The 112,961-nt window shown below is 70.4% G+C and carries 99 protein-coding genes and 11 pseudogenes (2 of these 110 only partly in view); 48 read left to right on the forward strand and 62 right to left on the reverse strand.

The window, feature by feature from the left end; genetic code table 11:
* The 3 genes from ACFYWQ_RS30810 to ACFYWQ_RS30820 all read right to left on the reverse strand — a co-directional run.
* Positions 1 to 245 carry the beginning of a carbohydrate ABC transporter permease gene (locus ACFYWQ_RS30810; RefSeq protein WP_389520859.1) on the reverse strand. 685 nt of this gene lie to the left of the window's left edge, so the window shows 245 of its 930 coding nt (coding positions 1–245); its start codon is at positions 243 to 245; its stop codon lies beyond the left edge, outside the window.
* Positions 242 to 1,498 (reverse strand): ABC transporter substrate-binding protein, encoded by a 1,257-nt coding sequence (locus tag ACFYWQ_RS30815; protein WP_389520861.1) that lies wholly within the window; start codon positions 1,496 to 1,498, stop codon positions 242 to 244. Before ACFYWQ_RS30815 ends, ACFYWQ_RS30810 begins: the two co-directional genes overlap by 4 nt.
* Before the next feature lie 61 nt (positions 1,499 to 1,559).
* The gene (locus ACFYWQ_RS30820; protein ID WP_389520863.1) at positions 1,560 to 2,579 is read right to left on the reverse strand and encodes a hydroxyacid dehydrogenase; all 1,020 of its coding nucleotides are present in this window, start codon (positions 2,577 to 2,579) and stop codon (positions 1,560 to 1,562) included.
* Between the two features lie 702 nt (positions 2,580 to 3,281).
* Between ACFYWQ_RS30820 and ACFYWQ_RS30825 the strand changes: the two genes are divergently transcribed.
* The 3 genes from ACFYWQ_RS30825 to ACFYWQ_RS30835 all read left to right on the forward strand — a co-directional run bounded on the left by ACFYWQ_RS30825 (position 3,282) and on the right by ACFYWQ_RS30835 (position 6,318).
* Positions 3,282 to 4,862, forward strand: coding sequence for a discoidin domain-containing protein (locus tag ACFYWQ_RS30825; RefSeq protein ID WP_389520865.1), 1,581 nt, complete (start codon positions 3,282 to 3,284; stop codon positions 4,860 to 4,862).
* Positions 4,863 to 5,086: 224 nt separating this feature from the next.
* Positions 5,087 to 5,380, forward strand: coding sequence for a hypothetical protein (locus ACFYWQ_RS30830; RefSeq protein ID WP_389520867.1), 294 nt, complete (start codon positions 5,087 to 5,089; stop codon positions 5,378 to 5,380).
* Positions 5,377 to 6,318, forward strand: coding sequence for a hypothetical protein (locus ACFYWQ_RS30835; RefSeq protein ID WP_389520869.1), 942 nt, complete (start codon positions 5,377 to 5,379; stop codon positions 6,316 to 6,318). The genes ACFYWQ_RS30830 and ACFYWQ_RS30835 overlap by 4 nt, the downstream gene beginning before the upstream one ends.
* A gap of 233 nt (positions 6,319 to 6,551) precedes the next feature.
* Here ACFYWQ_RS30835 and ACFYWQ_RS30840 read toward each other — a convergent pair whose 3' ends face one another.
* The 3 genes and pseudogenes from ACFYWQ_RS30840 to ACFYWQ_RS30850 all read right to left on the reverse strand — a co-directional run.
* Complete coding sequence (locus ACFYWQ_RS30840; protein WP_389520870.1) at positions 6,552 to 6,791, reverse strand: hypothetical protein; 240 nt, start codon at positions 6,789 to 6,791, stop codon at positions 6,552 to 6,554.
* A 44-nt stretch (positions 6,792 to 6,835) separates the two neighbouring features.
* Positions 6,836 to 7,006 (reverse strand): hypothetical protein, encoded by a 171-nt coding sequence (locus ACFYWQ_RS30845; protein WP_389520871.1) that lies wholly within the window; start codon positions 7,004 to 7,006, stop codon positions 6,836 to 6,838.
* Positions 7,007 to 7,559: 553 nt separating this feature from the next.
* Positions 7,560 to 7,868 (reverse strand): annotated as a pseudogene (locus ACFYWQ_RS30850) (GGDEF domain-containing protein); the annotation flags it as partial.
* A gap of 330 nt (positions 7,869 to 8,198) precedes the next feature.
* Here ACFYWQ_RS30850 and ACFYWQ_RS30855 point away from each other — a divergent pair.
* The 3 genes from ACFYWQ_RS30855 to ACFYWQ_RS30865 all read left to right on the forward strand — a co-directional run bounded on the left by ACFYWQ_RS30855 (position 8,199) and on the right by ACFYWQ_RS30865 (position 11,652).
* On the forward strand, positions 8,199 to 9,209 hold the full coding sequence (locus ACFYWQ_RS30855; RefSeq protein WP_389520873.1) for an aldo/keto reductase: 1,011 nt from the start codon (positions 8,199 to 8,201) through the stop codon (positions 9,207 to 9,209).
* Positions 9,210 to 10,342: 1,133 nt separating this feature from the next.
* Entirely contained in the window at positions 10,343 to 10,777 is a 435-nt protein-coding gene (locus ACFYWQ_RS30860; RefSeq protein ID WP_389520874.1) for a hypothetical protein, read from the forward strand.
* The gene (locus tag ACFYWQ_RS30865) at positions 10,774 to 11,652 is read left to right on the forward strand and encodes a GNAT family N-acetyltransferase (RefSeq protein WP_389520875.1); all 879 of its coding nucleotides are present in this window, start codon (positions 10,774 to 10,776) and stop codon (positions 11,650 to 11,652) included. The genes ACFYWQ_RS30860 and ACFYWQ_RS30865 overlap by 4 nt, the downstream gene beginning before the upstream one ends.
* Positions 11,653 to 11,670: 18 nt before the next feature.
* Here ACFYWQ_RS30865 and ACFYWQ_RS30870 read toward each other — a convergent pair whose 3' ends face one another.
* Positions 11,671 to 12,009: a hypothetical protein gene (locus ACFYWQ_RS30870; RefSeq protein WP_389520877.1), complete on the reverse strand. Its 339-nt coding sequence runs from the start codon at positions 12,007 to 12,009 to the stop codon at positions 11,671 to 11,673.
* 232 nt (positions 12,010 to 12,241) lie between these two features.
* Between ACFYWQ_RS30870 and ACFYWQ_RS30875 the strand changes: the two genes are divergently transcribed.
* Positions 12,242 to 12,622 (forward strand): hypothetical protein, encoded by a 381-nt coding sequence (locus ACFYWQ_RS30875; protein ID WP_389520879.1) that lies wholly within the window; start codon positions 12,242 to 12,244, stop codon positions 12,620 to 12,622.
* 190 nt (positions 12,623 to 12,812) lie between these two features.
* Here the strand turns inward: ACFYWQ_RS30875 and ACFYWQ_RS30880 are convergent, their stop codons facing one another.
* A complete protein-coding gene (locus ACFYWQ_RS30880; protein WP_389520881.1) occupies positions 12,813 to 13,556 on the reverse strand; it encodes an AraC family transcriptional regulator in 744 nt (247 codons plus the stop codon).
* A 54-nt stretch (positions 13,557 to 13,610) separates the two neighbouring features.
* Between ACFYWQ_RS30880 and ACFYWQ_RS30885 the strand changes: the two genes are divergently transcribed.
* Positions 13,611 to 14,825, forward strand: a complete 1,215-nt coding sequence (locus tag ACFYWQ_RS30885; RefSeq protein WP_389520883.1) for an MFS transporter — start codon at positions 13,611 to 13,613, stop codon at positions 14,823 to 14,825.
* Between the two features lie 37 nt (positions 14,826 to 14,862).
* Positions 14,863 to 15,075 (forward strand): hypothetical protein, encoded by a 213-nt coding sequence (locus ACFYWQ_RS30890; protein ID WP_389520884.1) that lies wholly within the window; start codon positions 14,863 to 14,865, stop codon positions 15,073 to 15,075.
* Positions 15,076 to 15,191: 116 nt separating this feature from the next.
* Here the strand turns inward: ACFYWQ_RS30890 and ACFYWQ_RS30895 are convergent.
* Positions 15,192 to 15,342, reverse strand: a pseudogene (locus tag ACFYWQ_RS30895) (ATP/GTP-binding protein); the annotation flags it as partial.
* Positions 15,339 to 15,697 (reverse strand): annotated as a pseudogene (locus ACFYWQ_RS30900) (hypothetical protein). The pseudogenes ACFYWQ_RS30900 and ACFYWQ_RS30895, both read right to left, overlap by 4 nt.
* A gap of 525 nt (positions 15,698 to 16,222) precedes the next feature.
* On the opposite strand from ACFYWQ_RS30900, the pseudogene ACFYWQ_RS30905 reads away from it, so the two are divergent.
* A pseudogene (locus tag ACFYWQ_RS30905) lies at positions 16,223 to 16,459 on the forward strand (transposase); the annotation flags it as partial.
* Between the two features lie 141 nt (positions 16,460 to 16,600).
* On the opposite strand, the gene ACFYWQ_RS30910 reads toward ACFYWQ_RS30905, so the two are convergent.
* Positions 16,601 to 17,224 (reverse strand): TetR-like C-terminal domain-containing protein, encoded by a 624-nt coding sequence (locus ACFYWQ_RS30910; protein ID WP_389520886.1) that lies wholly within the window; start codon positions 17,222 to 17,224, stop codon positions 16,601 to 16,603.
* A gap of 126 nt (positions 17,225 to 17,350) precedes the next feature.
* Between ACFYWQ_RS30910 and ACFYWQ_RS30915 the strand changes: the two genes are divergently transcribed.
* The gene (locus ACFYWQ_RS30915) at positions 17,351 to 18,361 is read left to right on the forward strand and encodes a zinc-binding dehydrogenase (protein ID WP_389520887.1); all 1,011 of its coding nucleotides are present in this window, start codon (positions 17,351 to 17,353) and stop codon (positions 18,359 to 18,361) included.
* A 161-nt stretch (positions 18,362 to 18,522) separates the two neighbouring features.
* Positions 18,523 to 19,005 carry a TetR/AcrR family transcriptional regulator gene (locus tag ACFYWQ_RS30920; RefSeq protein WP_389520888.1) on the forward strand — a complete coding sequence of 161 codons (483 nt, stop codon included), beginning with the start codon at positions 18,523 to 18,525 and terminating at the stop codon, positions 19,003 to 19,005.
* An 88-nt stretch (positions 19,006 to 19,093) separates the two neighbouring features.
* On the opposite strand, the gene ACFYWQ_RS30925 is transcribed toward ACFYWQ_RS30920, so the two are convergent.
* Complete coding sequence (locus ACFYWQ_RS30925; protein WP_389520889.1) at positions 19,094 to 19,393, reverse strand: hypothetical protein; 300 nt, start codon at positions 19,391 to 19,393, stop codon at positions 19,094 to 19,096.
* A 1,004-nt stretch (positions 19,394 to 20,397) separates the two neighbouring features.
* On the opposite strand from ACFYWQ_RS30925, the gene ACFYWQ_RS30930 reads away from it, so the two are divergent.
* Genes ACFYWQ_RS30930 through ACFYWQ_RS30945 form a run of 4 tightly spaced genes read left to right on the forward strand, consistent with a single transcriptional unit; the run spans position 20,398 to position 23,813 of the window.
* Complete coding sequence (locus ACFYWQ_RS30930) at positions 20,398 to 21,549, forward strand: cytochrome P450 (RefSeq protein ID WP_389520891.1); 1,152 nt, start codon at positions 20,398 to 20,400, stop codon at positions 21,547 to 21,549.
* Positions 21,546 to 21,740, forward strand: a complete 195-nt coding sequence (locus ACFYWQ_RS30935) for a ferredoxin (protein ID WP_389520892.1) — start codon at positions 21,546 to 21,548, stop codon at positions 21,738 to 21,740. Before ACFYWQ_RS30930 ends, ACFYWQ_RS30935 begins: the two co-directional genes overlap by 4 nt.
* Entirely contained in the window at positions 21,737 to 22,876 is a 1,140-nt protein-coding gene (locus ACFYWQ_RS30940; RefSeq protein ID WP_389520894.1) for an NAD(P)/FAD-dependent oxidoreductase, read from the forward strand. The genes ACFYWQ_RS30935 and ACFYWQ_RS30940 overlap by 4 nt, the downstream gene beginning before the upstream one ends.
* Positions 22,877 to 22,886: 10 nt before the next feature.
* Complete coding sequence (locus ACFYWQ_RS30945; protein ID WP_389520896.1) at positions 22,887 to 23,813, forward strand: LysR family transcriptional regulator; 927 nt, start codon at positions 22,887 to 22,889, stop codon at positions 23,811 to 23,813.
* A 41-nt stretch (positions 23,814 to 23,854) separates the two neighbouring features.
* Here the strand turns inward: ACFYWQ_RS30945 and ACFYWQ_RS30950 are convergent, their stop codons facing one another.
* The gene (locus tag ACFYWQ_RS30950; RefSeq protein ID WP_389520897.1) at positions 23,855 to 24,463 is read right to left on the reverse strand and encodes a TetR/AcrR family transcriptional regulator; all 609 of its coding nucleotides are present in this window, start codon (positions 24,461 to 24,463) and stop codon (positions 23,855 to 23,857) included.
* A 156-nt stretch (positions 24,464 to 24,619) separates the two neighbouring features.
* Between ACFYWQ_RS30950 and ACFYWQ_RS30955 the strand changes: the two genes are divergently transcribed.
* From ACFYWQ_RS30955 to ACFYWQ_RS30985, 7 genes are read left to right on the forward strand one after another with little or no spacing between them, the layout of a single operon-like run.
* The gene (locus ACFYWQ_RS30955) at positions 24,620 to 26,296 is read left to right on the forward strand and encodes an MFS transporter (RefSeq protein WP_389520899.1); all 1,677 of its coding nucleotides are present in this window, start codon (positions 24,620 to 24,622) and stop codon (positions 26,294 to 26,296) included.
* Positions 26,293 to 27,261 (forward strand): phosphotriesterase, encoded by a 969-nt coding sequence (locus ACFYWQ_RS30960; RefSeq protein ID WP_389520901.1) that lies wholly within the window; start codon positions 26,293 to 26,295, stop codon positions 27,259 to 27,261. Before ACFYWQ_RS30955 ends, ACFYWQ_RS30960 begins: the two co-directional genes overlap by 4 nt.
* 22 nt (positions 27,262 to 27,283) lie before the next feature.
* Positions 27,284 to 28,255 (forward strand): phosphotriesterase, encoded by a 972-nt coding sequence (locus tag ACFYWQ_RS30965; RefSeq protein WP_389520903.1) that lies wholly within the window; start codon positions 27,284 to 27,286, stop codon positions 28,253 to 28,255.
* Between the two features lie 4 nt (positions 28,256 to 28,259).
* On the forward strand, positions 28,260 to 29,396 hold the full coding sequence (locus ACFYWQ_RS30970; protein ID WP_389520905.1) for an FAD-dependent monooxygenase: 1,137 nt from the start codon (positions 28,260 to 28,262) through the stop codon (positions 29,394 to 29,396).
* Between the two features lie 3 nt (positions 29,397 to 29,399).
* Positions 29,400 to 30,359: an alpha/beta hydrolase gene (locus ACFYWQ_RS30975; protein ID WP_389520907.1), complete on the forward strand. Its 960-nt coding sequence runs from the start codon at positions 29,400 to 29,402 to the stop codon at positions 30,357 to 30,359.
* Positions 30,356 to 31,312: an MBL fold metallo-hydrolase gene (locus ACFYWQ_RS30980; RefSeq protein WP_389520908.1), complete on the forward strand. Its 957-nt coding sequence runs from the start codon at positions 30,356 to 30,358 to the stop codon at positions 31,310 to 31,312. Before ACFYWQ_RS30975 ends, ACFYWQ_RS30980 begins: the two co-directional genes overlap by 4 nt.
* Positions 31,309 to 33,042, forward strand: a complete 1,734-nt coding sequence (locus ACFYWQ_RS30985) for a CocE/NonD family hydrolase (RefSeq protein WP_389520910.1) — start codon at positions 31,309 to 31,311, stop codon at positions 33,040 to 33,042. Before ACFYWQ_RS30980 ends, ACFYWQ_RS30985 begins: the two co-directional genes overlap by 4 nt.
* Positions 33,043 to 33,417: 375 nt before the next feature.
* On the opposite strand, the gene ACFYWQ_RS30990 is transcribed toward ACFYWQ_RS30985, so the two are convergent.
* The 11 genes from ACFYWQ_RS30990 to ACFYWQ_RS31040 all read right to left on the reverse strand — a co-directional run bounded on the left by ACFYWQ_RS30990 (position 33,418) and on the right by ACFYWQ_RS31040 (position 44,036).
* Positions 33,418 to 33,714, reverse strand: a complete 297-nt coding sequence (locus tag ACFYWQ_RS30990) for a hypothetical protein (RefSeq protein WP_389520912.1) — start codon at positions 33,712 to 33,714, stop codon at positions 33,418 to 33,420.
* Between the two features lie 68 nt (positions 33,715 to 33,782).
* On the reverse strand, positions 33,783 to 34,604 hold the full coding sequence (locus ACFYWQ_RS30995) for a fumarylacetoacetate hydrolase family protein (RefSeq protein WP_389520914.1): 822 nt from the start codon (positions 34,602 to 34,604) through the stop codon (positions 33,783 to 33,785).
* Positions 34,601 to 35,158 (reverse strand): flavin reductase family protein, encoded by a 558-nt coding sequence (locus ACFYWQ_RS31000; RefSeq protein WP_389520916.1) that lies wholly within the window; start codon positions 35,156 to 35,158, stop codon positions 34,601 to 34,603. Before ACFYWQ_RS31000 ends, ACFYWQ_RS30995 begins: the two co-directional genes overlap by 4 nt.
* 85 nt (positions 35,159 to 35,243) lie before the next feature.
* Positions 35,244 to 36,701 carry a purine-cytosine permease family protein gene (locus ACFYWQ_RS31005; protein ID WP_389520918.1) on the reverse strand — a complete coding sequence of 486 codons (1,458 nt, stop codon included), beginning with the start codon at positions 36,699 to 36,701 and terminating at the stop codon, positions 35,244 to 35,246.
* A gap of 44 nt (positions 36,702 to 36,745) precedes the next feature.
* Positions 36,746 to 37,147 (reverse strand): RidA family protein, encoded by a 402-nt coding sequence (locus ACFYWQ_RS31010; protein WP_389520920.1) that lies wholly within the window; start codon positions 37,145 to 37,147, stop codon positions 36,746 to 36,748.
* Positions 37,148 to 37,158: 11 nt separating this feature from the next.
* Positions 37,159 to 38,709: an aldehyde dehydrogenase family protein gene (locus ACFYWQ_RS31015; protein WP_389520922.1), complete on the reverse strand. Its 1,551-nt coding sequence runs from the start codon at positions 38,707 to 38,709 to the stop codon at positions 37,159 to 37,161.
* Positions 38,710 to 38,777: 68 nt separating this feature from the next.
* Positions 38,778 to 39,200, reverse strand: coding sequence for a cupin domain-containing protein (locus tag ACFYWQ_RS31020; protein ID WP_389520924.1), 423 nt, complete (start codon positions 39,198 to 39,200; stop codon positions 38,778 to 38,780).
* A 5-nt stretch (positions 39,201 to 39,205) separates the two neighbouring features.
* A complete protein-coding gene (locus ACFYWQ_RS31025; protein WP_389520925.1) occupies positions 39,206 to 39,955 on the reverse strand; it encodes a dimethylmenaquinone methyltransferase in 750 nt (249 codons plus the stop codon).
* On the reverse strand, positions 39,952 to 40,887 hold the full coding sequence (locus ACFYWQ_RS31030) for a VOC family protein (protein ID WP_389520927.1): 936 nt from the start codon (positions 40,885 to 40,887) through the stop codon (positions 39,952 to 39,954). The genes ACFYWQ_RS31025 and ACFYWQ_RS31030 overlap by 4 nt, the downstream gene beginning before the upstream one ends.
* Positions 40,888 to 40,998: 111 nt before the next feature.
* Positions 40,999 to 42,573, reverse strand: a complete 1,575-nt coding sequence (locus tag ACFYWQ_RS31035; RefSeq protein WP_389520929.1) for a 4-hydroxyphenylacetate 3-hydroxylase N-terminal domain-containing protein — start codon at positions 42,571 to 42,573, stop codon at positions 40,999 to 41,001.
* 557 nt (positions 42,574 to 43,130) lie between these two features.
* Complete coding sequence (locus ACFYWQ_RS31040) at positions 43,131 to 44,036, reverse strand: LysR family transcriptional regulator (RefSeq protein WP_389520931.1); 906 nt, start codon at positions 44,034 to 44,036, stop codon at positions 43,131 to 43,133.
* Positions 44,037 to 44,154: 118 nt separating this feature from the next.
* Between ACFYWQ_RS31040 and ACFYWQ_RS31045 the strand changes: the two are divergent.
* From ACFYWQ_RS31045 to ACFYWQ_RS31055, 3 genes and pseudogenes are all read left to right on the forward strand, one after another.
* A pseudogene (locus tag ACFYWQ_RS31045) lies at positions 44,155 to 44,328 on the forward strand (transposase); the annotation flags it as partial.
* A pseudogene (locus ACFYWQ_RS31050) lies at positions 44,319 to 44,534 on the forward strand (DUF4232 domain-containing protein); the annotation flags it as partial. The pseudogenes ACFYWQ_RS31045 and ACFYWQ_RS31050, both read left to right, overlap by 10 nt.
* Before the next feature lie 194 nt (positions 44,535 to 44,728).
* Positions 44,729 to 45,964: an IS701 family transposase gene (locus ACFYWQ_RS31055; protein ID WP_389521092.1), complete on the forward strand. Its 1,236-nt coding sequence runs from the start codon at positions 44,729 to 44,731 to the stop codon at positions 45,962 to 45,964.
* 276 nt (positions 45,965 to 46,240) lie between these two features.
* On the opposite strand, the gene ACFYWQ_RS31060 is transcribed toward ACFYWQ_RS31055, so the two are convergent.
* From ACFYWQ_RS31060 to ACFYWQ_RS31080, 5 genes are all read right to left on the reverse strand, one after another.
* Positions 46,241 to 47,095 carry a ketose-bisphosphate aldolase gene (locus ACFYWQ_RS31060; protein WP_389520933.1) on the reverse strand — a complete coding sequence of 285 codons (855 nt, stop codon included), beginning with the start codon at positions 47,093 to 47,095 and terminating at the stop codon, positions 46,241 to 46,243.
* 77 nt (positions 47,096 to 47,172) lie between these two features.
* Positions 47,173 to 48,099 (reverse strand): 1-phosphofructokinase family hexose kinase, encoded by a 927-nt coding sequence (locus ACFYWQ_RS31065; protein ID WP_389520935.1) that lies wholly within the window; start codon positions 48,097 to 48,099, stop codon positions 47,173 to 47,175.
* Entirely contained in the window at positions 48,096 to 49,088 is a 993-nt protein-coding gene (locus ACFYWQ_RS31070; RefSeq protein WP_389520936.1) for an ROK family protein, read from the reverse strand. The genes ACFYWQ_RS31065 and ACFYWQ_RS31070 overlap by 4 nt, the downstream gene beginning before the upstream one ends.
* An 18-nt stretch (positions 49,089 to 49,106) precedes the next feature.
* Positions 49,107 to 49,985, reverse strand: coding sequence for an SIS domain-containing protein (locus ACFYWQ_RS31075; RefSeq protein WP_389520938.1), 879 nt, complete (start codon positions 49,983 to 49,985; stop codon positions 49,107 to 49,109).
* Positions 49,986 to 50,007: 22 nt separating this feature from the next.
* Positions 50,008 to 50,166: a hypothetical protein gene (locus ACFYWQ_RS31080; protein ID WP_389520939.1), complete on the reverse strand. Its 159-nt coding sequence runs from the start codon at positions 50,164 to 50,166 to the stop codon at positions 50,008 to 50,010.
* Between the two features lie 206 nt (positions 50,167 to 50,372).
* Between ACFYWQ_RS31080 and ACFYWQ_RS31085 the strand changes: the two genes are divergently transcribed.
* Complete coding sequence (locus ACFYWQ_RS31085) at positions 50,373 to 50,663, forward strand: hypothetical protein (protein ID WP_389520941.1); 291 nt, start codon at positions 50,373 to 50,375, stop codon at positions 50,661 to 50,663.
* Here the strand turns inward: ACFYWQ_RS31085 and ACFYWQ_RS31090 are convergent.
* The 8 genes from ACFYWQ_RS31090 to ACFYWQ_RS31125 all read right to left on the reverse strand — a co-directional run bounded on the left by ACFYWQ_RS31090 (position 50,636) and on the right by ACFYWQ_RS31125 (position 62,889).
* Positions 50,636 to 53,029, reverse strand: coding sequence for a polysaccharide lyase 8 family protein (locus ACFYWQ_RS31090; protein WP_389520943.1), 2,394 nt, complete (start codon positions 53,027 to 53,029; stop codon positions 50,636 to 50,638). The two genes, ACFYWQ_RS31085 and ACFYWQ_RS31090, sit on opposite strands and share 28 nt — an antisense overlap.
* Positions 53,030 to 53,300: 271 nt before the next feature.
* Positions 53,301 to 54,086, reverse strand: coding sequence for a hypothetical protein (locus ACFYWQ_RS31095; protein WP_389520944.1), 786 nt, complete (start codon positions 54,084 to 54,086; stop codon positions 53,301 to 53,303).
* 217 nt (positions 54,087 to 54,303) lie between these two features.
* Positions 54,304 to 55,488 carry a Gfo/Idh/MocA family protein gene (locus ACFYWQ_RS31100; protein WP_389520945.1) on the reverse strand — a complete coding sequence of 395 codons (1,185 nt, stop codon included), beginning with the start codon at positions 55,486 to 55,488 and terminating at the stop codon, positions 54,304 to 54,306.
* Between the two features lie 72 nt (positions 55,489 to 55,560).
* Positions 55,561 to 57,798, reverse strand: a complete 2,238-nt coding sequence (locus ACFYWQ_RS31105; RefSeq protein ID WP_389520947.1) for a right-handed parallel beta-helix repeat-containing protein — start codon at positions 57,796 to 57,798, stop codon at positions 55,561 to 55,563.
* Between the two features lie 8 nt (positions 57,799 to 57,806).
* Positions 57,807 to 59,243 carry a M1 family metallopeptidase gene (locus ACFYWQ_RS31110; protein ID WP_389520948.1) on the reverse strand — a complete coding sequence of 479 codons (1,437 nt, stop codon included), beginning with the start codon at positions 59,241 to 59,243 and terminating at the stop codon, positions 57,807 to 57,809.
* Complete coding sequence (locus ACFYWQ_RS31115; RefSeq protein ID WP_389520950.1) at positions 59,240 to 60,925, reverse strand: hypothetical protein; 1,686 nt, start codon at positions 60,923 to 60,925, stop codon at positions 59,240 to 59,242. The genes ACFYWQ_RS31110 and ACFYWQ_RS31115 overlap by 4 nt, the downstream gene beginning before the upstream one ends.
* Positions 60,926 to 60,992: 67 nt before the next feature.
* Positions 60,993 to 61,853, reverse strand: a complete 861-nt coding sequence (locus tag ACFYWQ_RS31120) for a carbohydrate ABC transporter permease (protein ID WP_389521094.1) — start codon at positions 61,851 to 61,853, stop codon at positions 60,993 to 60,995.
* A gap of 34 nt (positions 61,854 to 61,887) precedes the next feature.
* Positions 61,888 to 62,889: an ABC transporter permease gene (locus ACFYWQ_RS31125; protein ID WP_389520952.1), complete on the reverse strand. Its 1,002-nt coding sequence runs from the start codon at positions 62,887 to 62,889 to the stop codon at positions 61,888 to 61,890.
* Between the two features lie 354 nt (positions 62,890 to 63,243).
* On the opposite strand from ACFYWQ_RS31125, the gene ACFYWQ_RS31130 reads away from it, so the two are divergent.
* From ACFYWQ_RS31130 to ACFYWQ_RS31155, 6 genes and pseudogenes are all read left to right on the forward strand, one after another.
* Positions 63,244 to 64,230: a hydroxyacid dehydrogenase gene (locus ACFYWQ_RS31130; protein WP_389521096.1), complete on the forward strand. Its 987-nt coding sequence runs from the start codon at positions 63,244 to 63,246 to the stop codon at positions 64,228 to 64,230.
* A 129-nt stretch (positions 64,231 to 64,359) separates the two neighbouring features.
* Entirely contained in the window at positions 64,360 to 65,475 is a 1,116-nt protein-coding gene (locus ACFYWQ_RS31135; protein WP_389520954.1) for a LacI family DNA-binding transcriptional regulator, read from the forward strand.
* 465 nt (positions 65,476 to 65,940) lie between these two features.
* Positions 65,941 to 67,260 (forward strand): M60 family metallopeptidase, encoded by a 1,320-nt coding sequence (locus ACFYWQ_RS31140; protein WP_389520956.1) that lies wholly within the window; start codon positions 65,941 to 65,943, stop codon positions 67,258 to 67,260.
* 299 nt (positions 67,261 to 67,559) lie between these two features.
* Positions 67,560 to 69,470, forward strand: coding sequence for a DUF2264 domain-containing protein (locus ACFYWQ_RS31145; RefSeq protein ID WP_389520958.1), 1,911 nt, complete (start codon positions 67,560 to 67,562; stop codon positions 69,468 to 69,470).
* Positions 69,471 to 69,522: 52 nt separating this feature from the next.
* A pseudogene (locus tag ACFYWQ_RS31150) lies at positions 69,523 to 69,846 on the forward strand (Scr1 family TA system antitoxin-like transcriptional regulator); the annotation flags it as partial.
* 94 nt (positions 69,847 to 69,940) lie between these two features.
* Complete coding sequence (locus ACFYWQ_RS31155) at positions 69,941 to 70,123, forward strand: hypothetical protein (protein WP_389520959.1); 183 nt, start codon at positions 69,941 to 69,943, stop codon at positions 70,121 to 70,123.
* A 310-nt stretch (positions 70,124 to 70,433) separates the two neighbouring features.
* On the opposite strand, the gene ACFYWQ_RS31160 is transcribed toward ACFYWQ_RS31155, so the two are convergent.
* The gene (locus ACFYWQ_RS31160) at positions 70,434 to 71,423 is read right to left on the reverse strand and encodes an alpha/beta fold hydrolase (RefSeq protein ID WP_389520960.1); all 990 of its coding nucleotides are present in this window, start codon (positions 71,421 to 71,423) and stop codon (positions 70,434 to 70,436) included.
* 145 nt (positions 71,424 to 71,568) lie between these two features.
* On the opposite strand from ACFYWQ_RS31160, the gene ACFYWQ_RS31165 reads away from it, so the two are divergent.
* Both ACFYWQ_RS31165 and ACFYWQ_RS31170 read left to right on the forward strand, forming a co-directional pair.
* Positions 71,569 to 72,231, forward strand: coding sequence for a helix-turn-helix domain-containing protein (locus ACFYWQ_RS31165; RefSeq protein ID WP_389520962.1), 663 nt, complete (start codon positions 71,569 to 71,571; stop codon positions 72,229 to 72,231).
* Positions 72,232 to 72,619: 388 nt separating this feature from the next.
* Entirely contained in the window at positions 72,620 to 72,808 is a 189-nt protein-coding gene (locus ACFYWQ_RS31170) for a hypothetical protein (protein WP_389520964.1), read from the forward strand.
* Between the two features lie 8 nt (positions 72,809 to 72,816).
* Here ACFYWQ_RS31170 and ACFYWQ_RS31175 read toward each other — a convergent pair.
* A pseudogene (locus tag ACFYWQ_RS31175) lies at positions 72,817 to 73,299 on the reverse strand (DUF6233 domain-containing protein).
* 294 nt (positions 73,300 to 73,593) lie between these two features.
* On the opposite strand from ACFYWQ_RS31175, the gene tpg reads away from it, so the two are divergent.
* Together tpg and ACFYWQ_RS31185 are read left to right on the forward strand one after the other, a co-directional pair.
* Positions 73,594 to 74,013 carry a telomere-protecting terminal protein Tpg gene (tpg, locus tag ACFYWQ_RS31180; protein WP_389521098.1) on the forward strand — a complete coding sequence of 140 codons (420 nt, stop codon included), beginning with the start codon at positions 73,594 to 73,596 and terminating at the stop codon, positions 74,011 to 74,013.
* Between the two features lie 104 nt (positions 74,014 to 74,117).
* Positions 74,118 to 74,888, forward strand: a complete 771-nt coding sequence (locus ACFYWQ_RS31185) for a hypothetical protein (RefSeq protein WP_389520966.1) — start codon at positions 74,118 to 74,120, stop codon at positions 74,886 to 74,888.
* Between the two features lie 79 nt (positions 74,889 to 74,967).
* Here ACFYWQ_RS31185 and ACFYWQ_RS31190 read toward each other — a convergent pair whose 3' ends face one another.
* Complete coding sequence (locus ACFYWQ_RS31190) at positions 74,968 to 75,819, reverse strand: class I SAM-dependent methyltransferase (RefSeq protein ID WP_389520967.1); 852 nt, start codon at positions 75,817 to 75,819, stop codon at positions 74,968 to 74,970.
* A 545-nt stretch (positions 75,820 to 76,364) separates the two neighbouring features.
* Here ACFYWQ_RS31190 and ACFYWQ_RS31195 point away from each other — a divergent pair.
* Positions 76,365 to 77,608, forward strand: a pseudogene (locus ACFYWQ_RS31195) (IS110 family transposase).
* Between the two features lie 71 nt (positions 77,609 to 77,679).
* On the opposite strand, the pseudogene ACFYWQ_RS31200 reads toward ACFYWQ_RS31195, so the two are convergent.
* Positions 77,680 to 77,817 (reverse strand): annotated as a pseudogene (locus tag ACFYWQ_RS31200) (GNAT family N-acetyltransferase); the annotation flags it as partial.
* Positions 77,818 to 78,071: 254 nt separating this feature from the next.
* On the opposite strand from ACFYWQ_RS31200, the gene ACFYWQ_RS31205 reads away from it, so the two are divergent.
* Positions 78,072 to 78,995: a hypothetical protein gene (locus ACFYWQ_RS31205; RefSeq protein WP_389520969.1), complete on the forward strand. Its 924-nt coding sequence runs from the start codon at positions 78,072 to 78,074 to the stop codon at positions 78,993 to 78,995.
* Between the two features lie 223 nt (positions 78,996 to 79,218).
* Here the strand turns inward: ACFYWQ_RS31205 and ACFYWQ_RS31210 are convergent, their stop codons facing one another.
* Positions 79,219 to 80,454: an ROK family protein gene (locus tag ACFYWQ_RS31210; RefSeq protein WP_389520970.1), complete on the reverse strand. Its 1,236-nt coding sequence runs from the start codon at positions 80,452 to 80,454 to the stop codon at positions 79,219 to 79,221.
* A gap of 124 nt (positions 80,455 to 80,578) precedes the next feature.
* On the opposite strand from ACFYWQ_RS31210, the gene ACFYWQ_RS31215 reads away from it, so the two are divergent.
* A complete protein-coding gene (locus ACFYWQ_RS31215) occupies positions 80,579 to 81,583 on the forward strand; it encodes an AraC family transcriptional regulator (RefSeq protein WP_389520971.1) in 1,005 nt (334 codons plus the stop codon).
* 72 nt (positions 81,584 to 81,655) lie between these two features.
* Here the strand turns inward: ACFYWQ_RS31215 and ACFYWQ_RS31220 are convergent, their stop codons facing one another.
* The 10 genes from ACFYWQ_RS31220 to ACFYWQ_RS31265 all read right to left on the reverse strand — a co-directional run bounded on the left by ACFYWQ_RS31220 (position 81,656) and on the right by ACFYWQ_RS31265 (position 94,196).
* On the reverse strand, positions 81,656 to 82,618 hold the full coding sequence (locus ACFYWQ_RS31220) for a sugar ABC transporter substrate-binding protein (protein ID WP_389520973.1): 963 nt from the start codon (positions 82,616 to 82,618) through the stop codon (positions 81,656 to 81,658).
* A gap of 666 nt (positions 82,619 to 83,284) precedes the next feature.
* Entirely contained in the window at positions 83,285 to 84,586 is a 1,302-nt protein-coding gene (locus ACFYWQ_RS31225; protein ID WP_389520975.1) for an MFS transporter, read from the reverse strand.
* Between the two features lie 285 nt (positions 84,587 to 84,871).
* Positions 84,872 to 85,963 (reverse strand): maleylacetate reductase, encoded by a 1,092-nt coding sequence (locus tag ACFYWQ_RS31230; protein ID WP_389520977.1) that lies wholly within the window; start codon positions 85,961 to 85,963, stop codon positions 84,872 to 84,874.
* Positions 85,960 to 86,871 carry a dioxygenase gene (locus ACFYWQ_RS31235; protein WP_389520979.1) on the reverse strand — a complete coding sequence of 304 codons (912 nt, stop codon included), beginning with the start codon at positions 86,869 to 86,871 and terminating at the stop codon, positions 85,960 to 85,962. Before ACFYWQ_RS31235 ends, ACFYWQ_RS31230 begins: the two co-directional genes overlap by 4 nt.
* Positions 86,872 to 86,922: 51 nt before the next feature.
* Positions 86,923 to 87,870 (reverse strand): VOC family protein, encoded by a 948-nt coding sequence (locus tag ACFYWQ_RS31240; protein WP_389520981.1) that lies wholly within the window; start codon positions 87,868 to 87,870, stop codon positions 86,923 to 86,925.
* Position 87,871: 1 nt separating this feature from the next.
* On the reverse strand, positions 87,872 to 89,005 hold the full coding sequence (locus tag ACFYWQ_RS31245; protein ID WP_389520983.1) for an alpha/beta hydrolase family protein: 1,134 nt from the start codon (positions 89,003 to 89,005) through the stop codon (positions 87,872 to 87,874).
* Complete coding sequence (locus ACFYWQ_RS31250; protein WP_389520985.1) at positions 88,995 to 90,812, reverse strand: CocE/NonD family hydrolase; 1,818 nt, start codon at positions 90,810 to 90,812, stop codon at positions 88,995 to 88,997. Before ACFYWQ_RS31250 ends, ACFYWQ_RS31245 begins: the two co-directional genes overlap by 11 nt.
* 139 nt (positions 90,813 to 90,951) lie before the next feature.
* A complete protein-coding gene (locus ACFYWQ_RS31255; protein ID WP_389520987.1) occupies positions 90,952 to 92,079 on the reverse strand; it encodes an FAD-dependent oxidoreductase in 1,128 nt (375 codons plus the stop codon).
* A gap of 141 nt (positions 92,080 to 92,220) precedes the next feature.
* Positions 92,221 to 92,970, reverse strand: a complete 750-nt coding sequence (locus ACFYWQ_RS31260) for an enoyl-CoA hydratase/isomerase family protein (protein ID WP_389520989.1) — start codon at positions 92,968 to 92,970, stop codon at positions 92,221 to 92,223.
* Positions 92,967 to 94,196: a CaiB/BaiF CoA transferase family protein gene (locus ACFYWQ_RS31265; RefSeq protein ID WP_389520990.1), complete on the reverse strand. Its 1,230-nt coding sequence runs from the start codon at positions 94,194 to 94,196 to the stop codon at positions 92,967 to 92,969. The genes ACFYWQ_RS31260 and ACFYWQ_RS31265 overlap by 4 nt, the downstream gene beginning before the upstream one ends.
* Before the next feature lie 458 nt (positions 94,197 to 94,654).
* On the opposite strand from ACFYWQ_RS31265, the gene ACFYWQ_RS31270 reads away from it, so the two are divergent.
* Entirely contained in the window at positions 94,655 to 95,197 is a 543-nt protein-coding gene (locus tag ACFYWQ_RS31270) for a cupin domain-containing protein (protein ID WP_389520992.1), read from the forward strand.
* Positions 95,198 to 96,253: 1,056 nt separating this feature from the next.
* Here the strand turns inward: ACFYWQ_RS31270 and ACFYWQ_RS31275 are convergent.
* Positions 96,254 to 97,399: a Gfo/Idh/MocA family protein gene (locus ACFYWQ_RS31275; RefSeq protein WP_389520993.1), complete on the reverse strand. Its 1,146-nt coding sequence runs from the start codon at positions 97,397 to 97,399 to the stop codon at positions 96,254 to 96,256.
* A 37-nt stretch (positions 97,400 to 97,436) separates the two neighbouring features.
* Complete coding sequence (locus ACFYWQ_RS31280) at positions 97,437 to 98,714, reverse strand: ROK family protein (protein WP_389520995.1); 1,278 nt, start codon at positions 98,712 to 98,714, stop codon at positions 97,437 to 97,439.
* A gap of 325 nt (positions 98,715 to 99,039) precedes the next feature.
* Here ACFYWQ_RS31280 and ACFYWQ_RS31285 point away from each other — a divergent pair, with 325 nt between their 5' ends.
* The 5 genes from ACFYWQ_RS31285 to ACFYWQ_RS31305 all read left to right on the forward strand — a co-directional run bounded on the left by ACFYWQ_RS31285 (position 99,040) and on the right by ACFYWQ_RS31305 (position 104,967).
* On the forward strand, positions 99,040 to 100,317 hold the full coding sequence (locus ACFYWQ_RS31285; RefSeq protein ID WP_389520997.1) for an ABC transporter substrate-binding protein: 1,278 nt from the start codon (positions 99,040 to 99,042) through the stop codon (positions 100,315 to 100,317).
* Between the two features lie 29 nt (positions 100,318 to 100,346).
* A complete protein-coding gene (locus ACFYWQ_RS31290; protein ID WP_389520998.1) occupies positions 100,347 to 102,383 on the forward strand; it encodes an ABC transporter permease in 2,037 nt (678 codons plus the stop codon).
* On the forward strand, positions 102,383 to 103,153 hold the full coding sequence (locus ACFYWQ_RS31295) for an ABC transporter ATP-binding protein (protein ID WP_389521000.1): 771 nt from the start codon (positions 102,383 to 102,385) through the stop codon (positions 103,151 to 103,153). Before ACFYWQ_RS31290 ends, ACFYWQ_RS31295 begins: the two co-directional genes overlap by 1 nt.
* Complete coding sequence (locus ACFYWQ_RS31300; protein WP_389521001.1) at positions 103,150 to 103,896, forward strand: ABC transporter ATP-binding protein; 747 nt, start codon at positions 103,150 to 103,152, stop codon at positions 103,894 to 103,896. The genes ACFYWQ_RS31295 and ACFYWQ_RS31300 overlap by 4 nt, the downstream gene beginning before the upstream one ends.
* A gap of 63 nt (positions 103,897 to 103,959) precedes the next feature.
* Positions 103,960 to 104,967, forward strand: a complete 1,008-nt coding sequence (locus ACFYWQ_RS31305) for a sugar phosphate isomerase/epimerase family protein (protein WP_389521003.1) — start codon at positions 103,960 to 103,962, stop codon at positions 104,965 to 104,967.
* A gap of 81 nt (positions 104,968 to 105,048) precedes the next feature.
* Here the strand turns inward: ACFYWQ_RS31305 and ACFYWQ_RS31310 are convergent, their stop codons facing one another.
* The 5 genes from ACFYWQ_RS31310 to ACFYWQ_RS31330 form a co-directional block, all read right to left on the reverse strand.
* Positions 105,049 to 106,293, reverse strand: coding sequence for an ROK family protein (locus tag ACFYWQ_RS31310; RefSeq protein ID WP_389521005.1), 1,245 nt, complete (start codon positions 106,291 to 106,293; stop codon positions 105,049 to 105,051).
* A gap of 152 nt (positions 106,294 to 106,445) precedes the next feature.
* Positions 106,446 to 107,312 (reverse strand): siderophore-interacting protein, encoded by an 867-nt coding sequence (locus tag ACFYWQ_RS31315; RefSeq protein ID WP_389521007.1) that lies wholly within the window; start codon positions 107,310 to 107,312, stop codon positions 106,446 to 106,448.
* A gap of 50 nt (positions 107,313 to 107,362) precedes the next feature.
* On the reverse strand, positions 107,363 to 108,376 hold the full coding sequence (locus ACFYWQ_RS31320) for a sugar phosphate isomerase/epimerase family protein (protein ID WP_389521009.1): 1,014 nt from the start codon (positions 108,374 to 108,376) through the stop codon (positions 107,363 to 107,365).
* The gene (locus ACFYWQ_RS31325; protein WP_389521010.1) at positions 108,373 to 108,792 is read right to left on the reverse strand and encodes a DUF6379 domain-containing protein; all 420 of its coding nucleotides are present in this window, start codon (positions 108,790 to 108,792) and stop codon (positions 108,373 to 108,375) included. Before ACFYWQ_RS31325 ends, ACFYWQ_RS31320 begins: the two co-directional genes overlap by 4 nt.
* Positions 108,782 to 110,404, reverse strand: coding sequence for a GMC oxidoreductase (locus tag ACFYWQ_RS31330; protein ID WP_389521012.1), 1,623 nt, complete (start codon positions 110,402 to 110,404; stop codon positions 108,782 to 108,784). The genes ACFYWQ_RS31325 and ACFYWQ_RS31330 overlap by 11 nt, the downstream gene beginning before the upstream one ends.
* Before the next feature lie 339 nt (positions 110,405 to 110,743).
* Between ACFYWQ_RS31330 and ACFYWQ_RS31335 the strand changes: the two genes are divergently transcribed.
* Positions 110,744 to 110,920 carry a hypothetical protein gene (locus tag ACFYWQ_RS31335; RefSeq protein WP_389521013.1) on the forward strand — a complete coding sequence of 59 codons (177 nt, stop codon included), beginning with the start codon at positions 110,744 to 110,746 and terminating at the stop codon, positions 110,918 to 110,920.
* A 71-nt stretch (positions 110,921 to 110,991) separates the two neighbouring features.
* Complete coding sequence (locus ACFYWQ_RS31340) at positions 110,992 to 111,222, forward strand: peptidase inhibitor family I36 protein (RefSeq protein ID WP_389521015.1); 231 nt, start codon at positions 110,992 to 110,994, stop codon at positions 111,220 to 111,222.
* Positions 111,223 to 111,555: 333 nt separating this feature from the next.
* On the opposite strand, the pseudogene ACFYWQ_RS31345 reads toward ACFYWQ_RS31340, so the two are convergent.
* The 3 genes and pseudogenes from ACFYWQ_RS31345 to ACFYWQ_RS31355 form a co-directional block, all read right to left on the reverse strand.
* Positions 111,556 to 111,685, reverse strand: a pseudogene (locus ACFYWQ_RS31345) (IS110 family transposase); the annotation flags it as partial.
* A 541-nt stretch (positions 111,686 to 112,226) separates the two neighbouring features.
* A complete protein-coding gene (locus ACFYWQ_RS31350) occupies positions 112,227 to 112,352 on the reverse strand; it encodes a hypothetical protein (protein ID WP_389521017.1) in 126 nt (41 codons plus the stop codon).
* Between the two features lie 88 nt (positions 112,353 to 112,440).
* A protein-coding gene (locus ACFYWQ_RS31355; protein ID WP_389521018.1) for a sporulation protein crosses the window boundary here: on the reverse strand, positions 112,441 to 112,961 show its 3' portion. 511 nt of this gene lie beyond the right edge of the window; the window shows 521 of its 1,032 coding nt (coding positions 512–1,032); the start codon falls outside the window, past its right edge; the stop codon is at positions 112,441 to 112,443.

The following is a 112,961-nucleotide window of genomic DNA, read 5'->3' on the forward strand; positions in this document are numbered from 1 at the left end:
TTGTCGTCGTCCCCCATCCGGCGGAAGTTGTCCAGGCCGATCCACGTGGGTGTGCTGTAGGAGTCCCACTGGGTGAAGGAGACGGCCAGCGCGCCGAGGACGGGGACGAGCGTGAGGGCCGCGAAGCCGAGGAAGTTGGGGAGGACGAAGGTCCACCCGATCAGCGTGTTGCGGCGCCCGCGGCGCTTGGCCGCGGTGGCGTGGGACACGGAGGAAGGCCGTGTGCTCCGTGAGACCGTGCTCACTTGACCTCCTTCTTGACCCGGTCGTCCATCTCCGTGATGCCCTTGTCGAGGGACGTCTCGCCGCTCATCACCAACTGGTGTTCCTCGGTGAGGATCTGGTCGATGTCGGAGGACTTGTCACTGACCGGCATCTCCAGCTGCACCTGGGAGGGCTGCATCGCCTTCCGTGACGTCGCGTCGTCGGGCATGCCCGTCACGCCGAAGAAGGTGTCCATGATCTTGCCGTCGGTGTAGGAGGGGACCACCCCGATCTTGGCGATGGCGGCGGCCCCTTCCGGCCCCGAAGCCCAGGTCACGAACTTCTCGGCGGCGTCGGCGTTCCGGGCCTTCTTGTTGACGGCGAACGCGGTCGGCGAGCCGAAGGTGACCGCCTTGCCGTCGTCCGTGCGCTGGGGTATCGGGGCCATGCCCCAGTCGACGTCGTTCTTCCCCTCGGCCTTCTCCGCCAGGAGCGCGGCCGCCCACCAGGTGCCCATCGGCACCATGGCGGCCTTGCCGGTGGTGAACTGCGAGTCATAGGTGATCTTCTGGCTCGACGCGGTCGAGAACGGGATCGTGGCCTTCGCCTTCTGCAGGTCCAGGGCCACCGTGTACTGGTCCTTCATGAACGCGTAGTCGCCGCTCAGCAGATCACCGCCGGTCTGTGCCGAGGCGATCGCCTGGACCACGGAACGCCAGGTGTGCAGGTAGGTTCCGTACACCTTGGAGGTCCCGGAGCCCTTGGTGGACTCCTCCGCGAGGTCCCCGAACTGCGACCACGTCAGGTGCGACAGGTCGGCGTCGCCGACCAACGCCTTGTTGTAGTAGAGGACCCAGAAGTCCTGCCGGTACGGGAGGGCGTAGTACTTGCCCTGCAGATCGAAGTCCTCCAGTCCCGAGTACGCCTGGGCGGAACGCTCGGCGGCCACGTCGGTGAGGGGCATGAGCTGGCCTCGCGTGGCGTACCGGGCGTAATCGGTGACGTTCTTCATGGTCAGGACGTCGGTGGTGTCTCCGCCGGCCAGCATGGTGGTGACCTTGTCGGAGTAGTCGTCGGCGAGGATGTCGACCGGCTGGACGTCGATGTCGGGGTTCTTGGCCTCGAAGCCGTCGATCAGCGCCTTCCACTCGGGCGTGGTCGCGTAGTTCCACAGGGCGACCTTGACGACGGTACGGCCGTCGGAGGCGGTGCTCGACCCGCTGGCGTCGCAGGCGGTGGCGACCAGGCTCGACACCACGGCCAGTGAGGCGAGAAGGGTGCGGTTCTTCTTCATGGGGCTGCTCTCCTTTGAGCGTGCGGGTGATGGTCCGACTGGGCAAGGGCTCGTGGTGTGATCAGGCGCCGACGCCGAGGGCCCAGTGCTCTGCGGTGATCTCGGATCGAAGGGGCTGGTGGGAGGTCCAACGGGACAGCTCGTCGAGCACGTGATCGGTCAGCCGGCCGATCTCGGTGCCCAGTGAGCCGGCGATGTGGGGGGTGACCATCACGCGGGCCGTGTGCCGCAGAGGTGAGTCGGCGGGCAGCGGCTCGGGGTCGGTGACATCGATGATCGCGAACAGCCGTCCCGAGGCGCACTCCGCCGCCAGGGCGTCGGAGTCGACCAGACTGCCGCGGGCGGTGTTGATGAGTGTCGCCGCGTCGGGGAGCCGGCGCAGTTGCTCGGCTCCGATGAGGTGGTGGGTCTCGGGGAGTTCGGGGGCGTGCACGGACAACACGTGCACCTGCGGCAGCATGTCGTCGAGTGTCACCAGCCGGGCTCCCGCGCGGGCCACTTCCTCAGGGTCCGCGTAGGGGTCGGCCACCAGGCAGGTGGTACCGCCGAGCACCTTGAGCAGCTCGACCACACGCCGGCCGATGCGTGAGAAGCCGACGATGCCCACGGTGCGCTCGAAGTTGGACAGATCGCCGTAGCCGGTGACCGAACCCCAGCCGCCGTAGGCCCGCCGTTCGTCGGCTGCCAGGAACGGTGCCTTCTTGCCGGCGAAGATGACGGCAGCCAGCGTGTACTCCGCGACCGGGACGGCGTTGGCGTCAGCCGCGCTGGTCACCTGGATGCCGCGGCGCCAGACCTCGTCCCCCACCAGCCCCCGTACGCTGCCCGCACCGTGCAGCACCGCCTTGAGCCGGGGTGCCGCCGCGAGGCGGGCCGGGGTCAGCTCGGGTGCTCCCCACGACGTGATCAGCACCTCGGCGCGTGCCAGCCGCGTGCGTGCGTGCGGGGTGTCGAGGCCGTCGGTCCAGCACGGGGCGTCCAACGTCACCAGTTCGGCAAGGCGCTCCAGCCGCGACGGGTCGAAGTGCGCCTCGAAGCTCGACCTGCTCATCACGACCAGAGCATGGGGCTTGGTCCGCATGGGGTACGGGTTCCTCTTCCTCGGGGCAGCTGACAGACGTGTTCCGGGGGAGAGCTCGTGATCTGGCCGGAAGACGCTCGGACAGGAATAGTGCGCCGAAGGGCACATCGGCCAGAGCTGTAACTGAGTCGAAGCGAATCGATCAGAAGCGATCACGCTTTTAGGTTGGTTTGAGATGTTCTGATAGGGCCGTCGCCAATGAATGCGAAAGCAGCCGTCGCCGCGATGCAGCCGAGGAGACGGGCCTGGCATGGGCGTGGCATCACGAGGACGTACTGCCCGTGCCAGGAGGCGCGGCCGGAAACCGCACGGATCGCACCGTTCCCCGCCAGGTCCGGACCTGCCTCTTTTCGTTGTTCCGCGCAGACTCCCGCCGCCCGTCCGGCCGGCGTGTTCGTCCGGCGTGTTCGTCCGGCGTGTTCGTCCGGCGTCGGCGATCGGTGCTGATCGTTGCTGATCGCTTCGATTCCGGCTCGTTGACCCCTGTGCCAACCGGGCGCTCAATTGGCTGGCCAGATCCCAGCGGGCTCGCAACCGGGTCTCTCGCACGTCCGCACGGAGCCGACGGGCGTGCGAGGCCCGTGCCCACCGACAACCCGGTCGGTGGTCCTCCCCGCGTGGCGCGCCCAGTCCGTCCGGGCGCACACGCCAGGCCCGCCGGACCCTCGATCCCTACCTCTCACGGCGAGGAGCCGCATCACCATGACCCGTGACAACGATCCCCGGTCCCTTCCCCCCGGTCCTTCCCGCCGGGTGTTCCTGGGAGCCGTGTCCCTGACCGCGCTCGGCGCGGCCCTTCCGTCGGCCGTCGCGTCGCCGGCGTGGGCGGGCACCTCGGCGTACAGCGCCTTCCCCGTAGGCGGCACCTGGCTCGACACCAGCGGGAAGGCGATCCAGGCCCACGGCGGCGGCTACCTGAAGGTCGGCCCGCACTACTACTGGGTCGGCGAGGACAAGAGCGACGACAGCGCCCTCTTCTCCAACATCGCGCTGTACCGGTCCGCCGATCTGCTCAATTGGACCTTCGTCAACAACATCCTGACCAAGGACAGCGCGCCGGCGCTCAACTCGTGCAAGATCGAACGCCCGAAGCTGGTCTACAACGAGGCCACCCGCACCTTCGTCCTCTGGGGCCACTGGGAGAACGCGCAGGACTACAGTGCCTCACACCTGATGGTGGCCACCTGTGACACCGTGGGCGGCGACTACGTCTTCCAGCGGCACTTCCGGCCCGGCGCCGGCACCGTCGCCTCCACCGCCGTCGACCCCACCTACACCGCCGGCGACGGCCTGTACGGTCACGCCTCCCGCGACTTCACGGTCTACAAGGACCCGGACTCCACCACCGCCTACCTGATCTCCACCGAGAGCGGGACCGACATGCGGGTGTACCGGCTCAGCACCGACTACCAGGATGTCGACTGGGGCGGCTCCTACCCCCTGTTCGTCGGCAAGCGGCGTGAAGCGCCCGCCATGGTGAAGGTGGGGGACCGCTACTTCCTGCTCACCTCCGCCCAGTCCGGCTGGTACCCCAACCAGTGCCTGTTCGCGTACACCGACGACCCCGACGACCCCGACGGCTGGTCCGCGCTCGCACCGGTGGGCAACAACACCACCTTCTACAGCCAGCCGGGAAACATCCTCACCGTCGAAACGAAGACGGGCCCCACCCGCCACATCTACCTGGGCGACCGCTGGAACCCGGCGGCGCTGGGATCCTCCACCTACGTCTGGCTCCCGCTGTCGTTCACCGGCGTCGACGGCTCATCGCCCGGCGTGTCGATGCCGTACCTCCCCAGCTGGTCGGTCAACCACGCGAACGGCGCGGTGAGGACACCCTCCAACACCCTGGTCTCCCAGGGCAGGCCGGTCACCGCGACCGCGAGCGACGCCGCCCACGCGGGCTCCGTCGCCAACGACGGGAACTTCTTCAACCTCAACACCACGGGCGACAGTTCCTCGTACTTCAAGCCGGCCGCGGTTCCCTTCGACTGGACGGTCGACCTGGGCTCCGCCCAGGAGCTGAGCCGTATCGACATCAGCTGGCGCGCCTACAACGGCTCCGAGACGTATGCCGGGTACACGGTGTCCGGCAGCACCGACGGCACGTCCTGGACGACGTTGACGGACCGTTCGGACAACACCGTGGTCGGCTTCACCAGCGACGCCCTGAACGGCACCTGCCGATACGTCCGCCTGAGCGTCTCCAAGGTCGTCAACGACCACAACAAGAACTCGGCCACCTGGGCGGCGGGACTGGTGGAGGTGCAGATCTACTCCTGACCCGCGCCGCCGGACGTCCGGCCCTCGGACGAGCCGTGCCCGCCGCGGCGGGCACGGCCGGCCCTTCCCCCGATCCGCGGGCCGGTGCCGCTCACCGACGCGCCGGCCCGGCACGCCCAAGGGCCCGGCGATGCCCCGGATCTGCCTCGATCACCCCGACAGCACTCACGGAGCCGCCGAATGAACGTCCTTCCCACCGCCAGAACCAGCACAGCAGGCCGGCCATGAAGCCACCGGTCCTCACCTCCGCCCGCGCCTGCCTCGCGGAACTCGCCATGGTGCCCGCCACTGTCCTGCCGGCCGCCCTCGTGCTGCCCGCCACCGCCTCGGCCTCGACCGCGGCCCCGGCCGCGATCCAGGCGACGTACTACGTCGCCCCGGACGGCGACGACGCCAACCCCGGCACCCTCACGCAGCCGTTCCGGACCCTGCAGCACGCGCGGGACGTCGTGCGCACGGTCAACAGCGACATGACGGGGGACATCCACGTCTGTCTCCGGGCGGAAACCACCCCGTGAGCGGCACGATCGACTTCACACCGGCCGACTCCGGAACGAACGGCCACCATGTCGTGTACACCGCCTTCCCGCAGGAGAAACCGGTCCTGAACGGAGGAGTCCAGGTGACCGGCTGGACCCAGCACAGCGGCAACATCTGGCAGGCCCCGCTCGACCGTGACGACAAGCTCCGCGCGCTCTACGTCGACGACACACGTGCCACCATGGCCTCGAAGACGATCACCTCGGCGGGATGCTACGGAACGTACTCCGTGACGGCCGGCCAGGCCCCCTGGGCCTGGGAGTCGGGTTCACACACGTTCACCGCCAAGGGGGTACCGTCCGTTCCCGTCCGCAGCCCCGATGACGCGTCCACGACCCTCTGGCTGGCTCCCGCCGGCACGACGACGTTCGCAGCCGGCGCCACCATGACGAAGGCGTCCGGAACCGCGACGGCGATCAGGATCCCGCCCGAACCCGGCGACTACCACCTCTACATCGTGGACGCGCAGGGCAAGGTGTCCGCCCCTTCACAGTACGTCGTACGCCAGGCGTGGACCTACGTCGACGAGACGAGCCCCCTCGTCACCTACTCCTCCGCCTGGACGACCTGGAAGGACACACAGGACTACGGCGGGTCCGAGAAGTACACGAGTAAGGCGGGCGAATCCTTCCACTACGCGTTCACCGAGTCCGCCGTCCGGTACCTCGGCATGACGCAGCCGAACATGGGCAAGGTCGACGTCTACATCGACGGCGTCCTGGCACGGGCGGGGATCACTCGCGGCCGGGAGGACGGAGGCGAAGGCGTCCAGCGCGGACCGCGCGCGCTGTGGTCCGCACGGCCGGGCGACCGACACGCGGTGGGGCGGCTCGGCTCCCTCGCGAGAAGTGGCCCCGGGCGGCCGGGCGGACCACTCCGGGCACCGCCCATGCGGCCGGTAGTGTGCAGGTGCTGAAGGAGACCGACCGCCTGAAAGCCGACAATGAGGCACTGGTCGGTGCACTGCACCAGGTGGTGATGGAGAACCGTCAGCTCCGGCTCCGGCTTGGAGGTGTGCGAGGTCGTCCTTGTCGCGGGCGTTGCGTGCGGTGACGCGGCAGGCGGCGGCGGGCTGCTGCTCGGTGCTGGGTTCGAGCGGGAGGGATTCGGCTTCGAGGGCCTGGGTCCAGTCGGTGAACACGGCGCCTCCTACGTGCGCTGGGCGAGCAGTAGGAGCTCGCGGTTGTGATTTGAGGCAGCCGGCCCCGCGATGGGGCAGGTGCCACAGGCGGTGCGGGCGCGGTCGATGCGGGCGAGGTCGTCGGGGCTGTTGTCGCTGGTGTCGTGGAGGAACAGGTGCGGGTTCGTTCGGCAGACCAGCCGGTGCTCGGTGTGGGGGAAGGGGATCCGAGGGTCGGCCAGGACGGCCGGTGGGGTGTTTCGGCTCATGGATGAGCCCTCCTTGCGGAGTGATCAGGCGACGGGGAGGGGGTTCACGCGTGGTCGTCGCCCTCGCCCTGGCCCTGACCTTTGGGCTTGGTGCCGGAGGCGAACCGCCCGAGCCGTGCTTCCACGGGATCGGCGGTGATCCAGTCCTCCGCGCACGACTTGTGGACGGGCTCCCCGTGGTGGGAGCGCATCGGTGTGGGCCGGGTGCACAGCACGCAGGGCCGGTCCCTGCCAGCGGTCGAAGTGCCGGCTGTCGCGCCATTCCAGAAGCGCGCCGGGAGCCGGGATCAGCCCGGGATCGAACAGCGGCTTCCTGCCTCGCGGGCGGGTCACGGCCGCAAGCCGGGCAGCTGCTGGAACACCCGCGCCACCAGGTCCGGCGTGGGCCGCCGGGGAACGACCTGCCCGCGTGCGGGACAGGCAGAGGCAGCTCCTGGACGTCGGCAAGGACCAGGTGCCAGGCGCCCGGATGCGCCCACTCGGTGCAGGGCGGCGCTCCTTCGGGGTCCTGGTGGCAGTCGGTGATCCGGGCCACGCCGATCACGGCCCCGGTCACCAGCTGCAGGCCGCGGATCGTGCGGCCGACCGGCGGGAGGCGCAGGGCGGGGCGGTCGACGGTCCCGCTCGCGTGCAGCAGCACCCAACCCGGCCGCCACGGCCGGGACCGGTTCTCGATCGTCCTGGCCCCGGCAAGGATGCAGACGGCGTACGGATGCCGGATGCTGAGGCCGCCGATCCAGTCGCCCTCGGGCACGGCCGGGGCCGCGCTCACGCGGCCCGCCCCCACACCGCGGTGCCCGGACGCCCGGCCCGGCGTCCGTTGACGGACGGCGTGGCGGCGTGCGCGGCGGTCGCCAGGACCGCCCGGCCGGAGTGCTTCCCGCCGTACAGGGCAGCGTCGGCAGCCCGCTGCAACGCCGCCAGGTCGCCTGTTCCGACCGCGTGCGGGGTCGCGGTGCCGACCGAGGCGGCGACGTCGACCGTGCGGCCGTCGTCCAGGACGACGGGGGTGCGGAGCATGCGGACCAGCTGCGCGAGGCGCTGCTCCAGGCCCGCGGCGCGCAGCTGGAGGACGACGGCGAACTCTTCTCTGAACTAAGAGATGCCGCGGGTAGGGGCGCCGTCGCGAGCGCCGCGATACCGCCGCCCGGGCCGGCGGAATCTCTTGGTGATCGAGCGATGATCGGTCGTGGCGACGGATCCGCGAGGGCGGTTTGCGGTCGGGGGGCTGAGTAGTGCCCCACGCGCTCGGCTGAATTGACGGTTTGTTACTCGCTACCACTGGGTTCTCTGGCACGTCTGGCCGGAACGGCCGAAACCCGGCAGGGCGCAGATGTCCCACGCCTCCGAATTCCGGATCGAGACGTATTTGCGTTGGAGCGCACTCCAAATCCTAGGTTCGGAAGCATGCGATACATCAAACTCGGAACGACCGGACTGGAAGTCTCCGCCATCACCCTCGGCTGTATGAGCTTCGGCGAGCCGGACCGGGGCGGCGAGCCCTGGTCGCTGGGCGCGGACGCCAGCCGGGACATCATCAAGCAGGCCCTTGAGAACGGCGTCAACTTCCTCGACACGGCCAATGGGTACAGCGCCGGAAGCAGCGAGGAGATCGTCGGCCAGGCGGTCAAGGACTTCACCCCGCGCGAGGAGGTCGTTCTCTCCACCAAGGTCTGGATGCGGATGCGCCCCGGACCGAACGGCGCCGGGCTCTCCCGCAAGGCGATCTTCGCCGAGCTCGACGCCTCCCTGAAGCGACTGGGGACCGACTACATCGACCTGTACCAGATCCACCGCTGGGACTACGACACCCCGATCGAGGAAACCCTCGAGGCGCTGCACGACGCGGTCAAGTCCGGGAAGGTCCGCTACATCGGAGCCTCTTCCATGTACGCCTGGCAGTTCGCCAAGGCCCTGTACCTGGCTGACCTGAACGGCTGGACCCGGTTCGTGTCGATGCAGGACCACTACAACCTCATCCACCGGGAGGCAGAACGGGAGATGCTCCCGCTCTGCGCCGACCAGGGCATCGGCGTGATCCCGTGGAGCCCGCTGGCGCGGGGCAGGCTGACGCGGGCCCGGGACACCGCCACGGCGCGTGCCGAGACCGACGAGGGCGGCAAGATCCTCTACCGCGACGGGGACCAGGCGGTGGCCGAGCGCGTCCACGAGGTCGCGGCCAAGCGGGGTCTGTCCCCGGCCCAGGTCGCCCTGGCCTGGGTCATGCGCAACCCGGCGGTGACCTCGCCCATCGTCGGGGTCACCAAGCCGGCCCAGCTGGCCGATGCGGTCGCCGCGGTGGACGTCGAACTCGACGAGGACGAGGCCGCCTACTTGGAGGAGCCCTACCAGCCGCACGAGGCCGCCTACCTGGAGGAGTCCTTCTACAAGTCGCGGCCTGTGGCGGGCTCCCGGTAGTCCGGGCTGCCGTCGGGCCTTCGACGAGTCCTTGGCCTCGGCCTTCACAGCCCTGTGGTCGGCCCGGCGGTGCTTGCGGGCGGTCGCGCGCGACTGCATGATCCGCGCGCTGCCCGCCGGCGCGGTGAGCAGGATGCCCGCCACCGCGGCCGGCAGCAGGGCCACGCGCGGCGGAACGTGCCCGTGGGCATCGAAGTAGCTGACGTCCACCGACTGCTCCTGAGTTTGGCCAATTGGTTAACTTGATGGCCCTCCTGCCGTACTGATCCGTGTCGCGATCTGGTTGAAGCTGGGCATGCCGAGATCGATCACTTGGTGTTGACGGACCTGCTCTGCGCCGGCCAGTCTGACTTGCAGTCCCTCGATCTCACCGAGCCAGGACTCCTGTTCGGCTTCGGTGATTCGGGCAATCAGGTTGTCGCGAATCTCGACGAGGCGGTGTCTCTGAGCCGGATCCGGCCGGAGCATGGAGCATCGAATGCGCGAGCGCAGATTCCGATCGGGAGTTTGCGTCGCTCGAAGTGCCCGAGGAAGGCGTCCCATTCCTCGTTGGTCGGGGTCCGGTACTCCTCGCTGGGACGTAGTGCCCGGAAGTCATGGGGCGAGAAATCCAAGGGCTGTCCGGCCGAGTCGGTGAGATTCGTGGACGCCAGTACTTCCTGGAGGGCTTCGCGCGGGAACTTCGGTGAGAGGCGGAAGCTCTCGTCACTGCGGCGCCACTGGAAGAGCAGTGGCATCCGCGGGTTCCAGGGCCTGCCTTCCCAGCGGGCCACTCCATCTGCCAACCGGGCCTGAGCCCGCGCGCTCCCCAGCTGTCCGGCTGCCTGCCGGGGATCTCGAGTCCGGCCGTGTGCGCGGCGGCGAGCGCGGCGTCGTACACCTCGTGGGCGCGGCGCAGGACCGCGGCGGGGGAGTCGGCGACGCCGGTGAAGACGTGCACACCGTGCCGGGCCGGGTCGGTGGTGTCGTGTATCGGGACGTCGACCTCATAGAGGTGCAGGGCCACGAATGTCGATCTCCTCTCGTGCGCGTGGGGGGTAAGGCACCTCGGGCGCTGAGCGCGTCAAGTCGGGGTACCGGGGATGGTCGAACAGGTGCGTGCTGTGGCTCGGGGACGTGGGACGATCGCGGGTGTGGAGACTCCCGATCCCGCGTCGCGCCGTCGCCTCTCGATGGAGGCGCTGGCCGTGGTCGCGGCGCCTGCGCTGGTCCAGATCGCATGGCTGGAGAAACACGGCGTCGTGACGGATGAGATCGCCCTCGACTTCGATCACGGTTTCCGCATGGCTGAACGTCTGGTGGAGGAGGGGCTCCTCAGCTCCGATGCGCTGCCTGACGTGCGGATGACCGATTCGATCTTCGAGGGGATGACCCGCGATGAGTCACCAGGTCGGTGGACGACAGCGGCTCTGATCAGCGACGAAGGATGGAGCCATGTGACGTGCAAAGACACCTCCTTGGGCTGGCGGGCCGGCGAGTGGCTTCCACGCGGCACAGAAGGCCTTGCCCCCTCGCCCAGCGGAAAACCGCGGGCGCACGCCGACAGTACGCGGGATCATGAGGCATGAGTCCGGATGGCTGGCACCTGACCGAAGACCTCGACGACTTTCTCGTTCGCGCCAAAGACTTCCTGCACTCGCGTCCCACCCTGCACACCGTCCCGCTGACGGTGACCGAGGCGCTGCGGACGCGCGGGGCGGACGCGTACGGTTCCGACGCCCCCGTCTTCGGCCTGCTGGAACGGGCGGGTGAGGTCTGCGCGACCTTCTTCCGTACCCCGCCCCGCCGCCTGGCCCTCACGCCCCTCACCCCCGAAGAGGCCGACTGCCTCGCCGCCCACCTAGCCGGCCTCGCCCACCCCCTCCCCGGCGTCAACGCGGACCGCGACACCGCTACCTCCTTCGCCGAGGCATGGCAGCGGCACACGGGCGCGATACCGACGCTGCACGAGCGGAAGCGCCTGTACCGTCTGGGCACTCTCACGCCACCGGAGCCGTTCCCTGAAGGCCGGGGGCGGATCGCGGGCGAGGAGGACCGTGAGCGACTCATGCTCTGGCACCGCGAGTTCGTCAACGACATCGGGGAAACCCCCTCTGCGGACAGCAGCTCATGGGCGGACACGCGCATCGCCGACGGACGCGTCAGGTTTTGGCAGACCCCGGACGGCACGCCCGTTTCCATGGCAGGTATGACCCCGATGGTCGCCGGTCAGATCCGGGTGGCACCCGTTTACACCCCGGCCCTCCTACGCGGCCGGGGTTACGGAGGCGCCGCGACGGTCGAGGTGAGCCGGGCCGCGCTGGCCGCTGGCGCGGCAGAGGTGCTGCTGTTCGCGGACCTGGCCAACCCCACGAGCAACGGCCTCTACCAGAGGATCGGGTATCGCCCGGTCACCGACTTCGCGGTGTACGACTTCTCGTGTGGCGCACTGGAAGCCCGTTGACGACGTCGGCGGCGCGGCTCATGTGCGGACCGCGTCCGCGCACTGCGCTTCCAGGTCCGCGCGGCCCTCGGGGTCGTGGTCCTGGAGGTCGTGGTCGTCGGCTATCTGGTCGACGTCGTCGGCGCCGCCGTGGATGGTGCGGCGCAGGTCCGGGTCGTTCATCAGTTCGCCGGTCAGGGCGCGCAGGAGGTCGGTCACGTTGTAGACCGGCGCCCACGCCTGGCCCTCGCATCCGTCGTCGGCCGGGCAGCCCACCAGGATCTCGAAGCCGACGTCGCCCGCTCCCGTCGACGTCGGTCCGCAGGGCGAGGACGATGCGGTCCGCTCCGAGCCGGATCTCCGCCACGGGGTCGCCACCGGCGAGCTGCGAGCCGTCGCGCCAGCGCCACATCGGCAGCACCTCGGGTCCGAAGCAGCGGCGCACCAGGAGCAGCTCGCCCAGGCTCTCGCCGCCGTCCCAGCCGAGTTCCGCGCGCCGGGCGTCGCTGGGCGGCTTGAGCATCGCCTCCAGGCGGGAGAGGTTCTCCGCGACGACGACGTGGTCGAAGCCCTCGGCGGGCAGGCCGGGCCAGGCGTCGACCATGGCGGCGTGCTGCGCACGTGCTGCGCGAGGACGGCGTGCTCGGGCACGCGCCGGTTCTCGGGCCGGCCTGCCCGGCGTGCGACGCACACGGAGGCCGGGGACGAGAAGGTCCGCGCCCGGGGCGGCACCCCGGACAGCGAACAACGCCTGCGCAAGCAGGTCCGCCGACTCACGGAACTACGGGCTGCCGACGCGGCGGAGATCGCCCAGCTCAAGGCCGACGTCGAAGCTCTCGTCGGCGCGCTGCACCAAGCGACAGCCGAGAACCAACTCCCGCGCCAGCAGATGACGGACCGTACGGCCGCGCTCCGGCCGCGGCCCCTTCAGCGTCAGCCGGAGGCACCCCGCCCGGAGAGCAGGCGACCCGAGACCGAATTCGAGCGGTGAGGAGCACGGGGTGCGCATGGCGGGTGCCGGAGTACCAACAGGAGATCGCCAGCCAACAGGGTGATGACGGCCCGCTCGCTGAACACTTTGGCGACCCACAGGTCGGTTCCGGTGTGCGACTCGACGGCGTCGCCGAGTGTGGGGCCACGGCCCGATGCGAACCGCCTTCGGTCCAGGCCCGTACGTGTCCTCAGCCCGTCGGGTGGGAGCCCGGGGTGTGGCCGAAGGTGCGGCGGAAGACGTCGATGAAGGCGCTGGTGGACGACCAGCCGCACTGATGTGCCACCGCGGTCACCGGCGTCCGCTCGGTCAGGAGAACCAGTGCGTGGTGGAGACGAAGTTGTGTGCGCCACTGCGGGAAGGTCATGCCGAGGTCACTGCGGAACAGCCGGGACAGGGTGCGGTCGCTCGCCCCGACCTCGCGGCCGAGTTCGGCGAGCGTGCGGCCGTCGCCCGGGTCGGCTTGCAGGATGTCGCACAGGGTGCGCAGCAGGGGGGCGGTGGGAGTGGGCAGGTGCAGCGGCTGCTGGGGGGATGCCCGCAGCTGGTCGAGGAGCACCGCGCGAAGGCGGGCCCGTTCGGGGCTGTCGTCGTCCTCGGCGCGTGTGTAAGCGATGATCAGTTCACGCAACAGTGGGCTGACAGCCAGCACGGTCGGTGCGTCGAGGCCGAGCGGGTTCTCGGTGGCGGGCAGCCCCACCAGGTGCAGGTCGAGTTCGCCGTAGGCCCGGTGCGCGTGCACGGTGCCGGCGGGCACCCAGATGGCGCGCGTGCCCGGGGCGACCCAGGACCCCTCGCTGGTCGTGACAGCCAGCACCCCGCGGCCTGCATAGATGATCTGGTGGTCGTCGTGCCGGTGGGCGTCGATCGAGCCACCGGACGCCAGCGACTGGGTGCGGGTCGGGGCTACGGGATCGTGGCGGATTTCCATCATCATATGGCAGTTTATCGGAAGTGCGACAGGATGCCGGGCCCAGAACATGGCGAGATGCGAAGGAACACATCGATCGTTCTGCTGTCCGTGGGCCACGCCTGCGTCGACATCTACCAAGGTGCCGTGGCGGCCCTGGTGCCGTTCTTCATCGCCGAGCGTGCCTACACCTACGCGGTCGCCTCGGGCATCGTGCTGGCCGCCTCGCTGCTGTCCTCGGTGGCGCAGCCGGTGTTCGGCTCGCTCACCGACCGCTGGGCCATGCCCTGGCTACTGCCGGTCAGCACGCTGCTCGGCGGTGTCGGAATCGCGCTGAGCGGTCTGAGCGGCTCTTACACGCTCACCCTCGCATTCGTCGCGATATCGGGTATCGGCGTGGCCGCCTACCACCCCGAATCCGCCCGCGTCGCCCGCATCGCCAGCCAGGGCAGCCACCGGGCCATGAGCTGGTTCTCCACGGGCGGCAACATCGGCTTCGCGCTGGCCCCGCTCATGGTCGCCGCCGTGGTGGCCACCGGAGGACTGACCTGGACACCCCTGCTTGTGCTGCCGGCCCTCGCCGGCGCCGCGATGTGCCTGCCCGTGGTGCGCGCCCTGCAACAGAGGCAGGCCGCCGGAACCCGTACGACGGTGCCCGCCGGGAGCGACGACACCACCTCCTTCGTGAAACTGTCACTGGCCGTGGTCTTCCGATCGATCGCGTTCACCGGTCTGAGCACCTTCATCTCGCTGTACGCCCGCCAGCGCCTGGGCGGCAGCACGGCCGCGGGCACCGCAGGCCTGTCCGTGCTCTATCTCGGCGGTGCGATCGGCTCGGTACTCGGCGGGTCCCTGGCCGCCCGCTGGGACCGGGTGACGGTCTCGTGCTGGTCGTACCTGATCACGGCCGCGGCCATCGCAGGCGTGGTGTGGGTGCCCGGCCCGGCCATCTACCTGTTCGTGGCACTGACCTCGGCCGGCCTGTATGTGCCCTTCTCGCTGCAGGTCACGCTCGGCCAGGACTACCTGCCCTCCCGTGTCGGCACCGCCAGCGGGATCACCCTCGGCCTGACCGTCAGCATCGGCGGCCTGGCCAGCCCCGCCATCGGCAGCCTCGCCGACGCCACGTCCCTGCAAACCGCCCTGGCGCCTCTCGTCCTGATGCCCGTGCTGAGCTGGCTGCTCTTCCGCACCCTGCCCGAACCGGGTGTGCCGCAGCCTCAGACCGCGTCGCCTGCGAAGGGAGACGACACCGGTGCCGCCCTCAGTCCCACCTCTGCCGACCTCCGATGACCAGCCCCTACGACGAGGCCGTCATCCTGTCACCGCGGTGAGTCCGCAGGCACCGGACGCCCAGGACCACTGCCCGCTCAGGGAGTGGGGCTGCACAGCGACCGCGTCCCGGCCGACCTGGCAGCTGCTGTCTCATCACCCCACGTCCGACGGTGACATCGAGTACTGCAAGTGCAGCTGCAACGCCGTCGTGATGCTCCACCAAGGGCAACTCGCCAAGTTCACTGCCCCGTCCGCAGGAGAGCACTGATCCGTTGTAGCGCGGCAGGGTGAGGTCGCCATGAGTCGTCGTCACGAGCAGCACCCCGTCAGATCAGGGAAGTCGGTCAGTCAGCTCGTGCTCGACACGCTGGACTTGACAGAGAAGTCGTCGCTGACCATGCCGCGCAGGCCGTTGGGGGAGAGGACCTGGGAGGCCGGCCAGGTGCGGGCCAGGGTCGACTTGCCCCGCACCGGAGGCGCCGATCAGCACGATCAGCCCCTTCTCCGGCAGGTCCGGGTACAGCACCGAGGTCATTCGGCATCTCCTTGCGGGTCGAGGGACCGGGCAGCCCGGTTCAGGCGCTGCCCGGCGTTGTCGGTGAGCTGGGCGGCGGCCTCGTGCAGGGGGCAGGAGGCGTCGCCGTCGCGGTCGGGTTCGATGTGCTCCGCCCGGCGGGCGGCGGTGGTGGGCAGCTGCGCGAGGGCGACGAGCAGGCCGCTGGGGACGTCGGCATCCTCCTGGAGCACGCAGGATCGCGGCGAGCTCGTCGGCGTCGGCGTCGACTTCGTCGGCGTTCAGGTCGTCCTGGATCCTGCTTGAGGGCGATCTGGGCGATGTCGCCGAGTGAGGCGCGCACCCGGTCCAAGCGGGTGTGGGTGCGGCCGGTCACCGGGTGGTGGCCTTGATAGTGGCGATGAGGGCGGCGAGGGTCTCCCAGGCGTGGTGCCAGGCGCTGTCGATGCAGTACGCGCCTTCTCTGAACTACGAGATGGGGCCGACAACCGGACTCCGGTCGTCGGCCCCGCTGCGGATCACGGGTCCTTCAGCTTGACTCTGTCAAGGTCGGAAGCTGTGCCAGAACCTCCAATTCGAAGGTGGCCCGCTCACTCGGAACGCTCTTATAGACCGTCAAGCCATCCGCGGCAGTCACATGCGAGGAAGGTGCGCCCCTGCCGTTGCTCCGTCGTCGGCCAGCACGGGCTGTACTGCGGTGATGAAGGCCCGTTCAGCCTCCGTGAGCGCCGTGAGGACCTCCGCGGCCTGCTGCAGGAACGCTTCACGGGCAGAGGTTCCCGGATCGATCAGGGAGAAGTTCACGTACCTCCAGTTCTGGACGAAGAGCCGGGTGAGGGTTCTGGCCGCGTCGGCCACGCTGTCAGGTCCTTCCAGCACGACGGTCATGCTGGTGGGGCGGCCGATGGCCGAACGGCTGCCGGACGGCAACGAGCAGAACCTGCAGCAGTTCGTGAACCAGTCGACCTGGGATCCGGTGCCGGTGCGGCGGCGGATCGCTGAGCGGATGGTGCCGCGGATCGGCCCGGATGCCTGGGCGGTCGACGACGTGTCGTTCCCCAAGGACGGGAAGATGTCGGTGGCGGTCGCACGCCAGTACTGCGGAGCCTTGGGCAAGCAGGCCGACTGCCAGGTCGCGGGGCGGCCCCCGGCGTCGCCGCCGCGCCGGTGCCGTGTCGCCCGAGGACCAGGGCCGCACGTGCCCCGGAGAAACACCCGTCCCGCTTCGGCCCCGGCCGACGCCCTGCGGGCCGGCCCCCGCACTTCCGCTCACCGCCGGTCAGTCCACCGGGCGGCGGACTCCGGCGAGGACGATGTCGACCAGGCGGTCGGCGAGCCCCTCGGTGAGCGGTTCACCGAGGACCAGGACCTTGGTCTGCAAGGGGCTCAGCAGCAGCTCGATCACCAGCCGGGGGTCGATGCCGGGCCTCAGCTCGCCCCGCTCGACACCCCGACGGACCACGGTCTCGGCGCGGTCGAGCCGGTTGGTCCAGTACGCGTCACGGCCCTCGGCCCCCTGCGCGCCGCCGGGCAGCAGACTCAGCCGCAGCAGCGCCTGCCCCTCCGGCGTCGACAGGAACTCCCGCGCCCGGCGCAGCAGCAGGCGCAGATCGTCGTCGACGGAACCGGTGTCGGGCAGCGGAAGCGCCTCGTCGGTGTAGGCGGTGACCGCTTCCTGAATCAGGTTCTCCCGTGTGCCCCAGTTCCGGTAGACGGAGGACTGGTGGACCCCGGCGCCGGCCGCGACGGCGGCCACGGTGGTGCCGTCGTAGCCCTCCTCCGTCAGTAGCCGTACGACCGTGCCGAGGACGGCGGCGCGCATGCGTTCGCCGCGCCGGCGCAGCGGCTTGGCGCCGGGGTGCCGCGCGGGGTCGTCGCGGGGGGCGGAATCGGCAACGTCCATGCGGACCACATTAATGCAAGTCGTTTTGCATTACATGACGGGCGGCCGTAGACTCCACTTAACGCGAGTCGCCTCGCATTAGCTGGATCGGCGGCTCGGTTGTCACGAGGAGAGAGGCCGCCGTCCATGGCCGTCATGCGTGCCGCACGTCTGCACATCCCCACCCGCACCCTCCGGGTCGAGGAGGTCGCCCGGCCGGAGCCCGGTCCCGGGGAGGTTCTGGTGAAGGTGGAGGCCGCGGGCGTGTGCCTGTCCGACGTCCACCTCATCGACGGAACCCTGACACCCCGTCTGCTGCCCGGGGACACCGTCACCCTCGGCCACGAGGTGTCCGGCGTCGTCGCCGAGACCGGTCCCGAGGTCACCGCCTGGCACGAGGGCGACCGTGTCGTCCTGCACGCGGGGGAGGAACGCGACGGGGTGGTGTGGACCCGGGGCGTCGACTACGACGGTGGCTGGGCCGAGTACGCGCTGGCGCGCGTCGACACGCTGGTCGCGCTCCCCGACTCGATCCCGTTCGAGCAGGCCGCCATCGTCCCGGACGCGGTCTCCACCCCCTGGGCCGCGATCACCACCACGGCCCAGGTCCGGCCCGCCCAGCCGGTGGGCGTCTGGGGAGCCGGCGGACTCGGCGCGCACGGCGTCCAGTTGCTGCGGGCCATCGGCGCCTACCCGGTCATCGCGGTCGACCCCGCCCCCGCGGCCCGCGAGCGCGCCCTCGCCTTCGGCGCCGACCTCGCCCTCGACTCGGCCGACCCCAATCTCGCCGAGCGGGTGCGTGCGGCCACCGGCGGTGCGGGCCTCGCGGTGGCCTTCGACTTCGCGGGTGTGACGGCCGTCCGCGACCAGGCGCTGAGCGTCCTGGCCAGGGAGGGCAGGCTGGTCCTGGTGGGCCTCACAGGCAAGCCGCTCACCATCACCCACAGCACCGTCTTCAGCTATCTGCGCCAGCAGATCCTCGGCCACTACGGCTCCGGCGAGGGCGCGGTCGAGCAGTTGATCGGTCTCACCGCGGGCGGGCGGCTGGAGTTCTCCCGGTCGATCAGCGGCGTACTGCCCCTGGACGACGTGGCCGAGGCGGTCGAGCGCGTCGCCACCAAGCAGGGCAACCCCCTGCGGCTGGTGCTGCGCCCCTGACCCCGGGCACACCGACGCCAGGTGCACCGACCACGGACATGCCGGCCACAGACGCACCGATCCGAGAGGCGCCGTCCGGCCGGACATGAACCCTCCGGCCGGACGAACCCGCCCGAGGCGAACTTTCCCCGGTGCAGCCAAGCGGCGGCTGGTGAGGGGCGTTGGGGTCGAGGGCCAAGGCGGCCCTCTACTACCACTACAAGTCGAAGGAAGAGGTCCTCGCCGCCGTGCTGGCCGACTTCTCCGCCGCGGTCGCCGAACTCACCGACTGGGGCAAGCAGCAGCCCGCAGGACCCGAGACCCGGCGCGAACTCCTGCGCCGCTACGCCGAGCTGACAGCCGGTGGCATCACGGCCGCGGCCCGCTTCGCGCAGGACAACGAGCCGGCGCTGCGCAACCAGCCGCTCGCGGCCGAGGTACAGCAGCACGTCATGACGCTCTTCGAGCTCTTGGCCGGGCCCGGAGCGCTGTCCGGTGACGGCGCCCCGGCCGCATCGCTGCGCGTCCGCCTGGCCATCACCGCACTGCACCTGGCCGGCGACGAGGCCGATCGGGCGGAAACCGGAGGCCGGGAGCTGATCGATGCGGCGCTCGGCATCGCCTGCGACTTGATCGATCCGCCGTCTCCCCGGCCGGCGGCCTAGGTGTGTAGTCCTGCGCGCGTACGGCGGCGAGGTCATCCACGGCGGGTGCCTTCGGTTTTCGGGTGGGGCTGGGTCTGGAGGCGGTTGCTCAGCTCGACATCCTCGGGGGTGAGCGGGTCTCCGGGACGGCGGATGCGTGCGGGCTTGGGCCGCAGGGGCAGGCCGGCCAGATCCGCGCGAACATCATGCCCTGCTCTTCGGCAGCCGCGGCCAGGCCCTGCTGCTCGCCGAGCTGTCGAGCCTGGTCCTGGATGTCTCCGGGAACCGCGTAGACACCGATCAGCGCGTCCGCCGGGACGGGGAGCTGAACCACGGCGTCGGCGAGCCGCTGGGCAACGACGTCGTGATCGGTGCCCGGCAGCAGACCCACACCCACCTGCAACAGCATCTCGCCGACTGCCGCCGTCGAAGCCGCGGCTGTCCGATCCGACGACGGCGTCCGCCTTGACGGACTGCGAGTCGATCACACCGGCCGTCGGCTGCGCGTCCCGGCCCAGCTCCTCGCGGACCCTCGCGCGCAACCGGTCGTGGAACTCCCTGACCAGGGCGTTGTCACGCCAGCGACGGAAGAATGCGTAGATGCGGTCCCACGGTGGGAAGTCGACGGGCATCGCCCGCCACTTGATCCCGTTGTCCCCACGAGATACCGGATCGCATCGAGCATGGCACGGTGGCAATACACCTCCGGCCCGCCGCCCCGGCCGCGCATCCCGCCCGGCACCGGCAGCAGCGGGCGGACCACGGCCCACTCCGCGTCCGTCATGTCCGTCGGGTAGCGAGGCTGTCGCGTCCCGTTGTCGGCGGCGTTTCCGAACCGGTGAGCCAGGCAGTCACACTCCCAGGTGACCGAGCCGGACTGCCCGGCCATCGGCACGCAAGACTGCTGCACCAGGGCCTCCTGCTGTTCGCTGATTCGACACCGACGAGCTGTTCAGGAGGCCCTGTTCGTATGCGCTCAACGCCCCGCGACCACCCGAACGAGACTCCCGTTCGACGCACACCCCTCAAGATCTGAACGACAACAGCTTCTGACACATGTTCACCTGGTGGGCTCGCGGAGCCAGAGGATCAGGGAAGCCAGGACAACTCCGGCACGGTATCGGTCAGCGAGCTTGTCGAACCGGGTCACGATCATCGCGCGTCGCCGGGACGACGGGCCTCTACCTGCCCGACCCGTTCGAGAAGCTGCCGCGCGACATCCGCGGCACGGCCCAGTACATCGCGGTGGCCGATCTCCACTACCGGGCTCCCGGGCAGCGCCTGGTCGCGACCGGGGAAGCGCTGCCCATGCATCGATGACATGCATGAAAGGTCATGCGAAACATCTGTTGGACGCATGTGGTGCCGGACACTTCTCATGGTTCCATGCCTCACACTCCACCGGTCTCCGACGTGGACCTCTTCGCCGACGACGTCGTCGTCGACCCCTATCCGACCTATGCAGCGTTGCGTGAACTCGGCGCGGCAGTCCATCTGCCGCGGAACGATGTCTACGTGCTGACCCGTTACCACGCCATCCGTTCCGCCCTCGCCGACTGGGAGACCTTCTCCTCGGCTGGAGCGATCGGCTTCAACCCCATGGTCAACGAGGCGCTGACGGGCACCTCGCTCGCCTCGGACCCGCCGGTCCACGCCCGACTACGGGCAACGCTCACCGAGAACCTTTCACCGCGTGCCCTGCGCGGCCTGACGGGCCGGATCGAGGCGAAGGCCGATGCGCTTGTCGCGGACCTGGCCGAGCAGGGCTCGTTCGACGCGATCGACGCGCTCGCCCGGGTCTTCCCTCTTGAGGTCGTCGCCGACCTGATCGGCTTCAGGGGCGATGCCCGCGACAACATGCTGCGCTGGGGCAAGGCCGCCAACCAGGTCATCGGCCCGATGAACCAGCGCACGGTGGAGAGCTTCCCGATCGCCGGTGAGCTCTACGCCTGGTGCTCGGCGGTGACCAAGGCGGACCTCGTGAAGGACTCCATCGGTCATGCGATCTTCGAGGCCGAGGAACGTGGCGCCATCCCACCAGGTGCGGCCGGCCCGATCATCCATCAGTACCTCGCCGCCGGGGTGGAGAACACCGTCACCGCGCTCGGCAACATCATCGCCCTCTTCGCAGCCCACCCCGACCAGTTCGAGCTGGTTCGGCGGGATCCCTCTTTGATCCCCGCCGCGTTCAACGAGGTGTTGCGCTACTGGGCGCCGATCCACGCTTGGGGACGCAGGACGACGAAGGACGTCGAGATCGACGGTGTCACCGTCCCGGCCGGCGCGCAGATCGCCATCCTCTTCGGCGCCGGCAACCGCGACCCACGCCACTACGACGAGCCGGATGTCTTCCTCGTCGAACGCAATCCGGTCGACCACCTCTCCCTCGGGTACGGCGTGCACGGCTGCGCCGGTCAAGGGCTTGCCCGTCTTGAGGCCCACGCGATCATCGGCGCCCTCTCCCGGCGCGTGAAGCGCCTGGTCGCGGGCGCCGAGACGCGCGTTCCCGGCAACGTCACCCGCAGCATCGACCTGCTGCCCGTTCTGGAAGTGGTGCCCGCATGAAGATCGTGCTCGACCGCCCCCGCTGCGAGGGCCATGGTCTCTGTGAGGAGGCGGCCTCCCGGTTGATGCATCTCGACGACGACGGCGAGCTGGTGCTCGACGTCGAGGACGTCGCGGAAGGTACGCCGGAGGCAGCCGCCGCGGGCGCCGCGGTCAGGGTCTGTCCCGTCGCGGCCCTGAGGCTGGCATGAGCGGCCGCCCGGAGCGGATCGTCGTCGTCGGCAACGGCATCGCCGGCGTCACCGCCGCCGACGGCCTGCGGGGAGCCGGGTTCGACGGTGAGCTGACGATCATCGGGGACGAGCGCCACGCGGCGTACAGCCGTCCCGCGCTTTCCAAGGCACTGCTCGCTCCGGCCTCGGACCTGAGCGCACACCGCCTCCCGGCGCCCACGCACGGGGCGACCGAGATCCTGGGCGTCCCGGCGACCGGGCTCGACGTCGCCGGTCACAGGGTCACTCTCGCCGATGGCTCCGCGCAGCCGTACGACGCCCTGGTGGTGGCCACCGGCTCGCGGGCTCGCCGCCTCACCGGCTCGCCGCACGAGCTGACGCTGCGTGGCTTCGACGACGCGGTGGCACTGCGCGAGCGCATCGCCGTGGGGCGATCGGTGCTCGTCGTGGGTGGCGGGCCCCTCGGTATGGAGATCGCCTCGAACTGTGTGGCCGCCGGCTGTGCGGTGACGCTGGTGTCGCAGGGCGCGCCGCTGGTCGAGCAGATCGGAGCGCACCTTGCCGGTGTGTTCACGGCCGCAGCGCGAGAGCGAGGCGTGCGGATCGTCGACTCGGGTGCGGTCTCGGTGGAGCACGACGGCGACCGTGCCCGTGTCGTCGCCGGAGACGGTGCCGTCCATGAGGCGGAGGTCCTGGTCAGTGCGGTGGGCGACATTCCGAACGTCGAGTGGATGTCCGGTACCGGCCTGGTCACACACGGTGCCCTGCATGTCGACGAGAGGGGGATGCTCGGCCGCGACATCGCGGCCGTCGGTGATGTCGCGGCCTTTCCCACGACGCGGGGTGTACGTCGCATCCCGCTGTGGAGCAGCGCGATCGAGCAGGCCAAGGTCGCTGCCGTCGCGCTGATGAGCGGCGCGGACGCGCCGCCCCTGGCATTCGAGCCGTACTTCTGGACGGAGGCCTTCGGGCTCACGCTCAAGGCCGTCGGTGACCTGCCGGTGGCCGGTGAACCCGAGTACGTCGACGGCGGTCCCCTCGGCCCCGCCCTGATGCGCTGGGCCGGCGTGGACGGCGCCGGATCTGCTGTGGCACTCGACTACCGCATCCCGATCCCACGACTGCGCAGGGTGTGTGCGACCGCCGGTGCGTAAGGTGGTTGGCATGGGTGTCGATGAGGAGAGCCGGGCCGGTTCAGGCCTGGACCGGCTCTCCAACGTCGACCTCAACCTGCTCGTTCCGCTGCTTGCCGTGCTCGAGGAACGGTCGGTGACCCGTGCGGCGGAGCGCGTCGGCCTGACCCAGCCGGCGATGAGCCATGCGCTGCGCCGCCTGCGCCGGCTCCTCGGTGACGACCTGGTGGTACGCCAGGGGCGCGGCGTCACTCTCACGCCGCGGGCGCTCCAGCTGATCGCCCCGGTGCGGCAGGCGCTGCAGCAGGTGGCGGACGTGGTGCGGTTCCCCGGCTTCGACCCGGCAGCGGACCGGCGCACGATCACCGTCGAGCTGACCACGAGCACGGCCTTCGCGATCGGGCCTCGGCTCGGACGCCTGGTGGCCGAGCGTGCCCCGCACACCACCCTGCGCCTGCGTACCCTCACCGTTCCGACCGAGGACACCTTCACCGAGCACGGTGTGGACGTCGTCCTGGTGTCGGAAGGCTTGGCCACGTCGTACCCGCGCGAACGCCTGTACAACGACCGGTGCGTCCTTGTCGCGTCGCCGGAGCTTCCGCGGGAACTCGGCGCCATGGACCTGCTGACCACGCAGCCGCACGTGGTCGTCGACACCGGGCGGCGTGAGCGCGTCTTCCCCTATCCGCAGCTCGACGAGATGGGGATCGAGTACCGGGTGGGGCAGCTCGTCTCCGACTACGTGCTCGTGCCCTATCTGGTCACCCGCGCGGGCGGGGTGGCGCTGATGAGAGGCAGGGTCGCGGCCGAGATGGCATCGGTGGTTGACCTGCGTGTCGAGGAGCTGCCGTTCCGTCTGGCTCCGCTCGGGATCGACATGGTCTGGAATCCGCACCTGAGCGACCAGGGGTTCATGGAGTGGCTGCGGCAACTGCTCTTCGAAGCTGTGCACGGCTGACCGCGCCGGTCCGCAAGCCGGCGCGGTCAGGTGAGCAGCCGTCAGGTGAGCAGTGACGTCCAGCTGTTGACGAGCTCGTCCAGCATCTGCTCGCGGTCGATCTTCCAGTCTGTGTCGCCCCAGTGCTGCGCCACGAAGTCGAGCTGGGCCAGCGCGAGCACGCCGCGGAAGTGCCGCTGGTGCGGCGCGAAGCGCCCGGCCTGTGTCAGGCCGTCCTCCACGTCGCCGACCGCTTCCTCCATCCACCGCTCGACGAGGTTGGTGAGGTCGGGCTCGATCACCGCCGCTTCGCGGCCGAGGCGGACGATCGGTTTGATCTCTGGCCAGGACTTCGCCGTCCGACGTATCCAGGCGTCGATCGCCTCGCGGGTGCCGGCCGCGACTGTCGCGACGAGGTCCTGCGCCGTGGACCCGTGCTTGGGGGAGCGGACGCGCTGCAGCCTCTCGTTGAGCTGCTCGTCGATGAGGGCCTGCATCAGCGCGCTGCGCGAAGGAAAGTACGCGTAGAAGGTCACCCGCGTCGTCCCCGCCGCCGTCGCGATGTCATCCACGGTCGTGGCTGCGTATCCCTTCTCCTGGAACAAGTTCAGCCCTGACTCCAGCAGCAGTCGCCGGGTCATCTGTTTCTGCTGTTCACGCAGGCTCGCCATACCCACAGCGTAGGGGAGCGCGGCGCATGGCCATCCTACGTGAAATATGTTGGACATACGCACTGAACATTCTCTTGACGTTGCGTAAAGGTAATGGCAACGTTCCCCCGGACCGCGGTTCTCCGGTCTCACCCCCTCCCTTTCGAAGGAGCGTCCATGAGAGACGCAGCACCGGCGAGAGCCCGGGTCGCCCCCACTCTGGTGGCCGGCTGCCTGGCAGTTTTCGTCGCCCAGGTGGCCTACTCGCTGCCCGCCTCGATCCTGGGCACGATCCAGTCCTCGCTCGGGATATCGGGCGCCCAGCTGACCTGGGTCAGCGCGGTCTTCGCCACGGCGATGGTCATCTTCGAGCTGACCTTCGGCGTCGTCGGCGACATGTTCGGCCGCAAGCAGCTGCTGCTCGGTGGCCTCGCCGTGCTGGCCGTCGGCGAACTGATCACCATCGCCGGGGCCGACAACGTGCACTACCTCTGGGTCGGCCAGGCCGTCGCCGGCATCGGCGCCGGGGCGCTCTACCCGATCTCGCTCACGATGATCGCGGCAGCCGCGCCGGACACGAAGGCCCGCGCCCAGGCCATCGCACTGTGGGCGGGCTTCCTGTCCCTGGGCGCGGCCGTTTCGCCCATCGCCGCCGGCGTACTGGCGCAGAACGGCCATTGGAGGGCAAGCTTCTGGATCCCGATCGCGCTCGCCGTGGTTGGTCTCGTCGTCGCCCTGCCCTCTCGCGACTCCTCCGCATCAGAGGGCCGCGCACTCGACATCCCGGGCCAGGTCACCTTGATCATCGGTCTGGTCTCGCTCATCTGGGCGCTCACCCAGGGCTCCGCCGTGGGCTACCGCCAGGGTTCGATCGTCCTCGGTTTCGTCGTCGGGGCGGCCTTCCTGATCGCCTTCGTGGTCGTCGAGCTGCGTACGCCGTCGCCGCTGCTCCACCTCTCGCTGTTCAGGAACCGTGCGTTCGCCGTCACCGGCATCACCGCGATCACCGGCATGTTCGGCTACCTGGCGACCTGCTTCTCGATGACGATGTTCCTCGGCTCGGTGACCCACGTCGGTGCGGTCTGGATCGGCATCCTCTTCCTGGTCATCCAGGTCCCCGCACTGCTGCTGGTGCCGCTTGTCGCGAAGCTCATCCACTCGGTCAGCCCGCGGTGGGTGCTCACCACCGGCTACCTGCTCATCGCCGCCGCGGCCTTCTGGTCCTCGAACCTCGACGCCCACGACTTCGTCACCGCACAGGGGGCACCCCATGACGCGGCCTGGGTGAAGTTCATCGCGCCGATGGCGCTCAACGGCGTCGGGTTCGCGCTCACCGTCGGATCGATCACGGCCGTGGCGATCAACGCCGTCCCGCTGCGCCTCGCCGGCATGGCCTCGGCCACCACGAACCTGCTCCGCGACTTCGGCTTCGCGCTCGGGCCGGTGATCGGCGGGTCCCTGTCGACGGCGCTGGCCAACAACCGCCTCGGCGACGGGCTCGGCAAGGCGCTGGGGGAGGCCCAGCTGCCGCAGCCGCTGCGGGGCGTGGCGGCGGGCATTGCCGAACAGGGCGGTGCGGTCGCGATCAACTCGCTCCAGACCCTGCCGCCGCCCGGCACCACCATCCCGGGGGTGAAGTCGGTGCCCATGCCCGCCGCCCTCCACGAGCTCGCGTTCGACGCGCTCGGCCACGCGTTCAGCCTGACGTTCCTGACCGCGGCCGCCTGTGCCGCCGCCTCCGCCCTCCTGACCGCCGTCGGCCTGGTCGGCGCCAGGTCGGGCTCGCAGTTGCACGCCGAGGACGCCACTGACGAAACCGCCCCTGCCGTCTCCCTGACCGGAGGAACCCGATGACCACCGTCCACACAGTTCTCGGCCCGGTCCAGGCCGACGAGCTCGGCGTGGTGTCCGTCCACGAGGCACTGCTCTCGGTGCTCCCGGGGGCGCAGTACGCCCATGACATCACCATCGACCGGGCCGAGGCCTTCACCGTCCTCAAGGCCAAGCTGACCGCGTTGCGCGAGGCCGGCGGAGGCACGCTCGTCGATGCCACCGGCCAGTTCCACGGCCGTGACCTGAAGCTCCTGGAGGCGCTGTCCCGCTCGACCGGTGTGCACATCGTCGCTTCCACCGGTCAGGGGCCCGAGGAACTGCTCGGCGGCTACTTCCTCACCCCGCAGACCAACCCGCCGACGCCGTGGCCGGCTGAGAAGTGGGCCGACCTCTTCGGCAAGGAGATCACCGAGGGCATGGTCGTGCCGCGCGTCGAGCGCCGCGCACCGGCCGGCCTGATCGCCACGGCCGTCACCCGCTCGGGCGCCACCGCCACCGACACCGAGCTGCTCAGGGGTGCCGCCCGGGCGGCGCTCGCCACCGGCGTCCCGGTCTCGTTCCGTTACGGCAGCGACCCTCTCGCCGAGCTCGACGTCGTCCTGGCGGAGGGCCTCGACGCCGGCCGGGTCGTCGTCGCCGGTCTCGACCGCGTCGACGCGGCCGGCCTGGCGGGGAAGGTCGCCGAGCGCGGTGCCTACGCCGCCCTCGACCACGTCGGCACCGAGGGCCGCCACGACGGCACCGACCACCTCACCGACGCGGCGCGGGCCGCGCTGGTGGCCGAGCTCGTGGCAGCGGGTGCGGGACACCGCGTACTGCTCTCCTCCAGCGCCACCGGAGCGGCCTTCGGTCACCCGGCGACCGATGTCGCCTACTCCCACGTCCTGACGGACTTCGTCCCCGCTCTGCGAGGCCACGGCCTCGGTGACGAGGACATCCGGCGGCTCCTCGTCGAGAACCCCGCCGCCCTCCTCACGGTGAGCTGAAAGAGAGAAGGCTGAAAGGCTTATGTCGCGAGTCAACACCGTCCTCGGTCCGATCCCCGCCGAGGAGCTCGGGTTCGTCGCCGTCCACGAGCACATCGGTTACGGCATGCCAGGGTCCGAGCTCGACACGCAGTGGTGGAAGACGCCGGAGCAGCGCTACGAGGAGACCGTTCCCAAGCTGCGGACGTTCCACGAGAACACGCTTCCGTACGGCGGCGGGACCTTCGTCGACGCGACCGGCATCTGCAACGGCCGGGATGTCAACTACTACCAGTCGCTCTCCGAGAAGACCGGGGTGCACATCGTCGCCTCGACCGGGTTCGTCGGTGGCGACACGGCCCTGCCGTTCTTCGAACGTGCCGACGTCGACTACCTCTACCGCCAGTTCGTCCACGAGATCACCGTCGGCATCGGGAACACCGGTGGCCGGGCGGGAATCATCAAGGTCGGCGTCAGCCGGGGCTTCAGGATGAAGGAGCTCGATCTCCGCATCTACCGCGCCGCCGCCCGCGCCGCGCTCGAGACCGGCGTACCGATCTTCACCCACCTCGCGGTCGACGTCGAGCCCGCCATCGAGGTCTTCAAGGAGGAGGGCCTGCCGCTGGACCGCGTGCTCTTCGGGCACGCCGACGACGGCGTCAGCCAGGGCAGGGTGCGCGACCGCTGGATCGCCGAGCAGGGCGGCCGGATCGGCTTCGACACCTTCGGATACGACCTCGAGCTGCCCGACCCGCCGTTCTGGGGCCGCCCGCGGCAGGAGCGTCTCGAGCACTTCCTCGGCTACCTGCGCGACGGACTGGTCGACAGCGTCCTCGCCTCGGCCGACGCGAACTGCAGCCCGCTGGGATGGCCCGGAGTGAAGGGCCACACCATCAACTACCTCTTCGAGGTCCTGATCCCCGCCCTGCGTGAGAACGGCATCGACGACGCCACGATCACCAAGATCTTCGTCGACCTGCCCGCGGGCTTCCTCACCCTCCAGCCCACGAACTGAAAGCATGACCATGGACATCACCCACCTGAAGATCGCCGTCGTCGGCGCGGGTTACGCGGGCGCTGCCGCCGCCAAGGCGCTCAGCAACCTCGGCGCGCAGGTCACCGTCTACGAACAGGCGAGCCAGATCCGCGAGGTCGGCGCCGGCATCGGCCTGCGCCCCTCCTCGATGCACCAGTTCAACACGCGCGGCAGCGGCGAGGCGATCAAGGCGGTCAGCTCCCCGAGCGGCGCCTTCGAGATCCTCACCGCCGACTGCCGGCGCATCGCCCAGGAGGAGTGGCCGGAGAAGGACGCCTACGGCGAGACCACCCGGTTCATCCACCGCGGCGACTTCATCGACGCGCTCGTCGGCGTGCTGCCGGAGGGCATGGTCAAGCTGGGGCACAAGCTGGAGAAGATCGAGGACGGCGGAAGCACGGCCACTCTCCACTTCGCGGGCGGCGAGACCGCGACCGCCGACCTGGTCGTCGGCGCCGACGGCATCAAGTCGGTCGTACGCGAGCAGCTCTTCAGCGACCGGCAGCCGGTGTTCGCCGGCGAGCACGCCTACCGCGCCGTCATCGACGCGGCGGGCACGTACGACATGGTCGCCGACGGCAACCTGCGGATGTACATCGGTCACGGCACCAAGATCTACCTGCTGCCGCTGCTCCACCGCGGTCAGGTCTCCTTCGACATCACCGCGCTCAACCCCGACAGCACCTGGGCGCCGACGGTGACCAAGGAGGACATCCTCCGGACGGTCGAGGGCTTCGACGAACGGATGGTCGAGATGACCCGTGACCTCGACATGGACACCGTCAACGTACGGGCCGTGTACGACATCGACCCGGTCGACGTCTGGCACTCCGACTCGGTGGTGATCATCGGTGACGCCGCGCACGCGATGTGCCACCACCAGGGCCAGGGCGCCAACTCGGCCATCCTCGACGCGGGCGCACTCGCCGACGCACTCGCCGGGGCCGACTCGGTGAAGGCCGCCCTCGCGAGCTTCCAGGCGGCCCGCAAACCGATCACCGACGAGCTCCAGCGGATCTCCCGCAACGGCTGGACCGACGACGAGGTCAACGACGTCTTCCCCGGCCAGAAGCCGGGCCAGATCGCCGCGACGACCACCGCCTCGGCGACGGAGGGCTGACCCGTGCCCCTGCACCCGGAGATAGCGAAGTTCGTCGCGACGCTGCCACCGCCGCCGGCGCGGCTCGACCCGGTCGCGATGCGCGCCCACGACGAGTCCCATGCGGCGGCGCCCGAGGACCGTCTGCCGCTGCACTCGGTGGAGGACCTGACCGCCGCCACACCGTACGGCGACGTACCGGTCCGTGCGTACACGCCCACCGGGGAGACGGCGTACGGGCTGCTGGTCTACTTCCACGGCGGCGCCTTCTTCCTCGGCAGCGTGGAGACGCACGACCACGTCGCGCGGTCGCTCGCGAAGGCCACCGGGTTCAAGGTCGTCTCCGTGGGCTACCGGTTGGCCCCGGAGCACGCCTTCCCGGCCGGCCTGGAAGACTGCTACGGCGTGGTGCGCTGGGCCGCCGAGAACGGTGAAGCTCTCGGCTGGGACGGCGAGAGGCTCGCGATCGCCGGTGACAGCTCGGGCGGCACGTTCGTGGCCGCGGTCGCCCAGGCGGCGCACGACGACGGCTTCGGCGCGATCACCCACCAGGTGCTCTACTACCCCTCCCTCGATCTCGACTTCGACGAGGACCGCTACCCGTCGCTGGTCGAGAACGCCGTCGGCTACGGCCTGGAGACGGCCGGTCTGAAGCCGTTCAACGCGTTCTACGTCGACAGCGGCGCCGATCCGGCCGACCCGCGGGTCTCGCCGGCCAAGCGGGACGACCTCTGCGGACTGCCCAGGGCGCTCGTCGTCACCGCCGAGTTCGACCCGTTGCGCGACGAGGGCGAGCTCTACGGCCGCCGGCTCGCGGAGGCCGGCGTCGAGGCGGTCGTCAGCCGTTACGACGGCGCTGGCCACGGCTTCGTCCAGCACTTCGGGTGGCTGCCCGAGTACCGGAAGGTCTTCGAGGAGACCGCCGCGTTCCTGAACGACGGGGCTCCGGACGCGGGGGGCCCGGACGGAGGCGGGAGCCGATGACGGTCGCCGTCCACCCGCTCTTCTCGCCCTGGGGCCGCTTCGGCCTCTACAGCTTCCTCATCGACGCCCCCGAGCTCGCCGTCGTCGACACCGGTGTCACCGGCTCCCCCGCCGCGATGGCCGAGCAGCTGGCCGGACTCGGCCGCCGCGTCGAGGACGTGAGGTGGATCCTGCTGACCCACGGTCACATCGACCACGTCGGCGGCGCCCACGCCCTGTGGGAACTGACCGGCCGGCGGGCCCAGGTGGTCATCCACGAGGCGGACGCCCCGATGCTGCGCTCGCGCAGGGCCCATGTCGAGGAGTACCTCGCCGGCCGCGGCCGCTACCTGAACGACCCCGGGGGCGAGGCCGCGGTGACCGCCGCGACGGAGGCCGTCATCTCCGGCGAGATGGAACCCACGATGCTGCTCAGGGGCGGTGAGACCCTGTCCCTGGGCGGTGGCGTGACCGTCTCCGTCCACTCCGTCCCCGGGCACACACCCGGCTCGGTGGCCTATGTCGTCGACGGCCAGAACGACGTCTTCGTCGGGGACGCCGTCCAGATCCACGGCGCCGCCAACGGCTTCCCGGGGTACACGGATCCGGCCGCCTACCGCACGAGCATCGAGTACCTCCGCGACCGGGTGCGCCCGAACCGCCTCTTCCTCGGCCACCCGTACCGGCTGCGGGACCAGGAGTCCCCCGGCGTCGAACTCGACGGGGAGCAGGCCGCGTCCATGCTCGCCGCAAGCCTCGACATCGAGTCGGGGGTCCGCGCGGCCGCCTGCGACTGCCTGGAGCCCGCGCTCACCGCCACCGACTCGCCGTACTCCCCCTTCGCCCCGGCCGCCGAGCGACTCGGCTACCGCGGCGACCCGACCCTTGAGCCGTCCCCGTTCTTCACGACGATGCACGGCTACCGCACACAGGCGACACAGGCCGCCCCGGCCACGCAGGAGAAGAACCGATGACCGACCACAACTGGCGAACGCTCGAGACGGGTTCGCAGAAGATCGCGGTCCACAAGGACCTGCGCGTGCCGATGCGTGACGGTGTCACGCTCGCCGCCGACGCCTACCGGGGCACGGAGGACAAGCCGCGCCCCGCGCTCGTGGCGCTGAGCCCGTACGGCAAGGAGCTCCAGGCGCTCGCCCTCACCACCCCGCCGCAGCGCCGGCCGTCCCCGATGTGGGACGGGTGCATCGAGGCCGGCGACATCGCCCGCGTCGTCGCGGAGGACTACGTCCACGTCATCGGCGACCTGCGCGGTTCGGGTGCCTCCGAGGGCGAGCACATCGGCAACTACAACGCCGGCGGGGTGTCACTCGGCCAGGACGCCTACGACGTCATCGAGTGGGTCGCCGCGCAGCCGTGGTGCGACGGCAACGTCGGCATGATCGGCATCTCCTACTTCGGCTCGATGCAGATCTTCGCCGCCGCCGAGCGGCCCCCGCACCTGAAGGCGGTCTTCGTCTCCGGCGGCCACTACGACTTCTACGAGACGACGTACCACGGCGGCGTCATGTGGTTCATGCCGCGCGCCGCTCGCGAGGGCCGTGGCGGAGACTCCGGCTGGGCGTTCACCGACCGGATCAAGTCGCGGATGCTCGAGACGTATTCTCCCGAGGAGATCGAGGAGCGCGTCGCACGGCGGCTGGCGGACCCGGACATCGCGGCCTGGCCCAACCTCGTCCACCTCCTCAACTACCCCAAGAACCACGAGGCGTGGTTCGACATCGTGATGAACGAGCTCGACGGGGAGTGGTACGAGGAGCGCAACCCCGTCAACCTCGCGCGCGCCATCGACATCCCCGTCTACCTCCAGATCGATCAGGGACGCGGCTGGACCGTCGACGGGCACATCGAGCTGTTCCACGCCCTGAAGGGTCCCAAGCGGCTCGACATCGGCGCCTACCCGCCGATGCAGTCGCGCCCGTGGGTCGAGGAGCACGAGAAGATGTTCCGCTGGTACGAGTACTGGCTCAAGGGCGTCGACAACGGGATCATGGACGAACCCGCGGTCAACGTCTTCGTGGAGGGCTCGCGGCAGGTGATCGGCGCGGAGAACTGGCCGCCGAAGGAGATCGACCACCGCTCGCTCTACCTGCGCCCGCGCCGCAAGCTGTCGTTCTCGCCCGAGCTGATGGGTGCCGAGCACGCCGCCCCGGACGGCTTCTACCAGGCACCGCTCACGGTCACCGACAAGGTCGAGATCATCGACTGGAGCACTCCGCCCTTCGAGGAGCCGACGGAGATGATCGGCACCGGTGCGGCGCACCTCTTCGTCGAGATCGACCAGCCCGACACCAACCTCATCCTGCGGCTCTGGGACGAGGCGCCGGGCGGCGGTCGGCAGCTGATCACCACCGGCTTCCTCAAGGCCTCGCACCGCGAGCTCGACGAGCGCACCACGGAGGGCGACCCGTACCACCCGCACACGCGCGCCGTGCCGGTCGAGCCGGGCGTGATCGAGGAGTACGTCGTCCGGCTCTACCCGTTCGCCGCGACGTTCCTGCCGGGCCACAAGATGGTGCTGCAGCTCTCCAACGACGAGCCGCTGGCCGACGAGCACAACTCTCTGCTGCCGCCCGACGCCTTCCACCTCCCGGTGGGCCGCCCGGTCACGCACAAGGTCTACCGCGACGCGGCGCATCCCTCGCGTCTGGTACTGCCTTTCACGACCAGCCGGACGGAGGAGTGAGCCGGGGCGACCTGTGCGTGGCGGAGGGACGAAGCATGCGTCGGCCGGGTGATGCCGCCGTCCTCGGCCTGCCCGGATCACCATCGGTGCGACGCAAGCTGCCGGCTCCGGGAGCCGGTCTTGTGGACCGCTGAGGGACGCACTGACCGGAAGGGGGGTGGACCGACTGATCGCTTCCTGCCCCTCGGTTCGCCCTCCGTCTTCACGGCGGTGGCTGCCGCACGCGGCAGCCACCCCGCGCGTCACCTGTCCACCCGGACCCTGACCAGGCACCCCGTGGCGGTGGCCGCCGCGGTGGCCGTGGCCGTCGCCGCGGGCGTCACCGGCCCCCGCGCGACCGGATGCCGGCTGACCGGACGCGCCCTCATGCACCGCTCAGTCGGTCCGCGGGGTGGAGAGCGGCGGCTGTTCGCCGCGGTACCCGGCGGGCCTTCTCCTGCCCGTCCGTCGGCGTGCCCTCGAGGACGACGCTCGCGCCCGGCAGGATCCGCAGGGAGTCCGGGAGCGGCCGTGGCGGGCCAGCCGTTCGCGCAGCTCGGCCGCATATGCCACGGCCTTGCCGTACTCGGTGTTGGCGGAGAAGACCACGTCGGTGTGGCGGGCGGCGAGCTCGCGGCTGCCGTCGGAGTCTCCCGCCGACGCCGTCCAGCCGTCGGGGATCTCCCTGCCCATGACGATCCTGAGCCCGCCGCCGCCTTCCTCCGACTGGGAGACCGGGGCAGGCCGGGGCCCGCGCCCGCTCAGACGATCGGCGTCGACACCGTGCCGATGCCGTCGACCGTCACCTCGACCCGGTCACCCGCCTTCAGGTACCAGCGCGGTGTGCGGGCCCTGCCCACTCCTCCGGGCGTGCCCGTGAGGATCAGGTCGCCGGGGCGCAGCGGCACCATGGCCGAGATGTAGGCGATCAGGTGGGCGGGGCCGAACAGCAGGTCATCGACGGCGTGTTCCTGGACCGTGATGCCGTTGACGGTGGTGCGCAGCACCGCGGTCGCGGGGTCGAAGCTGTCGGGGGTGACCAGGACCGGGCCCACCGGGGTGGAGCGCGCCCAGATCTTGCCCTGGAGCCATTCGGTGGTGCGGTACTGCCATCCGCGCATCGAGATGTCGTTGGCGACAGTGAAGCCGGCGATGTACTCGCCCGCCTCCTCCTCGCTCACCTGGTACGCGGTGCGCCCGACGACGACGGCGAGTTCGCCCTCCCAGTCCATCTCCGGGTCCTCCGGGACGGCGGTCACGGAGTCGGCGGGGCCGGTGAGGGTGTCGGCGAACTTGGCGAACAGTGTGGGGTGGGCCGGGAGTTCACGGCCCATCTCGGTGATGTGGCCGGTGTAGTTCAGGCCGGTGCACAGCACCTTCGAGGGCCTGGGGACGAGCGTCTCCAACTCGACGTCGCCTAGGCGGTGTTGCGGGCCGGCCGCGTCGTCCGCGAGCTGCCGCCAGTCGTCGTGTGTCAGCAGGGCGCCGACGTCCGCGTGTCCGGGGATCTCGATGAGCAGGTCGCCGTCGAGGCGGGCGGCGTTCGTGCTGCCGCAGGAGGTGCGTACGGTCGCGAGTCTCATCGGCGGCCCTCTCCGATCGCGTCGTCCGCCTGCTCCTCGGCCAACGATCCCCACTTGCCGCGGTGGAAGAGCAGGGGCCGAGCGTCGTCCTGCTGGCCGTAGGAGACGACGCGCCCGACCACGAGGACGTGGTCCCCCCCGTCGTAACTCGCCCAGGGCCGGCACTGGAAGTACGCCGGGGAGCCGCTGATCCGCGGCGCGTTGTCGTCGTCGATCCACCGGACACGGTGGGCGTCCTGCGGCTTGCCGGCGAACCGGAGGGCGGTGGCGAGCTGGTCGTCACCGAGGACGTTGACTGCGAAGGGCCGGTCGAGCAGGCAGGACAGCGCGCGTGAGGTGCGCTGTATGGAGACGAGCACGAGGGGCGGGTCCATGGACACCGAGGTGAAGGAGTTCACGGTGACGCCGTAGTCGGTGCCTTCGGAGCGGTACGTGACCACGACGACGCCGGTGGCGAACGCACCGAGCGCGTCGCGCAGTTGGCGGGGGTCGGTCGGCGAGCCGGCTTCCGGCTGCTGAGCGCGGATCTTGGGTTCCCACATGGTGTCGGTCATCCGGAGCCTCCGGGTCGGTAGGTGTGAACGGCTTGCGGGGCGTGGGCAGGTGCGCGCCGGTGACGCGCGGACCCGCTCACCCGGGTCAGTGGGCCTCGTCGAGTACTTCCTGGCCCTCGACGAACGTGGTGCCGGTGCCCTCGGGCAGCCAGGTGCGCAGCACCGGGTAGAGGGCGACGGAGAGCACGAGCGACACCAGGAAGCCGAGGGCGAAGACGTCGGTGGCCATGAGGACCATGCCGACGGCGCCGGACACGAGCAGCGTGAGGACTCCGGCCCAGTTCCACTTCTCCACGCGGTGGGTGGCGGTGTCGAACCGTGCCCGGCGGACCAGGTAGAAGTCCGCGATCATCACGCCGCACATGCCCAGGGTCATCGCGCCGAGGTACGCCAGGTATTCGCTGAACTTCGACAGGATGCCGGCGCCGATCATCAGCAGGGCGATGACGTTGCCGACGATCACCATGGCGGCCCGGCCGGGCTTGCGGCCGGTGAGGGAGTCGACCAGATTCACCAGGGAGAGCGAGCCGGAGTAGGCGTTGATCGCCTGCGCCTTGGCCTGGGCGGCGTAGATGGTGACGAAGCCCATCCAGGCGGCGAAGATGACGAAGAACGCGCCGGTGTTCTCCATGACGTAGGTGGAGCCGGTGGCGGCGGCCGCCTCCTGGGTCAGCCCCTCGTCGTGCGCCATCAGGTAGTCGATGACCTGCGGCATGCCGCCGATCATGACCAGCGAGCCCAGCACGGTCATGACGACGTTCTGGGTGACCGGCCCGGACACGGCCAGGACCGTGACGTCGCGCCGGGTGCGGCAGTAGCGGGCGAAGTCCGTGGTGACCAGGGCGATGGTGCCGGCGGTGGCACCCATCACCGAGATCGCGGACTCGAAGCGCGGCCACAGCCCGCCGGGGACGACCCCCTGGTAGCCGAAGACGTCCATCGGGTCGGCGCCCTGGACCGCGTAGATGTCGACGATCATGTAGATCGTGACGAGGAGCGTGACGACGGTGAGCACGCCGGTGGCGCGCAGGGCGAGCTTGAGGCCGAAGATGGCGAGCGCGATCCACAGGAGCGTCATGGCGCCGTAGAGCACGATGCGCCAGGTCCATGAGTCGGGCAGCCCGAACATCAGCAGCGTGCCCTGGTAGAGCAGGGCGGACTCCATGGCGAGGAAGCCGAGGATCATGAACGCGAAGATGATCGAGCCGAACAACGAGCCCTTGACGCCGAAGCCGAAGAACCGGGAGGTGATGGTGGACGACATCCCGGTCTCGAAGGCCATCCGCCCCAGCGCCTTGCCGAGGGCGACGCCCAGGGCGGCGACGAGGACTCCGACGAGGAGGCCCACCGTGAATCCGGCGAGCACGACGGTGAAACCGGCGATCGCGAAGACGACCAGTGCGGTCGCGACGCTGACCGGGCTGAGCGCCAGCTGGAAACCGCTGCGGCGCTCCTCGGCCGGGACGCTGACCGAGGCGTGGTCCTCGGCGGCCGCGGCCAGCGAACTGTGGGTCCGTCTGGATTGCGTGGGGCTGGTGGTCACGGTGGGTTCCTGTCCTTAGAGTCCTGCACTGGCTGGTGTGGCGATCAGTCCTTGCTGCAGCCCGCGACGGCGATGGCCTCGATCTCGAGGAGGATCTCCGGTTTGGCGAGGGCGGAGACCTCGACCAGGGAGCAGGCGGGGAAGTCGCCGGAGAAGAACTCCTGACGGGCCTTCCACACCTCGGAGTTGTCGCGCATGTCGGTGACGAAGATCGTCATCTTGACGATGTCGTCCATGGCCCCGCCGGCCGCCTCGACGAGGTCCTTGATCTTCTGGAAGACGACCTTCGCCTGGTCGTAGGCGTTTTCGCCGAGGAGAGTCTCGCCGTCCTGGCCGCGCGCGGTCATCCCGGAGATCAGGATCAGGTCGTCGACGCGCAGGCAGTTCGACCACCTCTTGTCCGCCGGCTCACGTACGGCCGGGGAGCGGAAACGATTCTTCTTCATGTTCGCCGTCCTCAGAGGCTGATGCGGTCGTCCCAGGCGGAGGTCCCGCCCCAGTTCACGCACACGCTCTGGCGGCGCGCGAAGCCCTTCCAGGCGTCCGATCCGGCCGTACGGCCGCCACCGGTCTCCTTCTCGCCGCCGAACGCGGATCCGACGTCGGCTCCGGTCGTGCCCATGTTGATCCGGACGATCCCGCAGTCGCTGCCGCGCGCCGACAGGAACGTCTCGATGTTGCTGAGGCTGTTGCTGTGCATGCCGGAGGCGAGGCCCTGGGCGACGTCGTTGTGGATCGCGATGGCCTCCTCGAGGCTCTCGTAGGTCATCACGGAGACGATCGGCACGAAGGTCTCCTCCTGGGCGATCTCGGAGTCCGGGCGCACGCCGGTGACGATGGCCGGCTCGACGTAGAGGCCGGGGCGGTTGATGACGTTGCCGCCGTAGACCACGGTGGCGCCGTCGCGCTCGGCGCTCGCGAGGACCTTCCGGTAATCCTCCACCGCCTGCTTGTCGATCAGCGGGCCGACGACCGTCTCGGGGTCGCGCGGGTCGCCGATGGTGATCTGGTCGAAGGACTTCTTCATCAGCTCGACCAGCTCGTCCACGATGCTCACGTGGGCGATGACGCGGCGGGTGCTGGTGCAGCGCTGGCCGGTGGTGCCGACGACGCCGAACGTGAGGGCCTTGGCGGCGAGTTCGAGGTCGGCGGTCTCGTCGACGATGCAGCCGTTGTTGCCGGAGCACTCGAGCTGGTAGCGGCGGCCGAGGGTGGAGCCGACGATGCCGGCGACCTTCTTGCCGACCTGAGTGGATCCGGTGAACGACACCATGGCGATACGGGTGTCCGCGATCAGCTTCTCGGCGACCGCGTTGTCGTCGGGGATGAAGAGGGAGAAGACCCCCTCGCAGCCCAGCTCCGCCGCCGCCCGGTTCACCAGCTTCTGCACGGCGATCGCGGTCAGCGGCACCTTCGGGCTCGGCTTCCAGATCACCGTGTTGCCGGCGATCGCGGACAGGAACCCGTTCTGCGCCCACACGGCGGCCGGGAAGTTGTACGCGCTGATCAGCCCGACGACGCCCAGCGGCAGCCACTGGTCGTACATACGGTGCTCGACGCGCTGGGACTGCTGGGTGAACCCGTACATCATCCGGGCCTGGCCCGCGGCGAGCGTCGACATGTCGACGGCCTCTCGGAGTTCGCCCTTGGCCTCCATCGTCGACTTGCCGGTGTCGAGACAGACGATCGCGGCCAGGGCGTCGAGGTTCTCCTCGATGAGCTGCCCGATCCGCCGGACGAACTCGCCGCGCCGGGGCGCGGGGACCATGCGCCAGGTCTTCTGCCGCTCGACGGCGGCGGCCACGAGGGCCTCGTAGTCCTGGGCGTCCGACGCGGCGACCCGGCCGACGGTCTCACCGTCGGCGGGGCACACGGCGTCGATGACCGGCCTGTCCTCCACGGGGCCCCAGCCGGTGGAGTCCGCGTAGGTGCCGGAGTGCAGCTGGTCCAGTCCGAACAGGGCAAGGACCGTGTCGGTGTCGAACAGAGTCGTGGTGGCCTCGGCCATCGTCACTCCCAATCTCGAGGGGCAGGCGGTGAACACGCCTGGGAAAAACGGGACGGCGGCGGTGCGCATCAGTCCTTGGCGAGGAAGTCGCCGATGGTTTCGTCGGTGTGGTACTCGGGCTTCTCGTAGTAGTGCGGGCCGTCGTAGATCTCGATCAGCCGGCTGCGCTCATGGGCCAGGGTCGGGCCGTGCGGGTGGTCCTTCGGGTTCATGTAGAAGGAGCCGGGGCGCAGCCGGAGGCCGGAGTCGGTGTACTCGTAGTCACCCTCGAGGCAGTACATGAACTGGTTCGACGCGTGGATGTGCTTGGTCGGGATGGTGCCGCCCTTCTCGTACTCGAGGAGGGCGATGCTGGCGCCGGTCTCCGGGTTCTTGTAGAGGAAGTACTGGCGGAAGCCGTAGTCCGGGTAGTCGATCCACCGGTCCTCGTCGAGGCCGTCGGCGTGGATCAGGACCTCGAGGGACTTCATGGTGGCGGGGGTGATGTCCATCGTTTTCACTCCAGTCCTGGGCGGCCCGCAGCCACCCACTCGTCGTATTCCTGCCGGCTGTCGGCGGTGGCGGGGAAGAGGCCGAGGATCGAGCGGCCCCTGCTGATGTGGAGGGCGGCGAACTCCTCGTACTCGGCGGCGTCGAGGGCCTCGTCCGCGGCCTCGGCGGCCAGGGCACGGGGGATGACGACGACTCCGTCGCTGTCGCCGAGGAGCACGTCGCCCGGGTAGACGGCGACGCCGCCGCAGCCGACGGGTTCGTCCAGGGAGACGGGGTGCAGGGCGATCGGGGTGGCCTTGGGTGCGTTACCCCGCTGGTAGCAGGGCAGCCCGGTGTCGCGGACGGCCGCGGAGTCCCGGTAGCCGCCGTCGGTGACGACGCCGGCCGCGCCGCGGTGCCTGAGGCGCGCCGCCATCATGTCGCCCATGGAGGAGGCGGCCGTGGACCCGAACGCGTCGATGACGAGCACCGATCCGGGCGGGCACTCCTCGATGGCCCGGCGGTGCAGGTTGTCCTCGCGCCCGTAGTCGGCCATGGTGTCGAGGTCCTCGCGCGCCGGGATGAAGCGCAGGGTGTACGCCGGGCCGGCCATGGGCGGCTGGTCCGGGGACAGCGGCCCGACGCCGGTCATCATCACGTTCCGCAGGCCCCGCTTGAGGAGGACGTTGGCCACGTTGGCCGCCCCGACGCGCAGCAGCTTCGCGCGGACCGTCTCGTCCAGCGGACCGGGCGCGGTGCCCGTCGCGCCGGTCACTGGAAGAACTCCAGCGGCGGACGGTTGCCCCACTGCGTGGTGTCGCTCGCGGTGCCGTTGAACTTGCCGGGCCTGTAGCTCGCGTCGACGGTGTCACCGTCGGTGTAGTGCTCGATGCGGAAGCCGAACGGGTCCTTCCAGTAGTCGAAGACCTGGCTGCCGAGCAGGTGCCGGCCGACTCCGACGTCCGGGGTGTAGCCCTCCTGGAGGAGGTAGTCGTGCGACGTCATCACCGCGTCCATGTCGGTGACCTCGTAGGCGCTGTGGTGCACGCCCACCCAGTCGGACTGGAGGAGCAGCATGAAGTGGTGGTCCACAAGCTGCTCGCCGAGGTCGAGACGTATGAAGGTGCCCACGATCGGGCCGTCCTCGCCCGGCGGGAGGAAGTAGTCGGACGGCAGGAAGTTGAACCGCTCGTTCAGCCAGGCCATCGACTCGTCGTGGTTCCTCACATGGAGGACGAAATGGCCGAGGCGCGCGATGGTGGCCGGGGCGGTGGACACCCGCACGGAGGAGTTCACCCGGTTCTTGTCGCGGATGTTGTTCGGAACGAACGGGTCCCGGCCCTGGATCGGCTCCGCCTTCGCCCGGCCCCAGATCGCGCGGATCTCGATACCGTCGGGCATGGTCATCGCGACCTCGTGACCGCCGCCGGGCTCGCTGGATTCACGGACCGGCGAGGATTCCGGCATCGCGGCGAGTTCGTCGAGGTCGGCGCGGGTGGCGACCTCGATGGACGCCCCGACGAAGCGCTGCTTCTCCGCCTTGCGGGTGACGTGGATGTGGTGCTGGGTGCCGGTGCCCCGCATGTAGAGGGTCCGGTCGTCGCTCCCCTCGACCTTCGTCATGCCGAAGGCGGTCAGGAACTTCTCCATCACCTCCAGGTCGGGGGCTTCGTAGGTCACTTGGGCAGCATCGATTGCCGTAGCCATGGTGTCTCCTTGGCTGAAGTGAGGCGGCTGGGGTGGGTGCGGCGGCCCGGACGCGACGGCTGAGACGTGGGGGCTCAGGTGCGTCGGCCAGGTTCGGGGGTGGCCCCCGGGTCAGGGCTTGAGGACGCTGACCTCGGCGTTGCCTACGAGGTCCGGCACGGTCCAGCCGTCCAGGTCGTACTCGTCCATCGCGCTCTGCGCGAACTCCTTGCAGTAGTCGAGGAGTCCACTGCCGCGGGCGCCGAACAGGTTGGTCTGCCGCGTCACGTCGTTGCTGCCGATGTAGTTGATCTCGTACAGCTCGTGGCGGGCGCCGAACTCGGTGCCGATGGAGTCCCAGAGCATCTTCATGACCTTGACGCGTTCCTCGGCGTCGATGCCGCCGGTGCCGCGCAGGTAGGTGTCCAGGTAGCCGCGGATCTCGGGGGTCTTGAAGTCGTTGGCGTGGGAGTTGAGGTAGATCAGGCCACTGGCCACGACCTGCTCGATGATGTTCTTGACCTTCGGCATGGCCAGCTGGTTCATCACCCGGTAGGCGCCCGCGAAGTGGGCGTCCGGCTGGATCATGCCGTTCTTCCACGGCACCGCGCTCTTCGCCATCGCGTCGGACAGCGCCCAGAAGGTGTTGCGCCAGGCGATGACCTCGCCGAGCTGGGACATCACGCCGTGGAACTGGCCGGCGCCGGTGACGTCGAGGGCGCGGGACAGCATGCCGACGAGGAAGTCCATCTTCACGGCGAACCTGGTGCACCCGTGCAGCGACGCACGCTCCAGGTAGCCGGAGTGGATGTTGTACTTGTTGGCCTGTTCGAGGTCGTTGTAGACGAACGTGTTCTCCCAGGGGACGAACACGTCGTCGAGGACCAGGATCGCGTCGTTCTCGTCGAGGCGGCTGGACAGCGGGTAGTCGAACGGGCTGCCCATGGCGGCCGCGCGGTACTCGTTCGACGTACGGCAGATCAGCTTCACGCCCGGCGCGTTGGTCGGCGTGATGAAGACCGGCGAGTAGGCCGGGTCCTGGATGGCGACCTGGCCGACGTGGCCGACGAAGGTGTAGTGCGTCAGGGCCGATCCGGTGGCGACCACCTTGGCGCCGCTGACGTAGAAGCCCTCGTCGGTCTCGCGGGTGACGCGGACGAACACGTCCTTGCCGGCATCGGGGCCCATGCCGCGGTCGACCGGCGGGTTCATGATGGCGTGGTTGATGTAGTACGTCTTCTCCTGCGCCTTGCGGTACCAGCCGCGGGCGTTGTCCTCGTAGCCGCGGTAGAACTCGGCGTTGGCGCCGAGGGTGCCGAGGAAGCAGCCCTTGTAGTCGGGCGAGCGGCCCATCCAGCCCCAGGCGATCTTCTGCCACTCGGCGATGGCGTCGCGGGAGGCCACCTGCTCCTCCACGCTGGTCGCCGCACGGTAGAAGCGGTGGGTGAAGCCGCCCCACTCGGTGGGGGTGGTGAGGATGCCCTGACGCGCCGGGTCGTGCAGGGCGTCGTACATGCGGGCGATCATGCGGGCCGAGTTGCGGAAGGCCGGGTGATCGGCGATGTTCTTCACCCGCTCGCCGTAGATCCAGACCTCACGGCCGTCATCGAGACTCTTGAGGTATTCCTCTCCGGTGAAGGGGAGGTACTCCCGGCCGACGGAGTTGTTCGCCGGCTGAGCCGACTGGTTCTCGCTTCCCACCTTCATAGCGGAGAGCCCTTCTTTTCGTGCATGCGGGTCAACCATCAATTCGCGCGACCACACATCGCAAGCGGCGAACTGGGGTTGTTTTCCTCGCGGTTCCGATGCCGCTCGTGGCGCCGAATTGCCGGGAAGACTGACACGGGGGTCGACGCAGGGCAATAGGTCCAAGGCAGCCTCATGAACGCCGGGCAAGGGCGAGGGGGGAGGAGGCGGGGGCGTTCTGACGGTCGGCACGTGGCCTCTGACCAGGAATTTTTACAACCCGCTGACACCTGAGGACGGGAGCGAGAGCTACATCTCACGTGACCCGGATCACATGAAATACAGGGGATACATCGGACGGCCGACTTGACTTTTTCGGGACTCCCCATATCGAACCCAATAGAGGGGGGTATAGTTTCATGTATGGCCCGGGCGTGATCACCTTCGGGGCGCGATACGGGGCGGGGCGTGGGGTGAATCGAAATACTTGCCCGGAACGGTCAGGCGAACGGTTCTCGGCATCCGTATCCGGCTTGTGTCGGTGAGGTTTCCGGACCGTCGGGATTCCCGCCGGCGTTTCAGGCCCTGTCGGCGCGGCGCCTGGCCGCGATCAGTCCGGTGGCCTGCAGCCAGCGCTCCATCAGCGGGGTGATCTCGCTGCCGCGTCTCCAGAGCAGGGTGGCCTGCATGGGGGTGAGCCACCGCGGCGGGTCGATGAGGGCCACGGCGTCGCTCCGGCCGGCGATGCGCTCGGTCACCGGGGCGACGCCCAGGCCCGCGGCGACGAACGCGATCGCCGTCTGGGGTGTGGAGACCTCGAGCACCTCGAAGGAGTCGTCGTCGGCCAGTTCGTTCTCGACGACGTCCGGCATGCCCGTGAACGCCGGGATCCGGTACGGCAGGATCCAGCGCCCCCAGCCCTTCCCCTCGGAGTGCTGTTCCCGTGCCCGGTCCCGGGGTACGGCGAGCTTGAGACCGATCTTCGTGATGGGGTAGTACTCGCAGAAATCGGTGACGAATCCGGCGTACTGCCGGGGCCCGAAGGGGACGCAGCCCATGTCGAGCTTCCCGTCCCGGATTCCCTCGACGATGACGTCGGGAGTGACGTCGGTGAGGCTGACCCGTGCGCCTGGGGCCTGCTCGAGGAACTCCGCGAGGACGTCGGCGATGAGCTCGTTGATGACCATGGGCTCCACGCCGATGCGCAGATCCCCGACCGCGCCCTCGCCCATCAGCCTCAGCGTCTCCACAGCGCGATCCCGGTCGGCGACCAAACGTCCGCCCTTGCTCAGGAGGTAGAGCCCCGCCTGGGTGGGGTGGACACCCTTCGCGGTCCGCTCGAGCAGCCGCACCCCGAGCTCCCGCTCCAGCTTGGCGATGGCGTGACTCACCGGCGGCTGGGTCATGTCGAGGTTCTTGGCCGCCTGAGAGACCGAACCGGCCTCGACGACGGCCCGGAAGTACTCAAGCTGACGAAAGTCCACGCCGCCTGTCCCTTTCCTGACTTCCCGGGCGTACCGGCCTACCGGCCTCCCCGGCACCTGAGAACAGCTTGCTCACATTAGACCGTGTCCTACGTGGTGAGGCGGACGTTGTCCCCATATGGGGCGGGGAACGTGGAGCTGGATCGTGCCGGACGGCTTGTGGGAGATCGCCAAGCCGCTGATTCCGGCGCAACGGACACGACCGCAGGGCGGCGGGACGCAGAACACGCCTGATGAGACGGTGTTCGCAGCCATCGTCTACGTGCTGGTCAGCGGGTGCGCCTGGCGGTCGCCGGGACGGACTCCGCCAGGAGCGGCTCCGACACGGACGCCGAGGCCGGCAGGTGCCGTACCGACGAACTGGAGATCACCGCGTCGGACACCACCATCACCGGTGACGACGAAGGCTCGGTCGCGGTCACGTTCAAGAACGGCGGCGGCCACGACTGCACCCTGTCCGGGTACGCGGGCGTCGACCTGAAGATGCGCGTCTCGGACAGCGATCGAGACAGCCTGCGCCGCATGGGGAGCTGCGCAACCGCTCGGACGCACTCCGGCATGGCGGAGTCCGTCGAGGCCGTTCATGGCCGCTCCGTCCAGGTCCTGCACTTCCTGCTCGACTTTTGTCATGACGACTTGAGCCCCACCTGGGCCAGTCCGGCCGCCTCCTGGTCGACGACACCTTGGGAATCCTGGAGGGCCGCTACCGCTCCGGACGTCATGGAGTCCTCCAGCGGCGCCGACCGGGTGATCGCCTGCGGCAAGGGCGTGGGCCGCACGGGCGGCGTAAGTCGGTCCAGCCGATGGCGGAGCGGCTGCCGGACGGCAACGAGCAGAACCTGCAGCAGTTCGTGAACCAGTCGACCTGGGATCCGGTACCGGTGCGGCGGCGGATCGCGGAGCGGATGGTGCCGCGGATCGGCCCGGACGCCTGGGCGGTCGACGACGTGTCGTTCCCCAGGGACGGGAAGATGTCGGTGGCGGTCGCGCGCCAGTACTGCGGGGCGCTGGGAAAGCGGGCCAACTGCCAGGTCGCGGTGAGCGTGCACGCGGTCTCCGACACCGCGTCCTGCCCGCTGGACTGGCGGTTGTTCGTGCCCGGGGAGTGGGCGCACGATGCGCCCAGGCGGCAGAAGACCGGGATGCCGCCGGAGGTCGGGCACCGGGAGAAGTGGCGCCTGGCTCTGGACAGCCTGGATGAGCTGGCCGGGTGGGGTCTGGTGCCGCCGGTGGTGGTGGCCGATGCCGGCTACGGCCAGAACGCCGACTTCCGCGAGGGCCTGGGCGAGCGGGGCATCGGCTATGTCGTGGCGGTCCGGTCGGACGTGACCGTCCATCCGCACGACGCGCAGCCCACCGCCCCGGCGTGGTCCGGAAACGGCCGCCGGCCGCAGCCCCGCTACCGCGACAAGCCGTCGTCCGTGGCCGCCTTGGCCGCCGGCCACGGACGACATGCGTTCACCGAGGTCATTTGGCGGCAAGGCTCCCGCGGTCCGATGCGCTCGCACTTCCTGGCCGTGCGGGTGCGGCCGGCCGGGATCAGGGCCCGCCGCCTGGCCCAGAACGCCGCCACCGCGCGCTACGGCTGCTGGGACGGTGTCCTGCCCGAGGTCACCCTGCTGGCCGAACGGCCCGCCGGAGCAGAAGCACCCACCGGCTACTGGCTGTCCAGCCTGCCCTCCGACACGCCGCTGGCCGAACTGGTCCGCCTGGCCAGGATCCGCTGGCGCATCGAGCACGACTACCGGGAACTCAAACACGGCCTCGGCCTGGACCACTTCGAGGGACGCTCCTGGACCGGCTGGCACCACCACGTCACTCGGGTCACCGCCGCCCACGCGTTCCTCACCGAACAGCGGCCGGCCCCAAAAGCCGATACACCGGACTCACCCTCTACCAGATCCTCGACGCCCTCCAGGACCTGCTGAACTGCTGGACCGGCACCTGCACCACCTGCCACCGGCCCCTGCCCAGAACGTCAACCACCAGCCAGAGCCCAAGATCCAGAGCAACCTGACGGAGTCCTACTAGGGCCTGTTGCGAAAGTCCCGTCGTCCGCCCGGAGGGCGGGCCTGGCGGCGTCAGGTGCGTGCTCTCGGCGTGCCGGCCCCTGGCCCTCGTACTGGATGTACTTGGGTCAGGGGCCGGTGCGGCGAGAGTGCGTGCATGGCGTCGCCAGGCAGGCGGGACTTTCGCAACAGGCCCTAGGAGGCCACTTCCGCGGGGAGCCGACGGAGCAGCCGCAGCAGGCGGAAGGTCTCCTCGGCCATCGCCTCGCGTCCCGCTCCCAGGTGGTGGCGGGGGTCCACGGAGGTCGCGCGGGTGCGCAGTGCGCGGCGGACGGCTCCGGTGAAGATCGCGTTCAGGTGGGTCGCAATGTTGATCTTCGTCATGCCGTGGGCCACCGCCTTGACCAGGTCCGCGTCGCCGACTCCGGAGGAGCCGTGCAGGACCAGGGGCACGGGGACGGCATCGTACAGCGCGGAGATGAGGGAGAAGTCGAGGACGGCGTCGCGGACGAGCATGGCGTGGGAGGTGCCGACCGCGACGGCGAGGCCGTCGACACTGGTCGCGGCGGCGAACGCGGCGGCCTCCCCGGGATCGGTGCGTGCGCCCGGAGCGTGGACGCCGTCCTTGCCACCGACCTCCCCGAGCTCGGCCTCCACCCACACCCCGTGGCGGTGGCAGCGTTCCACGAGGGCGGCGGTGGCGGCCACATTCTCGTCGTACGGCAGGGTGGAGGCGTCGTACATCACCGACGGCACTCCGAGAGCGACCGCCTCTTCGACCAGTTCGGGGGAGGTGGCATGGTCCAGGTGTACCGAGACCGGGACCCGGGCCGCCTCGGCGGCGGCGAGGGCGGCGGCGGCCAGGGGACGCAGAGCCCCGTGGAAGCGGACGGTGTTCTCGCTGATCTGGAGGACCGCGGGTGTCCGGGCCTGCTCCGCGCCGGCGATGATCGCGGTGATGTGTTCGAGCTGGACGACGTTGAAGGCGCCGAGGCCGTGGCGCTCGGCGGCGGCTGCCGAGACGAGCGTGCCGGTTCCGACGAGGGGCATGGGGAATTCCTTCGGTCAGTGGTCAGTGGGCAGTGGGCCGGGGAAGGCGGTGTGCGGGAGGTGGCGCGGGCCTGGACTCAGGGAGTGGAGGCGAGGGGTACTGCCCTTGCCCGTTCCAGGAGTTCGAGGTACGTGGGGCCGTCGAAGTCGCCGGCCAGTGGGGCGCTCACGGCCGCGGCGGAGAGGGCGACGGCTTCGCGGAGCCGGTCCTGCCACGGGGTGCCCCGAGCCAGTCCGGCGCTGAGGGCGGCCACGGCCGCGTCTCCGGCTCCGGTGGGGTTGCCGGTCATGCGCCGGGGCGGTCTGGCCGTCAGCTCCCCGTCCGGGGTCAGGGCGAGCATGCCGTCGGCGCCGAGGGAGACGACGACGGCCTCGGCCCCGGCCCGACACAGACTCCGGGCACCCGCCCGTACGTCCTCGGTACCGAGCGTGTCGCACAGTTCGCCGCGGTTGGGCTTGACCACGGCGGGTCGGGCGGCCAGCGCCGCGAGCAGCGCGGTTCCCGTGGTGTCCACGACCGCGGGCACGTTCTGCTGTCGTGCCAGCACCACGAGCTCGGCATAGCTGTCGTCGGGCAGGCCGGGAGGCAGGCTGCTCGAGAGCACGACCGCTCGGGAACGGCCGAGCAGTCGTCCGTAGACGGCTTTGAACTCGGCCCACTCCCGTGCTGTCACCGGCGGCCCGGCTTCCAGGAAGACACTGGCGTCGTCGGCCTCCTCCTCTACGACGGTGACGGTGTGCCGGGTCTCGCCGGCGATCGGCACGAGGGCGTCGGGCAGGCCGGAGGCCGACAGGTCCCGTCGTACGGCTTCACCGGCCGCTCCGCCGACGAGTCCGGTGACCGTCGTGGGGTGTCCGAGTGCTGTCAGGACGCGGGCCACGTTGATCCCCTTGCCGCCGGCCCTGCGCCGTACGGCGGCGAGCCGGTGGCTGTTACCGTGCCGAATCCGGTCGACGACGTAGGTCACGTCGACCGCGGTGTTGAGAGTGACCGTGGTGATCACATGCCCACCTCCGTCCGGGCCGCGAAGGCGGTGACGTCCGCCTCCGCCTGACCGAGCGCCAGAAGGGCCGTGCCCCGGCAGCCCGCCTGCGTCCCCGGTTGCGCGATCGCTACCTCGGGCGGATGTGTGAAGGTCGGTCTGGCGGCCAGTGCGGAGCGCAGCGGATCGGTCAGGGCGGCGCCCGCGCGGGCCACACCGCCGCCCAGCACGATCAGCCCCGGGGCGCACAGGACGGCGTACGCGGCCAGGCCGTCGGCCAGAGCCGCCACGGCGGTGTCCCAGACCCGCCGGGCGACGGGGCAACCCGCGACGGCCAGGCGGCAGACCTGTTCAGCCGAGACGGCCGCGGCGTTCCTGTCCCGGAGCCTGACGGCGCGGTGGTAACGGCGCGCGAGGGCAGATGCCGAGGCCAGGCTCTCCAGACAGCCGCGGTTTCCGCAGCCGCAGCGGGGCCCTGTGCGGCGGACCACCAGGTGGCCCAGCTCGCCTGCCGCGTGGTGGCTTCCGGGCGACGCCCGGCCGGCCCGCACATGGGCGGCGGCGATGCCGGTGCGGAGAGCGACGAAGACGAAGTCGTCGCGGCCGCGGCCGGCGCACAGCCGGTCCTCCGCAACAGCGCCGGCCCGCACGTCATGGCCGAGCACGACGGGAAGTCCGAGCCGCTCGCCGAGGAGGTCGCGCAGCGGCAGGTCGCGCCGGCCGAGGTTGGCGGAGTATGCCGCCACCCCGGCCGACTCGTCGACGAGACCGGGCACGACCACCCCGATGGCGAGAAGCGGCTGCCCGGTCCGTTCGCCGTTCTTGGTGACGAGGGCGGCCGCCGTGTCGGCGACGGCCTCCACCACGGCCTGCGGTCCGCGTTCCCGGTGCGTGGCCCGGCGGATGCTGTGCACGACACTGCCGTCGGGCGCCACCAGCACGCCCTTGACGTCCGTGCCGCCGAGGTCGATCCCGACCACGGGGCCGCGCGGCGGGCTGCTGCTTCTCATCGGGTTCTCGCTCTCCCGTCAGGCCAGTACGACGGAGCGGGTCAGGTTGCGCGGCCGGTCCGGATCCAGACCGGCCGCCTCGGCCACGGCCACGGCCAGGCGCTGCGCGCGGACGAGATCGGCGAGCGGATCGCGGGGGGAGTGGACCAGCGTGGCGCCGGTGTGCGCGATGTCCCGGGACAGGCCCGGTGGCACCGGGCCGAACACCCACACCACCCTCCCCGGCGCGGCGATGCTGATCGGCCCGTGCCGGTATTCCATCGCCGGGTAGCTCTCCGTCCAGGCACCGGCGGCTTCACGCATCTTCAGCGCGGCCTCCTCGGCCAGTCCGCAGGTCCAGCCACTGCCGAGGAACGTGAACTGCGCGGCGGAGACGGCCCGGGGGTCGAGGGGTTCCACGAGAGCCTGCTTCGCGTCCTCGACGGCACCGGTGAGGTCCTCCCCGAGGTGGGTACGGAGCAGGGCCAGAGCCGTGGTGGCGAACCGGGTCTGGACCACGGAGCGTTCGTCGGCGAAGGGAAGGGCGACGACGTGGTCGGCCGCCTGCCCCACCGGGGTGGCGTCGTCCCCCGTGATCGCGGTCGTCACCGAGTCACCGCGTACCCGGGCGAGCAGATCGAGCACCTCCGTGGTGGTGCCCGAGCGGGTCAGCGCGACGACGCGGTCGTAGTGGCGGCCGGGCGGGAACTCCGAGGCGGCGAAGGCGTCGGTACGGCCCTCCCCGGCCGACTCGCGGAGTGCGGCGTAGGACTGGGCCATGAACCACGAGGTTCCGCAGCCGACGACCGCGACGTCCTCGCCTGGTCGCGGCAGCGCCCCGCCGTGTTCCTCGACGGCATCGGCGGCGCGCAGCCAGCACGACGGCTGCGTGGTGATCTCTTCCTGGGTGAAGGACATGAGGTGCCTCTCTGGTCGGTGCTCAGGGGGTGGTGCGGGGGAGGAGGGGAACAGCCCGCTCCAGCAGACCGGCGGTGTGCCGGAGTGCCTCCGGGAGTCCGGGCACATCGGGGAACCAGTGCTTCTCCCACTCCAGGCAGAGCCGGCCGCGATATCCGACGGTGGCGAGTGCTGCGGGCATCTCCTGAAGCGGAACGGTCCCCTTGCCCGGAAGGACGGGACTCAGGTCGTCGCGGGTGGCGACGTCCTTGATCTGAACGTGGTGCAGCCAGGGAGCCCGGTCGCCTGCCCGGGCGTTCCTTCACCGACCTGCTCGACGGCGGCGGCACGGCCGGCACCCCGGGCAGGGACCGGGCGGTCGTCCACGACGAGTACGGCCCGGTCCTGATGATCCGCACCCGGGACTGGAAGTACGTGCACCGCTACCCGCACGGACCCCATGAACTCCACGACCTGACGGCCGATCCGGACGAGGAGCACGACCTGTCCGGCACCCCGGACCACGCGGCCGTCCGGGCGGAACTGGCCGGACGGCTCGGCCCCGCACGACAGGCCGATGACCTCCCTTGGCCACCACCTGCTGGCACGGCCGAGCAGGAGCCCGTCGACATGCCGCATCGCGCCGACCGGCCGCCGCCACGTCATGTCGATCAGACCAGCACGGCACTGTGGGTATGACCATGAGAGGCCGCGACGTCGATGGTGAGCGTCGGCCGCCGGCCCGTGGTGACGGTGACCGTGTCGTCCGCGGTCTTGACCGCACGTACGGTCCAGGGAAGTTCCAGCGTGAGCGTGGTGGCCGTCCGGCCGGGGTCGGCGACGGCGATCACGGTCTCCTGTCCCCGGCGCCGGACCAGCACGGTGCCGGGACCGTCCAGCGCGATCCCGGCGACGGCGCCCGCCTGCCAGAAGTGCGCGGCGTACAGACCCTCGCGGCGCGCCCGTACCGCCTGCACCTCGCCGGTGTTGGCGAGGACCTCGACCGGGTGCGAGCGGCTCCAGGCCGCGGTCCGGGCGGCGCTGAACCCGGGAAGCAGCACATACGCGTAGCGGGCCCCGGCCGGCGACACCCCGTGGTCGAACCAGAGCGTGACATAACGGCGGGTGACGCTGTCGGCGCTGCCGGCGGTGTCAGCGCCGGTGTTGATCGACAGCCAATTGCCGGTACGTTCCTCGCGCAGCGCCCGCAGCGACGAACCACCGGGCAGGACATAGCCGCCGACGCCTTCCAGGTGTGCCCAGCGGGCCTCGGTGAACTGGTACGACCAGCCGGACTCCGTGGGCTGGACCGCGCCGTCCACGGTGAGCCGGTGCCTTCCCTCCGCGTGCAGGTTGCGGTTCTCCATGACGGTCTCGATGGTGCGCCCGTCCGTGGCCGTGATGCCCGCGCCGAGCGCCACCACGGCGTCGTCCAGGCAGAACCACGCCTTCTTCGCACGCAGCGAACTCCCCTGCGCGACCAGTTCCATGGCCGCCGCGCCGTAACGGCCGTCCAGTGCGGCGCCACCGGCCACGGAGTTGGCGGGCCGGTGGGTACTGGTGCCGTCGGCGGTGCCGGCGTCGAGGCGGGGGCGGGTGTCCACGGTGGTGCCGGGGAGCCGGTAGGGGTCCACCGTCGGCCAGAACCCGTCCGAGAACGCGGTGCGGTCGTCGTTATGGAGGTATGCCATCCCGTCGCCGGTGTACCAGCCGTGCAGGTTCTCCCCATTGCCCGCCTCGTAGGCCGCGATCCGCTTCGACGACAGGCTCAGGGCCAGCGCCCAGCCGGGGCGGTGGTGCACGATCCGGTCCATGTCGGCGAAGACGGTGTGGCGGCTCGGGGCGCGGGCGGCGGGCAGGGCCGGGTCGTCCAGCACGGCCTTGGCGCGCCGTGCGGCCGGGACCGCCGCCAGTGTCAGGTACGGGGTGGAGGTGTTGCGCTCGATCCAGCCCTTGGCCATCGACCGCCATCGGCGCGCGTACTCCTCGGGCGCCCCCTCGGCCAGTAGCAGCACGTTGGTGGTGGTGGTCGCGCCGGTGTCGAAGTCCTGTTCGTTCTGGCGGGAGATCGCACGGCCGCGCACCGTGTCCAGCATCAGCCCGTCGAAGGTGACCGGTTCGAAGCTGCGCCGCACCGCCTCGTGGAGGATGGAGATCCCGGGGTCGGTGATGCTCCAGGAGGAGTCGGCGAGCAGCGCGGCGAGATAGCCGACCTGGCCGAGGAGGACGTTGCCGTAGGTACCGGTGTACGCGACGTCGGTGTGCTGGATGAAGGAGCCGTCCGCGTAGAAGCCGTCACCGGAGGTGACGAGGGTGAAGAGGCTGTTCTTTCCGGAGCCGCGGGTGTCCGACAGGCCGTCCCGGGCGAGTGCGATCTTGTCGGCGCTGCGGCCCACGATGCCGCGCAACGCCACGATCGCCGCCTTGTCCGCGCGGTTGGCGCCGGTCTCGGAGAGTGTCTGGTAGTTGGTACGGCGATCCGGGTTCGGGCAGAACCGGTCGACGGCGGCGCAGTAGTCGGCGATCCGGTCGGCCGGGATGTGGTCGTACAGCAGCACGCAGACGTCCATCAGGTTGCGTGGTGCGCCGATCTCCCAGAACCACCAGTTCCCGGTCTCGGACCTGGTCGGGTTGTAGGCCGTGTCGTGGACCAGGGCGAGCGCGTCGACGATCGCCGCCGGAACCGACTCGTCCCCGTTGAGCGCGGTGCCGGGGGTGGCCCACGCGGTGGCGAGGGTGGACAGCCGTTCGTAGGTCAGGCTGGTGTTGGCCGGTGTGGTGAGGGGGGAGAGGTCGGCCCACAGGGCGGTGCGGTCGGCGCCGCGGTCCAGTGTGTCCCACAGCGTTTCCGACTGGGTGTCGAGAGCGGCCAGCGCGGCGGCGAAGGCCGGGTCGGTGGGATCGATGGCGCCACCGGTCGCCAGTTCGGCGGCCTTGGCGCGCAGGGTGTCGAAGGCGTCCGTAGCGCTGTCGGCGCGCGCGCCGCCCGCTCCCGTGGTCGGCGGGAGCAGCAGGGCGCCGACGCCGGCCGTGAGGAGGGTGCGTCTGCGTGGGGTGAGGTGCATGGCGGGGCTCCTGTTCCCTCGGAGATTGCCTCGGAGATCGCCTCGGACGTTCCCTCGGTTCGACGTTCCTGGTGGGTGCCCGGCGGCGGGCGGGTGCCGACGTGAGGGACGGAGAACGACGGAGACGGAGAAGGACGGAGAACGGATCGCAGGGCGCCGGGCCGGGGGTGCGATCTGTTCGTGCCGGGTGCGGGCCGGACCGGTCCTCACCCGCTCGCGTTCCGTGCGGTGCGTGGGGTGGGTACCGGTCCGGCGGGTGTCGTGCCGGGGGTCAGCTCGACGAGTCGGACACGTACGAGTTGCCCGTGACCGTGACCTGCCGCCCCGCGCCGGTCTCGGTCGAGGTGGTGCTCAGGCAGCTTCCCGAGGACGGGTCGGTGACCGTGGGCAGGGTGCCGGTGTAGGTCACCCCGTCCTGGGCGGCCGTGGGCGTGCCGTAGGTCACGGTGACCCGCTGGGAGCAGCCGGCGGTGAGGTAGGGCTCGATGAAGCCGGAGTCGGACACCTTGAACAGACCGGCCGAGCTGGGGAGACTGAAGCTGCCGATGTGGGCCACCGTGGTGTCGGTGGTGGTGTCGACCACGTCGCCGCTCAGCAGTTCGGTCGTGCCGTTGTCGCTCACCCGCTGCAGCACGATCGCGTACATCGTGCCCTTGGTGTACGCGAACCGGACCGCACAGCTGACGCCGGCTCCGCCGTCGGCGCCGAGCGTGCAGTTGCTGTCGGTGGTGGTGGCGTTGGCGTTGAAGGAGCTGAAGACGGCCTGGAGGTTGGGGTTGCCGTCCGAGTCGACGGGCTTGGGCTGGAAGCCCGCGTAGGGGCGGGTGCCGCTCTCCATGGTGGTGTAGTAGGCGAAGTAGATCCCGGACGCGTCGGGTGCGGACTCGAACGACATCGGGAGCGTCAACTGGCTGACCGGGCTGGGAGCGCCGCTGGACCACTTGATGGTGGGGGTCGAGGCCCAGCTCTCTCCGGCCACGGCCACCGTCAGCAGAGCGGCGGCTCCGAGGGAGACGGCTGCTCGTGCCAGACGCCGTTTTCTCTTCTCACGCGTCATCAGGGTTGTCCTTCCTGTTTGTTGAGACTGCTAGCTGAGTCTGTTCGCCGTGCTGTGCGTCGTGTCCGCGCGTTGTGTCTGTGCGCCGTGCCTGTCCGTCGTGTCTGTGTGTTCCTCCTGCTTGTCGTTCCTGTTCGGTTCGGTCTTCTCTCCGTGCCCGACCGCCCTGTCCGCGGCCGGGCCGGCCGCACCGGGCAGGGTCGTGGGACTGCCGCGGTCACCCGGTCTGGCCGCGTGCGAAGTAGGCGGCCAGCTCCGGATCGAGCGGGGCCACCTCGCGCGGGGAGCCGCCGTCGCGCAGCGACTCCGTGGCGCGCACACCGGCCGCCACCGACATCCGTGCCGCGACCGGTGAGGTGTCCGTGCGGCCGCCCTCACGGGCGAACCGGACGAACTCGTCCACCAGCAGCGGATCGGCGCCGCCGTGGCCGGCGTTGTCCTGGATGGCGGGCACCGGATACTCGGCGTCGCCCCGCTCCCGATGGGTGGAGCGGCGCGCGTTCCACACCCGGACGACCGCTCCGGGGCCGTCGCCGAAGTTCTCCAGGCGGCCGGCGTCCCCGATGACGGTGTAGTTCCGCCAGTAGTCGGGGGTGAAGTGGCACTGCTGGTACGTGGCCAGGACCCCGTTGTCCAGCCGCATGTTGACGAGGGAGACGTCCTCCACGTCGATGACGGGGTTGAGACCGCGCTGGGTGGCGGGCGGCCAGTGGCCGTCCCTGGTGTACCAGTCCTCGGGTTTGGGTTCACCGGGGGCACGGCGGTGCGGAATCCCGCCGTAGACCATGAGGTCTCCGAGCGCCTGCACCTGGCGGGTGTAGCCGTGTGCGAGCCAGTGCACGACGTCGATGTCGTGCGCGGCCTTCTGCAGCAGCAGTCCCGTCGTGAACCGGCGCTCGGCGTGCCAGTCCTTGAAGTACCAGTCGCCTCCGTAACCGACGAAGTGGCGCACCCAGACGGTCTTGACCTCGCCGATCTCGCCCCGCTCGATGATGTCGCGCATCAGCCGGACCACCGGCATATGGCGCATGTTGTGCCCCACGTAGAGGCGGGTGCCGGTGTCCCGGGCCGTGCGCAGGATCTCGTCGCAGCGCTCGACACTGATGTCGAGGGGCTTTTCCACGAAGACCGGTTTGCCGGCCTTCAGGGCCGCGCAGGCCAGATCGGCATGGGTGTGGTCCGGGGTGAGGACGAGGACGGCGTCGACGTCGTCGGCCTCGGTCACCGCACGCCGATCGGTGGACATCCGCGCGTCGGGGAAGTCCCCGGCCGCCCGGGCGCGCGCCCGGGGGTCCTGGTCGGCGACGGCCACGACACGCGAGCCCTCTCCGGGCCGGTGGGCCGTACGGGCCAGTGTCCCGCGCAGCCCGTAGCCGAGAACGCCGAGCCGGAGATCGGTCATGGTCACTCCTTCGCTGAAGAGGCGTGCGAAAGACACGGGTTCCGGGGCCGCAGGGCCCCGGTATCCGGGGCGTCAGGGGTGGACGAGGACCTGGGCGAGACCGACGGCGCCGGTACCCGTCCGCTGGATCCGCACGTAGCGGGCGTCCGTGTCGACGTCGAGGACGGTGGGCCGCAGTGCCTTGCCGGTGACGTGCACGGTGACGGCGTCGGTGAAGTCGGCGGTCCCGGCCAGCTGGACGTCGAAGTCGGCGGTGCTCATGGCGGCGCTGTTCCAGACCTCGATCCGGCCGATGTGGCGGGAGCCGCCGAGATCGTCCTGCCACCAGGCGCCGGCTTCGGAGAGGGTGGCGCTGTCGGTGGTGGTGTCCCCGTCGACGGCGCGCCCGGCGCCGGCGGTGCCGCTGGTGGAGGACTGGGTGACGGTGCCGGTGCGGGCCAGGTCGGGGCGGAGCGGCTCCACCTCTCCGTGCCCCTCGGCGCCCGCCTGCCGTGCGGTCCTCAGGGCGGCCGCGGGCAGTCGGTCGAGACCGGTCTCGTTGTCCGTCATGGTCGAGCCGGTGCCGGCCAGGGCGGGGGCGGCGGTGTCGGTCCAGTTGCCGGTGGCCTGGTTGTCGATGCCGTAGTCCGCCCAGTTGGACACCCACTTGTAGCCGACGCGGGTGATCACGTTGCCCGTGACGGTGATGTGGCTGGACTGTTCGTCCAGGTAGATGCCGTTGCCGTCGCGTTCGGTGTTCCCGTACGCGCTGCGGTCGATGTAGTTGCCGGAGATGACGGTGCCGGGCTGGGAGCCCTGGGTGTAGATGGCGCCGCCGTCGTGCTGCTCCGCGTCGACGCGCATGACGTCGGTGATGCGGTTGTTGCTGATCTTGTTGTCGCGCAGGACCGATTCCCGGGCTTCCGGCTGGTTCCAGCCCCAGCCGACCGAGATACCGGAGTACGGAAGGTCGTCCAGGGTGTTGTGGTCGACGGTGAGTCCGGCCTCGTAGCCCGCCCAGATGCCGACCGAGTCGGTGAACTCCACACCGGTGCCGCGGATCGTGTTGTGGGCCACCGTGTTGCGCTCACCGGCGAGTGCGGCGGCCGGCTGGGGGTCGGTGTCGCCCACGTAGAGGGCACCGGAGGACAGGTCGGTGAAGGTGGAGCGGGTGACGCTGGAGTCCTGGGTGCCGGATTCGAGGACGGCTCCGGCGCCGCCGAGGCGGGTGAAGTCCACGTCGTCGACCACGACCCGCCGGCCGCCGCGTACGGTGAGCGCCGCGGCCGGCTTGGTGTAGTACCGGCCCGCGTGGTCGACGGGTCCGGTCGTGCCGGTGAGGGTCAGGCCGGCCTGGGTGCCGGCGTAGCCCTCGTCGGTGGACGGCTGCTGCCAGGCGGCGTACTGGAGGGAGACGCCCTCGATACGGACGTCGTGCGCGCCGTCCAGGACCAGCAGGTTCTCGACGGCCGGGGTGACGGCCCGCGCCCGGCGCATGTCCTGCCCCGCACGCGGCAGGTAGGTGAGCGTACGGGCGTCCGAGTCCCACACGAACTCACCCGGCTCGTCCAGGAGTTCCGCGGCGTTCTCGAAGTAGGCCACCTTGGCGTAGCGGCTGGAGTCGACGGTCGTGGTGTCCCAGGCCGGCCCGGTGCGGCCGGTTCCGGAGGACGAGTTGGTCCAGCAGGGCTGGGCGAAGGTCATCAGGTCACCGCTGACCGAGGCGATCCGGCAGTGGTAGTCGCGCCAGCGGACCTTGATGACGGCCTCGGCGTCGGTGGGCCGCGCCCAGCCGGCGATGCCGGTGCTCACGGCGCCTGTCATGCCGGTGGCGGTGGCGTCGCAGACCGAGGCGGCGCAGGAGTCGCCGCGGGCGGGGGTGGCCCGTACGCCGTTCACGAACAGCTGGCGCGGGGTGACGCCGTCGGGCACCGTCGCGGTCCAGGTCCCGCCGGCGCCCGGCCGCCAGCCGCGCACGGTGCGGCCGCCGGACAGGACGGGGGCGGCGCCGGGGGCCGCGGTCCAGGTGACGGTGTGTCCGTCCTGGCCGGAGTCTGCCTCACCGAGTTCCAGGGGCTCGGTCAACGCGTACGTGCCGCCTGACAGTTCGACGCGGATGTCGCGCCCTTCGGTCTCCCGCGCGGTGTCCCGGGCGGTCGTCAGGGAACAGGGCCGGGCCTCGGAACAGGCGGAGCCCGTGCCGTCCGGTGCCGCGTGCAGGGTCCTGGCCGGGACGTCGCCCGCGGCGACAGCGGTGGATGCGGCGGCCGGCGGAGCCGCGAGAGCGGTGGCGGCCGCGAGGGCCAGCATCACTTGGCGAAACGTGTGCATCGGGGCGCTCAACTCCAGTCCGGGTGGCCGGGCATGGACGGGTTGTCCGCGGCGAACAGCCAGTCCTCCAGGAAAGGGCGCAGCGAGGAGTCGTGGGTGACCTGGACCGCGTTGTCGATGAAGTCCTGGGTGTCGGCGTTGGAGTCGCGGTGCCTGATCAGCCAGGACTTGACGATCGCGTCGAACTTCTCCTGGCCGACCCGCTCGTGCAGGGCGTAGAGGACGACCGCGGCTCCGTCGTAGATGTTGAACCCGCCGAGTTCGGTGGGCAGTCCGGGGGGACCGTCGCTCTTGCGTACGGCGTCCAGCTTCGTGTACGCCGTGTGCATCTTCTCCTCGAGCGTGGTGCCGCCCTGCTGCTCCGCCCACACGGCCGCGTAGTAGACGGCCGGTCCCTCGTTGAGCCAGGCGCTCTGCCAGGTGGTGGGCGTCACCGAGTCGCCGAACCACTGGTGGGTCAGCTCGTGGATCATGACGTTGGTGTACGTCGTGGACGTGGCCGAGTTGGCGAACCAGTTCGGGCCGAACAGGGAGAGGGTCTGGTTCTCCAGGGCGTCGCTGTATCCGTCCCGGACGATCTGCACCCCGTAGGTGTCGAAGGGGAAGCGGACGCCGAGGGTGTCCTCCAGCCAGGCGATCTGCTCACCGGTCCGCTCCACGATCGGCCGGTAGCGCTCGACCTGGTCGTCGGGGACGTAGCTGCGCAGCCTGACGCCGCGCGCCTTGCCGGTGATCTGCGTCTGCCGGCCGACGGAGATGCCGAGGAGTTCGGGCGCCATGGGTGAGTCCAGCCGGAAGTCCCAGGTCGTCCTCGCGTCGCTCGCGGGGTGGGTGCCGGTGGCGACGCCGTTCGCGGCGGGCGTCCAGCCGTCGGGGGCGGTGAGGTGGAAGGACCAGGTGGCCTTGTCCATGGTGGTGTCGTTCACGGGGGCGAAGGTGTCGGCCCGGGAGGCCTGCGCCGCGGACACGAAGCCGCCGTCGCTCATGTAGCGCCAGCCCACGGCGCCGACCGGCTTGGTCCTGCCGTTGCCGTGGTAGGTGATGACGGTCTTGAACATCCGGCGGTCGTGCAGGCCGTCGCCGGGCGGGGTGACGGTCAGTTCCTGGCCGCTCTGGCCCTTCGAGATCGCCCAGGTGGCGGCCTTCCCGTTGACCGTGACCTGGTCGACGGCGTACGAGTCGATGTCCAGGTTGAAGGACGACAGGTCCTGGGTGGCCTGCGCGGTGATGGTCATGGTCCCGGTGAAGTCGTAGGTCACCGGGGTGAAGTCGAAGGCCAGGTCGTAGTGCTGGACGTCGTAGCCGCCGTTGCCCAGCGTCGGGAACAGCGGGTCGCCCGCTCCCGCCGCTCCGGGCCGGGGGTCGAAGACCACTGCCTGTGCGGGGAGGGCGAGGGCCACGGTGGCGGCGACGGCCGCGACGGCCGTGCTCAGCACTCTGGTCACTTGTCGGATCCCTTCTGAGCGGCTTCCTCGAACTCGCTGCGGGACTGCTCGCCGCCCTTGGCCAGGTACTCCTTGACCAGGTCGTCATAGGTCTTCATGGACTTGCGGCCGGTGACGATGTCCTTGATCCAGTCGCCCTTGAGGGTGAGGAGGCTGCCGGACCCCTTGGAGTCCCAGGTGGGCGAGGAGTAACTGGCCGTCGGGTCGGCGACGAGCTTGGGGATGATCTTCTGGTAGGCCTCGTGCAGGTACTTGACGCCGTCGGGGTGCGCGGCGGAGTACAGCGCGGGCGTGGCCGACGCCAGGAACTTCCAGGGGACGGCGACGTCCTGGGCGCCCTGGTCGGTGAGCACCGGTTCGCCCTTGGCGTCCCGGGTGAAGTCGGTCCCCTCCACGCCGTAGTTGATGAGGGCGTACTCCTGCGTTCCGAACGGTGCCGCGGCCCAGTCCGCGAGCCGCAGGATCTCCTTGACCCGGGAGTCGTCCGCCTTCTTGATGAAACACTCGCTCAGCGTCGCGTTGTTGTTCCAGGTCACCGCGGACGTGCCGAACGGGATCATCGGACGCACGTCGTAGGAGGGGTCGATGGCGGCCATCGCGTCCAGGTAGCCGGTGCCCGGGGTGAGGTAGGAGGGCCAGCCGTCGTAGACGTAGGCGGCCCGTCCGTTCTTGAACAGGTCGGTGTACTGGGTCTTCTGCGCCCCCGACATCTGGACGGTGCCCGGGTAGAAGCACCCCGCCGCGTACAGCTTGGCCGCCATCGCGACGGCCTCGCGGTATTCGTCGGTCTCCAGGTCGAGCGTGAAGGTGCCCTTGGCGGAGTCCATCTTCCAGTAGCAGGGCGCGCCGTAGGACATGGCGAGCAGGATGGTGATGTCGGCGGAGATCGCGTATTGCTTCTCCTTGGGCCTGGTCAGCTCCTTGCACAGTTCGAAGAAGCGGTCCGCGTCGGTGATCTCGTCGAGGCTGTCCACCCCGGCCTTGGCGAACAGATCGTGGCGGTAGTAGCCCGTTCCCCCGCTGCCGGCGCGGGCGATGGGGATGCCGTACAGCTTGTCCCCGTGGATCGCCTGCTGCCAGGCGGTGGCGGGGATCGCCGCCAGGTTCGGGTAGTCCTTGACCTTGTCGCCGGAGAGGAAGGGGGTGAGGTCGGCGCACTTCGCGGCGAGGAACGAGGCCTTGTGCGCCACGCCGCCGGTCTCGGGGTACATGAAGATGTCGGTGAGGCTGTCGCTGGCCACCATGGTGGCGAACTTGGTCGGCCAGTCGTCGGAGGCGACGGCCTGGACGTCGACCTGCGTTCCGAGCCGCTCCTCGATCGCCCGCCAGGCCGCGTTCTCGCCCCGGGCCGGCGCGGGCGGGGAGAAGGTCTCCACGGACGCGCTGATCTTCTTGGCGCCCTTCAGGGGAGTCCCCTCGACGGAGCGGACGGGATCGGCCGGATAGTGGACGAAGCCCTGGGGGACGCCCTGCGCGGTGCCCGGGTAGGCGGGCTTGATGCCGAGGTCGGTCACTGTCGTGGTCGGCAGCAGCGAACGGCTCTTCGCCGTGGCCTTCTCGGCCGTGGTCCCGCTTCCGCACGCGGTGAGCAGGGGACCCGTCGTGACCGCGAGGCTCACGCCGGTCCCGATACGGAAGAGGGTTCTGCGGCTGATCCGGGTGGAGTCGGCACTTCTGGGCATGCGTGATCTCCTGAGGTCGGGCGGGGAGGGACGGCTTGCCGGGCGGCGCCGTGGGACGGCGGCGGGTTCAGCCCTTGACGGCGCCGGTGAGCACGCCCTTGGTGAAGTAGCGCTGGAGGAAGGGGTAGACGCACAGGATCGGAACGACGGCGACGACGAGCACCGCCATCTGCACCGACTGCTGAGGAGCCACGGACTCGCCGGCGACGGCGCTGTCCAGGCCCTGCCCCTGCAGGACGAAGGTGCGCAGCACCATGGGCAGCGGCCACTTGTCGCTGTCGCCGAGGTAGAGCATCGCGTTGAAGAAGGCGTTCCAGTAGGTGACCGCGTAGAAGAGGCTGATGACCGCGATGACGGCCTTGGACAGCGGCAGCACGATCCGGACGAGGGTGCGGAAGTCGCCCGCGCCGTCCACCTTGGCGGCGTCGTACAGTTCCTCGGGCAGGTTCATGAAGAAGGAGCGCAGCACCACGAGGTTGAAGGCGCTGACGAGGGTGGGCACCACCAGCGCCGCGAACGTGTTGTACAGGCCGAGTTCGTTGACGAGCAGGAAGTTCGGGATGACCCCGGGGTTGAACAGCATCGTGAACAGCGCGGTCATCAGGATGAAGCGGGAGCCGACCACGTCCCGCCGGGACAGGCCGTAGGCCATGCCGATGGTGACCAGGAGCGCCAGGGCCGTCCCGATGACGGTGACGCAGACGCTGACCAGCAGAGCCCGGGTGACGACACCGCCGGTGAAGATGGTCCGGTAGGCCTCCAGCGTGGGGTGCTCCGGCCAGAGCACCAGGCCGCTGGACCTGATGATGTCGCTCTGCGAGGCGAAGCTGGTGCCGATCACCCCGAGCAGCGGGTAGACGACGGCGGCCACCACGAGTGTCAGGGTCACTCCTTTGGCGGCCCGGCCCAGGCGGGTCGGCGGCTCCAGCCAGGGCGGGCGGCCGGCCGGGCGGAGGCGACGGTCAGCGGTCTGCGCCACGGTAGATCCCTTCATGGCCGAAGACGTGGGCGAGTTTGTTGGCGCCCAGCACGAGGGCGGTCCCGATGGCCGCCTTCACGAGTCCGACCGCGGCGGACACCCCCCAGGAGCCGTCCTTGATGCCGTGGAAGTAGACGTAGGTGTCGAGGACCTCACCCGCACCGGGGCCGACCGCGTCCCGCTGGAGCAGGATCTGCTCGAAGCCCACCGAGAGGATCTGCCCGAGGTTGAGGATGAGCAGCAGGACGATGACCGGTGCGATGCCGGGGAGGGTGACGTGCCACAGGCGGCGGAACCGGGCCGCGCCGTCGATCGCCGACGCCTCGTACAGCGATTTGTCGATGTTGAGCAGGGCGGCAAGGATGATGATCGTGCCCCAGCCGGAGTCCTTCCAGGCCAGCTCCAGGGTGAGCAGCCAGGGAAAGGCGTCCGGATCGGTCATCATGTCGTAGCGGGGCAGACCGACCGAGTCCAGCAGGTCGGGGAGGACGCCGGCGCCGCCCAGGATCTGCTGGAAGATCGAGACGATGATCACCCAGCCGATGAAGTGCGGCAGGTAGACCACGCTCTGCACGAAGCGGCGCAGTCGGTGGCTGGTCACGCTGTTGAGCAGCAGGGCCAGCCCGATCGGCACCGGGAAGAAGAAGACGAGTTCGACGAGGGCGATGGTCAGGGTGTTGCCGACGGCGGACCAGAAGTCGGGCTCGCCGAACGCTGTGGCGAAGTTGCTCAGGCCTACCCAGGCGCTGTTCGCGTACCCCAGATACGGCTGGTAGTCCTGGAAGGCGGTGACATAGCCGAGCAGTGGTACGTAGTGGAAGACGAGGAAGTAGAGCAGACCGGGCAGGCAGAACAGCAGCATCACCTTGTCACGCTTGACGCGCTGCCAGACGGTGAGTTTTCTGCGAACAACCGCGGGCGGTGTAGCCCCTTCGGCATTCTGCCGCCGGCCCCTGAGGGGCAGGGAAGATGCTGTGTCAGCCATGGAGGAGTCCTGTTCGGCTGGTGGCGCGTATGGGCTTCTGCCGCCCGAAACGTAGTAAGCGGTTAACTGCGACGTCAAGAGATCGCCACGCAACATCTGTGTTAACCACTCGCCTCAACTTGCCTTGATCTAGCCAGAGTTTGGCCTGACCAGGGACCTCTCTCTCCGCTCGGATCGGAGTCGCTTGACGCTTTGTCCTCGAAATCCCTACGGTTCGCGGTAACTTGCAGTACGCGCTTACCATTCGGAGGTACCATGCGGGACACTGCCGAGATGCCAGCGGAACCCGGTGCCAGGGCCGTCGGCACGGCTGCCGACCGGACGGCCGCCCACCGTCCGCGCACGGTTCTCGCCATGGACCCCGCACTGGTCGACGACGTCTTCCCGCCGCCCGCGAGGGCCCGGCTGGCCGAGGTCGCCGACGTGTGGCACGCCGGTGTCATCCAGGAGTTCCGCAGTCCGGAAGCGCTTGCCGCACTCGCCGCGTGCGAGGTGCTGCTGACCGGCTGGGGCTGCCCGCCCGTCGACGAGGAGACGCTCGACCGCTCCCCCGGGCTCGGTGCGGTGATCCACTCGGCCGGCACGGTCAAGACGTTCCTCAGCGAGTCGGCCTACGAGCGCGGAATCGTCGTCTCGTCGGCCGCGGCGGCCAACGCCGTGCCGGTCGCCGAGTTCACCTTCGCCGCGATCGTCATGGGTGCCAAGCGGGCCTTTCCGCTGGCCCGGCTCTTCGCCGCCCGACGCTCCCACCGCACCGCCGCCGACCTCGCCGGACACCACTGGCTCGGCACCCACCGGATCACCGTGGGTGTGGTGGGCGCCTCCCGGATCGGCCGCCGGGTACTCGAACTGCTGCGCTCCCTCGATGCCGAGGTGCTGTTGTACGACCCGTACGTCAGCGCCGAGGAGGCGCGGGCGCTCGGCGCGACCGCCACCGACCTCGACACGCTCGTCGCCACCAGTGACGTGGTGACCCTGCACGCGCCGGAAACCCCCGAGACCCGCTGTCTGCTGGACGAGTGGCGCATCGGTCTGCTGCGTCCGGGCACCCTGGTCGTCAACACCGCGCGCGGCTCGCTGATCGACACCGAGGCGCTCACACCGCACCTGGTCAGCGGCCGGATCGACGCGGTTCTCGACGTGACGGACCCGGAACCTCTGCCGGTCCGGCATCCGCTGTGGGACCTGCCCAACGTGTTCCTCACCCCGCACCTGGCCGGGTCCCAGGGCAACGAGATGGGGCGGCTCGGCGCGCTGGCCGTCGAAGAACTCGCCCGCTACGCGAGCGGACTCCCCCTTCAGCACGCCGTACGTCTCTCGGACCTGGAACGGATCGCTTGACTTGCGCCCTGCCCCCAAGGGCGGGGTTTTCCTGGAGGAGACCAGATGACCGGACATCCGCCGCAGCCCACAGGCTATGGTTCGGACAGCTCACGGGACGGCAGACCAAGAACCAAGGGGGTGGGCCGGATGACCCGGCAGAAGTCCGCGCCGGATACCCGGCACCGGGCCACCGTCGTGGACGTGGCCCGGCTGGCGGGGGTGTCGACCGCGACCGTGTCCCGGGTCCTGAACCGCAACTACCCGGTCGCCGCCGCCACCCGTGAACGTGTCATGGAAGCCGTCCGCGAACTCGGCTACGTGGTGAACGCGCACGCACGGGCCTTGGCCGGCGTCTCGGGAGCCACCGTGGGCATCATCATCAGCGAGGTCGTCGACCCGTTCTACGCCTACATCGCGCGTGGTGTCGAGCGGGAGGCCGGTGCGGGCGACCGGCTCTGCCTGGTATGCACGACCCAGGGCGACCCGCAGCGGGAGCTGTCCTTCATCGACCTGATGCACGAACGGCGCGCGGACGCCGTGGTCCTGGTCGGCGGCAGCGTCGCCGACCGCGCCTACCGGGCCGAACTGGCCCGGCGGGCCCACGAACTGGACGCCTCCGGTTCCAAGCTGGTGCTGTGCGGGCGGCCCTCACTCGGCGAGGACGTCCCCACGGCCGGTGTCGAGTACGACAACGAGGGCGGCGCCTTCGCCCTCACCGACCACCTCCTCACCCAGGGCCACGAGCGGATCCTCTACCTCGGCGGACCGCCCGCCCTGTCGACCACCATCGACCGCCTCGCCGGCCATCGGCGCGCCCTGGAACTGCGCGGTGTCGAGCCGGACCCGGAGCTCATCCAGCCGGGCGCGTTCGGCCGCACCTTCGGATACCGCAGGATGGCGGCGCTGCTGCGGGAGGGACCGCGTTTCACCGCCGTCTTCGCGGCGAACGACATCGTCGCAGCGGGTGCGGCGCAGGCCCTGGAGGAGGCAGGGGTCCGGGTGCCGCAGGACATCTCGCTGGTCGGATACGACGACGTACCGGTCGCGCAGGAGCTGCGGCCCCGGCTGACCACCGTGCACGTCCCCCTGGAGGAGATGGGACGGCAGGCGGTGCGCGTGGCCCTCGGCGGCAGTGAGCAGGACGACTGGCGTGCCCCCACGACCGGTGTGCTCCGGCTCGGCACGCACATCGTGGTGCGGGATTCGGTGGCGCCCCGCTCCGGCCGTCGCAGCGGCAACGGCAGGCGCGCTGAGAGCCGCTGACACGGTCGACGACCGCTGCTGCCGGGAAACCGCTCGGCGGTGATCCGCATCCGGCGACCGGTGCGCGTCGCGCGCCACCTCGACGTGCGGTGCGGGGGGCCAGCCGAGGCGGCCGTCATAGTAACGAGCAGTAAATTCACGCCCCGTCTTGCGGATCGACAGCAATCGCTTACATGCTGTCCGTCGTATCCGGTGAACCCCATGGGGAACCTCCGGACGCACCCTGCCCGCACGACACCGCCCCATGCTCCACCCATCGCGTCCGGGGACCGCGGGCCGAGGCCGCGACGGCCTGCCCGCGCGATAGTTCACCACGGCCCGCCCCGGTCTCGGAGCAGCTCCCCGTCCTCGGTCGCCCACACGGTCGCGGACCAGGCCCCGCCCGGCTCCCCAGCGGCCCGCTCCGCGCCCACCGGACAACCCGACCTCCACAAGAGCCCCTGGCTCGTTAGGAGAACGTCTCCCGTGCATCCCTCCGCTCCTTCCCGCCGATCGCTGCTCGCCACCGCCGGTGCCGTCGGCGCCGCGCTCGCCCTCGGCTCGGGTACCGCGCACGCCTCCGCCGGCGGCGGCTCGGTGAAACTCGTCGCGCGACCGTCCGCGGAATCCGACCGGCTGCGTCTGGTCCAGGCCCTGCGGGCCAGCGAGTTCCAGCCGACCGGCCGCTACGTGCCCGCGAACACGGCCCTCACCTTCGACGTACGGGCCCACGACGGGCTGGTGCCGACCCTGTGGATAGGCCAGTGGGACTACTACGGCACCGTCAAAGCGCCGCGCGAATACCCGCTCACGCCGGGCACCAACACGGTCACCGACCCCTACGGCGGCCCGGTCTACTTCTCCCTCGCCGGCGACGGTGAGCGGGCGACCGTCCGGTTCCGCTCCGGCGACTCGGCGATGCCGGTCTTCGTGCTCGGCCGAACCGATGAGTCCGCCTACCAGAAGCAGTTGGACACCCTCACCGACATCCCCTTCGTGGAGCTGCGCGGCCCCCGCTCCATCGTGACGCTGAGCCGGGACGGCGCGCTGCTGTACCGCGACGAGGACCATGCCGCCCTGCTCCGGCTCTACGAACGGATCATCCAGGCCGAGAACGACATCAGCGGCCTGGACGGCTCCGCACCGGTCCACCGGCCCAAGGCCGGCGGCTTCCACTTCACCGAAGTCCCCGTCGTCCCCTCGGGCGTCGGCGCGTACGCCACCCACGGCTACAACGGCTTCCCGCGTGCCTACCTCGACCGGGCGACCACCGTCCAGGGCCTGCTCACCCGCGGCTGGGGGCTGTACCACGAACTCGGCCACCTGCACCAGCAGTGGGCGTACAAGCCGACCGGGCTGACCGAGGTGACGGTGAACATCTACTCGCTGGCCGTGCAACGCGCCCTCGGCCAGCCGAGCAACCTCCTGAACCCCAACTCGACCACGGGCCTCACCCCCTACGAGTCCGCCCTGCCCAAGCTCGGTACGAGCGGCCTGGCGTACGAGACGTCCTTCGGGGCGTACGAGAAGCTGGTGCCCCTGCGCCAGCTGGAGCTGGCGTTCGGCGACAGCTTCTGGCCCCGGATGCACAAGCTGGTCCGGGTGGAGCACCCCGAGTCGGCCTACACGGAGACCGCGAAGCGCTACCGGGCCCTGGCCACCTACTCCAGCAGGGCCGCCGGCTACGACCTGACCGACTTCTTCGCCAACAGATGGGCCTTCCCCATCGACGACCAGGGCAGGACCGAACTCGCCGCGCTCAACCTGCCGCAGCCACCCGTCGATCCCTCCACCCTGACCGATTGACCGCGCGGGCCGCTCCGACGCCCGGTCGGAGCCGCCCCCCGTCATGTTCTTCGCGGTCCGGCAAGAGGGCCGCCGGCCTCCGGGTCCGGCATGGCTGTTCCCCCCTGTCGAACGGATGACCTGGGGGGATGTCACCGGGCCTGGGAGGCGCCGTTGGAGACGCTGATGAGAGGTCCGACTACCGCCCGGCCCGGCAACACAGAGGCGCCCCCGAGGCCGGTCGGAGCACTCTCCTCGACAGAACACCTCACCAGCCGCAGCACGTTTGCGGCCGCCCGAAAAGGAGCAGGTCGACCACCATGCCCGCACCTCATCTGGACCTGCCGCCGACCGACCGCGTCCTGTCCCCGCGGACCGGATGGACCCGGGCGCACTGGGAAGCGCTCGCGGACCGGCAGCTGGAAGCCCTCGTCCCCTACGCGACGCCCCGGTTCGCACAGTACCGGCTGCCGGGACGGGCCAGTTGGTCGGGCATCGTCTCGGACGGACTGGAGGGGTACGCGCGGTCCTTCCTGCTGGCAGCGTTCCGGATCGCCGGGGCGAACGGAGAGGTCACCCCCGGCCTGATCGAGAGGTACACGGAGGGCCTGGCGGCGGGCACCGCACGGGGCAGCGGCGAGGCGTGGCCCGAACTCACCGACTGTTCACAGCAGATGGTGGAAGCCGCCTCGATAGCCATCGGCCTGCACGAGACCCGGCCGTGGATCTGGGACAAGCTCGACACCCGGGTGCGGGAGCAGGTCGTGGACTGGCTCTCCGGGTTCGTGGGCCATCGCACCTGGGACAACAACTGGCGCCTGTTCCAGGTGGTGTCGGAGCAGTTCCTGGCATCGGTCGGGGCCCCCTTCAGCCAGCGCGACATCGACTCCGGACTGGACCGTATCGAGGACTGGTACATCGGTGACGGCTGGTACACGGACGGCGACGGCCGCAACTTCGACTACTACAACGGCTGGGCCATGCACCTCTACCCCCTGATGTGGGCGCGGATGGCCACACCCGGTGGGGACGGAGGCAGGGGCAAGGTCTACCGGGAGCGGCTCGCCCAGTTCCTGCGCACCTACCCCCAGTTCTTCGGCGCGGACGGGGCGCCTGTGCACCAGGGCCGCTCCCTGACCTACCGGTTCGCGGTGACCGCACCGGTGTGGATGGGTGCCCTGGCCGACTGCACCCCGCTCGCGCCCGGTCTGACCAGGCGGCTGGCCTCCGGCACGCTGCGGCACTTCGTGGAACGGGGCGTACCCGACCGGCGCGGGCTGCTGCCACTCGGCTGGTACGACACGTTCCTGCCGGCCACACAGCCGTATTCGGGTCCTGCCTCCCCCTACTGGGCGAGCAAGGCGTTCCTCGGTCTGCTGCTGCCCGCCGGCCATCCGGTGTGGACCGAACGTGAACAGCCGCTGCCCGTGGAGGAGTCGATCCAGTTCACGGCGTTGCCGGCACCGGGCTGGCTGCTGCACGGAACGCCGCACGACGGCGTCGTCCGCCTGATCAACCACGGCAGTGACCACAATCCTCAGGACGGACCGGGCGAGGACGACCCGCACTACACGAGGTTCGCCTACTCGACGGCCACCGCCCCCGAGTCGTCCCCCCACGTCCAGGAACGCGCGGTCGACAACCACCTGGCCCTGATCGCTCCGGACGGCACTCCGTCCCGCCGCCGCCGTATCCACCCCCTGACCTGTGCGGACCGTCGCGCCACGTCTCTTTATCACGCCTGTCTACCCGACCACCGGGAGGAGTTCCCGATCGAGTCGACCAGCGTCCTGCACGGCCCATGGGAGATCCGGGTGCACTGGCTGCGGGCTCCCGTGGGTGCCTCGGTCCGGGAAGGCGGCTACGCGGTCGCGGACGACACGCTGCCGTACGCGGACCTGGGCCCCGGCTGGGCTCTCACGCGTACCCGGACGGGTCTGACGAGTGCCGTCGTGGCCCTGTACGGCTGGGACGAGACCGGCGGCATCGCCCGCGAGGCCGAGGCGAACGCCTACGGGCCCCACTCGGCGACCCCGTACCTGACGGCGCACGGCCACCCGGGCGGGCCGAGCATCCATGTGACCCTCGTGGCGCTGGCCCGGGACACGGTGCACGCCCAGGCCCTGCGCGAGGCGATCGCATGCACCGTCCAGGATGATCTGGTACGGGTCACCTTCCCCGACGGCGGCACGGTCACCGTCGTCCCGCGGCGCCTCGACAACGGCTCCTGACAAGGGCTCTGGCCACGGCCGCCGGTCCGCCGGAGCGGACGCCTGTGGGAGCGGCCACCGAGCTGCTCTCCCGCTCGCCGGCACGGTGCGCCGGCAGCGCGGGCAACTCCGTCACCTCCTGGCGGTGATGCCGCTCGCCTCCGTCTCGCTGGGGATCATCCCGTTCACCGCGCAGCGCACCGTGTGGCCGCTGGAAGCCTTCTACGTCCACGACGACGCCACGGCCGTGGTGGAGACGCTGACGGCGGAGATCAAGGTGACGCAGCCGCGTGAAGTCGCCGACTACGCGAAGGCGTTCGCCGGCCTCGCGGAGATGGCCGTGTACGGCGACGCCGCCCGCGCCCTCATCCAGGCCGCGATGGACGCGCTGGAGTGAAGTTCCGCAATTACCCGCAACTTCGTTGAGGACAGCGCGGCGACCTCCGTAGCGTCGAACGACACGACGCACCCAGCACACGGAGGCGGTGCCCATGAGCGCACCCACACCCGCCGGCCCCCCGCCGGAAGACCGTCAGCCGCCCGCCTTCGGCCGGCCCTCCCCGGCGCTGATCGCCCGCGCAGACCGCGGCTACGCCCGCTTCCTCGCCGTCCGGGCCCCGGCCGCCGACACCGGCGACCACGACCAGGACGACGACGCGGCGGGCGCCCGATGAGCGACACCCACGTCGTGGGGTTGCCCTACGACGTGCCGCAGGATGGCGGCGGCCGTCCGCCCCGCGGTGTCCCGCTGCACGACGACGTCCTTCGACGCGATCTCGGCCTCCGCGAAAACGTCCCTACGAGGCCGGCCAGCGCCGGTCCGCTGCGGGCGGCGCGGGTGAGGTCGCGTCTGTGGGTGTCGAGGGCGGCCCGGGCCTCATGGAACGGGATGCACTGCTGAATGCCGGATGATCATGTGACAGCCTCGCCTGCAGCCTCGGGCACCGCGCCGGCGCGCGGGCTGCTGTGCCGGGGTTGCCTGGTTCAGCCGCGGAGGGTGGCGAGCCAGTCGGTCAGCAGGCGGTTGACCTCGTCGGGGCGCTCCTGCTGGATCCAGTGGCCGCAGCCGTCCAGGAGGTGGGAGGCCGACAGGCCGGGGAGGGTGGTGGGGTAGGCGTCGATGGCGTCGGACATCCAGGTGGTGGAGACGTCCAGTGCGCCGCCGACGAACAGGGATGGCTGCTTGATCTGGGCTCCACGGTGCGGGGCGAGGTCTTCCCAGTCGCGGTCCATGTTGCGGTAGCGGTTGAGCGCGCCAGTCATCCCTGTACGCTCGAACTCCCCGGCGTAGACGTCAAGGTCACTCTCGCTCAGCCAGGCCGGGAGAACCCCCGTGGCGAAGCGGTCGCGCAGCCGGCCGCCGCCGCGGGTGACGAAGTGCGGGTCGGGCTCGCCAGGGGCGGGCATGGTGTCGGCGGACAGGACCGCGTAGAAGCCCGCGAGCCAGCCCCGGACGTCGGGCTCGATCTCCGCCTCGGCGCGGCCGGGCTCCTGGAAGTAGGAGACGTAGAACTCCTGCTCGGGGCCGCCGATCTGGCCGAAGATGTCGGTGGGACGGGGGCCGCCGGGCGGTGCGTACGGGACGCTCAGCAAGCCGACCGCGCGGAAGACTCCGGGGTGGAGGAGGGCGGAGGCGGCGGCGATGTTGGAGCCCCAGTCGTGGCCGACGATCACCGCGCTCTCCTCGCCGAGGGCGCGCACGACGGCGACGTTGTCCTCCACCAGGTCGAGCATTCGGTAGGCCTCGGCCGCCTCCGGCCTGGAGGAGCGGCCGTAACCACGCACGTCGATCGCCACCGCCCGGTAGCCGGCCGCGGCGAGGGCCGGGAGTTGGCGGCGCCAGGAGTACCAGGACTCGGGGAAACCGTGCACGAGCAGGACCAGCGGGCCGGTGCCCTGCTCGACCAGGTGCAGGCGCCCGGCCGGCGCCTCGACGGTGCGGTGGCGGAGGGCAGCGGTCGGCTCGGATCGCATGGGGGACTTCTCCTCGGTTCGTGGGCGGCCGGCGGGTACCCATCGATCATGCGGCGCGGCGGCCACTCGGCGCGATCAGCGTTGCCATTCTGGCAAGCTTGCAGGACAGGGCGGTGAAGCGGCACGGCGGAAAGGACCAGGGACGGTGGCAGGGGACGACGTGGCCCGGACGCTGGCGGCGATGGGGCCGCGGCTGCGGGTCGTGCGCGAGCGCCGTGGCGTCACACTCGCCGATGTCAGCTGCGCGACGGGTATCTCGCCCAGCACGCTGTCGCGGATCGAGACCGGCCGGCGCAAGCCCACCCTGGAGGTGGTGCTGCAACTGGCGGAGGAATACGGAGTCGCCCTGGACGAGCTGGTCGGCACCGCACCCGCCCCTGCGGCCGGGCCCCGCAGCACGGCGCCGCACAGCTTCGGCGACGACAAGGCGGTGTTGCCGCTGACCCGGTACGTCGGCGGCCTGCACGCCCACAAGCACATCCTGCCTGCCGTCGCGGAGCCGCCTGGGCGGCCCCGGCAGGTGTCCCACGAGGGCTACGAGTGGCTGTGCGTCCTGTACGGGCGGTTGTGGCTCGCACTCGGCGGCCAGGACCTCGTCCTGACTGCGGGAGATGTCGCCGAGTTCGACACCCGCACCCCCCACGGAGTCGCGAACGCCGGATCCGACGGACCGGTCGAGTATCTGATCATGTTCGGGCCTCAGGGAGAACGTCTACGGCTGCGCACCCCACCAGCCGCCGGTCGCGGGACTGGTGACAGAAGGGCCGCTGAACGAGCAGTTGTGACAAGCCGCGTGCCTCGTCGGTGACAACCACGCTGCTTCGTTCGGTCTCGTTCCCCACGTCATCCGGCTCTGCCGGTGACAACTATGGAGCTTCGGCTCAGGACCGATGTGGTCCGGGGCTCGCTCGCGTATCCGCGGGGGTCGGATGTTCAGGCACGCGATGCCCTGTCCAACGACGCTGCGGCGCCTCAGTCACCTGCACCGGAGCAATGCAGGCGAAGCCGTCCGGTGGCTGCTCCCGCCCGCCTACGATGCGCTCGTGCGGAACACCAGGGCGTTCAAGGAAGCCGTTGCCCAGACGCTCGCGGAGCTGGCCTGCTGGGGGTGACCCTCGCGCCGGCGACCGTGGAGGAAACGATCGAGAAGCAGGTCACCACCGTCTCCGAGCGGCTCGGGATCCAGGCACGCCTGGATGGCCGGCCACATCCACGGCGAGGACGGCTGCACCGGCTGCGACGGCAGCCGCGGCCCGGCCGGACACGACTGGGAAGCCCGGATGCGCACGATCACCGAGATGCAGCCGGACATCACCAAGTGGTTCGACCGCGACGTGTGGACCCGTGCTGCCAACGACGCCGGTTACACCGTCACCCGCCACTGACCTGCCGCTCAGGTCGCCTCGAAACCCTTGAGGACAGGGTCCAGCTCAGCGACCGCACCGCACAGCGAGCACACAGCTGTACACCTGGCTGCTCGGCTGCGTCCAGCGCCCGGTCCAGCGGCAGCACCGGCGCCCCGGCCGGCGCCGCTTAGCAGTCGACGGCGTGCACGACACAGCCCCGGCCGGGACCGCGGCCGCCGGCCTTCGCCAGCACCCAGCCAGACGGCCGCCGCGGCCCAACGCCTCCCGGACGGGCGAGGGCCGCTCCAGGTACGCGGTGGGCACGGCGTCGTACGAGACGCCGTCCATGGGCCCCACATGCTGCGGGGCGCGCACCCAGACCCGGTACTCGGCGGGGTCCACCGTGTTCCCGGGGCCGTTGCGGTACGACGGGAGGCCGACCGCGTACCTCCAGCCGTCGGGCGCCTGGCGCGGGACCACAGGTGCGCGACGACCTCCTGATCCCCAGGCAGCAGCACCCGGATGGGCACCGGCTCGGGAGTGGGCGACGTCGTCACGCCTCCACCGTACGGACGGACATCGGGACGCTGACGCCCGCCGCGACCTGCGCGGACACCGGCCTCCATCCATAGGTGTCCCATGGCCGACTGGTCGGCGTGATCGATGACGAGCAGCAGCCGGTCCCGCGCCGCAGCAGGTTCTGGAAGCCCTCGCGCGGGCGGAGCGGAAGGTCTTCACCCGGCCCGCACCGAAATCCGCAAAGGCACAGGTGAAATTTCCTCCTCACGCGGGCGAAGGGGTCGACCAAGGCCCTGGCGGAGCGCCTGGGCGTCTCACGCTGCACGGTGGAGCGCTACCGCTCAGGGAAGCTGACGACCCCGCAGAAGCGCCTCCAGGCCGCCCTGGTGGAGGAGACGGAATCCGAGTGGCAACCGCAGGTCAGAGCACAGGCACGCGAACAGGCAGCCACCTCCAGCGGCATGATGGTGGAGGTGACCGCCTACTTAGGATTCGCCTGCCGGGGCAGCTCTGATGATGGCCGTGAACGCAGCACCACCACGGCGATCTCGCCCACCTACGCGAAGCAGATCCTCGAATTGCAGGAGGCCGGTGCGACGGAGGAAGACCTGCATCCGATCGTCGTTGAGGCCATCACGGAGTCGTATTTCACGGAATGGGGCACCCGTGCCGCTGGCCTGCGCGCGGATTTCACGTACGTGTCGAAAATCGAGTTCCGGTTCTGATCCGGCCGAATTCAAGACCTGCTAGAAACATTTCCGGTGGGTCGCCGTACAGCGCTCTGACGGCGGCCCGCTTTCGAATCCGCACCATGAATACGAGGCCGACGATGACCACGCCTTGGCCGCCCCGGCGCACCGCCCGCCGTCCGCTCGCTCTGCGCGTCGCCGCTCCCCGCGCGCCGGTCGGCCCCGCTCGCATCGGCCGCCGCGTCGTCCGGCGCCGGGCGAAGGGGATGGACGTCGGCGCCGCCGCGGCGGCCCTCGAGGACGCGCGGTTCGACGCGCGGCAGGACTCGCGGCACGAGGACCTGGCCGACGACGTCCGCAGCCGGGCGGAGCTCGCGGAATGGGAACGCATCGACCAACTGCTCGCCGCCGCCGTGCCGGGCACCGTCTACGACCCGGACACCGACGACGTCGTCCAGGCGGAGCTCGCCGCCGAAGCCGCGGCCGCTGCCGTCCGGCAAGCCGAGCTGCACGAAGCCTCCCGCGTCGCGGCCCGCGCCGACGAGCTCCAGGCGCTGCGCGAGCTCGGCACCCTGGAACAGACCGAGCCCCATGACGGGGACGAAGCCGTCCGCGACGAACTCACGCGGCGGGCCGGCGGGTACGTCCAGGCCGACGTCGACGGCTGGCTCGCGCACGCCCTCGCCGCGCACCTCGGGCACTACCGCGCCCCGGCCGCCCGCGAGGAAGCCACCGATCTCCTGCCGCCGCCGGTCCTCGCCCACGCCGCGCTGCTCGCCGAACTCGCCCGCCTGGTCCCCGGCGTCGACATGGGCCAGCTGGCGTTCGCGGCCCGCCTCGCCATCACCGAGTCCGAAGCCGCTGGTGCGCTCGCCGTCTTCCTCGTCCGTGCCCGTCCCGAGGACCGCTGACCCCGGCCGCAACCGCCCGGATGTCCTGTGACAGTGAACCTTGACCGATTGCCACTGAAGTTTGACCGGCTGGGGCGCTCTACCGGCGGACCGCCGAGATCAGTCCGCCGGGCCGCTCCTCGCGCTGCGGTGGGGTGCTGATCGGGCGGCCGTAGGCGGCAGCGCGTTCGTGCAGGGTGTGGCTGTCGGCCTCCCAGCCGTGCCCGGCCAGCCAGCCCACCGGGTCGTCGGGCATCTCCGAGACCCACATGGACGCCGCCGATCCCGGCGCGGCGTCCGCGCCGAAGCGCTCGATCACGCCGCGCGAGCCCAATGTCAGCCCCATCCGACTGCCTGCCGCCGACTGAGTGCTGATCCGGGCCAGCAGCAGCTCCACCGCGTCCTCGGGCAGATAGATCAGCAGTCCTTCGGCGATCCACGCGGTCGGCAGGGCCGGGTCGTGTCCTGCGGCGGCCAGCGCGGCTGGCCAGTCCTCACGCAGATCCACCGCGACGGTGATCCGCTCGCAGCGTGCGACGGCCCGCTCCTGGCGCAGCACCGAAGCCTTGAAGTCCAGTGGCGCGGCGGTGTCGACCTCGAACAGCCGGGCGCCCTCGGGCCAGTCCATCCGGAAGGCCCGGCTGTCCATGCCGGCGCCGAGCAGCACGACCTGCCGGACCCCGGACGCGGAGGCCTGCTGCAACAGGTCGTCGAGGAACTTCGTCCTGATGACGATGGAGTACGACACGGCCAGCCGGCGGCGTCGTGCGGCCTCGTCATCGGGCAGCGGCGGCGAGGAGGGCCACAGGCCGCCGGCGGTGGCGAAAGCCTGTGCCAGTGGGTCGCGGAACAGCGCGTTCTCCCGCTCGGTCTCCAGCGCCCGCACCCTGGCCACCCCCACCGCCGTGGCCCACACTCCCGACGGCTGCACCCGCTCCTGCTCATCAGTCACCGCGCCAGCCTAATCCGGGGTGTAGGCGGCTCGGTCCGGTCTTCGCAACGGGCTGGGTGAGCGGTCGACAACGGGCAGCGGGACGCCTTCGGCCCTCATGGTCCTGGAGACCCGCTCTGAGACTGGCGCCGCTGTCCACCGGTGGGCTCCGTGGCGGTGTCGTGGGCGTCGGGCAACGCCTGATGTCAGCCTGGCCCGAAAGGTTTTCGCCTAGAGCGGCGAGACCCGGCGCCTTCGCCACGGCCACGGACCCCACCACTGTCCGCACCTCGCGGTGATGACGCGGGCGCCGGGCTGATGCCTTCGTTTCCCCTGGTCCTTCGAGACCTCTGTCAAGAGCGGCACAGCCCGGTGCCTCCGTGATCACCGTGAAACTCCCGGCGGCCGGCCGGACGTTGACCGTCACGGCACGAGCCCGCCCCAGGGTGGATCTCTTGTTTCATCCGCGAGCCCGCGAGCTCTGCAGACAGACCGAGCCCCTGGGGTGCGCTGGTGTCGCGAACGGCTACTGAGATGGCGGACCTGTGAGTCGCATAAATGAACGGATCTGGGAGGATGGCTTGACCGTGTTCTGCGGCATCGACTGGGCGGAGCGCCACCACGCGTCGCCGTCGTCGACGACACCGGCACCCTGCTCGCCAAGGCTCGCATCAGTGACGACGCGGCCGGCTACAGCAAGCTCCTGGACCTGCTGGCCGAACACGGCGACAGCCCGGAGACCCCCATACCCGTGGCCATCGAAACCAGCCGCGGCCTGCTCGTGGCTTCCCTGCGCACCGGTGATCGCAAGGTCTTCGCGATCAACCCGCTCGCCGCCTCCCGCTACCGCGACCGGCACGGCGTCAGCCGCAAGAAGTCCGACCCCGGCGACGCCCCGGTCCTGGCGAACATCCTGCGCACCGACATGCACGCCCACCGGCCGCTGCCCGCAGACAGCGAACTCGCCCAGGCCACCACCGCGCTGGCCCGAGCACAGCAGGACGCCGTCTGGAGCCGCCAACAGGTCGCCAATCAGGTCCGCTCGCTGCTGCGCGAGTACTATCCCGCCGCCCTGCACGCCTTACAGGGCAAGGAAGGCGGCCTGACCAGGGCAGACGCCCGAGTGGTCCTTACCCTCGCCCCGACCCCGGCGAAGGCCGCGAAACTCACCCTTGCCCAGCTGCGCGCCGCTCTCAAGCGCAGCGGCCGCACCCGCGGCTTCGACACCAAGACCGCGCGCCTGCGGGAGATCTTCCGCTCCGAGTACGCCCGGCATCGCCCGGCTGTCGAGGACGCGTTCGGCCAGCAGCTGCTGGCTCTGCTCAAGCAACTGGATGTTGCCTGCCAGGCCGCGGACGACCTCACCACGGCCGCCGAAGCCGCGTTCAAGGAGCACGCCGACAGCGAGATCCTGCTCAGCTTCCCCGGCCTCGGCCCCCTGCTCGGAGCCCGGCTGCTCGCCGGGATCGGCGACGACCGGACACGGTTCGCCGACGCCAGAGCCCTGAAGTCTTACGCCGGCTCAGCCCCGATCACCCGGGCCTCCGGCAAGAAGCACTTCGTCGGCCGCCGCTTCGTCAAGAACAACCGGCTCATGCACGCGGGCTTCCTCTGGGCCTTCTCATCCCTCACCGCCTCACCAGGAGCCAACGCCCACTACCGGCGCCGACGCGAACACGGAGACTGGCACAACGCCGCTCAGCGCCACCTGCTCAACCGCTTCCTCGGACAGCTCCACCACTGTCTCCAAACCCGGCAGCCGTTCGACGAACAGCGCGCCTTCGCGCCACTCCTTCCAGCGCCTGCATGACCGCGATCCCGCCTGACTTCGGCAATGAGAACAACGGCGTTGCGAGAGCTCCACCCTGCCGAAGCGCGAACTCAACTGGAGGGCGTGACCGGGGCCCGCAGGCCGAGCCACTGATCGGCGTCCCAGGCCCGGAACCGCTCTGCTTCGGTGAATCCCAGCTTTGCCGCGAGGCGCATCGAGCGGGCGTTGGCGGTCTGGGTGGCGAGCAGCGGAAGCGGCGTAGAACGCCGCCTGCCCGAGACCCTGGACTAGACGACGGCGGGCACGTCGCCGCTTCGGGACGGGGCGGTGCGTACGGTGGGACATGACGGTCTCCGTTCAGGGGATGAGTCGGCTGCCCCCGCACCGCGTGTTCCTGGCAGGGATACGGTGCGGGGCGCAGTTTCTGCTGGCCCCAAGCCTTATGGCTGACGTCCGCTGAATGCAGCTCCCGAGGCTCGAATCTCGATGTAAGTTCGGCGCCATGAACGGGAGTCGGGCCACCACGTGGGTCGAGGGAACTTCGGCGGATCTGGTTGCCGACGCACACGCTCTGGGCGTGATGAAAGCCAGTCCCAGGATGGTGACCTCCTGGGTCGAGGACGGGATGCTCGCCAACCCTGAGCCGCGCAAGACCAGCGCGCACGGCAGCGATCCGCGAATCTTCTCCCCGGAGCAACGTGAGTTGTTCACCAGACTTCTCGAAGCTCGAGAGCGTTCCCCGCTGGGACGCATCCCTCAACGGTCGCTGATCCGTGTTGTGCTGTACCTGTGGCTGATCGACGACACGATCGTGCTCACCCCGCAGGCGCGCCGAGCCTGGCGTACCCACGCGCGCGCCACCGGCCAGACGACCGCCGTCCGGCGCAGCGAGAACGTCCGCGCCATCGTCGAACAACTCGCTCACCCCTCAGCCACCCACAAGCAACGGCGCGCCGCCCATCTCATCCTCGAGGAAGGCGAGCGGACCGGGAAGATCGACATCAACAGACTGACCGCGGTCCTCACCGAGCTGTACTCACCTTGGCCAGTCCAGCCCGGCATGCCGAGGATCGAACGAGCCCTTCCCGGCCCATACGGGCCCATCCCCGTCCAACAGCACATCGCCATGTGGAAGGCCCGCCAGCAGACGATCAGCCTCCTCAAGCAGGAGCAGGTCGACGAGGCCGAACTCGACCGGGTGCGCGCCGTCTACAGACCGATGTGGGCCGACTACCAGGCCCGTCGGCCCGCCATGGCGACCATCGGCGCCGGAGAGTTCGCGGCGTACTTCGCCGAACCCGACACGATGGAGGGCCGAGCCATCGAGGCCGTCGATGCGTTCGTCTCGACGCTCGCCGGCGAACTCGGGCTGATCGAAGCCGCCTCCCATGCCGCCGAGACGGCACGCCTCAGACTGGCGCGCTGACGGCCCGAGGCCGGTCACCGACCAGTTGGTCCAACTTCCTCGAGCACCGTGGCGTCCAGCAGCCGCACGGTCATGGTGCCTGGCCGGACGCCGGGCACCGGCGCCTGGAGCCAGTCGGCCTGGGCGAGCTCCAGCCACAGCTCCCGGCAGATCGGTGCCGCATCGGCCGGAGCCGATGGCGGCGGACACGGTGCCGGCGGGCCTGACCCGGACAGGGCACGGGTCAGCCTGCCGCAGATGACCACTTGTGCAGCCGCTCGGGGGACAGCAGCGCGTCGACGACCGTCAGGGCGGCGCCCACCAGCCCGAAGCTCCCCGCGGGATCGGATCGTTCGATGCGCAGCTCGCGGGTCGTCAGCGGCGTGCTCTGCGCGTAGACGACCTGACGGACGGAGGGCAGCAGGAAGTCCTCGGCCGCCATCACCGGACCGGCGAGCAGCACCAGCTCCGGATTGAGCAGATTGACGACGGTCACCAGCACGTGCCCCAGTTGCTCCGCCGCTTCGCGCAGCGCGGCGACGGCGGCGCCGTCCCCCTCCTTCGCGGCAGCGGTCAGGTCCGCGCCGGTGAGAGCCCGCCCTGCCGCCGCCGCGCGCAGAGCGGCCGAGCGGCCCGTCCGCGCCAGCTCGTGCGCGGTGTGCGCCAGCCCGGATCCACCGACGACGGTCACCAGGCAGGACGTGCGTCCGCAGGAGCAGCGGCGCGGGCTCGCCGTCGCCACGGGAAGGTGCGCGATGTCGCCCGCTCCCCCCACATGGCCGCGGTGCAGCCGCCCTCCGCTGACCACTCCCGCCCCGATCCCCGACCCGAGCTTCACCAGGACGACGTCCTGTGCCCCCTGAGCCTTGCCCCGCCGCAGCTCACCGAGGGTGGTCAGGTTGGCCTCGTTGTCCACCCACACCTCGGTGCCGAGCCGTTTGCGCAGCCCCTCGGCCAGGGGAAAACCGTCCCACTGCAGCAGCCCCGGCGGGGACACCGGCCGGCCCCCCGCCACATGCACCGGGCCCGGGAACCCGACTCCGGCGCCCACCAACGGCGCTTCGTCCAGCGGGCCGCTCAGCAGCGAGGCCGCCGCCTCGGCCGCGCGGTCCAGAGTCGAGTCCGGGTCCCGGGCGACGCCTCCTGCGACGGTGGTGCGGGCCAGCACGCGGGCGTCCATGTCCGTGACGGCGACCCTGAGTTCACGGTTGCCGAGATCCATGGCGACGACCCGTCCGGCGTCCGCGTCGAGAGCGAGATGCGACGGTGCCCGTCCGCCGCTGGACTGCCGAGTGCCCACCTCCACGACGAGGCCCGCCCCCATCAGCGTGCCCACGCGTTCGGCGATGTTCGTGCGACTGAGCCCGGTGGCTTCCGCGAGTTCCGCGCGGGTGCCCGCTTGACCTGCGCGGATGAGGTCGAGCAGTTCGGAGGTCAGCCGCCTGGACGCGGCGAGGGCACCTTCGCTCTGCCGGGGCACGCTCCACCTCCGAATGCCGGAAATCAATTCGATCTTTATACCATTGACTTGCGCCGTTAATAGACATAAGTTCCGGCGGGAAGGTCACAGCCAGGCACGTCCGAGTGCCGAGGGGAGCCGATCGATGACCGTGCAGTCCATGCCGCCGTACGCTGAGACGGGCACTCTGGCGCGATTCGTCCGCGTCCGCTCGACCGATCCCGACGAGTTCGTGGCAGCGGTGAATGCCACCTACCCCTACGGTCAGGTGACGGCCGCGGGACGTCCGGGTCAGACCCAGGTGTACGAGCTGCGCGCGCTCACGGGGTCTGACTACACCATCGGCTACCTGCGCTCCGGGCTCGGAGTGACGATCACTCCGCGGCGGGACGGCGAGTCCTACTACCTGAACCTCGCCCCCAGCGGAACGGTGGTGTCCCGCATCGGGGGGTACGAGATCGCGAACGGTCCCGACCTGGCAGTCGTCATACCACCTGGCACGGTGCAGCACCTCACTCCTGCCAGGACCGGTACGGAGTCGATCGGGATCCGGCTCGACCGTGAACTGGTCGAGGCCGAGCTCGCCGCCCTGCTGGGCGGCGCGCCCGTCCAGCCCGTCGACTTCGCCCCCGGGCTGGACCTCACCCGGCCCGCGGGGCGAAGCATTGCCGCCCTCGTTCAGAACCTTCTCGTGGAGGCCGACCGGCCCGGAGGGGCCTTCGAGCATCCCTCCGTCCAACGGCACTACATCCGCACGCTCGTCGTCTCCCTCCTCACCTCGCAGCCCCACAGCTACACCGAGGCGCTCCGGGAACAGGGACGCCCGCCGACCCGGCCGCGCACCCTGCGGCGCGCCCTGGAGTACGTCGAGGCGCACATCGACGAGCCACTGACGGTGGCCGATCTCGCCCAGGCGGCGGGATGCAGCTCGCGCACGCTGCACGAGCAGTTCCACGCCGGCCTGGGCAACAGCCCCATGGGATACGTACGCGAGGTCAGGCTGCAGGGTGCCCACCGCGACCTGCGCGACGGCGTCGGAACCGTGACCGAGGTCGCCTGTGCCTGGGGGTTCAGGCACCTCGGTCGCTTTTCCTCCAGCTACCGCCTGCGCTTCGGCTGCCTGCCCTCTGAGACCGCGCGCAGCTCCTGACGGTGTCCGGCCGGGCGCGCGGTCCGCGCGCCGTGGCGCCGTAGGACGACCGTCCCCGGCCGGGGACGGTCGTCAGGTGTCGGAAGGGCAGTACAGCGGCGCCCGGTCGGCCGTCTCCTTGGTGACCAGGCTGATCGGCTCCTTGACCATCCTGTCGGCCTTCCTCCCGCGCAGCAGGGCGATCGTGTTCTCCACGGCCAACTCGCCGGCATCCTTGGGCGAGTGGGACACGAGCGCCGAGAAACGGCCGTCCTTGAGCGCCGCGAGGCCGTCGTCGGTGCCGTCGACGGTCACGATCTCCACCTGGGTGGCCCCGGCCGCATCGACAGCCTTGCGTACGGCGAGGGCCGTCTCCTCGAAGTCGACGAAGAGGTAGTCCAGATCGGGGTGGTTCCGGACGATGCTCCGGGCCGCCGTTTGGGCCTTGCCCGTCTCCTCGTTCGTGTACGCCGTGTCGACCACCTGGGCATTCACCGGCAGCGCGTTGGTGAAGGCATCGCTGAGCGTACGGAAGGACCCGTCGGGCATCCCCGAGAGGACGCCCACCTGGACCTCCCGGCCGGCCGCGTCCTTCTCGATCCACTGGGCGTCCAGCTCGCCTATGCCCACCATGTCGGAGGTCACGGCTCCCAGGATCTTGCTCGGTTCCACCGCCGTCGTCTGCACCAGGAAGATCGGGACACCCGCCTTCCGGGCGGCGGCGATGTCCCGCTTGATCGCGGTGACGTCCATGCTCTGCAGGATGATCGCGTCGACCTGCTCGGCGATCATTTCCTTGACCGCAGCCAGTTCCTCCGTGGCAGTCGCGTGCGCGTCGACCGTGACGATCTCCGCGAAGTTGTTGGCCGCCGTTTCCTCGACTGATCTCTTCAGACACTGGTGGAAGTAACTGTCGCCGTTTTCGATGAACCCGAGGGTGAGGGGTCCGTCGGTGGTGTCCGAGGCGCTGGACCGAGCGTCACAACCACTCAGCAACAGGCCCGCGCCGGCGAGGCACACCAGGAGCGACTTCCGGGAATGTGCAGACAGGGACACGAGTGTTTCCTTTCGATCGGTATGAGAAGGAGGAGTGAGGGTGTGACTCGCGCGTCCCGTTGGTGGGCGGCGATCGTCGCTCCTCGGAGGTGAAGGCCGCCGACGACCTGCGTCACCGCAGCACCTGAGGACTTCACCGGCCCGTCGACGGCCTGCGCCGCACGCGGTCCGCAGGCCGCAGGGAAGGACTCCAGGTCGCAGGCGGCTCGGGAGGATCTCGGGAGACCCGTGAAGTCGCACGAGCGGGGGCGTCGTGGAGGTCGAGGCCCCGCTCCCCGTCGATGGCCGGGGAGCGGGGCCTCGGGCCGTCGGCGTGAGCAGGCGAGACTGCCGGTCGCAGGCGGAAAGCCGTCAGTCGGTGCCAGGGGCCGGGTGACGTCGGCGGCGCTGGTGATGACCTCGAACGGAGTGCCGTTGCCAGCGCGGATCGGATGACGCGTGCCGAACCGCTCCGGAGACGGGTCCGAGCCTCCACCGAGCCCGGAGCGGTTCAGGCCGGCACCGCTGGGGGCGCCGTCGGGGTCGGCCGGGATGCCGCGGGCGGCCTCCCGCAAGATCCGCGAGGTGGCGGACGCAGCTCGACGTGGAGACGCTTCGCACGGGGGCGGGCGTTCGCGGCAGCCCGACACGCCGCAGGCGCCCGTACCCGTATACGGAGGGTCGGCTCTACGCGGTCTCGGCCGCCTTGCTGCCGTCGACCACGTCCACCCCCGCCGGGGCGGAAGGACCGTCCTCCACCTCGGCACTCGTGTGGAGCGGGTGGCGACGGGCATGGACCGCGGCAGCCACTGCGGTGACCAGTCCGCCCACCGCGCTGATCTGCAGCGCGGCGGAGAGCCCGCCCGCGGCCGCGGAGAGCGCCGCCACGATGACCGGGGAGAAGAACTGCCCCAGGTAGAAGACCGAGGTCCAGGCCGCTGTCCCGCGACCTCGCTGGTCGAAGTCGAGCTGCGCGGTGGTGCCGATGAGCAGCGACGGCAGCATGAGCCCGTCGCCCAGCCCGGCGAGGAACGCCCCGACGGTCACACTTGCCCAGCTGTCGGCGACACTCATGACGATCAGCCCCGCCGGACCCAGCACGAACGCCGCCACCAGCAGTCGTCCGGCACCGTGGCGGGCGAAGCGCACGAACAACAGGGCGGTGAGCATCACCCCGCCGTTGGCGATCGCGGCCGACGCCCCGATGGCTGCACTGCCCACCCCGAGATCGTCGAGGACGAAGCCCAGCTGCACCTGGAGGACGAAGAAGACGAGGGCGGCGCCCACCAGGGTCAGCGTCAGCATCGGCGAGAGCCGGCGCCAGGGAAGGGGCCGCACCGTGCGGCCGTGGCCGGCTGGCTCCACCGCCCCGGACTCCTGCGCCGGGCTCACCGGGCGCTCGGGTTCACGGAGCAGCGGCACCATGAACGCCAGCAGCGGGAGCGCCAGCGCGTACACCCAGAACGGTGTCCGCCAGCCGGCCGCGCCGAGCGCACCACCCGCCATGAGGAACACCACGGCGCCGAAGGAGGTGATGACGGAGTGCCAGGACATGTAGCGGTCGCGCACGGCGCCGTGGAAGTAGTCGCCGAGCAGGGTCAGACAGCACGTCATGACCGCCGCCTCGACAACGCCGAGCAGCGCGCGGCTGACCAGGACACCGGCGAGGTTGTCCAGCCACAGCGGCGCGGTCCCGACGACGGCGTACGCGGCCGTCGACCAGCGCAGCAGGCGGACGCGACCGAACCTGTCCACGACGGTGCCCGCCACGGGACCCAGAAGGGCGATCCCCAGCGCGGGAAGGGTCATCGCGAGCGGTGCCAGGGTGCTGATACCGGGGGTAGAGGCGAACGCCTTCTCCAGGTCGGGGAGGACGGGCGCGATCAGCAGTGAGCCCAACACGGAGGCGCACGACCCGATCAGCAGGACCACGGCCTGCGCGGGCCCCGCGCGTCTGGCCGGAGAGGGGGAGGGAGGGGCTATGGACACGTGCTGCTCCTCGTCGAGCGGCGGCGGATGGATGGCGGGAGGCTAAGAGGCGCTGACCAGCATCGCTATCCGAGGTGTGCGTCGGATATCCGTATACTGCGGACCCTTCGCCAGGATGCGGACATGTGCGACGCTTCCCCGGGACGGAGGGCCGGTGGGAGGGGGCTGCCGGACACACGTGAAGGGGGCTGTGGGGGTGGAGACGAACCCCTGAAAGTTCGTCTCCACCCCCACAGCCCCCTCTGTGGCAGCCCCCTCTGTGGGCCACAGGCTCCGCGCCCGCAGTCACACAGCCGGTGGGGTTCCGGCCCAGGCCGCGCCCAGCAGGGCCAGCAGACCGGAACGGTCCACCGGGCGTGGATTGCCGTACGGTGCGGCCAGCGCGAGGTCCGCGACGCGCTCGATGTCGGACCGCCGCACCCCGAGTTCGCCCAGGTTCCGGGGCACGCCCAGGGCTCGGTCGAGCTCGAAGAGCGTGCCGACCGGGTCGTCGGTGCCCAGCGCCTCGGCGAGGGCCTGCCGGGCCGCTGGGGCCGCCGGCAGGTTGAACGCGAGGGTGTAGGGCAGCATCAGCGCGTGCAGAGGCGCGTGCGGCAGGTCCAGTGCGCCGCCGAGGGTGTGGCAGAGCTTGTGGTGCAGTGACATGGACGTGCTTCCCAGGCACATCCCGCAAAGCCAGGCGGCGCACAGCGCCTCGGCGCGCGCGGCCTCGTCGTGCGGGTCGGCCGCCAGGGCGGGCAGGGCCGTCGCCATCCGGCGTACGCCGTCCCGGGCCATCAGGTCGGACAGCGGGGACCGGTCGGGGGCGTAGAGGGCCTCCGCGGCGTGCGCCACGGCGTTCAGACCGCTGGTGACCGTCACGTCGACCGGCAGGTCCGTCGTGAGTCCGGGGTCGTACACCACGGCCGTGGCGCGGACGGAGGGATCGGTGCCGGTGTGTTTGAGCCCGTTCTCGGTGAGCCCCCACACCGCCGTCATCTCCGACCCGGAGTAGGTCGTGGGGACGGCGGCGTACGGCAGGCCCGAGCGCAGTGCGAGGGCCTTCGCGAGACCGACCGCGCTGCCGCCGCCCACAGCCACCACGGACCGCGCCCCCGACGCGTCGGCCGCCTCGGCGGCCTCCGCCACGGTGGCGACGGGGACGTGGACACGGGCCCGGTCGAAGACCCCGGCAGCGGGATCCGGCAGGTCCGCGGCGATCCGCCGGGCGATTCCGGCGCTGCTCCGTGAGCCGATCACCAACGGGTGCTCCAGACCCACCCGCTCCAGCACCTCCCCGACCCGGGCGACGGCCCCCGGCGCGAACAGCACCTCCGGCGCCGCCGGCACCGTGAAGGCGAGTGCCTCCGTCGCGGCAGGCGCCGGTCCGGCGCTCACGAGGCGGCCCCCGCGGTGCCCTGGTCCGCCACCGGCTCCAGCACCAGGTCGATCTCGGCACGCGCGTGCGGGTTCGGCAGGCCGTGGGCCGCTGCCTCGGCGGGGTCGGTGACGAGGGCGAAGTCGCGGACCAGGTCGGCCTTGACGGCGAAGACGGCGTCGGAGTCGAGGTAGGGGCTGTCCTCGACGAAGATGTGCGTCGTCACCGGCACGTGGCCGGGTGCGTCGGCGATGAAGTGGATGTGGGCCGGCCGGTAGGGGTGGCGGTCCGTGGCGAGCAGCAACTGCCCGACCGGGCCGTCGGTGGGGATGGGGTAGTGGCTGGGGACGACGGTGGTGAACCAGAAGCGGCCCTCGTCGTCGGTGGTGAACAGACCGCGTCCGCTGCCCGGAGGGATCCGGTCGGGGAGCTGGACGTCGTAGTAGCCGTTCTCGTCGGCCTGCCACACGTCCACGGTGGCGCCGGCCAGCGGGGCCCCGTCCGGTGCCAGCACCCGACCGGTGACCAGGCAGGGGAGCCGGCCACCCACCTCGTCGATGCAGGCGCCGAGTTCCCGCTTCGGAGACTCGGTCATGTGGAAAGGGCCCAGCACGGTGGCGGCGGTGGCCTCCGGGGTGTGCCGGTGGTTGATGTTCTCCACCAGGGAGGAGACGCCGAGGACGTCGGAGAGCAGGACGAACTCCTGCCGGGTGTCGTCGCACTTCTGGCCGGTGGCGGTCAGGAAATCGATCGCCTTCTCCCACTCGGCCATGGTGGGTTCCAACTCCTTGACCGCTGCGTGCAGGTGCTTCACCAGCACCTGCACACAGCGGCGCATCCGGGCATCGGGGGTGTCGTCGAAACTGGCGACGACCGCCTCGGTCAGTGTCGTCTCGTCGTGTTCGGCGGGGACGGATGCCTGGCTCATGGCGCTCCTCGGGTACTGCGGGCGGGGAAGACGGTGCTGCCGGTGGGGCGGTCACATCGGCGGCGCGATGAACAGCCCGGGGTCGACGTCGTTGAAGGAACGGCTGGCGACGAACTCGTTCATCTCGTTGGCGGTGCCCCACTGGTCGATGATCTCGGGGTTGGTGAGGTCGTGGATGGAGGGGTGCCAGGTGTCCTCGTCGACGAGTTCGAGTTCCGTGGTGTATTCCACGGTGTTCCCCGCCGGGTCGAGGAAGTAGCTGAAGGTGTTGTCACCGGCGTGGTGCCGGCCCGGCCCCCACACCTTCTCGACGTTGCCGCGGAGCATGCGGCCCGTGCCCCGCATGAACTCGTCCAGACCCCGCATCTCGAAGGAGGCGTGGTGCAGGGCGACGTGCGGCCCACGGGCGATGGCGAAGCTGTGGTGCAGCGGGTTGCAGCGCAGGAACCACATGAACTCGCCCTTGGAGCCGATCCGCAGCGTGTCGGACAGACGGAACTGCAGGTGCTTGACGTACCAGGCGACGGTCTGCTCGGGATTGGGCGAGTTCATCACCACGTGCGACAGACGCACGGGGATCGACTCGCGTTCCTCGATCTTGCGGTGCTTGCGGGTCGCGACGTCGGCCGAGACCTCGACGACGCGGCCGTCGCCGTCGAAGAAGCGCACGCCGTAGCCACCGCCGGGTGTGGTGAGGGGCCGCGGCTCGTGCACCGGCTTCACGCCCTGGCCGATCAGACGTTCGGCGAGGGTGTCGACGTCGGCGGGGGTGGCGGCGCCGAAGGAGACGAGGTCCATGCGCTTCTGGACGTCGCGCCGCAGCCGCACCACGTACTGCTCGGGCGAGCCCTCGGCCGCCAGGAAGGACACCCCGCTGTCGGAGTGGGTCTCGGTCAGACCCCACCTGCCGGTGTAGAAGGCGTGCTGGGCCTCGAAGTCAGGCATCGCGATGTCGATGTGCCGCAGGTGGGTGATCAGGTGTTCGGTGGCGGTGGTCATGTCAGGCTCCGGGGGTGGTGGGGGAGAGGGTGTGGGTCAGCCAGTCGGTGACGGTGGGCATCACGGGGCCGGTGCCCATGTGCCCGCCGGGGAAGAGGCGGGCCGTCTTGGGATCTCCGTGGCGCAGGCTGAGGTGGATGTCCTCGGAGGAGTTCTGCAGGTCGTCGATGCCGTTGACGAGCAGGAGCGGTGCGCAGGGACGGTCGAGGAGGCCCTGGTCAAGCAGGGACAGCTCGGGACAGCGGCCCACGTAGTCCTCGAAGGTGCGCCCACCGAAGATCCGGGCGCGAGCCGCCATCAGGTCCATCAGATACGAGGAGGCGTTCCGGGAGCGTTCCTGCCACTCGGGCTGGAAGGTGAGGTGGACGCCGCCGCCCCAGTTGACGGCTGCGGCGAGCCGTTCGCGATGGGTGTGGGCGAGCTTCATCGCCCAGTAGCCGCCGAAGGAGAAGCCGAGCGCGGCGACGCGGCCGGCGTCCAGGTCGGGGCGGCCGGCGATCCAGTCGAACACCGGGTCCCACTGGCGCTCGGCGTCGACTCCGGCCCGCACGGGCGACTGTCCCACGCCGGGCTTGTCGATGTGCAGCGTGGCGAAGCCGAGCGCCCGCAGCCCCCGCCCCCGCGCGAAGGTCTCCTCCTTCCACACGTCGATGCCGCCCCACATCATCACCACCGGCACACGTTCCCCGTTCCGGGGCCGGGCCAGGTGGAAGACGACACGGTCACCCTCGCCGGAACGGCCCGCGAAGGGCAGTTCCACGGTTTCCACGAGGCTCTCGTCGAGGGCGACGGCACGCGCGAAGTAACGGCGGGCCAGGTCGTAGGCCGCGGCCTTCGCCGGATGCACCGGGGACGGGTACCGCCCGAGGAAGGCGAACTGGTACGCCTGCCACCAGGACTCACGCGCCGTCTCCCGGTCGCCGGCCTTCTCGGCACGCTCACCCTCGGCTGCGAACCCCTCGGCCAGGCCGGTCCAGTGCCCGGCCCACGACTCCGGGTCGAGCCCCGGCAGACCGTCGATCGCGGCCGCAGCGGCTTCGGCGTCGATGCTGTTGAACGGGTTGCGACGCTCCTTGAGATGGGCGTGCAGCCACGCCTGCCCGTCGGGCAGGGAACGGACGAGGTCAGCGGACACGGGGCACCACCGGGAGCAGGAGTCGGGACGGGTAGCGGGTGTTGTGGTGGACGTGGTGCAGCGTCGTGCGGGCGCTGCACACGTGGTAGGGCACGTACTCGGCGTTGGTGGAGCCCGCGACGCCGGTGGGGACGTCCATGGAGGAGATCTCCAGGCAGATGCGGTGTCCTCGCCGGAACTCGTTGGCGGTGGCGAGGATCTCGATGTCGTACTCGACGACCTCGCCGGGCTCGACCGGCTGCCGGGCTGCCCGGGTGAGCTTGTGGAACGGCTTCCACTCGGTGGAGCGGTCCGGGTCGAGGGCCCGGTTCGACGCCTTGAGCCAGCCGCGCGTCAGCTCCCGCTGGGGCAGGTCCGGGTCGAGGTCGCGCTCGCCCTCGCGGACGGTGCGCACCGACGGGTCGGGGCCTACGTCGGAGAGGGTGACGATCCAGTTGGTGTCCTCCTGGTCGATCGCCGCGAACAGCTTGAGGACCGCCGGGCCGGCGATGGTGAGGTCCTCGGTGAGCGGCTCGGAGAGGTACCGCAGCGAGGACACCTGCCGGGTGTGGGTCAGCGGCATCTGGACGAACGAGTCCGGGGGGATGCGGTCGTCGACCGAGTCGGGGGTGAACGGCGTCGGGCTCAGCCGCTCCCAGCTGTTGAGGTAGAACGGCGTCCACCGCGTCTCGGGCAGCGGCCAGTCGGTTCCGGTGCGCCACTCGTTGGCGCCGGCCACCCAGTAGCGCACCGGCGGCTCGTCCAGGACGCCGGTGTCGAGGCCCTTGAGCCAGTGGTCGTACCAGCGCAGGATCTCGCCGTGCAGTCCGTGGAAGGGCCGCTCCAGGTGGGCGGGCCCGACGAACAGCATCTTCTTCGGCGCCTTGTCCAGGTGGCGCCAGTAGGTCTGCGCGCCCTGGAGGTGCGTCTTGTACGTGTAGCCGTACCAGCCGGAGCCGGTGTAGACGGGGATGTCGATGCGCGCGAACTCCTTCTCGCTGCGCTCGACGGTGCCCTCCGGCTCGTACGGGTCGACCAGCACGTCGAAGTAGGCCGGCAGGTGCTGGCCCTTCATGGTCAGCACGTTGTACAGGTGCGGATGGAGCTTGAAGTCGGCGTTGTCCATCGCCTCCTTCCACAACGACTCGCGCTCCGGCGGCAGTTCCTTCGGCGCGCCCTTGTCCTGGTGGAACACGCCGAAGTGGGAGACGAGGTAGCGGAAGAGATGCAGGACGCCGCCCGGGTACTCCTCGCGGAAGCCGCCGAGGGTGCCGTAGGCGCCGCGCGGGTCGAAGGGGAAGATCGCCTTGAGGTGCGGCGGGCGCTGCCGGGCCACGTGCATCTGCTCGGCGCCGAAGCCGGAGATGCCGACCATGCCGACCTGGCCGTCGCACCACGGCTGGGCGGCGATCCACTCGATCAGGTCGTAGGAGTCCCACTCGCGCGAGCCGCCGCCCTCGGACTTGCCCACGGCGCGCGGCGAACCGATCACGTGGATGTAGCCGCGGGAGACGAAGAAGCGGGTGTCGCCGGCCTCCTGGGGGCCGCACCACAACGCCGACCAGGACGGCTGCGGCGGCAGCGCCTCGGCCATCTCCGGTCCCTGGAGGTCCTTGTTGTAGATGGCGAAGGCCAGCAGGGCGGGCATCGGCTCGTCGGTACGGGGCCGGTAGACGTCGACGACGAGTTCGACACCGTCGCGCATCGGGACGCGGACGTCCCGCTCCGTGATCATGTCCGGGTACTCGGCGGGGCGGTCGTAGCCGCCGGGCGGGGTCTCCGAGGAGACCGGCAGCGCCGGGAGACGGAGGTCAGCGGACTCGTTCACGGGTCCTCCTTCTGGGGTGGTGCACATGTGCGGTCGGTCGGGGCGGCGGAACAGCCCGGGGGCGGCGTCGGAACAGCCCGGGGGTCGGGCGGGGCGCGGCCGGGGCAGGCCGGTTCGGCTGTGCCGGGAACGGCTGGAGTCAGGCCGGTTCGGCCATGCGGCGGTGGCAGCCCTGCTGGAGGGCGTGCGCCTCGGCGTGCTGCCCCGCGCCCTCCAGGGCCGCGATGCGCACCGAGCTCTCCACCAGGTAGCGGCAGCGGGGTTCGCGGCGGGCGCCGAACCGCTTGAGCGCGGTCTCCACGGGGTCGCCGGAGGCCAGTTCGTCGGCGAGCAGGATGCCGTCCTCGATGGCCAGCGCGGCGCCGCTGACCATCTGGGGCGAGGGGGCGTGTACGGCGTCGCCGATCAGCACGGTGTGCCCGACGTGCCAGGCACCCGCCACCAGGCTGGTCGTCACCGGGCGCCGCACCACGTCGGCCGGGTCGCCGATCGAGTCCCGGATCGGCTTCACCCGGCCGGTGAACCCGGCGATCAGGTCCCGCATGCGCCAGTCGAGTTCGTCCGCCGGCAGCACACCCGGCTCGGCGCCGTTCTCGGTGACGAACACGTACGCGCGGTCCTGGGAGATCGGGATGATGCCCGCGTTGTGCTCCATGCCGGTGAAGGTGTGCAGGCTTTGCACCCAGTCGGGGCGCGGCACCAGGGCCCGCCAGACCATCTGGCCGCCGTAGTGGCTCTCGGCCTCGATCCCGAGGAGGCCCCGGACCGCGGAGCGGATGCCGTCCGAGCCCACCACCAGGTCGACGGTGCGTGAGGTCCCGTCGCTCACCTGCACGTCGACCTCGGAGCCCCGCTGTGCCAGCGAGGTCACCGTCGCTCCGGTGCGCAGGACGGCGCCGCGGCGTTCGGCCTCCTCGCGCAGGATCCGGTGCAGTGCCGGCCGGCCGAGTCCCGCCTGGGCGGGACGGCCCTCGCCCAGGAGACGGGGCAGCGCGATGACGCTCGTCGGCTCGCCGGCCGAGTCGCAGTTGGTGATCTCCGCGATGCCGTACCCGGCGGCCAGGCATTCGTCGGCCAGCCCCAGCCGGTCGAGAGCCCGGAGCGAGGGGCCGGTGAGGCTCAGGCCCCATCCTGCTACGGACCAGTCGGGGTTCGCCTCGACGACCTCCACCTCCCAGTCCGTTCGGGCCAGGGCGATGGCGGCGGTCAGGCCGGCGATACCGCCACCGACGATCAGGACACTGCGTGCTGCGCTGCGCGCTGTCATGTCATCCTCCGGGGATTCATGGGGTGCGGCCGTGAACCTACGAGCCCGGCACGGGCTCCGCTATCCGGATCGGGAGAGCGCTGTCCGGTTCCTACGGCGGGTTGTCAGCAGTTGCTTTGTCTGCTGCGGTGCAGTGGGGCGCTACGACATCGCCTTGTCGAGGAAGGCGGTCACCGACCGCTGGAGCACGGAGGGGATCACCGCGCCTTCGACAGCCGGCTCGGGCACGGCTCTGCCCCCGCCCAGTGCCGCGCGGAGGGAGCGCTTCGCCGCGCGGAGCGTCCCGTCGGGCTGCGCGACGATCCGCGCCACCGTGCGGGCGACGGTGGCACCGAGCCGTGCGTCCGGCACCGCGCGGGTCACCAGCCCGGCACCGGCCGCCTCGCGGGCGTCCAGCAGGGCTCCGGTGTAGAGGAGTTCGGCCGTGATGGAGGGGCCGACGAGGTCGGTCATGCGCGCGGCGAACCGGGTGCTGGCGAGGATGCCGAGCCGTGCGATCGGCATGCCGATCCGTCCGGACAGGCCGATGTAGCGGATGTCGCAGGCGAGGGCCAGCTGGCAGCCCGCGCCCGCCGCCGTCCCCTCGATCGCGGCGACGACCGGGACGGGGCAGCGTTCGAGCGCGGTGAACGCCCGCTCCATCGCTGCGAAGGACTCCTCCACCGCGGACGGGGAGGCCCCCAGCCACTCACTCAGGTCCGAGCCGGCGCAGAACGTGCCGCCCCGCCCGCGCACCACGACCGCCCTCAGCCCCGGGTCGTGGGACAGCAGGTCGACCTGCTCCGCGAGGAAGGACCAGCCCTCGGTGGGCAGCGCGTTGAGACGGGTTCCGTCGCCCACGGTCACGTGCGCGACCTGGCCCTCGACCCGTACCTCGACCTTGTCGCTCATCGGATGGCCCCCGAGTCGGCCAGCTCGCGCAGCTGCTGCTCGGTCATGCCCAGCGTCCCGAGGATGTCGGCGGTGTGCTCGCCCAGGACGGGCGGTGCCTCGCGCACCTGCGCCGGAGTGCCGGACAACTTGATCGGACTCGCCACTTGCCGCAGCGGGCCGACCTCGCTGTGCACCACCTCCTGCACCATCTCACGGGCCTGTACCTGCGGATGCTCCAGCGCCTGGCGGACGTCGTTGATCGGGGCGACCGGGATGCCGGCCTCACCGAGCACCTGTGTCCAATGGGACGTGGGCTCGGTCACGAAGTGCTTCCCGAGGAGGCCGATGAGGTCCTCGCGGTGGCGGACCCGATCGGGGTTGGTGACGTACCGCGGATCCTCCGCCAGCTCTCCCAGCCCTGTCACCTGCGTGAACGTGCGCCAGAGGCCGTCGTTGCCGACCGCCACCATCACATACCCGTCGGAGGTGGGAAGCGCCTGGTACGGGGCGATGGTCGGATGCGCGGAGCCGTAGCGCCGGGGGATCTCGTCCGTCGCGAAATAGCCCGCCGCCACGTAGGAGAGCCACGCGATCTGCCCGTCCAGCAGCGACACGTCCACGAGCTGCCCCTGCCCGGTGCGCTCGCGGTGGTGCAGCGCCGAGAGCACCCCGATGGCGGTGAACATGCCGGCCGCCAGGTCGGCGCCCGCGACCCCGAAGCGGACCGGGTCACCGCCGGACTCGCCGGTGATGCTCATCATCCCGCTCAGTGCCTGGGCGATGGCGTCGTAGCCGGGCGACCTGCGGTACGGGCCGGTCTGCCCGTAGCCGCTGATCGAGGCGTAGACGACTCCGGGGTTCGACGCGCTGATCCGCGCGTACCCCAGCCCCAGGCGCTCGGCCGTGCCGGGGCGGAAGTTCTCCACCACCACGTCCGCCTCGCACGCCAGCCGCTGCACCCGCTCCAGCAGGACGGGAGACTTCAGGTCCACGGCCAGCGAGCGCTTGTTGCGGTTGACCGAGTGGAAGTAGGAGGCGTCCTGGCCCTGGAACGGCGGCCCCCACATCCGGGTGTCGTCACCGCGCCGGGGCTCCTCGACCTTGATCACGTCCGCGCCCAGGTCGGCGAGGACCATGGTGCAGAACGGTCCGGAGAGGATCCGTGACAGGTCCAGGACCTTGAGACCGCGCAGCGCTCCCTCGTGGACGCGCCACGCGGAACGGGGTGAGGGGTGGTCATCCATGGGATGGCTCCGATCGTCGCAAGATGTGACAAGCCCATGGCCTCCAGGGCGCCTGCGCGGATCGCGGTGGCGCCGGGGCAGGGCTCACGACCTCGGAACCGTAGGCAAGTCGCTGAGCTGCGGCTATCCGGATGCCGTGGCCGCTGTCCGCATCACGCACCCAACTCGCGCTCGTACGCGCTCACTTTCGTCGGCCGCAGGCGGCCCGAGTGCGGGTTCCCCGATCCGTCGCAGTGGACGGACAACGCGTGCGCGATCCGGATGGCTCGCGTGAGCCGCCCCGCCTAGCATCACCGGGCTGTTCCCGAGAGACCGCCGCGCGGCTGCCCGTTCCCGCGCCGGTGGTCGGACGGACCCATGGCTGGCGACCGATCAGCCGCCGCCTCGGCGGCCGGCGTGCGGCGCAGCGAGTGAAGGCGGCCGAGAGCCGCTGCCCGATCGCAAGAGGAGAGAGACCATTGGGCGCGTACAACCCGTTCTCCGCCGATGTGGAACCCGCCGCCACGACCCGCAAGGTCCGGCGCCTGGTCACCGGAGTGAACGCCGAGGGACGGTCGACGATCGTCGACGACACCATCGTCCGCGGCAAGGTCGGACACGGTATGCCGACCTACGTCGCGACCGACGTGTGGCGTACCGAGACCAGCCCTGCCGACAACACGTCCCCGTTCACCGACCCCGTCGCTGGCGACGGGCCCCGCAGTGTCGGCCCCTCCAAGAACGGAACCGTCTTCCGGATCCTGGAGCTTCCTCCCGACCAGGAGTGGCGCTTCGACGCCGACAGCAAGGAGATCAAGCCGCTCGCCTTCCACACGACCGAGTCGATCGACTACGCCATCGTCCTCAGCGGCGAGATATGGGCGGTGCTCGACGAGACCGAGGTCCTCATGACGGCCGGTGACGTCCTGGTCCAGCGGGGTACCGCACACGCCTGGGCGAACCGCTCGCAGGAGCCCTGCGTGCTCGCGTTCGTCCTGATCGGCGGCACGCTCCCGTCGTAGGCGGACGTACGGGTGAGTGGCGTGACCGGAGGCCGCGGAGCCGCCGGTCCGGTCGCCGTACCATCTCCCGGAGGGCCGTGCGCCGGTGTCGGCGCACGGCCCTCCGGCGTGTTCCATCACACCCCGCGGAGGTCTGCGAGGATGGTTCGCCGGAACGCCGCAGGTACGGGGAGGCGAGACGGTCGGAGTCGGTGAAGCCCCGACGACGGGCGGCATCGCTCACCACAGTTTCCTCGCCGGACGGGAGGATCCTCCCGAATCCTGGACAGCCACGAGTCGTCCGCGTCGGACCTGTGACTGACGCCGAGATGGTCGTGGAGCGCTTCGTCGGTCAGATGCGCCTCCTCGCGACGCATCTGTTCCAGGAACCCCTGCTGTGCCGCGCGCAGAAGATCGTCCTTGCCGCTGACGCTGGAGTAGATGGACCCGATGGACACCTTTGACTGCTTGCTCACCTCGGACAGGGTGAAGTGCGTGGGGCGGCGGGCGCGGCACACGAACGACGCCGGGGCGTCGCTCCCGGCCGGCGCTGTACTCGTCCCGGTGGGGGTGCGCTGCTGCAGGGTGCGCAGTACGGGCAGGCGCAGCACGGCGCCGACGAGCGCGGGCAGGGCTGGGTCGGCCTCCTCCCGCAACCGTCCACGCGACGGCGAGCGGTGAGCTCACGCTGTTCCAGCGGTCCGGCAACTGATGGCATCGGCGACCCTCCCGAGCGAGGGAGTGACGACACGACACGCCGCCACTCCCACGGAATCACCCACCCCTGAGGGCTGTCCCGTGATCCCTGGTGGATCACCGCGCGGCGTCAGATGCGGTGCATCGCAAAGCGGAGGTACGTCCGCATACGGGATGTGTGCGGACGTACCGACAATGCGGCGAGGCGCCGTAGCTGTCGTGCGCGACCGCCGGGGATCACGGGACAGCCCTTGGTCCGCGCAGCGGAAACGCCCTCCTCGGGTCCGGAAGGACAGCAGATGCCGAACCGTCGGCGATCAGTTCGGTCTGCCCCGGCGCTACGGACGGCGCCGGCGGGCACGCAAGCCGGAAGCCGCGGTGTCACGCGTTGACGTGCTTGTCGACCTCGACCCACTGCTCCCTGCCAGCCGAGGCCAGCACCGCCTCCGTGATCGAGGCGGCCGCGAGCCCGTCGGTGAAAGTCGGCAGGCCTTCGGGCGTGTCGCCGGTGACGACGGCCGTATACGTGTCCCGGACGAAGGCTTCGAAGCAGGAGGCGTACCCTTCCGGGTGGCCGGCCGGCAGGGTTGCCAGCATGCTTCCGGCCGGCGTCAACTGAGCCGGGTCGCGTCGTATGACGGTGGCCGACTCCCGGCGGCCGCACCACAGCGTCTCCGGCTCTTCCTGATCGAAGACCAAGGACTCCTCGCTGGCGTCCAGTTCGATCCACAGCCGGTTCTTACGGCCGGGGGAGACCTGGCTGACGGTCACCGAGCCGAGCACGCCGTCCTCGGTTTCGAAGTGGACGAACATGGCGTCCTCGGTGTCCACGAGCGAGGAGGCGCCTGCGTTGGCGGCGCTGGTGAAAGAGGCGCCGCCATCGCCCCGCCGACGCTCGGGGACGGCGATGAGCTTTCGGGCGCTGACGCGGACGATGCGCTGTCGGGAGATGAACTGCGCCAGGTCGCACCAGTGGGAGCCGATGTCGGCGAAGGCGCGGGAGGCGCCGCCCAGAGCAGCGTCGACGCGCCAGTTGTCGTCGTCCTCATGCAGCAGCCAGTCCTGCAGGTAGCTGCCGTGCATGAGTCTGAGCCGACCGGCCTCTCCACCGCGCAGGCGCTCCCGGGCCTCCCTGACGAGGGGGTAGTAGCGGTAGACGAAGGGGACCGTCGCGACGCGTCCGGAACGCTCTGCCGCCTCGACGAGCCCGGCTGCCTCCGCGTGGGTCAGGGCGAGGGGCTTCTCGCAGATGACGTGCTTGCCCGCCGCCAGGGCCCGGGCCGCGAGCGGGGTGTGCAGATGGTTGGGGGTGCAGATGTGTACAACGTCGATGTCGCTGTCGCCGATGAGGTCGTCGGCCGATGCGTAGGCGCGTTCGGCGCCCAGGGTCCGGGCAGCCTGCTGTGCTCGCTCGGGGGTGGAGGACACCACTCCCGCGAGGTGTGCGCCGGCCTGGCGTGCTGCACGGACATGGACGGACCCGATGAAGCCGGTACCGATGAAACCTGCCTTGAGCGGGCGAGGCATGAACGCTCCTTGGTGGGGGTGGAAATAGGTGGTGTGGTCAGGCTGTCGCAGCAGCCGGCGGCAGCGAATCGGGGGCGAGTCGGTGCGTCCAGGTGGTCAGCTGTCGGGGCGTCAGCAGTTCGTCGATCGCTGTGAAGGCCGCGCCGATCATGCCGGCATGACTGCTGAGCGCCGACATCTCGACGCGCAGGCTGCGCGTGGCCAGGGGCAGGGACAGGGCATAGACGGATTGGCGGACGGAGGCGAGCAGCAGGTCGCCGGAGAGGGCGACGCCGCCGCCGATGACGACCAGTGAGGGATTGAAGAAGCTGATCAGGCCGGCCAGGGTCCGGCCGATCCGCTCTCCTGCCGTTCTGAGCAGGTCGACGCAGGTGTGGTCTCCCGAGCGGGCGCCGGCCGCCACGTCGGAGGCCGTCAGGGCAGGCCGCTGGTCGCCGAGCAGTGCCGCGAGGTAGGGGCTGCTCCCGTTCTCGGCGTGGGCCAGGGCGTCCCTGGCCAGGGCGGCGCCGCCGGCGAGGGCCTCCAGGCAACCGCGTTTGCCGCACCTGCACGGCAGGGAGGTGCCGTGGGCCACCGTGATGTGGCCGATGTCCCCGGCGCAGCCGCCCGTGCCCCGGTGCAGGCGTCCGCCGGACACCAGTCCCGCACCGATGCCGGTGCCGACCTTGACGTAGAGGAAGTCCCGGACCCCCGAGGCGGTCCCCGCCCGTAGTTCGCCAAGGGCCATGACGTTGACGTCGTTGTCCACCCACACGCCCACCTCGTGACGGGAGGCGAGGCGGTCTCTCACCGGGTACCCGTCCCAGCCGGGCATGATCGGCGGGGCGACAGGGGTACCGGTGGCGAACTCCACCGGGCCGGGAAGGCCCACACCTATGCCCACCAGTGGAACCGCCGGGGGCTGATGGGCGGCCCGGAGACGGCCGATGATCGAGTCGACCTGGTCGAGGGTGGCCTCCGGTCCGCGCGTCACGTCCCAGGGCTGCTCGTGGAAGCCCAGTGGACACCCCGCCAGGTCGGTCAGGGCCACCTCGAGGCCGGAGGCCCCCACCTCCACGCCGATGACGCACGCCGCCTCCCGCCTGAAGCGCACTTCGCGAGGCGCGCGGCCGCCCGTGGACTTGCCGCGGCCGGCTTCGGTGAGCAGCCCGGTTTCGATCAACTCGTTCACTCGCTGAGTGACGATCGTCCGCCCCAAGCCCGTGCGCTCGGTGAGCGAGGCGCGGGTGCTGGTGGACTCGGAGCGGACGAGACGGAGCAGGGTCCCGATGAGGGCGTCATGATCGGGACCGGCCGAGCGAGGCGGGGCGGACATGGGTGTTTCCCCCTTCTTGTCCGGTGGCTGGCTGATGCGGTTCAGAGTGTTGACTTACGTCGCAGTCAGACTTAACTTTGCCGCAATTCGGCAAGAGGTTAACGCAGCAATCGACTCTTCGGATAGCTAAGCAACTCAAGTGCATTATCGGCGGCACCGAAAGCGCCGACGTCCGGTGCGTACGACGACCCGACAGGAGGGTGGCGACACCGTCCCGGCAGCAGTCGTCCGCAGCTGCGCTCCACCCTTTCCTCCGCCCGGCACCCGCTTCAGCTCACTCCGTCGCACGGCGGAGTGGACTTCGCCCGCCCCCTAAGGAGCACCTGTGAGATCAACGACGACTCGACGCCTCCGCACCGCCGCCGCCAGCCTGACCTGCGCGATCACCCTGGCCGCGTGCGCGAACGGTGCGGCGGACTCCGCCGGGACCTCGGCTTCGGGGGCACCGAAGAAGATCGACGCTGCTCTGGGCACGACGTTCAGCGGCGGGAAGAGCGGCACGAAGGCCACGGGCACGCCGGTGACGATCGGCCTGGTCAACCAGCAGGGCGGTGCCGTGTCCAACCCCGAGTTCACCGTTGCGGCACAGGCCGCCGCCGACTACATCAACGCCAAGCTCGGCGGGGTCGGCGGACACCCGATCAAGCTGAAGAGCTGCTACATCGTCAGTTCGGAAGAGCAGGGACAGGTGTGTGCCCAGCGCCTGCTCGCGGACCGGTCGGTCAGCCTGATCCTGCAAGGAGGGCTGAACGTCGGCACCCAGTCCCTGCACCGCACCGTCGACGGCAAGAAGCCCGTCCTGATCGGACAGGCCAACCCCGGTCCCGACACCGTCGCGGCCAACAGCTACGCCACCAACGCCAGCGCACTCGCCTCGCTCCACGGCGTCGGCCCGTACCTGGAGAACACGCTCAAGGCCAAGACCGCCGCCATCGTCTCCAACGACAACGCCGGCGACCTGGCCATCGCGAAAATCTTCAAGAACGACCTCGAAGCGCGCGGCATCAAGGTCACCTACGCCACCTTCCCGGCCACCAGCACCGACCTGATCTCCCCGCTCACCGCCGCGGGAGCGCAGAAGGCCGACGCCGTGGTGCCCATCGTCGTCACCACGACCGGATGCACCGCCCTGGCCAAGGCGTACCAGCAGCTGAGTCTGACGACACCCGCCGTCGTCTCCAACCTCTGCGCGACCGATCAGATCAAGAACTCCCTCGGCGACTACCCGAAGTGGATCTACAGCAGCTCCACACTCAGTCTGCAGGCCGACGACCCGACCGGGCAGACCGACTTCTTCCGCGCCGTCATGGCCGCCTACGCGCCCGAGAACGCCGAACTGCAGATCAACGCCCCCTACGGCTTCTCCGCGGTCTTCTCCGCCGCCAAGATCCTCAACACGGTGGGTTACGACAAGATCAACGCCAAGTCCGTCGCCGAAGCGGCACGCGACTACGCCGGACCGGTCCTGCTCGGCTCACCGACCCTCGACTTCGGCTCCGTGGCCGACAACCCCACCATCGGATCGCTGGCCGTGCGCTTCTACAAGTACGAGGGCAGCGACGTCTGGAAGGCGTCCGGGGCCTGGATCAACGCGCCCAAGTAACGCCGCCACGACGCCTAAGGAACCCCACCGTGGAACAGCTCCTCCTCTTCGTCCTGCTCGGGCTGGGACCGGGCGCCCTCATCGCGGGCATCGCCCTCGGCCTGGTCCTCACCTACCGCGGCTCCGGCGCCATCAACGTCTCCGCCGGAGCGATGGCCATGTTCGGCGCCTACTTCTACTACGGGCTGCGCGAAGGACACCTGCTGCTGCCCCTGCTCTACCCGGGCATCGGAGGCCCCGTGCCCGTGCCCGTGGCGTTCGTCGTCGCGGTCGCCGTTACCGGTGCCCTCGGGCTGCTCATCGACTTCGCCGTCTTCCGCCCCCTGCGCCGGCAGTCGCCGCTGGCCAAGCTGGTGGCCGGCGTCGGCGTCCTGATGACCGTCCAAGCCGTCGTCGTGCTGCGCTTCGGCGGCCAGGGCCAGACCGCGAGCGACGTCCTGGACACCACCGCCCTGAACATCCTGGGCGGAACCGTCCCCGTCAACCGGCTCGAACTCGTCGGGATCGTCCTGCTCGGCGCCCTCCTCCTGACGGCCCTCTACCGCTACTCCCGCTTCGGGCTCGCCACGCGCGCCGCCCAGGAGAACGAGGCGGAAGCCCTGCTGTCCGGCCTCTCCCCCCAGAAGCTGTCGCTGGCCAACAGCTTCCTGGCCGCGACCGTCTGCGGGGCGCTGGGCATCCTCGTCGCGCCGATGACCCAGCTCGACCCGAACACCCTGACCATCGCAGTGATCCCCGCGCTCGGGGCCGCCCTGATCGCCCGCTTCACCTCGTTCCCGGTCGCCGCCCTGGCCGGCATCGGCATGGGAGCCCTGCGCGCCGTCACCACGTACTGCCAGACCCAGCCGTGGTTCCCCACCGCGGACGGCACCGCCGTCGTCGGTGTGACCGACGTCGTCTACTTCCTGGTGATCGTCGCCGCACTGATCTGGCGCGGGAAGTCGCTCCCGGTGCGCGGCGCCTACGTCGAGCCGCGGCTGCCCCCGGCCCCCGCGCCCGAGCGAGTCGCCCGGCCCGCCGCCGTGCTCACCGCACTGTGCGTGCTGGCGCTGCTCACCTTCCCCTACGACATGCGCCAGGCACTGACCAACACCATGATCGGTGCCATCGCCTGTCTCTCCCTGGTGGTGCTGACCGGCTTCGTGGGACAGATGTCCCTGGCGCAGTACGCGTTCGCGGGCGTGGCCGGCCTGACCGTCTCCAAGCTGGCCCTCAACGCCGGCATCGGCTTCCCGCTCGGCCCGGTGCTGGGCGTGCTGGCCGCCACCGTCCTCGGCGTGCTCATCGGCATCCCGGCCCTGCGCGTGCGCGGTGTCCAGCTGGCCGTGCTCACCATGGCGGCCGCGGTGGCCGTGCAGGCCTTCGGGTTCAACAACCCCTCCTGGGGCGCGGGAGGCAACGGCTCCCCGGTCGCCGCCCCCACCCTGTTCGGCATCAACCTCGGACCCACGGGCTCCTTCCCCGTCAACGACGCCGATCAGCCCAGCCCGCTGTTCGGGTTCGTCTGCCTGATCCTCCTGCTCGCTGTGGTGGCCCTGATCGTGGGTGTGCGCCGCAGCAGCCTGGGCAAGCGCATGCTGGCCGTGCGCTCCAACGAACGGGCCGCGGCAGCGGTCGGCATCTCGACCCGTGCCGTCAAACTCACCGCGTTCGCCCTGTCCGCCTTCACCGTCGGCATCGCGGGCGTGCTGTACGCGTACAACTTCGGCTCGGTCGACCCCTCACGGTTCGACATCGTCAACACCTTCGCCCTCATCGCCTTCGCATACATCGGCGGCATCACCACCATCAAGGGCGCCCTGATCGCCGGCTTCATGGTCACCGAGGGCATCGCCAGCCACATCCTCGACAGCTACGTGGGCCTGCCCACCAACTACCAACTCCTTATCGCGGGCGTCCTCCTCGTAGTCACCCTGATCATGAACGGCAGCGGCATCGCCCTTCAGCCGCCGCCGAAGTTCACCTTCGTCCGCCGCCTCCTCAACCGTCCCGGCGACGACGCCCCGGACCCCACGACGACATCCCCGGCCTCGGCCCGGTCCATGGCCAAGCTCGGAGGACAGTGATGCCCGAGACCCTCACCATCGATGCCCTCAGCGTGCGGTACGGCGGCGTGGCCGCCCTCACCGACGTGTCCCTGTCCATCGCCCCCGGAGAACTGGTCGGCCTCATCGGCCCCAACGGAGCCGGCAAGACCACCTTCATCGACGCGGCCACCGGCTTCGCCCCGGCCTCGGGCAGCGTACGCCTGGGCGAGACGGACCTGACGCGTCTGAGCGCCGCCAGGCGCTCCCGCCTGGGCCTGGCCCGCACATGGCAGCAGGCCGAGCTGTACGACGACCTCACCGTGCGGGAGAACCTGACCGTCGCGGCCTCTCCCTCCGGCTTCCTGCACACGGTGCGCGACGTCATCGGGGTGAGGACAAGTGAGCCGCCCGCCGTGACCACGGCGCTCGACCTGCTCGATCTGGACGACCTCGCCGACTGCGCCACCGACGAGCTGACGCAGGGGCAGCGCAAACTCGTCGACGTGGGCCGGGCCCTGGCCTGCTCACCCGACGTGGTACTGCTGGACGAGCCGGCCGCCGGCCTCGACAGCGACGAGAGCCAGGTCCTCGGCGAGCATCTGCGCACCGTCGTCACCCAGGGCATCGGCATGCTCCTCGTCGACCACGACATGGGGCTGGTCATGGGGGTGTGCGACCGCATCGTCGTCCTGGAGTTCGGCAAGGTTCTCGCCGCCGGCACCCCCGACCAGATCCGCAACGATCCCCGCGTCGTCGACGCCTATCTCGGACAGAGCGGCGACTCCCACGACATCGGAGCCACGACATGACAGCGCAGCCCCTGCTCCAGGTCGACGAACTCGCCGCAGGCTACTTCGGTATGCCCGTCGTCCGCGACCTCTCCCTCACCGTCGGCGCCGGAGAAGTGGTGGCGTTGCTGGGCCCCAACGGGGCCGGCAAGTCGACGACGCTGCGGGCACTGTCCCGCCTGCAGCCCGCGATGGCCGGCACCATCCGCTTCCGCGGCGAGGACATCACGTCCACGAAACCGCAGGCGGTCGCCCGCAAGGGACTCGTCCACATGTCCGACCGGCGTGGCATCTTCCACGGTCTCAGCGTCGAAGAACACTTCCGGCTCGGCCACGGCGGAAAGTCCCTGAACCTGGACACGGCCTTCGCGTACTTCCCGGCGCTCCAGCCGCTGCGCCACCGTCGCGCCGGGCTGCTGTCGGGCGGCGAACAGCAGATGCTCGGCTTGGCCCGCGCACTGGCCCGCCGGCCCTCCGTACTCATCGTGGATGAGCTCAGCCTCGGACTCGCACCCGTCATCGTCGAGCAGCTGCTGCCGGTGGTCCGCCGCTACGCCACCGACTCCAACGCGGGCGTCCTGCTGGTCGAACAGCACATCCACCTCGCCTTGGACATCGCCGACCGCGGACTGGTCCTGTCCCACGGCGACCTCGTACTGGAGGAGTCCGCGGAGGCGATGCGGGCGGACCGCCGACTGATCATGTCCAGTTACCTCGGCGAGAGTCCGCACAGCGGCGAGCGGCCGGCACAGGCCAACGCATAACCAGCACACGGTCGGGCTGTGTATACCGGCTGCCGACCGGATCATTCAGCAGAAGGAGTCAGCGTGCCGCGTCCACACACTCTGTTCACCGGCCAATGGGTGGACCTCACGTTCGAAGAGGTCGCCAAGAAGGCCGCGGACTGGGGATTCGACGGTCTGGAGATCGCCTGTGACCCCCGGCATTTCGACGTGCACCGCATTGTGAACGACGACGACTACCTGGCCGAGCGGAGGGAGATCCTGGACCGCTACGGACTCGGCTGCTGGGCCGTCTCCGCACACCTGGTGGGCCAGGCAGTCTGCGACGACCCCATCGACACCCGGCACCGGGCCATACTGCCCGCGTCCGTGTGGGGGGACGGTGACCCCGAGGGGGTGCGACGCCGCGCAGCCGACACCGTCAAAGTCACCGCGCAGGCGGCGCGCCGCTTCGGGGTGGACATCGTGGTGGGCTTCACCGGCTCCGCCATCTGGCCCTATGTCGCGATGTTCCCCCCGGTGGGGGAGGACGTCATCGAGCAGGGATACCGGGACTTCGCCGACCGGTGGCGGCCCATCCTGGACGTCTTCGCCGAGCAGGGCGTGAGGTTCGCCCTGGAGGTGCACCCGTCTGAGATCGCCTATGACTACTGGACGGCCCAGCGCGCGCTGGAAGCGGTGGACCATCATCCGGCCTTCGGGTTCAACTGGGACCCCTCGCATCTGATGTGGCAGCGGGTCGACGTGCGGGCCTTCATTCACGACTTCCGCGACAGGATCTTCCACGTCGACTGCAAGGACACCAAGATCCAGCTCGACGGGCGGGCCGGAGTCCTGGGCTCGCACCTGAGCTGGGGCGACCCACGACGCGGCTTCGACTTCGTGTCGGTCGGCCGAGGAGACGTGCCCTGGGAGGCGTGCGTGCGCATGCTCAACGCGATCGGTTACGACGGACCGATGTCGGTGGAATGGGAGGACGCGGGCATGTCCCGGGATGAGGGGGCACCGGCCAGTCTGGCGTTCCTGCGCGGCCTGGACTTCGCTCCGGCGACGGCGCGGTTCGACGCCGTGTTCGCTCAGCCCGCGGACTGACGCCGCACATCGCTGCGGGCCCGGACGCCGTGAGGGATGCTGTTGAATCCACAGCATCCCTCACGGCGTCCGGGCCCGTTCTCAGTTCTTCAGCGGCTGCTCAGCCCACCACACGATCCGGTCCGTGCGCAGCACCGCGTCCAGCGCGGTGAAGGCGGCCCCCACGATGCCCGCGGCGTCTCCCAGCCCGGCAGGCACGATGCGCAGGTGGCGCGTGGCGAGCGGCAGTGAGAACTCGTAGACCGCCTGACGAATGGCGGCCAGCAGGATGTCGCCGGCCTTCGACACGCCTCCGCCGATCACGACGAGTGAGGGGTTGAAGAAGCTCACGTATGTGCCGAGAGCGGTTCCGATGAATCGGCCCGTCTGCACCAGCAGCTCCGTAGCGGCCGGGTCGCCGGCGCGGGCGGCCGCCGTGATGTCGGCGGCTTGGAGCGTCTTTCCCTGTGCGGCCAGAGACTTCAGATGAGGGCTCTCGCCGGTGTCCGCCAGACGTTGCGCTTCACGTGTCAGCGCCGCACCACTGGCGTGAGCGACCAGACAGCCCCGCCGGCCGCACCGGCACGGTGCCGGTGACGCCGCCGGCACCGGGATGTGGGCGATGTCGCCGGCGCAGCCGTCCGCGCCGCGGTGCAGTCCCCCGCGCGAGACCAGGCCCGCGCCGATGCCCCAGCCGAGCTTCACGAACAGGAAGTCCGACGCGTCCTGGGCGAGCCCGGCGCGCAGTTCGCCCAGCGCCATGGCGCTCACGTCGTTGTCCACCCACGTCTCGACGCCGAAGCGGTCGGCGAGCCGGTCACGGACCGGGTAGTCGTCCCACCCCGGCATGTAGGGCGGAGAGACGGGCCTGCCGGTGGAGAACTCCACCGGCGCGGCCAGACCGGCTCCGACGGCGACCAACGGTGCCGTAGGCGCCTGCGGGTCGGCGCGCAGGCGGTCCACGATCTGCTTGATCCGGTCGAGGGTCGCCTCGGGCCCCTGCGCGATGTCCCACGCTTCGTGATGGGCGATGGCGGGCCGACCGGCCAGGTCGGTGATCCCGGCGTCGATACCGGAGCTGCCCACCTCGATGCCGACGACCGCGGCCGCCTCGCTGCGGAAACGCACTTCGCGCGGAATGCGTCCCCCCGTGGACCGGCCGACGCGGTCCTCGGCGAGCAGCCCCGCGTCGATCATTTCGTTGATCTTCTGCGTGACCAGAGTGCGGCCCGCGCCGACTCGTTCGGTCAGCACCGGCTTGGTGGCGGGCCCGTTGAACCGCAGCATGTTCAGCAGGGTCTGCGAGAGATCCTCGGGACCGGCTCCCGTCCCGCTCCTGGCCGCCATCGCCGTCTCCCCACTGCGTCGTCATCCACACGCTGCTTCTGTCGTCTTGCGACATTAGCATCGACACGGCTGACAGAAGAGGTCGGGGTGACGATCAGCGCATGGCCGGGGCCGCAGCCGTCGATCGGCTGCGGCCCCGGCCGTCAAGTGCATCAAGCGGACTCTGTGAGGGTCCCTTCCTGTTCCGCCTCCACCTGACGGTTCCACTGCCGCTTGGAGTCCTGCCATCCGTCCTCGTCCTGGCCCGCACGCCAGTAACCGGAGACGGACAGCGACTCCCGCGGCACGTTCCGCTCCCGCCGCAGCAGCCCGCGCACCTCTTTGACGAAGCCGGCCTCGCCGTGCACGAAGACGTGCGGACGGCCCGCGGGGAACGCGAAGGCACGCACCGCGGACACCAGCTCCTCGCCCACCTGACCGTGACCGCGGTGCAGCCAGCGGATCACCCCCCTCTCTGGGCAGGCCAGCTCCAGCTCCTCCTCGGGGCCCGCCACCTCCACGAACGCGTAGGCCTCGGCATGGGACGGCAGGCGCTCCAGGGCTGCGGCGATGGCGGGCAGCGCACTCTCGTCACCGGCCAGCAGATGCCAGTCCGCGGCGGGATCGGGCGCATAGCCGCCCCCCGGACCGACGAAGTGGAGCTCGTCGCCCGCCTTCGCCCGAGCGGCCCACGGGCCCGCGAGGCCGTCGTCGCCGTGGACGACGAAGTCCACGCTCAGCTCCCGCGCGCCGGCGTCCCAGCGCCGGACGGTGTAGGTCCGCATGCGCGGCCACTGTTCCCGGGGCAGTTCCTCCCGGACCCGCCGCAGATCGAAGGGCTCGGGGTAAACGACGCCAGGCGCGGGGAACAGCAGCTTCACGTAGTGGTCGCTGAACTCGCCCGCGTCGAAACCGGACAGTCCGTCGCCGCCGAACACGACGCGGATCATGTGCGGCGTCAGGCGCTCGACGCGCAGTACCCGCGCGCGCTGCGCAGTGGGAGCGCCGCGTCCGCGACGCCCAGGGGACGGTGGTGCCACGGGTGCTCCTTGCTCCGGCCCGACTGCCGGGCGGCTCGTCCGCGTCATGGTCACAGGGACTTGAGGATGCCGCGGCTGAGCCGGTGGTGGCGCTGCACCATCTCGGCGGCATCGAGGGTCGGATCCCAGTGCCAGCCCTCCCACTCGCTGCTGAGGTAACCGGTGTAGCCGGCGTCGACGAGCACCTTCAGGAGGTCGGCGAGCGGGATGGCGGGCTCGTCACTGTCCTCGTCGAATCCGAAGAACTTGCTGTGCACGTGGATGATCTGTGATCCGATCTCCGCCCACCCCTGCGGGTCCTGGTGGCCGTGAATGCCGGCGCAGAACATCGCCAGGGGATGGGCGAAGGTTCCGAGACCGAGGGAGCGGGTGAGCTCGGAGAACTCGCCCATCAGCTCGCTCTCCGAGGGCCGCTGGTCGGAAGCGTGGATCTCGTTCCACCGTGCGTCGAGCGTGTCCAGGGCCTCCTGGGGAACACCGCGCCGCCGGTACTCCTCCCAGACGCTGGGGGAGACCCGCCGGGTGCTGGAGCCGAAGTCGGGGATGAACCCCAGATACGGCGAGTCCAGCCGGTCGTACAGTTCGCGTAGTGCCATGACCCAGTCGCTGCGGACGCTGTCCGGGGCGTGTATCTCGAAGCCCATTTTGACCTGCGCCTTCTCGGCGACGGGCAGCAGCAGCTCCACGGCCTCGGGTACGGCGGGCTTCTGCAGCCGAACGGTGGGGAAGCCCAGTTTCGCCGCGGCCTGCACCTGTGGGGCGAGATAGTCGGCCATCTCCTGCGGCGACAGCAGCCGGTCGGGCAGCAGACCCAGGTCGGCGTTGACCGCCAGACACGACGGCTCCAGTCCGTACTCGTCGACCAGGCCGCGGAAGAGGCGCACGAAGTCGTCCGGGACCTCGGGGAACCCCTTGATGCTCTGGAAGCCGACGATCTCCAGCCCGGGCCCGATGCCGAGGGCGCCGATGCGGCGGACGACGTCCTCGAAGGACAGCTCCAGGCCGTGGTACTGGGGGGTGAAGCTGTAGGTGGTGACGCCGAGCTTCGGCAGCTCGCGGCTCATGCGGCGCTCCTTGCGCTCAGGGGGAGGACCCGGGTGAGGGCCTCGGTGATGACGAGGGCCTTGCTGCCCAGAACGATGTAGGGGACGCGCGCACCGACGGTCGCGGTCACCTCGTGCTCTCCGTCCCCGACCTGCTCCAGGCCGCGGATACGCACCCGCAGCGGATCCAGCACGAACCACCACACGCCGCGCAGCCCAGCCACCTCCCCGTAGGGCGTCCACGTGCCGTCGATCTGCACGTCCAGCTGATCGGAGGTGACCGGCCGGCCGTCGAAGGCGACGTCCGACAGGTGCAGTCCGTCCATCGGCAGCGCCCGGTACCAGGGCAGCCGCACCCGGAAGGTCACCGCGGTCGCGCCGACTGCGTCCTCCTCCGCTCCCAGCTCCTCCGGGACGATGAGTCGGTCAGGAAACATGGGCGTTCTCCTCGCGGTACCGGCGGGCGATGTCCTGTGCGCCCCGGGCAGCTAGCGCGACCGAGGTCAGGGTGGGGTTGCAGGCGGTCTCGGTGGGGATAACGCCGTTGCCGGCGACGTAGACGTTGTCGGTCCCCCACACGCGGGACTGTGTGTCGCACACAGAAGTGCCGTCGTCGACGGCCCCCATGCGCACGGTGCCCTGGTAGTGGAGCGACGATCCGCTGGGAAGCCGCCGGGGCCCGCGCGGGTCGAGGAAGGTGCCCAGCAGTCGTGCCGCCCGGGCGGCCGCACGCTTGGCCGCCTCGGTGCGCATCCGGTCCACCTCGGTCAACCGGTAGTGCAGGGTCATCGCCGGCATGCCGTAGGGGTCGGTCTCCGTCTCGCTGAACTCCACCCGGTCCTGCGCGCGCACGTCCTTGGCACAGAACCAGCCCAGACCGACGATGGAGCCGGGCTCGACCTCTCCCTCCAGCGGAACGGGGGAGGCGTCGAGCTGCATGACCTGCCCGTGGAAGGGGTGGGTCTCGTGGTCGTAGGGGACCCAGCTGACACCGCTGACCGGGTTGAAGGCTGCGTCCGGGCGCTGCGCGGTGGCTGCTTCACGAGCCGCCGCCAGGATCGCAGGGTCCAGCTGGACGGCGACGACGATCTGCGGCTGGTCGTTCAGGTAGCGGCCCAACGCGGCCGGCCTGATGCCCGACGCGAAGAGCAGCTGGGGGGTGCGCAACGCATCGCAGGCGGCGACCACCCACCGGGCGGTGACGGTGGTGCGCCGGCCGGTCGGCAGGTGCTGCAGTTCGGCGCCGACCGCGGTGGACCCCTCCAGCAGCAGGCGGCGGCACAGGGTGTCGGAGCGCAGCTCGAAGTCCTCGGTGTCCTTCTCGGCTAGGTCACCGAGGATGACGTCGGTCCCCGACCAGTGCCGACTGCCGTCCGACCAGGTCTCCACGGCCAGCGGCATGGTCTGCACGCGCCGTTCCGGCGCCCGGCCCTCGTCCAGTGCGGCCGCCAGGCGCTTGCGCACCTCGTCGGCGAAGGGGGCGTCGGTGAAGGCGGTCGTGGTCACATTCAGGAGCCGCTCGGCCCGCTCCAGCGCCGTGTCCAGCTCGGCGGCGGGGATGTCGGTGATGCGCTCGCCCTCGCCCGGCCGCGGACAGGCACACGTCCAGTGAGCTCCCATGCCGCCGACGTTGGTGGACAGAGACGCGCCCGGCATGCCCACCATGCCATCGACGGAGTCGCCCTCGCCCGGCACTCCTGACGCCTTCTCTCCCAGCAGGTAGGTGCCGGGCCGCACCATGACACCGGGAGGGCGCGAATGGACCGGGTCGCCGGGGCGGATGTCCCGGTCGGGTCCCTGCGAAGCGGTCTGCGCCGCGATGCGCGACTCGGGGTCGATGATGTTCTTGACGTGCCGGCCCCGGGGAGTGGAGACCTGGGGGCCGGCTTCGACCATCAGTACGCGGGCGCCGGGCGCCTCATCGGCGAGAACGCGGGCGTACGCGGACCCGGTCGGCCCACTGCCGATGATCAGTACGTCGACGTGCTCGGCCGGCCCGGCAGGGTCGTTGGTGCTCACTCCGCGCGGTGCGGAGTGCGGTGATGTCATAGCGGATTGCTCCCTAGCGGCTCTGGTGGCGCGTAGCGGCTCAAGGCGGAACGGGCGCTGGTGCGGCGACTGCCTGTGAGGTCGGTGGGCCGTCAGCGCGGAAGTCCGCGGAGGGTCCTGCAGACCCCCTTACGTTTCTTTTCGGAAGACTAATGCCGCTATCCGACGTTAGTCAATGGATATGCGACTCTTCGGTGCCGCTTATACAGTCGGCTGTCGGCTGCGCTGCTTCCGACCGCCGCCTGCGCCTCTGTTCCCTGTGTGCTGCCGACAGCCCCGGCGCTCCCCGGCTCGAACGAGCCTTCGTTGGCGCGCCGGGCATCTGCACCCCGGCCGCCCATGGCGATGACCCTGCTGGTGCTGGGTGTCGTCCTGCTCGGCCCGCTCGCCGGATCGGGCATGGACCACTTCGGCAGGACACGACCGCTGTTCGGCGCTATGTCGGCCTGCACGGTTGTCGGTGCGGCGCCCTTCCCTGCCGCGCGCTGCTCGAAGTCGTCGAAACGGCTGCCCTGACACTGCACGGTGGTCAGACGCACCGGAGCCGGGCCATCGACGGCCCGGCTCCGGTGCGTGGAGGGGCGTGGGTGCGGCGGGCCGCGGACGGCAGCGTGAAGGAGCTGCCCTCCGCGATCCGTGACCGGGGCAGCTCGGTCCGCAACAACTCCGACCGCACCGCCCGCGTCTACGAAAAGCGCAACCACAGCGACCGGTGGGTGTGCGTCACTCGCAGTGGCGGCTCCATCCACGACCTGCGCAGCTACAACCTCAACGACCAGACCCACTCCCTGAAGGTCAACCGCAACGACTGCGGTTGACCCTCCACACCCGGGTGCGCTGGTGGAAGTCCTGCGGCGGTAGGCCGCCAGCATGGGCAAGGGCCGGCTGCTGCAACCGCGCCGGGTTGAGCGCCCAGAGGTCGTCTGGCCCTGAAGCATTGCCCGGCGATGAAGCGCCCACGGCGACCGCACCGGCCGCGGAGTCGCCGGTAAGGGGCTGGCCGTAGGAGGGACTCCCCTTGCCTGGGAAGTCGGCAGGGAGGTCAGCGGCGGATGCTGGTGTGGCGTATGTTCGGGCCTCACTGCTTGAGGACGGGGGCCATGCACCACTGGCACAGCGGGTTCTCTGGGGGGGTGCCCCTATGTCTTTCGTCAAGCGAGGCGTGGGGTTCTTGGTTCGTAGAAGGTGCCGTCGCGGAGCATCGCGAAGAGCACGGTTGATTCGTTGCCGGGCCAGCCGGAGGAGGGCCTGGGTGTGGGTCTTTCCTCTGGCCCGGCAGCGGCCTCGGACGGGGTTTGGTCGACGCAGTCGGGGTCCCGCACGCACCTGAGGGTGAAGCTACCGATACACAGTGCGATAGGCCAATCACCCATTTGCCGCATGTAGGCTCATATCTCGGGTTGCTCCAGGACGGGCGACTTTCGTTGCGATCACGGCCGAAATCTCCCTGACTTCCGTAGCATCGCGTGTCAGTCATGGCCTGTTTTCACCGGCGAAACTTCTCTGTCTTTTCCCGTCATGAAAGGGCGAAAGTGCGTTCGGTGTACGCCGGAGATGACGCCGGGGAAAAATCAACGGTCAAAATCGTCAGTCAATCGATCACGGGTGCGTCGTAACACACCTTGTAACGCGCAATTGCAGGACCGCATGTGTCCATACTCCACCCGACGCGACGGCGGTGAGGAGAACGCCGGCATGCCGGTCCGACACAGTGCCAGCGGCGTACGACGTGGCGTTGCGACCGCGCATTCGTCCGAGTCCCCGCGCCTGCGGGCCGTCGGCCGCCCTGTACGGGGATGGTGGCTCCCCTGGAGACGCGGCGTCAGGCCGCGAGGACGTCACACAGCTGCCGCACAGCGCGCTCGCGGTGGTGGACGGGGATCGCCTCGTACAGGTCCAGGGCACGGCGGCGAACCAGGCCGGTGCGGAAGTCGACGGGCAGTCCCATCAGGGCGGCGATCGTGCGACGGCATGGAGAAGATCCTGGAACAGCTCCACGCCGCCTCCTCCAGCTGAGGCGCCTCCCGCGTGACCGGTCAGGCCGCTGCCAGCTCGCTCCGGGCCCTGCGGATGAATCCGGACACGTCGGCGTTGTCCTTCTTCCACGGCTCGAGATTGGTGGTGAGGCTGTGGAGGTAGCCGTGGGCCCTGGTGGAGGAAACGGTGCGCAGGACTTCCAGGGCGCGGGAGCCGACGTGGAGGCTCTGTTCGAGGTCGCCGTCCTGGAGGTGGGTGCTGGCCAGGACCGACAGTCGGATGCCGACGGCGCGGGTGAAGCGTCCGGGGGGCATGGCGTCGGCCTGCTCGTTCCAGGCGATGGCGGCCTGTGGCTGTCCGAGGTCGCGGTAGATCTCGGTGGCGTCTGTGGCGAGCCGGGCGTGCGTGAAGTACGACAGCCAGTCGGGATCGTCGTCGCTTCCGGGGTGGATCGAGCCGAGCAGGGCCTCGGACCGCGTGAGTGCGGCTGCGGCGGCCTTGGCGTCGCCCGCGCGGCCGTAGGCGCGGGCCTCGGCCAGTTTCGCGAAGGCCAGCACCCGCGGCGCGGCAGAGGCCTTGG

The organism is Streptomyces sp. NPDC003247 (assembly GCF_042888135.1).
GTDB lineage: Bacteria > Actinomycetota > Actinomycetes > Streptomycetales > Streptomycetaceae > Streptomyces.

Coding starts and splice junctions, on each gene's coding strand:
- ACFYWQ_RS30970 (WP_389520905.1), top strand. CDS start 28,260: ATGACCATGGACATCACCCACCTGAAGATCGCCGTCGTCGGCGCGGGT.
- ACFYWQ_RS31300 (WP_389521001.1), top strand. CDS start 103,150: ATGACAGCGCAGCCCCTGCTCCAGGTCGACGAACTCGCCGCAGGCTAC.
- ACFYWQ_RS31010 (WP_389520920.1), bottom strand. CDS start 37,147: ATGAAGAAGAATCGTTTCCGCTCCCCGGCCGTACGTGAGCCGGCGGAC.
- ACFYWQ_RS30980 (WP_389520908.1), top strand. CDS start 30,356: ATGACGGTCGCCGTCCACCCGCTCTTCTCGCCCTGGGGCCGCTTCGGC.
- ACFYWQ_RS31075 (WP_389520938.1), bottom strand. CDS start 49,985: ATGTCCTTCACCCAGGAAGAGATCACCACGCAGCCGTCGTGCTGGCTG.
- ACFYWQ_RS31130 (WP_389521096.1), top strand. CDS start 63,244: ATGGACCCCGCACTGGTCGACGACGTCTTCCCGCCGCCCGCGAGGGCC.
- ACFYWQ_RS31115 (WP_389520950.1), bottom strand. CDS start 60,925: ATGCCCAGAAGTGCCGACTCCACCCGGATCAGCCGCAGAACCCTCTTC.
- ACFYWQ_RS31035 (WP_389520929.1), bottom strand. CDS start 42,573: ATGAAGGTGGGAAGCGAGAACCAGTCGGCTCAGCCGGCGAACAACTCC.
- ACFYWQ_RS31205 (WP_389520969.1), top strand. CDS start 78,072: ATGAACGGGAGTCGGGCCACCACGTGGGTCGAGGGAACTTCGGCGGAT.
- ACFYWQ_RS30965 (WP_389520903.1), top strand. CDS start 27,284: ATGTCGCGAGTCAACACCGTCCTCGGTCCGATCCCCGCCGAGGAGCTC.
- ACFYWQ_RS30820 (WP_389520863.1), bottom strand. CDS start 2,579: ATGCGGACCAAGCCCCATGCTCTGGTCGTGATGAGCAGGTCGAGCTTC.
- ACFYWQ_RS30880 (WP_389520881.1), bottom strand. CDS start 13,556: ATGATGGAAATCCGCCACGATCCCGTAGCCCCGACCCGCACCCAGTCG.
- ACFYWQ_RS30840 (WP_389520870.1), bottom strand. CDS start 6,791: ATGAGCCGAAACACCCCACCGGCCGTCCTGGCCGACCCTCGGATCCCC.
- ACFYWQ_RS31105 (WP_389520947.1), bottom strand. CDS start 57,798: ATGCACACGTTTCGCCAAGTGATGCTGGCCCTCGCGGCCGCCACCGCT.
- ACFYWQ_RS30995 (WP_389520914.1), bottom strand. CDS start 34,604: ATGAGACTCGCGACCGTACGCACCTCCTGCGGCAGCACGAACGCCGCC.
- ACFYWQ_RS31060 (WP_389520933.1), bottom strand. CDS start 47,095: ATGCCCCTCGTCGGAACCGGCACGCTCGTCTCGGCAGCCGCCGCCGAG.
- ACFYWQ_RS31235 (WP_389520979.1), bottom strand. CDS start 86,871: ATGAGCCAGGCATCCGTCCCCGCCGAACACGACGAGACGACACTGACC.
- ACFYWQ_RS31320 (WP_389521009.1), bottom strand. CDS start 108,376: ATGAGCCGCGAGCTGCCGAAGCTCGGCGTCACCACCTACAGCTTCACC.
- ACFYWQ_RS31125 (WP_389520952.1), bottom strand. CDS start 62,889: ATGGCTGACACAGCATCTTCCCTGCCCCTCAGGGGCCGGCGGCAGAAT.
- ACFYWQ_RS30955 (WP_389520899.1), top strand. CDS start 24,620: ATGAGAGACGCAGCACCGGCGAGAGCCCGGGTCGCCCCCACTCTGGTG.
- ACFYWQ_RS31135 (WP_389520954.1), top strand. CDS start 64,360: ATGACCCGGCAGAAGTCCGCGCCGGATACCCGGCACCGGGCCACCGTC.
- ACFYWQ_RS30935 (WP_389520892.1), top strand. CDS start 21,546: ATGAAGATCGTGCTCGACCGCCCCCGCTGCGAGGGCCATGGTCTCTGT.
- ACFYWQ_RS30815 (WP_389520861.1), bottom strand. CDS start 1,498: ATGAAGAAGAACCGCACCCTTCTCGCCTCACTGGCCGTGGTGTCGAGC.
- ACFYWQ_RS31280 (WP_389520995.1), bottom strand. CDS start 98,714: ATGTCCGCCCCGCCTCGCTCGGCCGGTCCCGATCATGACGCCCTCATC.
- ACFYWQ_RS31350 (WP_389521017.1), bottom strand. CDS start 112,352: ATGGGACTGCCCGTCGACTTCCGCACCGGCCTGGTTCGCCGCCGTGCC.
- ACFYWQ_RS31265 (WP_389520990.1), bottom strand. CDS start 94,196: ATGGATGACCACCCCTCACCCCGTTCCGCGTGGCGCGTCCACGAGGGA.
- ACFYWQ_RS31185 (WP_389520966.1), top strand. CDS start 74,118: ATGACCACGCCTTGGCCGCCCCGGCGCACCGCCCGCCGTCCGCTCGCT.
- ACFYWQ_RS31275 (WP_389520993.1), bottom strand. CDS start 97,399: ATGCCTCGCCCGCTCAAGGCAGGTTTCATCGGTACCGGCTTCATCGGG.
- ACFYWQ_RS30915 (WP_389520887.1), top strand. CDS start 17,351: ATGGCCGTCATGCGTGCCGCACGTCTGCACATCCCCACCCGCACCCTC.
- ACFYWQ_RS30855 (WP_389520873.1), top strand. CDS start 8,199: ATGCGATACATCAAACTCGGAACGACCGGACTGGAAGTCTCCGCCATC.
- ACFYWQ_RS31090 (WP_389520943.1), bottom strand. CDS start 53,029: ATGCACCTCACCCCACGCAGACGCACCCTCCTCACGGCCGGCGTCGGC.
- ACFYWQ_RS31260 (WP_389520989.1), bottom strand. CDS start 92,970: ATGAGCGACAAGGTCGAGGTACGGGTCGAGGGCCAGGTCGCGCACGTG.
- ACFYWQ_RS31330 (WP_389521012.1), bottom strand. CDS start 110,404: ATGACATCACCGCACTCCGCACCGCGCGGAGTGAGCACCAACGACCCT.
- ACFYWQ_RS31325 (WP_389521010.1), bottom strand. CDS start 108,792: ATGTTTCCTGACCGACTCATCGTCCCGGAGGAGCTGGGAGCGGAGGAG.
- ACFYWQ_RS30925 (WP_389520889.1), bottom strand. CDS start 19,393: ATGCTGTTGCAGGTGGGTGTGGGTCTGCTGCCGGGCACCGATCACGAC.
- ACFYWQ_RS31030 (WP_389520927.1), bottom strand. CDS start 40,887: ATGGCTACGGCAATCGATGCTGCCCAAGTGACCTACGAAGCCCCCGAC.
- ACFYWQ_RS30950 (WP_389520897.1), bottom strand. CDS start 24,463: ATGGCGAGCCTGCGTGAACAGCAGAAACAGATGACCCGGCGACTGCTG.
- ACFYWQ_RS31310 (WP_389521005.1), bottom strand. CDS start 106,293: ATGGCGGCCAGGAGCGGGACGGGAGCCGGTCCCGAGGATCTCTCGCAG.
- ACFYWQ_RS31255 (WP_389520987.1), bottom strand. CDS start 92,079: ATGACAGCGCGCAGCGCAGCACGCAGTGTCCTGATCGTCGGTGGCGGT.
- ACFYWQ_RS31155 (WP_389520959.1), top strand. CDS start 69,941: ATGAGCGCACCCACACCCGCCGGCCCCCCGCCGGAAGACCGTCAGCCG.
- ACFYWQ_RS30990 (WP_389520912.1), bottom strand. CDS start 33,714: ATGGGCAGGGAGATCCCCGACGGCTGGACGGCGTCGGCGGGAGACTCC.
- ACFYWQ_RS31015 (WP_389520922.1), bottom strand. CDS start 38,709: ATGGCCGAGGCCACCACGACTCTGTTCGACACCGACACGGTCCTTGCC.
- ACFYWQ_RS31240 (WP_389520981.1), bottom strand. CDS start 87,870: ATGACCACCGCCACCGAACACCTGATCACCCACCTGCGGCACATCGAC.
- ACFYWQ_RS30825 (WP_389520865.1), top strand. CDS start 3,282: ATGACCCGTGACAACGATCCCCGGTCCCTTCCCCCCGGTCCTTCCCGC.
- ACFYWQ_RS30885 (WP_389520883.1), top strand. CDS start 13,611: ATGCGAAGGAACACATCGATCGTTCTGCTGTCCGTGGGCCACGCCTGC.
- ACFYWQ_RS30865 (WP_389520875.1), top strand. CDS start 10,774: ATGAGTCCGGATGGCTGGCACCTGACCGAAGACCTCGACGACTTTCTC.
- ACFYWQ_RS30910 (WP_389520886.1), bottom strand. CDS start 17,224: ATGGACGTTGCCGATTCCGCCCCCCGCGACGACCCCGCGCGGCACCCC.
- ACFYWQ_RS31170 (WP_389520964.1), top strand. CDS start 72,620: ATGGCCGGCCACATCCACGGCGAGGACGGCTGCACCGGCTGCGACGGC.
- ACFYWQ_RS30945 (WP_389520896.1), top strand. CDS start 22,887: ATGGGTGTCGATGAGGAGAGCCGGGCCGGTTCAGGCCTGGACCGGCTC.
- ACFYWQ_RS30940 (WP_389520894.1), top strand. CDS start 21,737: ATGAGCGGCCGCCCGGAGCGGATCGTCGTCGTCGGCAACGGCATCGCC.
- ACFYWQ_RS31215 (WP_389520971.1), top strand. CDS start 80,579: ATGACCGTGCAGTCCATGCCGCCGTACGCTGAGACGGGCACTCTGGCG.
- ACFYWQ_RS31070 (WP_389520936.1), bottom strand. CDS start 49,088: ATGAGAAGCAGCAGCCCGCCGCGCGGCCCCGTGGTCGGGATCGACCTC.
- ACFYWQ_RS31085 (WP_389520941.1), top strand. CDS start 50,373: ATGATCCGCACCCGGGACTGGAAGTACGTGCACCGCTACCCGCACGGA.
- ACFYWQ_RS31160 (WP_389520960.1), bottom strand. CDS start 71,423: ATGCGATCCGAGCCGACCGCTGCCCTCCGCCACCGCACCGTCGAGGCG.
- ACFYWQ_RS31095 (WP_389520944.1), bottom strand. CDS start 54,086: ATGACGCGTGAGAAGAGAAAACGGCGTCTGGCACGAGCAGCCGTCTCC.
- ACFYWQ_RS31000 (WP_389520916.1), bottom strand. CDS start 35,158: ATGACCGACACCATGTGGGAACCCAAGATCCGCGCTCAGCAGCCGGAA.
- ACFYWQ_RS31080 (WP_389520939.1), bottom strand. CDS start 50,166: ATGCCCGCAGCACTCGCCACCGTCGGATATCGCGGCCGGCTCTGCCTG.
- ACFYWQ_RS31145 (WP_389520958.1), top strand. CDS start 67,560: ATGCCCGCACCTCATCTGGACCTGCCGCCGACCGACCGCGTCCTGTCC.
- ACFYWQ_RS31100 (WP_389520945.1), bottom strand. CDS start 55,488: ATGACCGATCTCCGGCTCGGCGTTCTCGGCTACGGGCTGCGCGGGACA.
- ACFYWQ_RS30985 (WP_389520910.1), top strand. CDS start 31,309: ATGACCGACCACAACTGGCGAACGCTCGAGACGGGTTCGCAGAAGATC.
- ACFYWQ_RS31020 (WP_389520924.1), bottom strand. CDS start 39,200: ATGGACATCACCCCCGCCACCATGAAGTCCCTCGAGGTCCTGATCCAC.
- ACFYWQ_RS30960 (WP_389520901.1), top strand. CDS start 26,293: ATGACCACCGTCCACACAGTTCTCGGCCCGGTCCAGGCCGACGAGCTC.
- ACFYWQ_RS31295 (WP_389521000.1), top strand. CDS start 102,383: ATGCCCGAGACCCTCACCATCGATGCCCTCAGCGTGCGGTACGGCGGC.
- ACFYWQ_RS30830 (WP_389520867.1), top strand. CDS start 5,087: ATGAAGCCACCGGTCCTCACCTCCGCCCGCGCCTGCCTCGCGGAACTC.
- ACFYWQ_RS31335 (WP_389521013.1), top strand. CDS start 110,744: ATGGCGATGACCCTGCTGGTGCTGGGTGTCGTCCTGCTCGGCCCGCTC.